The sequence below is a fragment of the Streptomyces longwoodensis genome (assembly GCF_001514125.1).
GTDB classification, from domain to species: Bacteria; Actinomycetota; Actinomycetes; order Streptomycetales; family Streptomycetaceae; genus Streptomyces; species Streptomyces longwoodensis.
This window is the reverse complement of record NZ_KQ948551.1, coordinates 429,005-542,470: the sequence shown is the minus strand read 5'-3', so window position 1 is coordinate 542,470 and position 113,466 is coordinate 429,005. Positions and strand designations below refer to the sequence as shown.

Genomic DNA, 113,466 nt, shown 5'->3' with positions numbered 1-113,466 from the left:
CCCAGGGGCTGTGTCCGGCGGCGCCCATTACCCCTTCCTTCCCCATGCCGAGATCATCGGTGCCGTGGCGAAGTCCATGCCGCCGGCCTCGATGTGGGCGAGGTGGCGGTCGATGTCGTCGTCCGTGGCGCGGCCCGTCCGCACCAGCTCGGCGCGGACCTGACGGATCGTGGCGGATTCCAGGGCCGCGCCGGCGGGGGACGTGAGGGGGAAGTAGGCCTCGGCCTCGACCCGTTGCAGACCGGCCTCGCGCAGGAGGCGAGGGAGGCGGCGGCCGTAGGAGAGGTCGGCGCCGCGTTCGGCGAGGAGCCTGCGGAAGCCGGTGCGGAGCCGGTTCGCGAGCTGCTGCTCGGGGCCGTGTTCGTCGGGGCAGGCCAGGGGCTGGAGCGCCGGGTCGGCGTCCTCGACGAGGAGGCGGCCGCCGGGGCGCAGGGACCGGACCATCGACCGCAGCGCCCGGTCCCGGTCGGGTACGTGGACGAGGACGAGCCGGGCGTGCACGAGGTCGAAGTCCTCCCCCGGCGGCTCCTCGGCGCCCGCGTCGTGGACGCGGACCTCGACCGGCGGGCGGGCCACGGGCCCGAGCCGTGAGGTGTCGATGTCCGTCGCCACGACCTGGCCGGTGGGGCCGACCCGCTTCGCCAGCCAGGACACCACGGAGGTGCCGCCGGCGCCCACCTCCCAGCAGCGCCAGCCGGGGCCGACGCCGAGCCCTTCGAGGTGACGGAACGTCGTGGGGTCGAAGAGGGAGGCGAAGGCGTCGAAGCGCTCGCCGGCCTCGGTCCGCTGGTTGTCGAGGAGGTAGCCGTCGGGTCGCGTCATGCCGTGGTCATCCCGGTCGCTCCGCATGTCGGAAGGGGTCGAGGCGGCGAGCGTACCGCCGTCGGCGGGCCCCGGACGGCCGACGCGTCGCACGTCGCGCCACCCGAAGTCGCCCTGTCCACAGGCGGGAACACAGCGGGACCCGACCTTTTCCACAGGCGGGAAGACGGCGGGATCCGACCTTTTCCACAGGCTTGCCCGGCGTCTGCGCGGGACTGACACACTGACGAGCCAGGACGCGGGAACGCGAACCGACACAGGAAGACGAAGGGACGCTCCGCGCACCGGACGCGGGAGATCCACGCAAGGAGATCCAGATGACCATGGCAGGAAATTTGCGGAAGGTCACCGGCCTCGGCAGGGTCGGTGGGCTCCGCAAGGTGGCACGGCTGGCCCGTCGGCGCCCCCGGGTCGACCTGAGCCACCCCGCACGGTCGCCGCTGGGTTCCTCCGTGGTGAACTGCGTGACCTACCTGGACGGACGGCGCGCACCGGTCGGCGCGGACCTGCTCGACACGGTTCGCCGTGTACGCAAGCACGGGGAGGGCTTCGTCTGGCTCGGGCTGCACGAACCGACGGCGGAGGAGTTCGCGGGCATCGCGGAGCTGTTCGACCTGCACCCGCTGGCCGTCGAGGACGCGGTCGAGGCGCACCAGCGTCCGAAGGTGGAGCGGTACGGCGAGACGCTGTTCGCGGTGTTCAAGACCGTCTGCTACGTGGAGCACGAGACGTTGACGGCCACGAGTGAGGTCGTGGACACGGGCGAGATCATGGTGTTCGTCGGCCAGGACTTCGTGATCACGGTGCGGCACGGCCGGCACGGCTCGCTCGGTCCGCTGCGCGAGGAACTGGAGGCCGATGCCGGGCAGTTGGCCAAGGGGCCGTCGGCGGTGCTGCATGCGATCGCGGACCACGTGGTGGACGACTTCCTCACCGTCACCGACCTGATGCAGGCGGACATCGACCAGGTGGAGACGGACGTCTTCGCGGAGAACGGCGCGCGGGCCGACCCGGGCCGCATCTACCAGCTCAAGCGGGAACTGCTGGAGCTCAAGCGGGCGGTGGTGCCGCTCGGGCGCCCCCTGCTGGATCTGGCCGACCGGCCGATGCGGGTGGTGGAGCCGGAGATACAGGCCTACTTCCGCGACGTCTCCGACCACCTGTTGCGGGCCACCGAGCAGATCGCCGCCTTCGACGAACTGCTGAACTCCATTCTGCAGGCCCACCTCGCACAGGTCACGGTCGCGCAGAACGAGGACATGCGGAAGATCACCGCGTGGGCCGCGGTGATCGCCGTGCCGACGATGGTGTGCGGGGTGTACGGCATGAACTTCGACCACATGCCGGAGCTGCACTCGAGGTTCGGCTACCCCTTGGTCATCGCTGTCATATCCGCGGCCTGCCTGGTGCTGTACCGGGGCTTCCGGCGCAACGGCTGGCTCTGACCCGGGGCTTGCGGCAGCAGGTGGGGCCTCGGGCGCCTCAGGCGGAGAACTTGATGATCTTGCTCGGGGTGATCCGGACGATGACGCGCACCTCGTCCTCCTTCTCGGCGGGCGGGTCGATGCCGAGGTACTTGTGCGATAGCTCGTGCGGGAGGCGCTTGTCCGGGTCCGGGAGGATCTCGGCGGTCCCCCGGATCTCGACCGAGGTGTAGGGGTTGGCGAGGTCGAAGACGGTCAGGCTGACGCGGGGGTCGCGGCGGAGGTTGCGCACCTTCTGACGGTTCTCGAGCGAGGAGAACACGACGGTGTCGCCCTCGCGGGCGAACCAGACCACCCCGAGTTGTGGGGCGTGCCTACAAAAGCGCTTGAGACGCTTCCGCAGGACGCGGCGAGCACCCTAAGGACCGAGGCGTGCGTGCGTGCGTGCGGCCGCCCGCCCGACCGGGCTACGCGGCCCCCCGGTTCCAGGCAGGGTGGCGTGGGTCGTCGGCGCGAATGACGACGTCCGCCGTGCCCGCGGGGTCGGTCTCCTGCTCGTAGCGCTCGAAGGCGGGCAGCGTCCAGTGGTCGGCGTCGGGAGTGCGGCGGCGCAGGGCGGGCGCGGAGAGGAGGACGTGGACGGTGAGGTCGAACGGGAACCAGTGACGCATCAGGAGGGGGCCGTGCAGCAACAGGACGCCACCGGGCGGGAGGTGGACGTAGGCGCTGCGGGTGGCGCGGTCGGCCACCGGGTCCCAGAGGTCGGGCAGGACACGGCCGTCGCCGTCCGGTTCCAGCGGGTTGAACACCTCGCGCCACAGGGCGCCGGTGTCGAGCCAGCCGTCGTAGTAGGCGTCCAGGTCGTGGTGGCCGTACTCCAGGCGGACGGAGGCGGGGCGGAGGAAGCCGTGGGCGTCGACCACGCGGGAGGCCCGGCCGCGGACGCGCAGCGCCTCGGCCACGCGGTCGGCGAGGTCACCGGGGCGGGCCGCCGGTGCGCCGTCGATCGCGACGCGCGGCCAGGGACTGCCGTCGGCCGGCTTCAGGTCGAGCAGCCGGTCGGCCAGGAGGTCACCGAGCCGGTCCCAGGTGATCGCTTCGAATCGCACACGGCCCATGATGCGCCGACCGGCACCGGCCGTCGCAACCGACCGGGGTGCCGGGAATCAGGATGCACGCGCGTCGCTGGACGTCAGAAGACGCCAGAAGACGCCGGAAGACGGCGCAAGACGGCAGTAGACGTCGGATGAGTTCGGCAGGAGGGAGGTACGTCGTATGGAACCGTCCACAACGCCCCGCGAACGCAAGGGCTTTCTGGTCATTCAGCCGTTGAAGCGCCGGTACTGCGTGGCGTGTCGGCGCGGGCCGTTGTCGATGCTCGTCCTGGAGGACGGGGCGCCGCGGTGCCTCGGCTGTGCCGATCTGGGCCACCTGGTGTTCCTGCCGCGCGGCGACACCGCGCTCACGCGCAGGTCCCGGGAGGAGAGCACGCTGTCGGCGGTGGTCGTGCGGTTCAACCGGCGCAGGGCGCGGTACGAGCGGCAGGGCGTCCTCGTGGAGGAGGAGGCGCTCACCCGGGCGGAGGGGCGGTGCCTCGCGGACGCTGAGGCACGGCGACGGCGCCGGGTGCGCGACGCGCGACGGCGGGCGGCACAGGACGTGCGGTTCGCGGCGGCGTTCGCGGCTGAGATCCGCCGGCTCTTCCCCGGCTGCCCGGTCGAGCGGGCGGGGGAGATAGCGGCCCACGCGTCGGTGCGCGGCAGCGGGCGGGTGGGCCGCAGCGCAGCGGGCCGTGCGCTGTCCGAGGGGCCGGTGATCTCGGCGGTCGTGGCATCCGTGCGGCACGTGGACACGCCGTACGACCGGTTGCTGATGACGGGCGTGCCACGGCAGGAGGCGCGGCGGCGGATCGCGGCGGGCGTGGAGGCGGTGCTGCGGCAGTGGCGGGACCGGACGGCGGACACCGCGGCCCCGCATCCCACCCCGAGGTGACCGGCGGGTGGATTCAGGTGCCCCGACAGGGGCTTGGGTTCGGTGACGAGTGTGTGGACGTCCGCGCATGGCGTCGCGCGTCCCGGCCATGGTCACGGATCATGGTCCGGGCCTCGCTTGGGGTGACGGCAGGTCCGATCGGCTCGCCGACAGGACCGTGGGAGTGGGGAGAGTCATGATCGAGGGGCCGTATCTGGTGCTCGGGGTGCTGGGCGCGCTCGCGACGGGCCTGATGGCCGGAGTGTTCTACGCCTTCTCGGTGCTGGTGATGCGGGGCCTCGGTGCGCTGCCGCCCGCGCAGGGGGTCGCGGCGATGAAGGCGATCAACACCTCGGCGCTGACACCGGCGTTCATGGTCGTGTTCCTCGGGACGGGAGCGCTGTGCGCGGTGATCGCGGTGGTGACGTTCGTGCTGTGGCCGGAGAAGGGGACAGTGGAGCTGCTGCTGGGCAGCGGGCTGTACCTGGTGGGCGCGTTCGGGGTGACGGTGGCCGCGAACGTGCCGCGCAACGACACCCTGATGAAGCTGGAGGCGGGGACGTCGGAGGCGGTGCGGTACTGGCCGACGTACGTGCGCGAGTGGACCATGTGGAACCACATACGCGCCGTCGCGTCGATGGCGGCGGCGGTCACGTACGCGCTGGCGCTCGTCTGAGCCGGGCACGCGGCCCGGCGGCGGGAAAGCGCTGTCGTCCCCCTCTGCGCAGGTGGCCGGGGACACGTATCGTGGCCGGAAGAGTGCCGCCCGATGACGCTCGGCCTGTCGTACGCGTAGGCGAGGAAGACGCCCATGGCCGATCCCAAGGGATTCATGACCACGCCCCGCCAGGACTGGCCCCGCCGGCCGGTCGAGGAGCGGGTGCGGGACTGGAACGAGGTCTACGTCCCGGGGGCGCTCCTCCCCGTGATCAGCGAGCAGGCCGACCGCTGCATGGACTGCGGCGTACCGTTCTGCCACGAGGCCTGTCCGCTCGGGAACCTCATCCCGGAGTGGAACGACCTGGTCGCGCGGGAGGACTGGCGGGCGGCGAGCGACCGGCTGCACGCGACGAACAACTTCCCCGAGTTCACCGGGCGGTTGTGTCCCGCGCCGTGCGAGGCGGGATGCGTGCTGGCCATCAACCAGCCGGCCGTCACCATCAAGAACGTCGAGTGCGCCATCGCCGACCGGGCCTGGGCGGAGGGGTTCGTGCCGCCGCGACCGCCGGACCGGCTGTCCGGGCGGACGGTGGCGGTGATCGGCTCGGGTCCGACGGGGCTGGCGGCCGCGCAGCAGCTGACGCGCGCGGGTCACACCGTTGTCGTGTACGAGAAGGACGATCGGCTCGGCGGGCTGATGCGGTACGGCATCCCCGAGTTCAAGATGGAGAAGCACCATTTGGACCGGCGGATCGAGCAGATGCGGGCCGAGGGCACGAAGTTCCGTACGTCGACGGCGGTCGGGCGGGACGTCACGGCGGCCGAGCTGCGGGCGCGCCACGACGCCGTGGTGGTCGCGACCGGGGCGACGGCGTGGCGGGAGCTGTCCGTGCCGGGCCGGGAGCTGGCCGGGATCCACCAGGCGATGGAGTACCTGCCGCTGGCCAACCGGGTGCGCGAGGGCGACCTGGAGGTGTCACCGCTGTCCGCGGCGGGCCGGCACGTCGTCATCGTGGGCGGCGGCGACACGGGCGCGGACTGCCTGGGCACGGCGGTGCGCGAGGGGGCGGCCTCGGTGACCCAGCTCGACATCTACGCCCAGCCCGGCGCCGAGCGCGACGACGACGCCGAGCCCTGGCCGACGTACCCGAAGCTGTACCGGCTGTCGGCCGCGCACGAGGAGGCGCGCGACCTGGGCACGGCACCGGTCGCGGACGCCGACGCCCGGCTGTTCGCGGCGTCGACGCTGCGCTTCACGGGGGACGACGGGGGGCGGGTGCGGCGGCTGCACCTGGTCGAGGTGGACGCCCGGCGCAGTCCGGTCGCCGGCACCGCGCGGGCGCTGCCCGCCGACCTGGTCCTGCTGGCGCTCGGGTTCTCCGGTCCGGACCAGGGGGACGGGCTCGTCGAACAGCTGGGGCTGGCGATGGACCCGCGCGGGACGATCGTCCGGGACCGGGACTTCGCGACGAACGTCCCCGGGGTGTTCGCCGCCGGGGACGCCGCACGCGGGCAGTCGCTGATCGTGTGGGCCCTCGCGGAGGGGCGGGCGGTGGCCGCCGCCGTCGACCGTCGGCTCACGGGCAGTTCCCGGCTGCCGGCGCCGATATCGCCGTACGACCGGCCGATGAGTGTCTGACGATCGGGAGGGGTGCAGGGACGGGAGGAGAGAAGGGGGACAGGGGGCAAAGGATCAAATTTAGGGGGCCGAGCCAGGTGCGAGGGGGGAGGTGAGCAAGGGAGCAGCAGGTTCAGGACAGCAGGAAGTCCGCCTCCCCGGCCTTGGCACCCTCGATGAACGCGGTCATCTCGGCGGAGGTGTAGATCAGGGCCGGACCGTCCGGGTCGGTGGACTGCCGGACCGCGATCCGGCCGTCGGCGAGCTTCATGGCCTCCAGGCAGTTGCCGCCGTTGCCACCGCTCCACGGCTTGTGCCAGCCCTCGCTGCCCAGCTCACGGGCGGGCATGCCGTTGTAGATCCGCTCGGTGCGGACCCGCTTCGGCTGGGACGTGATGCGATCCATTCACAGCTCCTTGCGGAGATCCAGCAGGATCTCCTTCGTGCGATGTGCCGTAGCGGCCTGTGCCGCCATGCGGTCCATGACCTCGAGGTGGGTGGCCACCTCGGAACGCGCGTCGAGGTAGACCGCGCCGGTCAGGTACTCGCTGTAGACCATGTCCGGAAGCTCCGGCATGGCGAATCGGAAGAGCACGAAGGGCCCGTAGGTGCCCGGGTGCGGCCCGTTGGCGAACGGGGCGATCTGCAGGGTCACGTGGGGCAGCTTCGTCGCCTCGAGCAGTTTGTCGATCTGCGCGCGCATCACCTCCGGGCCGCCCACCGGGCGACGCAGGGCCGTCTCGTCCATGACCACCCACAGCCGGGGCGCGTCCTCGCGGGTGAGCAGCTGCTGGCGTTGCATGCGCAGGTCGACGAGGCGCTCGATGTCCTCCGGCCGGGTCTGGCCGACGGCTCCGGACCTCAGCACCCCGCGGGCGTACTCCTCGGTCTGCAGCAGACCGGGGACGAAGTGGGGTTCGTACTGGCGGATCAGCGCGGCCGCGCCCTCGAGGCTGACGTGCATCGAGAACCAGCCGGGCAGCACGTCGTGGAAGCGCTGCCACCAGCCGGGCCGGTTGGCGTCCTCGGCGAGCTGGACGAAGCCCTCGGCCTCCTCGTCGGTCACCCCGTAGGCCTTCAGCAGCAGCTGGAGGTAGGGGATCTTGAGGGCGACCTCGGCCATCTCCATCCGGCGGACGGTGGCGGGCGCGACGCGCAGGATGCGGGCTGCCTCCTCGCGCTTGAGCCCGGCGCGCTCCCGCAGGTCCAGCAGGCGCCGGCCGAGGACCACCTGGCCCACGGTCGGCGCGGACCGCGGTTCGCTCACGCTCCACCTCCACGAAGAGCCCGGGCCTGCGGGGGCCCGGTTCCCCGGCCGGCGGCGACTGGGGACGACAAAAGAATCCTGACAGCCTTACGGCGCCATTCGAAGACCTGTTCGAAGATCGGTACGCGTGCGTACGGATCTTCGGTGATCTCAATTGGCGCCGTTCGACGTGCTGTTGCGAAGCAGTGTGCCACGGCCCTCCACCGCGTCACACAGCACTCTGCATTTTTCAGAGTGACACTTGCCAAGTGTCCACGCCGGGGCGATAGTGGCAAGCGTGATTCCGTCCCCGCCCTTAGGAACAGACGCCACCGCAGGCCGCCCGCCGGCTCTCGGTGCCGCGGGAGCAGGCCCCGACCAGGCCGCTGCCGAGCGCCGGTTCCGTTTCGAGCTGGCCGCGCACCCGGGGTCGCCCGCGCAGGCCAGGCGTCTGACCAGGGCACGGCTGACCGGTTGGTCGGTGTGCGAGGACACCTGTGACTCGGCCGCGCTGATCGTCTCCGAGCTGGTCACCAACGCCATCGTGCACACCGCCAGCGACGTCGTCGTGTGCGAGCTGCACGACGGTGAGGAACTGGTGCGCATAGCCGTGCGCGACCAGGGCTGCGCCCCGGGCGAGCCGCAGCCGTCCCCGCAGCGGGGCGAAGAGGAACACGGCCGGGGACTGCTCCTCGTCGACGCCCTCTGTCACGCCTGGGGCGCCCAGGAGCACGGTCCCGGCCTGCTGGTCTGGGCGGAGCTCCCGCGCAAGGCGGACACGCCCCGCGACCCGTCCGAGCCGCACAACGCGGTCGACTGGGAGCCGGATGCCTCCGTCGCAGCGGCGGACCCGCACTGCGACCTCGGCTGGGGCGCCCGCCCCAAGCCCGGCGGCTCCGGCGGTTCCGGCGAGGAGGACGCGCCGGGGACGCACGACGCGGACGGCGAGGCCGAACAGCGGCTGCTGGCAACGTTCAGCGACCCGTACGAAGAGATGCCCGGCGGCGTCCTCCACGGAGACACGCACACCAGCGACCCGTACGAAGAGACGCACGACGGCGTCCTCCACGGAGACACGCGCACCGGCCACCCGTACGACGTCACGCGCGGCGGCGGCCCGTCCGAGGTCACGCACGGAGAGACCCGCCGCGAGGCGCACAGCGTCGGCCCTCACGCCCCGGACACGCACAGCGCCGGCCCCGACGCCCCGGACGCGCACGGCCACGACCGTGCCGAGAAGCCCGCTGCCGAGCCCCGGACCGCCGGTGTCCTGCCGAGGGTCGGCCGGCAGGCGCACCGCACGGCGCACGGTTCCACCGCCGACGGTGACGCCACCGCCTGGCGCCCGCACCCCGTGGGGCGCTCCCTGGGATTTTCCCCGCTCGTACGCGGCCGAGAGTGGGGTCGCGCATGACCGGAACGTTCGGCCGTGGGCCGGTGCTCAGCATGGACACGCTGGTGCGGGTCCGGCGGGAGCTGGCCGCGCCGCGGACCCCGGTCGTCGACGCCTCCCGCCGCCTGGTCCTGCCCGAGGGCATGACCGCGCCGCTCGGCTGCGACGCCGTGACCGTGCCGGCCCGGTTCGGGCCGCTGATCCTGCCCCGGCTGCCGCGCGTGGGCTGTGTCTACGCCGACGAGGCGCACTGGTGGTGGCTGGTCCCGTCCGACTCGGACTACGCCCTGGAGTGGCCCGTCCCGGCGCGTTACACGACGGGCGCGGTCCTGCCCGACCTCGCGCGCGCCCCCGGTCTGATCCACCGGCCGGAGGGCGAGCTCCCCTACACCCCGCCGATCCCGCTGTACCTGGCCCTGTGCCGCATCACGGGCACGACGCCGACGTGGTCGCGGCCGGTGAGCGCGTAGGGACCGGCGCCGCCAGGGGGACGCACCGGGTGGTCGACGGCCGTGGCCCCACGCGCGGGCGCACGGCCGCGCGTGGGGCCACGGCGCCCGGGCGCACGTCCGCCCGTACCCCACACCTCCCCCGCGCACGCCCCGCGCGCACCCGCTCCCCCTTCTTGCGCCCTGCCCCCGGCGCCTCCGCTCCCGCGATAGTGGCCGTCCGTACGGCCGTCGGGAACCGTACGGCCATCGGCAGCCGATCGGGGGAGGCGGAGGACGGTGCGCACGCGGCGTGAGCAGCGACACCCGGGGAAACGCGACGTCTCGGAGTCGGAGCAGCTCCTCTTCGGCGGCCCGCTGCGCTACGACATGGGCTGGAACCAGCACCGGGAGGCCTTCCTCGAGCTGAGCTTCCGCGCGCTGCTCGCCCGGCTCCCCTCCCTGCTCGCCGTGAGCCTGCGCCTGGCCCGGCGGGCCGATCCGCGTGCCACCGGGCTCGTACTGGCCGCGGAGGTGGGCCGGGGCGTGGCCCAGGCGGTCGGTCTGCTCGCGGTCAACAGCGTGCTGGGGCGGCTCATCGGCGGTGGCCCGATCGAGGACCGGCTGCGCGGTGCCGTGCCCGCGCTGGCCGTCATGGCCGCCGTGCTGCTGGTGGGCGCGGTGCTGCGGGCGGTGTCGACGTACGGCGCCGGGCGCCTGGAGCCCAAGGTCGAGCGGGTGGCGACCGAGCTGTACCTGGAGCGGGCGGCCGCGGTGGAGCTGGCCGCGATCGAGGACCACGCCTTCCACAAGCTGCTGGACACGGCCCAGTACGGCGCGTCCTCCGCACGCCGGATGATCATGTACGGCACGCGCGTGATCAACGCCATGATCTCGCTGGTGGCCGCGGCCGGAGTGCTCACCGTGCTGCACCCGCTGCTGCTGCCGCTCCTTGTGACCATGACGCTGCCGAGCGCGTGGAGCGCGCTGACGAACGCGCGGCGCCGGTACGAGTCGTTCCACACCTGGGTGCAGCACGCGCGTGCCGGGCACCTGATCGCCGGGCTGCTGACGGAGCCGGAGGCGGCACCGGAGATCCGGGTGCACGGGGTGGGGCCGTTCCTGCTGCGGCACTTCCGGGCCATGTCGGAGACCGCAGAGGCGGAGCAGGCCCGGCTGGCCCGGCTCGCGGCCCGCACCGGGCTGATCGCGGCCGCCTGGACCGGGCTGGCGACGGTGGCGACGTACGCCACGCTGGGCGGGCTGCTGCTGGGCGGGGCGATGGCGCTGGCCGTGGCCGGGACGGCGGTGATCGCGATCCGCACCGGCTCGGCGAGCCTGAACACCCTGGTGCTTGAGGTCGACGCGCTCCACGAGGAGGCGCTGTTCGTCGGTGACCTGGAGCGCTTGTACGTCGAGGCGGCCGAGCGGGCGATCCCGGTCGGCGGGCTGGCCCTGCCGGACGACCCGCGCGAGATCCGCTTCGAGAACGTCACGTTCCGCTACCCGGGCGACGCCACCCGCCCCGCGCTCGACGACGTCACGCTCACCCTGCCGCTGGGCCGGATCGTCGCGCTGGTCGGCGAGAACGGCTCCGGCAAGACGACGCTGGTGAAGTTGCTGGCCGGGCTGTACCGGCCGGACGCGGGCCGCATCCTCTGGGACGGCGTGGACGCGGCCGAAGCCGACCGGCACCTGCTGGCCGAGCGGGTCGCGATGGTGGCCCAGGACTTCAAGCGCTGGCCGTTCACGGCGCGGGTGAACGTGGCGATCGGCCGTTCCGCCGCGCCGCTGACCGAGGAGCGGCTGGCCGGGGCGGTCGCGGAGGCGGGCGCCGGGGACGTGGTGGAGGACCTTCCGCGCGGCCTGGACACCCTGCTGGCCCGCCACTTCAGCGGCGGCCACGAGCTGTCCGGCGGCCAGTGGCAGCGGCTCGGGATCGCGCGGGCTGCCTACCGGCGGGGGCGCATCCTGATCGTGGACGAGCCGACGGCGGCCCTGGACGCGCGGGCCGAGCTGGAGGTCTTCGACAAGATCCGGGCGCTGGCCGACAACGGCCAGACGGTGGTGCTGATCACGCACCGGCTGGCGTCGGTGCGCCACGCCGACCTGGTGCACGTCCTGGACCAGGGCCGGCTGGTGGAGTCCGGCACGCCGGACGAGCTGCTGGCCTCGGGCGGGGTGTACGCGGAGCTGTACGCGCTCCAGGCGGATCAGTTCACGGCGCGGGTGTCCGCTCCGGGGCCGGGCTGAGGACGACGGTGCGGGAGGGCCCCGCGGAGGCCGTCGCGCCGCCGCGGGGGGACGTCACTCGACGGCGTCCGCCCTGCGGACGATCACGAGGAAGGTGTCCGTGGCGAGGTCCATGATGACCTCGGCCGGCAGTCCCTCCAGGCGTCGCGCCTGCGCGAACTCCTCCGCGGGCCAGGAGCCGCGCGGGCCGCCGGCGGGAAAGCGTTCGAGCACTGTTCGCCCGTTCACCATCTCGCAACCTCCAGAAAGCGTTGTGCTTGTGAGAGTTAACGCCTTCAAGAGCTCGTTGGCCTCGGCCAGTGACGCTACTGAGACATAGTTGACACCCGTTCACCACGGAACGTGAGCATCCGGTCACGAAACGAACGACTCCGTCACCGAACGCGTCAGAAGTCGTACTCGTCGTGATAGCGGATCCGCGCGCTGCCCGCGGGCGCCCCGAACGCCGACGCGCGCCCGGCGGGCTCCTCCCACTCCTCCTGCCGGCCCAGCGCCGTCAGGTCCAGGAAGCTCGTGGTCGAGCCGAGCCCGCCCAGGCCGCGTTCGTAGGTCGAGTAGGTGTGGAAGACCTGGTCGCCGTCCCGCAGGAAGCAGCTGACCCCGGGCCGCTCGACGAGCTCCCCGTCCCGCTCCAGGGTCACCTCGAAGTCACGGTTGAAGCCGGAGCCGTACGACGAGTACCAGGGCACCGTCCAGCCCATCCGCGCCTTGAACGGCAGCAGTTTCGGGTACGGCGCCCGGGAGACGGCCGCGAAGGCGGTGTCGCGGGCCTTCAGGTGGGCGAGGTGGCCGATCTGGTCGAGGAAGGCGGAGCAGCTGCGGCAGCCCGCCTCCCACTCCGGGGCGAACATGAAGTGGTACACGACGAGCTGGCGGTGCCCCTCGAACAGCTCGGGCAGCGTGGCCTTGCCGTCCCCGCCCTGGAACACGTACTCCTCGTCGACCTCCACCATCGGCAGCCGCCGCCGCTGCGCGTTGAGCGCGTCGCGCGTGCGGGTGGCCGCCTTCTCCTTGAGCAGCAGTTCCTCGCGCGCCGCGCGCCACTGCGCGCGCGAGACGACCTCGGGGAGCGACATGGATCCTCCTGTACGACGGTGCCATCCGCAGGGGTGACCGGAGCGGGCGCCGGAACTCATCGCCGCGACGGACGTTCGTGCCGTCACGCGCATGTCGTCCGGGAGGTGTCGCCGCCGGCGGGTCGCGGGCACGCTGGCCGTAGGACGCCCTCGGGACGGGACGGCACCTCGTCCACCCGTGGCGGGACACGGGACTCGGGAAGGGACCCCGCATGCTCCTCGGCACCTGGAACCTCGAGAACCTGTACCGGCCCGGCGGGGAGTTCGGTCCGCCCGACGAGGCCTCCTACAAGGCGAAGCTGGCCGCGCTGGCCGCCGTCGTCACGGACCTCGCACCGGACGTGCTCGGCGTCCAGGAGGTCGGGGAGCCGGAGGCACTGGACGACCTGCTGCGGACGGTGGGCGGCGACTGGCACGTCGCCTTGTCGGCGCACCCCGACAGCCGCGGCATCCGGGTCGGCGTGATCAGCCGGACCCCGCTGGAGGTGGTGGCGGACACGCACGCGTTCCCGCCCGCACTACGCCCCGTCCAGGTGGACGACGCGGGCACCACGACGGCACAGTCGGGCCGCGGCTTCCTCGCCGTACGGACGGAGGGACGGCAGCGGGAGGGGCTGTGGCTGGGGGTCGCCCACCTGAAGTCGAAGCTCCTCACCTATCCGGGTGAGCGCTTCTTCCCGCACGACGAGGGCGAACGCGCCCGCTACGGCGCCTACGCCCTGTACCGCAGGGCCGCCGAGGCCGCGTCGCTGCGCGCGCTCGCCGACGAGCTGCTGGCCGGGGACGGCCGTGAGCGGGACGTGGCGGTGGTGGGCGACCTCAACGACGAGGTGCAGGCCGCGACCACCCAGATCGTCCTCGGCCCGCCCGGCTCCGAGATCGGCACCCACGGCTACGACCACCCCGACAAGGGCGACGCGGCCCGGCTGTGGGACGTCGCCCCGCTGATCCCCGCGGACCGACGGTACTCGCGGGTCAACTCCGGCAGGCGGGAGCTGATCGACCACGTCCTGGTGAGCCACCGGCTGGTGCGCGCGGTGACGGCGGCGGGGACCGGCCTGCCCGGTGACGGTGCCCTGCGGCTGCCGTCGGTGGGCGCGGATCCGGGGGCGCGCAGGGGCGAGCCCGGGTCGGATCACGCGCCCGTGTGGATCCGGGTGGAGTGAGACGGAGGGCCGGCGGACGGCCTGGCGGGGTGCGAGCGCGGGACGTGGTCGCCCACGCGCTCCCCGCGGGCGGCGAGTTCGTCGAGCACCTCGGCGAGCCGTTCGGTGAGGTGCGGGGTGAGCCGGCCGGTGTCGTCGAGGTGGACGGCGCAGGCGGTGGTGGTGTCGACGAGCCGTTCGAGGAGGACGGCGACCTCGTCGGTGCCCGCGGAGTGCCGGGCGAGGGCGGGCAGTTCGGCGGCGGCGAGGGCGATGGCGGTACGGGCCTCGGCGAGCGCCCGGTACGCCTCTCGGCGCAGGGTCCAGCGGGTGGCGCGGTCGTCGGGGCCGCCGGCAGCGTGACGGGCGTCGGCAGGGCCGGAGCCGTCGGAGCCACTGCGGCTGCTGGAGCCGCCGTTGTGACTGCTATGGCCGCCGTGACTGTCGGAGCCGTCGAGGACATGGCGAAGGTAGGCGCCCGCCGCCTCCCCGGCGGCCGCGAGCCGGGCCCGGACCTGGCCACCTCGCCGGCCGGGCAGCGGCAGGTGCCCGGCGATCAGGACGATGAGGCAGGCCAGGAGCGTCTCGGCGATGCGGCTGACGGACGCCTGCGGTTCGCCGCCGACCATCACCAGGGCGAGCACGAGCACGGTGACCACGGCGGTCTGCGCGGCGAAGTGCCGGGTGGCGACGGGCACCAGGGCGCCGCACACGGCGACCAGGGCGACGAGCCCCTCGGGCCGCGGCAGGACGGCGGCGAAGGCGGCGAACAGCAGCGCGCCGAGCACCGTGCCGGCGGCCCGGCACAGCACGCGCGAGACGAGCGGCCCGAGGTCGGGCTTGACGAGGAAGACGGCGGTGGCGGGCATCCAGTACCAGTGCGCGTGCTGCCCGTACCAGTGGGAGTGGTGCAGCGCCTGGGCGGTCCCGGCACCGGCGCCGAAGGACAGGGCGACCCGGAGGCCGTACTCGCGCCCGCCGGGTCCGAAGGCGGTGTGCAGCAGGCCGCGGACGGTACGGCGGCGGGTGTGCAGGTCCCGGTGCCCGCCGTCGCGGTCGAAGGTGTGGGCGGCGTGCAGCAGGGCGTCGTCGAGGGCGCGCAGGCCGGGCGCGTCGCGGGAGGGTGCCGGCAGCGGTCCGGTGGGCGCGTGGTCCCGTACGGCGGCGGCGAGGCGCCGGGGCCCCTCGGCGGCCCGCGCGGGAACCGGGTCCCCGGCCCAGGCGAGGGCGGTGGCGGCTTCGGCGAGGGGCAGGGCGGCGGCGTACTGCGCGTGCAGGCGCCGTTCGGCGGCGGAGGAGGCCCAGCGCCGGAGCCGGGGCCCGGTGAGGGCGTCCTGGGCGTGGTCGAGGGCGGCGGTGAGGGCGAAGCGGCGGGTACGGGCGTCGGCGGTGCCGACGGCGTCGAGGAGCCGGGCGATGGCGTCGTACACGTCGGCGACGGCCGCCCGCTCGCCGTCGAACCGGAAGTCACCGGCGAGCGCGCCGGGCGTGGGCAGGGCCAGCCGCAGCGCGAGCAGCCAGGCGGCACCGGCGAGGAAGGCGAGCGCCCGCGCCCAGCCGGGCTCCGGCACGGGCATCCCGGCGCCGAGAGCGGCGGCCACGAGCACCTGCGTACCGGCGGCGGAGGCGACCGGTCCGACGGCGCTGACGCACCCGGCGACCAGTCCGAGCCCGGTGAGCAGCACGGTCAGCGCGAGGGGCGGGACCCGCTCCCCCGCGGCCGTCCCGACGACCAGACCGACCGCCCCCGCGAGCGCGGGCACACCGAGCCGCTTGACGGAGGCCCGCCGGCTGCCGGGCCGGTCGTTGATCCCGGCGAGCATGGCCCCGATGGCGGCGAGCACCCCGAGCGCGGTACGCCCCACCGCCATCCCCGCGACCAGCACGGGCCCGGCGGCCAGCGCCCCCCGCCCGACCGCGGCCCACGGCACGGGCCCGCGCTGGGCCCGCAAGGCGTGCGTGATCCAGGGCGGCAACGACAACACGGAACGCGACACGTGACTCCTGTCCGAACGGGGCGGGCGAACAACACCGTCGGACTACAGCGGCCGGGCGCTCCCTCCACGGTACGGGGAGATCTTGGAGATGGTGGTGCGGCGGGGTTTCAGGGAGGTGACGGGAGGTGCGGGAGGGGGTGGGCGGGCGGTTTCTTCAAGTACGCGATCCGTGCCGCGCCGGATGCGGCGGATGAGCATCGTCCCGGCAGGCGGTCGGAGGGTCACGCGCGCGTGGCCGCGGTGATCCCTTCGTCGAACAGGGCGAGCGCCTCGTCGACCGCCCGGGCGAGCCCGTCGGAGCCTCCGGTGGCCGCCGCGCCGACCAGCTCGTCGACCTCCCGCAGCCCGGCGCGCTCCAGGAGGCGTTTCTCGTTCGTCACCCACTCGCCGCGGGCCGCGAGCACCGCGTGCGCTGCCTGGGCCGCGGCGACCGCGAGGGCGCCGACCGTCTCGGTGCGGCGGCCGGCGGGTGCGTGCGCGCTCCTGGCGTACGCGAGGGTGGCACGGGCCGTGCCGTGCCAGTGGTCGCTCGCCGTGCGACGGAGCAGCGGCGGGTAGGTGTCGGGGCGGGGCGGGTGGCCGTGCAGGGTCTTGTTGACGGCCAGTTCGGCTGCCAGCAGGTAGCTGGGGATGCCGGCCAGGTGGAAGAGCAAGGGCTCGACGTGGAAGCGGCCCTGCTGAGCCTCGGCGAGTTCGTGTTCCACGACGTCGAGGTCGCGGTAGTGGACGTCGACGCGGCGGTCGTCGATGGTCAGCCAGGCGCCGCCGTTGAAGAGTCCGCCGCCCCAGCCGCCGACCTCGGACACCTCGCCCTCCCAGCCGATGGCCCGCAGGTCGTCGGGGTCGAAGGGGCCGCGGTAGTAGACGGCCAGGTCCCAGTCGCTGTCCGGCCGGGCAGTGCCCTGGGCCCGCGAGCCGCCGAGGGCCACGGCCCGGACGGTGGGGAGAGCGGCCAGGCGCCGGGTCGTGGTGTCGAGGAACGCCTCGTCGCTGAGGGTGGGCATGGGCGGGAGGGTAGGGGGCGGGTGGGCACCTCGGCAGGTGAATATCCGGTGCGGAGGGGTTCGGGGACCGATTGTCAGTGGCTCGCGTTATCAATGGAGTCGGAGTCGTCACTCAGCGTGACGACTGTCGATGATGACGGGGGCGTCGGATGGTAGGGCGTGAGCGTGACGGTGAAGTGGCGGGCGGGCGGGGCGCGCACCTCTCGGTTGCCGGCCTGCGGGCGCGGGGGTGGACGGTGGGCATGGTGCGGCGGCTGCTCGGGGAGCCCGATCTCGTGGTGGACCACCCGTCCTTCCGTGCCGTGCGGACCCGCCTCTACCGCGTCGAGCGAGTGGAAGTCGTCGAGCGGAGCGAGGAGTTCCGGACGCTGCCGGCCACCGCCGCACGACGGTCGGCCGTGGCGAGGGCGGCCGCGTTGCGCCGGCGCAGAGAGGTGCTGGCGCGGATCGCGGCCGTGCCGATCGACGTGCCGCGGCTGGACCCACGCCGGCTCGCGGCGCTGGCGGGAGTGGACGGGTCGGAGGAACGCGGTGCCGCCGCCCGGCTCCAGGTCGATCACTTGTGGCGTCACCTCTGGCGGTACGACGCGTTGTTGAGCGGATCGCGGGGGCGGGTCGGGCGGCGGGCCGCCGAATCCCTGCTCGCTCGGCGGATTCTCGCGGCGATTGCCGAGGCGTACCCGCATCTCGCGCAGGAGTGTGCCCGGCGGTTGTCCGCGTCGGGGCGGGCCGTGGGGGCGTCGCCCCCTTCGGGTGGGCGGCAGCGAAATTGGGGTGCGGTCGGGCCCCGGGGGCCCAATGATCGGTGAGTTGACCGTCGTTCGTCCGTCCCGCCGTCAACCGTCCTACGCCGTGCCCGGCCTCGGCGAGAGCCCCGGCACCGCCCGTCCCAGCCCTCAGGAGTGAGCCCCTTGATCCAGCGCGTCACCGTCCCGGGTCTCTTCCCTCCGCCCCGCTACTCGCACGCGTCCGTGGTCGAGGCCGGGACCAAGCTGGCCTTCCTGGCCGGGTCGGTTCCGCTCGACGCCGACGGGAAGCTGGTCGGCGCCGGGGATCCCGTCCGGCAGGCCGAGCAGGTCATCGCCAACCTGCGCGAGCAACTGGGGGCCGTCGGCAGCGACCTGGAGCACGTGCTCGCCACCGAGGTGTACGTGGTGAGCAGCGAGACCGCCGCCCTGTCCGCCGTGTGGGACGTGGTCGTGGCGTCCGGACTCAGCGCCGGCCCGCACGCCTCGACGCTCCTCGGTGTGGCCTGCCTCGGCTATCCCGGGCAGCTGGTCGAGATCACGGCCACCGCCGCTGTACCGGTGGAGGACGGCGGTGCGGGCGCGTGAGGACCGACTCCCCGGTCACCCTGCGCCGCGCCACCGCGGCCGACGCCCCCGCCGTCGCGGACGTCTACCTGCGGTCCTTCGCCGCCGCCCTGCCCACCGTGGTGCGGCCCCGGACCGACGACGAGGTGCGCGCCTACATCCGGGACGTCGTCGTCCCCCACCGGGACACCTGGGTCGCCGTGCACACCGGCGGCCACGGCGGCACGAGCGGCAACGGCAACGGCAACGGCAACGGCAACGGTGGCAGCAGCAGCGATCACGGCAGCGGTGAGGTCGTGGGGCTCATGGTGCTCGACGGCGAGGTGCTGTCGCAGCTCTACCTCGCCCCCGAGTGGCGGGGGCGCGGCATCGGCGACCGCTTCGTCTCCCTGGCCCAGGAGCGCAGCCCGCGCGGGCTGACCCTGTGGACCTTCCAGGTCAACGAGCCCGCGCACCGCTTCTACGAACGCCACGGCTTCACCGCCGTCGAGTTCACGGACGGCAGCGGCAACGAGGAGCGGGAGCCGGACGTGCGGTACGTGTGGCGCCCCTGAGCGGACGGCACCCGGCGGCCCCTGTCGGCGTCACGGCAGCAGCCCCGCCGTGGTCGCCGCCGTCCGCAGGACCTCGCGGAGCATCTCGGGGGTGAGGCGGCCGGTGAAGGTGTTGCGCTGGCTGACGTGGAAGCAGCCGAAGAGGTCGAGCGGGGCGGCAGCGTCGGCCGGAGCCACGGGCGAGACCTCCGGTGAGGCCCCCGCCGGGGCTGCCGTCGGGGCTGCCGTCGGGTCCAGCGTCACCCGGACCCCGTGGCCGAAGGCCGGGCGGGGCCTCGGCACGGTCCAGCCCGCCTCGGCGAACGCCGGCAGCGCGGCCTGCCAGCCGAACGCGCCCAGCACGACCACCGCCCGCACGGTCGGCCGCAGCAGCCGCAGCTCCTGCACCAGCCAGGAGCGGCAGGTGTCCCGTTCCGTCGGGGTCGGCTTGTTCTCGGGCGGCGCGCAGTGCACCGGTGAGGTGATCCGGACGCCGTACAGCTCCAGTCCGTCGTCCACGGTGACCGCCTCCGGCTGGGAGGCGAGACCCACGTCGTACAGCGCCCGGTACAGCACGTCGCCCGATCGGTCGCCGGTGAACATCCGGCCCGTGCGGTTGCCGCCGTGCGCGGCCGGGGCGAGCCCGAGGACCAGCAGCCGGGCGTCGTCCGGCCCGAAGCCCGGCACCGGGCGCCCCCAGTACGTCCAGTCGGCGAAGGCGGCCCGCTTGACCCGGGCGACCTCCTCCCGCCAGGCGACCAGCCGGGGGCACGCGCGGCAACCGGAGATGCGGTGGTCGAGGTCGGCGAGACCGGCGGGGTCCTGGGTGCTCATGCCCCCACGGTAGGCCGGGAGCGAAAACGGTTCCGGGTCGCGTGGGGCGAGCGGTTATCGTCGGGTACATGGTTGCTGAAGGCGCGGAGCAGGAGACGACGGGCACGGCCGGCGGGACGTCCGCCGAGCGCCCGCCCGCCGTCGCGGAGGGCTCGGCGCCGGACCCGAAGACCGCCGCGGCGGTGGCCGCCGCCGAGGCGGCCGGACCGGCGGCCGGAGAGTCCGTGCGCATCGACAGCTGGATCTGGTCGGTCCGGCTGGTCAAGACCCGTTCCCAGGGCGCCACCGCCTGCCGGGGCGGGCACGTCCGGGTGAACGGGGAGCGGGTGAAGCCCGCCTACTCCGTCCGTATCGGCGACGAGGTGCGCGTGCGCCAGGAATACCGGGAGCGGGTCGTGATCGTCACCCGCCTCATCCGCAAGCGGGTCGGTGCGCCGGTCGCCGCGCAGTGCTACATCGACAACAGTCCGCCGCCCCCGCCCCGCGAGGCGATCGCGCCGGCCGGCATCCGGGACCGTGGCGCGGGCCGCCCCACCAAGCGCGACCGCCGCGAGATGGAACGGCTGCGGGCCCTGCGCGGCCTGAGCGGCACCCCCGGCGTCATCCCCGGCAAGGGCCCTGCTCAAGGCCCTGGCCAGGGCTTCGGTCAGGGCTCCGGTCGGGGCTCCGGCCCTGGTCGCCCCGGTCCGCGCTGACCCTCACCGGGCCGACGCCGACCGAACCGACCGGCCTGATCCCGCCGCCGCCCCAGGCTCCCCGCGGCCCCAGGCTCCCACGGCCCGCGCGGCTCACTCCCCGCCACGGACCAGACGCAGCAGCTCGGCGTTGCGGTCGCGCCGCGCCCAGGCGATCAGTGCCAGCGGGACGATCAGGACGAGGGGCGTGGCCGCGTTCTCCCCGTCGAAGGCCGTGAGCTGGACGACGAACGCGCCCACCATCAGCCCGCTGAGGGCGATCGCCGCGACCGACTGGAGCACCGGCACCAACAGCGCGACGGCACCGGCCAGTTCGAGGGCGCCGACGGTGTACATCCCCGCCGTCCCCCAGCCCAGCTCGTCGAAGGCCTCGACGGCCGCCGGGAGGGCGATCAGCTTCGGCAGCGCGCTGGCGATCGCGTAGAACAGGGCGAGCAGCACCTGGAGCCCGCGCAGCGCCATCCGGGCGCGACGGCGCCGGGCGGTCAGGGTCACCGGCTCGGCGACGGCGGCGCCGGGCCCGGCCGGGGACGCGAGGGAGGCGGTGGGGGCGGCGCCGGCGACGGAAGCGGTGGTCTCGGACATAAGGGTCTCCTGGGGGAAGCGGTCCATCGTGCTGTCACCCGGATAGACCCCGCCCGCGTCCCTAAGTCATCGGTACCGCCCGGACCCATGTCCGGTCCTCGGTGAGGTAGCGGTCGACTCGCAACCCCTCCTCCCCGAGGGCGCGTTCGAACTGCTCCCGGGTCAGGGGGCGGGAGAGGAACGTCTGGGTCCAGACCGCGTCCGGGAACGCGTACTCGGCGTGCACCGAGTGCACCCCGTCGCCGACCGGGTCGGCCGACAGGATCCGTACCGTGAAGCCGCTGGGATCGACGCGTTCCCGCGGCAGGTCGGTGTGGTAGTCCTCCCCCTCGCGCTGGATGAGGACGCAGCCGCCCGGCGCCACGTGCCGGACGCAGGTGCGCAGCAGGCCGCGGCGGACGTCCTCGTCGCCCGCGTGGACGAGGAACGACCCGAGCATCACCGCGTCGAACGTCTCGTCGCCGAGGTCGAGGGTCTCGATGGGGCTGCATATCGTGCGGGCCCCCCGGACGCGCTCCAGCATCTGCGGCGACTCGTCCACCGCCGTGACAGTGAACCCGCGCTCCAGCAGGGCGTGGGTCACCCGGCCCGCCCCGCTGCCCAGTTCCAGGATGTGCGCTCCCGCGGGCACCGCTTCAGCGACGATGTCCGGCTCGGCGCCCACGGGCAGCCGTGAGTAGAGCTCGACCGCGCAGCCGTCGGGTGTGATCGCACCGGGTCCGGTGCCTTCGTATCCGTCTCGCAGTTTCGGCGTCATGTCCGTCCAACGGCCGGTCCCCGCCCGGCCGTTCCTCCGTCACGCAGGTTCACTCGTTCGAGTCCCCTCCTCTTCCCACGGGAACCAGCCGTGCCCCACGTACCAGTGCCCTCCGTCCCCGAGGTGGTCCACGAGCGCCCGTTCCAGCCACGTCCGGCGCGGCAGCCGGTCCAGGGGGACATCCGTGGTGCCGAAGACGTAGCGCACCGGAGCCGTGTCGTCCGGCTCCTCGGGCAGGTGGCTCAGCCGGAATTGCTCCTGGAACCGGACGATGTGCGGCCGGGGCCGTGCCGGCGGCGGTGCACGGCCACGCCGCGGCCCACGTCGGCGAGGGTGTGGCGGCTGACCTCCTCGGGCACGCCCAGGGCGCGGTGGTACGCGCGCACGTACAGGAGGGCAGCCGCGAAGACGTACAGCGGGAAGTGGCGCGCCGTGGCCGCGCAGCTCCCCGGGTACGCCGGCAGGTCGACCGGTGCGCGGACCTCGCCCATGTCCCGCACGAGCAGCGCCACGGACCGCTCCAGGCAGGCCAGTGCCCGCGGGTCGTCGCTCACCCGGCGGCTGAGCCGGACCGCCGTGTCGATGTCCTCGTGCGGCACGGCGAGGTCGAGCAGGGCCCCGGCCGGCTCGTCGGGCTCCGGCAGCACGTGCGACCCCTTCCGCCAGTGGGTACGTGTCTCGGTGAGGAGTGGAGCACCTGATGCGTACGGGCAGCGAACCGAGGACGGCGCGCAGCGCGCTGCGGGCGCGGCTCTGGCTGTGTCTGTGGGGGCTCGCCTGGTCGGTCTTCGGCACGGCGGCGTTCGCGCTCGCCGGGCGTCCGGGGTGGGCGGCCGCGTGCGGGGTGCTGTGGCTGGTGATCACGGTGGACCTGACGCGCGTCCTGCGGCACATCCGGCAGGGCCCGCACTACCAGCCCGGCCCGGACGTCCCGCCGTACCGCCCGCCGGAGCAGCGTCCGCGCTGAGGGCTCCCGGTGCCGCGTCGCAGGGACAGCAGCAGGAACGCCCCCCACGGCGCCGCCTTCGCCTCACGTGTCGAAGCGGGCGGCCTTCAGGTGGCGCGGGTTGGGGTCCAGCGCGGCGGCCAGCCGGAAGTGGCGCTTGGCCTGGTCGTCACGGCCCTGCCGCTCGTAGGTGCGGCCGAGGGCGTAGTGGGCGTAGGCGTTGTCCGGTTCCCGCTCCAGGACGACCGTGAACTCCAGCTCCGCGGGTCGCAGTTGCGCGGCGGCGAAGAACGCACGCGCGCGCAGCAGCCGGGCGGCGGTGTTCTCGGGGTGGGCGGCGATGACACCGTCGAGCAGCTTCACCGCGCCCCGCGGGTCGCGCGCGGCGAGCAGTTGCTCGGCGGCGCGGAAGTCGATGACGTGCGTCTCCGGAGTGCGTCCGGTCGAACCGCTGGTTTCGGGCACGGCGAATTCCTTCCCTCGCTGAGGAGGTTCAACGCCCGGTCCGAGTACCCCTATTCCCCGGCCTGCCCGGCGTGTCCGGCCTTCCCGGCCGTCTCCCGCGCGGCCCGCGCCCGGCGGACCAGTTCCGCCCACACCTCGCGCACGCGTCGGTGCAGGTCTGCGAGCGGTACGTCGTTGTCGACCACGATGTCCGCGATGGCGCGGCGCTGCTCGCGGGTCGCCTGCGCGGCCATCCGCGCGCGGGCGTCCTCCTCGCTCATGCCGCGCAGCCGGACCAGCCGGTCGAGCTGGGTCTCGGGCGCGGCGTCGACGACGACCACGAGGTCGTAGAGCGGGGCCAGGCCGTTCTCCGTGAGGAGCGGGACGTCGTGGACGACGACGGCGTCCTCGGGGGCACCCTCCTCCAGCGCGCGGGAGCGGGCGCCGACCAGGGGGTGGACGATCGAGTTGAGCAGCGCCAGCTTCTCCGGGTCGGCGAAGACGACGGAGCCCAGCTTGGGGCGGTCCAGACGGCCCTCCGGGGTCAGCACGTCCTCACCGAACGCCTCGACGACGGCCGCGAGGCCGGGCGTGCCGGGCTCGACGACCTCACGCGCGATGCGGTCCGCGTCGATCAGCACGGCACCGCACTCGACCAGCAGCCGCGACACCTCGCTCTTGCCGGCGCCGATCCCGCCGGTCAGGCCCACCTTCAGCATGAACGGAAGCCTAGACGCACCAGCGGGAGAGCCGTACGGAAGGTGTCGCTCACCCGTCCCCTTCGCGCTCCGCCAGGAACCGCTCGAACTCCTGCCCGATCTCGTCCGCCGACGGGATGTCCACCGGCTCGGCGAGCATGTTGCCGCGGGTCTCGGCGCCCGCGACGGCGTCGTACTGGTGCTCCAGGCCCTCGACGAGGGCGGTGAGCTCCTCGTCGCCCTCGCGGATCTGTCGGTCGATCTCGGTCTGGGTGCGGTGCGCGTCGGTGCGCAGCGCGTGGGCGACGCCCGGCAGCACCAGTCCGGTGGCGGCCGTGATGGCCTCCAGGACGGTGAGGGCGGCGTCCGGGTAGGCGGAGCGCGCGATGTAGTGCGGCACGTGCGCGGCGACGCCCAGGACGTCGTGGCCGGCCTCCATGAGGCGGTACTCGACGAGCGCCTCGGCGCTGCCGGGCACCTGGGCCTCGTCGAAGGGGCTGCGGTGGCCGGGGATCAGGTCGGTGCGGTTGCCGTGCGGCGTGAGGCCCACCGGGCGGGTGTGCGGGACGCCCATGGGGATGCCGTGGAAGTTCACCGAGATGCGGACGCCGAGGCGCTCCACGATCTGCCGCACGGCGGCGGCGAAGCGCTCCCACTCGACGTCGGGCTCGGGGCCGGACAGCAGCAGGAAGGGCGCCCCGGTGGTGTCCTGGACGAGGCGGACCTCGATGGCCGGGTCCTCGTACTCGGTCCAGCGGTCGCGCCGGAAGGTGAGCAGGGGACGGCGGGCGCGGTAGTCCACCAGGCGATCGTGGTCGAAGCGTGCGACGAGCTGGTGGGGCAGCGTGTCGAGGAGCCGGTCGACGATCTGGTCGCCGGTCTCACCCGCGTCGATGTAGCCGTCGAAGTGGTAGAGCATGACAAGGCCGGCGGACTCCTGGGCGAGCGCCATGTCGACGACGGCCAGGCCCTTCGGTTCCCACGTGTACAAACCCTGCGGATCAAGCACAGTGACCGCTCCTCCTCGTGTTCCCCTTCGACAACGCCCTTGCGGGCGGGGGCATTCCCCGGGGAGGGACGTGGGACGGCCTGATCGTCCCGGCGCGCCGGGAGGCCGTGAGCGCGTGCCGGCACGGCTGAGGGGCCGTACCCCGGAAGGTACGGCCCCTCAGTCAGGAGCTACTGCTCAGAGTGAGCGTGGGCTCAGCTCTGGCCGCCCGCGAGCTTCTCGCGGAGCGCGGCGAGCGCCTCGTCCGAGGCCAGGGCACCGGAGGTGTCCGCACCCTCGGAGGAGTACGAACCGCCACCCGCGGCCGGGGCCGCACCGGCGGAGTCGCCACCCTCGGCGGCAGCGGCAGCGTCGGCCTCGCGGCTCTTGATGACCTGCTGCTGGTGCTGCTCGAAGCGGGTCTGCGCCTCGGCGTACTGGCGCTCCCACTCCTCGCGCTGCTTCTCGTAGCCCTCGAGCCAGTCGTTGGTCTCGGGGTCGAAGCCCTCGGGGTAGATGTAGTTGCCCTGGTCGTCGTACGACGCGGCCATGCCGTACAGCGTCGGGTCGAACTCGACCGAGGCCGGGTCCGAACCGAAGGACTCGTTGGCCTGCTTCAGCGAGAGGCTGATGCGACGGCGCTCGAGGTCGATGTCGATGACCTTGACGAAGATCTCGTCGTTGACCTGGACGACCTGCTCCGGGATCTCCACGTGGCGCTCGGCCAGCTCGGAGATGTGGACCAGACCCTCGATGCCCTCGTCCACGCGGACGAACGCACCGAACGGAACCAGCTTCGTGACCTTGCCGGGCACGACCTGGCCGATCTGGTGGGTGCGGGCGAACTGCTGCCACGGGTCTTCCTGGGTCGCCTTCAGCGACAGGGAGACGCGCTCGCGGTCCATGTCGACGTCGAGGACCTCGACCGTGACCTCCTGGCCGACCTCGACGACCTCGGAGGGGTGGTCGATGTGCTTCCAGGAGAGCTCGGAGACGTGGACCAGACCGTCGACGCCACCCAGGTCCACGAAGGCACCGAAGTTGACGATCGAGGAGACCACGCCGGAGCGGACCTGACCCTTCTGCAGGGTCGTGAGGAAGGTCTGGCGGACCTCGGACTGGGTCTGCTCGAGCCAGGCACGGCGGGACAGGACCACGTTGTTGCGGTTCTTGTCCAGCTCGATGATCTTGGCCTCGAGCTCCTTGCCCACGTAGGGCTGGAGGTCGCGGACACGGCGCATCTCGACCAGGGAGGCCGGGAGGAAGCCGCGGAGGCCGATGTCGAGGATGAGACCACCCTTGACGACCTCGATGACGGTACCGGTGACGATGCCGTCCTCTTCCTTGATCTTCTCGATGGTGCCCCAGGCACGCTCGTACTGGGCGCGCTTCTTCGAGAGGATCAGGCGGCCTTCCTTGTCCTCCTTCTGGAGGACCAGGGCCTCGATCTCGTCACCGACGGCGACGACCTCGTTCGGGTCGACGTCGTGCTTGATCGAGAGCTCGCGGCTCGGGATGACACCTTCGGTCTTGTAACCGATGTCGAGCAGGACCTCGTCCCGGTCGACCTTCACGATGACGCCGTCGACGATGTCGCCGTCGTTGAAGTACTTGATCGTCTCGTCGATCGCGGCGAGGAAGGCTTCCTCGTTACCGATGTCGTTGACCGCTACCTGCGGGGTGGTGGCGGTGGTCTCGGTGCTGCTCGTCATGTGGGAAAGGGCTCCGGTACGGACATTGAGTCGTAGGTACTGCTTACGCCGGGAGCCCGTTTCGCTCTGCAGAAGCCGGACAGCCAAGGAAGCGCCCCACCGGAACCGGTGATGGCGCCTCGACAACCGAGGGGACATACAACAGATGCGAGCGCGACCTGCTACGTCTGAGGTGCGCAGGCCCGCAGCGCAACTTGTAGCATACGGGGGCAGCCGGGCAGGGTCAATGCGCGAAGCCGCCCACGGGGGGCGAACGCCGCATACCCGGCACACAACCTGTCCCTCCGAGGCCATGAGGGCCGCGCGGGGAACCGCGCGCGTCGCCGTGCGCGGACACCGCCGGGACGGGGTTGGACGGAAGAGTACGACGAGGGAGCCGATCATCCAAGAGCCCGTATCGTCCGAGTCCACCGCGCCCGAGCCGGAGGCCACCCGGCGTGACGCCGACGTGGCGGAGAGCTCCCGGGCCAACCGCGGCTGGTGGGACCGCAACGCGGACGAGTACCAGACCGAACACGGCACGTTCCTCGGCGACGACCGCTTCGTGTGGGGCCCCGAGGGCCTGGACGAGGTCGAGGCCGAGCTGCTCGGCCCGCCGGATGAGCTCAAGGGCCGGGACGTCCTGGAGATCGGGGCCGGCGCCGCCCAGTGCTCGCGCTGGCTGGCCGCGCAGGGCGCCCGCCCGGTCGCCCTGGACATCTCCCACCGCCAGCTCCAGCACGCGCTGCGCATCGGCGGGACGATCCCGCTGGTGTGCGCCGACGCCGGCGCGCTGCCGTTCGCGGACGCCTCCTTCGACCTGGCGTGCTCGGCGTACGGCGCGCTGCCGTTCGTGGCGGACCCGCGGCAGGTGCTGCGCGAGGTGCACCGGGTGCTGCGCCCGGGCGGCCGTCTCGTGTTCTCCGTGACGCACCCGATCCGCTGGGCGTTCCCCGACGAGCCCGGCCCCGAGGGGCTGGGCGTGTCCGCGTCGTACTTCGACCGCACGCCGTACGTCGAGCAGGACGACGAGGGGCGGGCGGTGTACGTCGAGCACCACCGCACGCTCGGCGACCGCGTGCGGGACGTGGTGTCGTCCGGCTTCCGCCTGGTGGACCTGGTGGAGCCGGAGTGGCCGTCGTGGAACACCTCGGAGTGGGGCGGCTGGTCGCCGCTGCGCGGCGCGCTCATCCCGGGGACGGCGATCTTCGTGTGCGTGCGGGACTGAGGTCATGGCCGGGGGTACGACGGAGGGCACGACCGGGGGCGTGATCCGCCACGACGCGCTGGACGCCCTTCCGGTGCGCGCGGCCCTGCCGGGGCTGGTCGCCGCGCTGGACGGGCCCGGCACCGCGGTGCTCGTGGCGCCGCCCGGCACGGGCAAGACGACGCTGGTGCCGCTGGCCCTGGCCGGGCTGCTCGGCGAGGGCCCGGCGCGGCGGGTGGTCGTAGCGGAGCCGCGCCGGATCGCCGCGCGGGCCGCGGCGCGCCGGATGGCGTGGCTGCTGGGCGAGCGGACCGGCGGGAGCGTCGGGTACACGGTGCGAGGCGAGCGGGTCGTGGGGCGGCACACGCGCGTGGAGGTCGTCACGACCGGTGTGCTGCTCCAGCGCCTGCAGCGCGACCCGGAGCTGGCGGGCGTGGACGTGGTGGTGCTGGACGAGTGCCACGAGCGGCACCTGGACGCGGACACGGCGGCGGCGTTCCTGTGGGACGTGCGCGGGACGCTGCGCCCGGAGCTGCGGCTGGTGGCCGCCTCCGCCACGACCGACGCCGAGGGCTGGGCGCGGCTGCTGGGCGGTGCGCCGGTGATCGAGGCGGAGGGCACCGCCCATCCCGTCGAGGTGGTCTGGGCGCCGCCCCCGCGCGCGGTGCGGCCGCCGCACGGCCTGCGCGTGGATCCCGCGCTGCTCGCCCACGTGGCGTCGGTGGTGCGGCGGGCGCTGGCCGAGCGGTCCGGGGACGTGCTGTGCTTCCTGCCGGGCGTCGGCGAGATCACGCGCGTCGCCGCGCAGCTGGGTGCTGCGCCGGCTCAGGGTGACCTGGGGGACGTCGAGGTGCTCCAGGTGCACGGGCGGGCGCCGGCCGCCGTGCAGGACGCGGTGCTGGCGCCCGGTGCGCGGCGCCGGGTGGTGCTGGCCACGTCGGTCGCGGAGTCGTCGTTGACGGTGCCCGGGGTGCGGGTGGTCGTCGACTCGGGGCTGGCCCGTGAGCCGCGGGTGGACCACGCGCGCGGGCTGAGCGCGCTGACGACCGTACGGGCCTCCCGGGCCGCCGGCCGGCAGCGGGCGGGGCGGGCCGGGCGCGAGGCGCCGGGCGCGGTGTACCGGTGCTGGACGGAGGCCGAGGACGCGCGGCTGCCGTTGTTCCCCTCGCCGGAGATCAAGGTGGCCGACCTGACGTCGTTCGCCCTCCAGGCGGCCTGCTGGGGCGATCCGGACGCGTCCGGCCTGGCACTGCTCGACCCACCGCCGGGCGGGGCGATGGCGGCGGCGCGGGCGGTGCTGACGGCGATCGGGGCGGTCGACGCGGACGGGCGCGCCACGGAGCGGGGCGGGCGGCTGGCGCGGCTCGGGCTGCACCCCCGGCTGGGCCGGGCGCTGCTCGACACCTCGGGCGGGGGCACCTCGGGCGAGGGCACCTCCGGCGTGGGCGCGGAGGTCGTCGCGTTGCTCAGCGAGGAGGCGCCCCGGGAGTACGGGAACGACCTGGTGTCGGCGGTGCGTGCCGCGCGGCACGGGGGTGACGCCTACGCCCAGCGGTGGCGGGCGGAGGTCCGGCGGCTGCGGGGCCTCGCATCGGAGGGTTCGGCGCACCCGCCCGCCCGTGACGCCGGGTCCCCCGGAGGCGGGGCCGGGGCCGGTGACGACCGGATCGCCGGGCGGGTCGCCGCGCTCGCGTTCCCGGAGCGGGTCGCCCGGCTCGACGGCGGGTCGTACCTGATGGTCTCCGGGACGCGGGCCGAGCTCGCCGAGGGGTCCGCGCTGCGCGGGGCGCCGTGGATCGCCGTCGCCGTCGCCGACCGGCCCGTCGGGCGCGGGCACGCACGCGTACAGCTCGGGGCCGCGATCGACGAGGACGTCGCACGGCTCGCCGCCGGGGCGCTGGCCGAGGAGGCCGAGGAGGTCCGCTGGGCCGACGGGGACGTCGTCGCCCGGCGGGTCGAACGGCTCGGGGCGGTCGAGCTGGCCGTGCGGCCGTTGAAGGACGCCGACCCCGCGCTCGTGCGCGGGGCGCTGCTGGAGGGGCTGCGGCAGGAGGGGCTCGGCCTGCTGCGGTGGACGCCCGACGCCCTGGTGCTGCGGCAGCGGCTCGCCTTCCTGCGGCTGCACCTCGGCCCGCCGTGGCCCGACGTGTCCGACGAGGCGCTCCACGCACGCGTGGACGAGTGGCTGGAGCCGGAGCTCGGCCGGGCCCGCCGCCGCGCCGACCTCGCCCGGATCGACGCCGGGCAGGCCCTCGGGCGGCTGCTGCCCTGGGCCACCGGGGAGGCCGCGCGCCTCGACGAGCTGGCGCCCGAGCGGGTCGCCGTGCCGAGCGGCTCCCGGATCCGCGTCGACTACGCCGACCCTGAGCGGCCGGTGCTCGCGGTGAAGCTGCAGGAGATGTTCGGGCTGACCGAGACGCCCCGGGTGGCCGGGGTGCCGCTGCTGGTGCACCTGCTGTCCCCCGCCGGGCGGCCGGCGGCCGTCACCGCCGACCTCGCGTCCTTCTGGAAGGACGGCTACCGGGGCGTACGGGCGGAGCTGCGCGGCCGCTACCCCAAGCACCCCTGGCCGGAGGACCCGGCCACCGCGGAGCCGACCCGGCACACTTCGGCACGCCTCAGGCGCTGACCGGGCCCCGCCGGCACCGAAGGGCACGGCGCGGTCGTACGGGACGGGCACCGTCCTGGCGGCGCTACGACAGCGGCGGCGCCCCCCGGCTCGGGGGCGCCGCCCTTGCTGATCCGTCCGTGGCCGCGGGGACTACGCGCTCGGGCTCTCCGACGCGGCGGGGCTCTGCGCCGGGCTCGGGCTGTCCGACGGGGTCGGGGTCGACGACGCGGGCGCCGTGACGGTCAGTTCGACCGTGAGGGTCGCGCCGCCCGTGGTGGTGACCCGCAGCACGAAGGTGCCGGTGGTGTCGTCCGCGAACAGCTCGGGCAGCTTCAGCAGGCCGTTCGCGTCCGTCTCCAGGCCGGTGAGGGCGCGTACCGGCTTGCCGGAGGCGTCCTTGAAGTAGGGGCCCTTGTCGGCGGCGGCGGTGGCATCGGCCGACGCAAGGAGCGTGGCGGTGGCCGCGACCTTGCCGGCGGCGACGCCCTTGTACGTGGCCTTCACCTCGACCCGGTCGGCGAACGCGCCGCCCGCGGTGCAGGTCAGCGCGGCGTCGCCGGTGCGGGTGAGGGCGTCGGCGGCCCGCGCGGTGACCGTGGCCTTGTAGTCGACGGCGGTGACCGCCCGGCCGACCAGCAGGGCGCGGACGGTGAAGTCCCCGGTCTTCTCGCCGGCCCGCAGCGCGGGGGCGAGCGCGACGCCCTTGGCGTCGGTGACGACCGTGGCGTGCGACTCGCCGCCGGCGAAGGTGGCGTCCGTGTCGCCGACGATCGTGAAGCGGATGCGCACCTTGGCGACCGGCTTGCCGGCCGAGGTCTCGGCGCGGGTGCTGATCCGGTCGGTGAAGGTGTCGCCCGCCCGGGCGCTCAGCGTGGCCGTGCCCGCGTCCTCGAGGTGGGCGACCGTGTCGGTCGGCGTCGGCGTCGGGGTCGGCGTGGGCGTGGGGGTGGGCTTCGACGGGGTGCTCGGGGTGCCGGGCTTGGACGGCGTGGCCGGGGTCGACGGCTTGGTGGTGCCGCCGGGCTTCGACGGCCTCGGGGCCGGCGACGGGGTGACGGGCACCGACGGCGACATCGGGGTCTCGTGGTCGTCGCTGCGGTTGCCGGGCAGGGAGCCCGAGCCGTCCGGGATCTCGTGGGTGCCCCTGCGGTAGAACTCCATCCACGAGCGGACGGTGTGCAGGTAGTCCTGCGAGTAGTTGTAACTGAGGATGGCCTTCTTCAGGTCGGCCTCGACGGACAGGTCCCAGCCGTTGCGGCACAGGTAGTGGCCGGCGGCGAGCGCGGCGTCGTAGACGTTGTTGGGGTCAGCCTTGCCGTCGGCGTTGCCGTCGCGGCCCGCCCATGCCCAGGTGGACGGGATGAACTGCAGGGGACCGATGGCGCGGTCGTAGGTGGCGTCGCCGTCGTAGGCACCGTGGTCGGTGTCCTTGATGTGCGCGAATCCGACGCCGTTGAGGACCGGGCCGAGGATCGGCGACACGGTGGTGCCGTCGGCGGTGACGCGGCCGCCGCGGGCCTGACCCGACTCCACCTGGCCGATGGCGGCGAGCAGTTGCCAGGGCAGGTTGCAGCCGGGCTTGGAGGCGGCGAGTTCGGACGCGGCCCTCTGGTAGGCGTCCAGGACGGTCGCGGGGATGCCGGCCTGGGAGGTGCCCGTGCCGGGCGTCGGGCCGACGGTCGTACTGGGCACGGGTGTCGGGCTGTTCAGCGGCGGCAGGTCCGTGTAGTACGGCGAGTTGCCCGTCGCGCCCGGGTCGGCGGCGGTCGGGTCCGGGGTGCCCTGCGCGTCGGCGGCGGACTGTCTCTCCTGGCCGTCCGCGACGACCTCAGGAGCCTGGGACGCGGACAGTGCCGCGACCGCCGCTGCGGCCACGGCGGTGGTGACCGCCCCCTTGCGCAGTCGCCTGCCGATGTGCGCCGCCATGTGGTGAACCCCTCCCGTGGACGCCCGGGCGCCCGTCTCCGTCTGCCGTCGTGGTCGCGTTCCGTACCGGCCGGTGGTGACCGCTGGTGTGCCGGACGGTGTTCGTTCGTCAGGTGTGACGACCGAGCGGCCCGACCGGTTGCCCCCGGGTGCGCGGTGCGGTGGTCTGCGGTGGTCTGTTCGGTTGTCCGAGCGCGCCGAACGGCACGGCGCCCAGGCGACCCTACGACAACTTCTTTTGCACCGGCACCCGTTCGCGCCCGCTTTTCACCGGTCGTCCACGTCCCGTCTGCGCGCGGACGGGGTCCCGCATACTGGAAGGAGTCGATCTTCGCGTCGGCCGTCCGTCGACGTCCTGTCCGGGGAGCCCCGTTGCCGTTCACCCTCAGTCATGCCGCGGCGGTGCTCCCCGCGGTCCGCGCGGACGGGTCCGGGCGGGCGCGGCTGGTGCCGGCGGTCCTCGTCGCGGGCTCGTTCGCGCCGGACATGACCTATTACGCGGCGAGTGCCGTCCCCGGCGGCATGGAGTTCGGCGCGGTCACGCACTCCCTCCCCGGCGTCTTCACGGTCGACGTGCTGATCGCCTGGCTGCTGGTGGGCCTGTGGCTGCTGGTGCGCGAGCCGCTGGTGGCGCTGCTGCCCCGGGCCCGGCAGGGGCGGCCCGCCGCGCTCACCCGCTGCGGCGCGCCCCGCGCGCGCGTTCGTCCGTCGCTGCTGCTGCGCTGGTACGCGTGCGCGGTGCTCGGCGCGCTGACCCACGTCTTCTGGGACGCGTTCACGCACCACGACCGGTGGGGCGTGCGGCTGTTCCCCGTGCTCGACACCCAGGTGGCCGGCTCACCGCTGTACTGGTACCTCCAGTACGGCGGCTCGGCCCTGGCCGCCCTGGTGATCGCCGCGTTCGTCACCCGTGCCCTACGGCGCTCCCCCGCGGGCGGACCCGTGGGGGTGCCGGCGCTGTCGGCGCGCGAGCGGTGGGGGGCGCTCGCACTGATCGGCGGCTGCGCGCTGGTCGCCGCGGTGCGGCGGGCCGCGGGGTGGTGGGACCACTGGGGCCCGCGGGCCGAGCCGTGGGAGCTCGTCCCGACGGTGTGCTTCGGGGCGGGCGCGGGGCTGGTGGTGGGGGTCGTGCTGTACGCCGGGGTGGTGCGCGTGCGTGGGCGTGTCCTGACGCGCCTGCGGGTGCGGCGTCCGGCCGCCCGGAGCGGTGGGGCGGGTGGTGCGACCGGTGCGACTGGTGCGGGCGCGGGTGCGCTCGGGCGGGCGGACGGGGCGTCGGCGTCCCAGGGGTCCGAGGGCTCCGGGATCTCCGGCGGCTCCGGGGTCAGCGGGGAGCGGAGCCGTCCGGGCGTTCGGTGAGCGACGCGGGGGCCGGCGCGGGGGTGAGGACGATCCTGAAGGTGCGGCGGGGTCTCGGGAGCCGCTCGAGGGTGGTCAGCGCCAGGTCCAGGTAGCCGCGGGTCACCTGCCAGGCCGTGCTGTCCCACAGGCGGGTCAGGCCCCGGCGGGCGGGCGCGACGGCGTCGCGCAGGGCCGTGCGGGCGGTGCGGGGGACCCGGGGACTCGCGGCGCCGGGGGCGCGGGCGGGGACCGTCGCGGAGGGCGGTGTGTCGGGCTTGACCTGCGTCTTTGCGGCGGACGTGGCATCAACGCGTGCGTGTGCCGTCCGGCGGTGGAGCATGCGTATACCCATGGCGGCATCCTGGCGCCGCGGGGGTGGCGAGGCGCTCTGTCGGGGGCCACGCGGGTGAGGGCGGGGCGCCGGGACGCGCGGCCCGCGGGTGGGAGCGGGGGCGGGACGCCGGGCGCGGACCCGGGTGAGGACGAGGCGGGACGCCGGGGCGCGGACCCGGGTGAGGACGAGGGCGGGGTGCGGGCCCCAGCCCTCCTCGCAGGGCCCGCGCGCCGCCCTCACCGGCGCCCCACGGCTCACCTCGGCCGTACGGCCGGCTTCCTAGTGGGCCGCCGACTCCCAGTCCGGGCCCGCGCCCACCGAGACGTCCAGCGGGGCCCGCAGGGTGACCGCGGTGGACATCTCCCGGCGGACCAGCTCCTCGACCCGCTCGCGCTCGCCGGGAGCGATCTCCAGGACGATTTCGTCGTGCACCTGGAGGAGCATCCGGGAGGCGAGGCCGGCCTCGCGCAGGGCCTCGTCCACCTTGAGCATGGCGATCTTGACGATGTCCGCGGCGGTGCCCTGGATCGGCGCGTTCAGCGCCATGCGCTCGGCGGCCTCGCGGCGCTGGCGGTTGTCGCTGTTGAGGTCGGGCAGGTAGCGGCGGCGGCCGAAGAGGGTCGCCGTGTAGCCCGTGGCCCGGGCCTCGTCCACCGCGCGGCGCAGGTAGTCCCGCACGCCGCCGAAGCGCTCGAAGTAGGCGTCCATGAGGGCGCGGGCCTCCGCCGCCTCGATGTTCAGCTGCTGGGACAGGCCGAACGCCGACAGCCCGTACGCCAGGCCGTACGACATGGCCTTGATCTTGCGGCGCATCTCCGCGTCGACCGCGGAGCGCTCCACGCCGAACACCTGGGAGGCGGCCGTGGTGTGCAGGTCCTCCCCGGAGGTGAACGCCTCGATCAGGCCCGCGTCCTCGGAGAGGTGGGCCATCACGCGCAGCTCGATCTGGCTGTAGTCGGCCGTCATCAGGGACTCGAAGCCCTCGCCCACGACGAACCCGCGGCGGATCGCGCGGCCCTCGTCGGTGCGGACCGGGATGTTCTGCAGGTTGGGGTCCGTCGAGGACAGCCGGCCGGTGGCGGCGACGGTCTGGTTGAACGTGGTGTGGATGCGGCCGTCGGTCGCGATCGTCTTGATCAGGCCCTCGACGGTGACGCGCAGCTTCGCCTGCTCCCGGTGGCGGAGCATGATCACCGGCAGTTCGTTGTCCGTCTGGCCGGCGAGCCAGGCGAGGGCGTCGGCGTCCGTGGTGTACCCGGTCTTGGTCTTCTTCGTCTTGGGCAGGCCCAGCTCGCCGAAGAGGACCTCCTGGAGCTGCTTGGGCGAGCCCAGGTTGAACTCGTGTCCGGCGGCCGCGTGGGCCTCCTTCACGGCCTGCTGGACGGCGCCCGCGAACATCTGCTCCATGGCCTCCAGGTGGGCGCGGTCGGCGGCGATGCCGTGCCGCTCCATGCGCGCGAGGAGTGCGGAGGTGGGCAGCTCCACGTCGCGCAGCAGGTCGGCCGCGCCGACCTCGTCCAGACGGCCGCGGAAGGCGTCGCCGAGGTCGTGGACCGCGCGGGCCTGCACCATGAGCGCCTCGGCCTCGGCGCCGTCGTCCGTGCCGAAGGCCAGCTGGCCGTCGGCCGTGGCGGCGGGGGCCAGCTCGCGGTTGAGGTACTCCAGGGACAGCGCGTCCAGGTCGAAGGAGCGGCGGCCCGGCTTGACCAGGTACGCGGCGAGGGCGGTGTCCATGGAGACGCCGGCGATGCTCCAGCCGTGCTCGGCGAAGACCCGCATGGCGCTCTTGACGTCGTGGAAGACCTTGGGCCGCTCCGGGTCGGCCAGCCAGGCCGCCCACGCGCGCTCGTCGGCCTCGTCGAGCTCGGCGGGGTCGAACCAGGCGGCCGCTCCCCCGCCCGCGGCGAGCGCGACCTCGGCGACCGAGCCGGTGCCCAGCGCCCAGGTGTCGACGGTGGCCACGCCGAGGGGCTGCCCGGCGTGCTCGGTGAGCCAGCCGGCCAGCTCGCCGGTGCCGAGGACCGTGCCGTCGAGCTCCACGCCGGCCAGCACGACCGGGGCCTCCTCGGCCTGATCGGCGCCCGGGTCGACGGCGAGCAGGCGCTCGCGCAGCGACGGGTTGCGGATCTCCAGGGTGTCCAGCACCATCGCGACCGCCTTGCGGTCGTACGGCGCGCGCTCCAGGTCGGCGACGGTGCGGTCCAGCTCGACCTGGCGCTCCAGCTCGGTGAGGCGGCGGTTGAGCTTGACCGACTCCAGGTGGTCGCGGAGGTTCTGGCCGGCCTTGCCCTTGACCTCGTCGACGCGCTCGACCAGCTCGGCGAAGGAGCCGAACTGGTTGATCCACTTGGCGGCGGTCTTCTCGCCGACGCCGGGGATGCCGGGGAGGTTGTCGGACGGGTCGCCGCGCAGGGCCGCGAAGTCGGGGTACTGCGCGGGCGTCAACCCGTACTTCTCGAAAACCTTCTCCGGGGTGAAGCGGGTCAGCTCCGACACGCCCTTGGTCGGGTAGAGCACCGTGGTGTGCTCGGAGACCAGTTGGAAGGAGTCTCGGTCGCCGGTGACGATCAGCACGTCGAAGCCCTCGGCCTCCGCCCGGGTGGCGAGGGTGGCGATGATGTCGTCCGCCTCGAACCCCTCGACGGCGAAGCGCTGGGCGTGCATCGCGTCGAGCAGCTCGCCGATCAGCTCGACCTGGCCCCGGAACTCGTCCGGGGTCTTGGAGCGGTTGGCCTTGTACTCGGTGAACTCCTCGGAGCGCCACGTCTTGCGCGAGACGTCGAAGGCGACGGCGAAGTGCGTGGGCGCCTCGTCACGCAGCGTGTTCGCCAGCATCGACGCGAAGCCGTAGATCGCGTTGGTCGGCTGGCCCGTCGCGGTGGTGAAGTTCTCCGCGGGCAGCGCGAAGAACGCGCGGTAGGCCAGCGAGTGCCCGTCCATGAGCATCAGGCGGGGCCGGCTGCCGCCGGGGGTCGTCTCGGTCTTCTTCGATGCTGTGTCTGCCACGCCCCCGATCCTGCCACGCCCCACTGACACCAGCGGCCGTCGGCTCGACCGGGGCCGGTGACGGGAGGGCGGCGGCAGAAGGCGGCGGGGCGCCGGACGGGACGCACCCCGGAGCGGTGACGGTGGGTGCCGGTGCCGGTGCCCGCTGTCGTACCCGGCGCCCCTCCCTGTCGGTCGTGCGTGCGAGGATCGGGGCGGAAGTCCGTCGGTGTGCGCGAAGGAGAGTGCGCGATGGCAACGAAGCCGCCCCAGGCCGATCCGGTGCAGGACGCGCCGCAGGTCGCCGGACCGCAGCACGCCGCGGCCGGGCTGGCCGCCATCGGGCACACCCTGCGCGCCGCCCAGCGGCAGATGGGCGTCCGGCGCACGATGCTGACCCTGCTGAACGTCAACCAGAAGGACGGCTTCGACTGCCCGGGCTGCGCCTGGCCCGAGCCGGACCACCGGCACACGGCGGAGTTCTGCGAGAACGGCGCGAAGGCGGTCGCCGAGGAGGCCACCCTGCGCCGGGTCACGCCGGAGTTCTTCGCCGCGCACCCGGTCGCCGACCTGGCGGGCCGCAGCGGCTACTGGCTGGGGCAGCAGGGCCGCCTGACCCACCCGATGTACCTGCCCGAGGGCGCCGACCACTACGAACCGGTCACCTGGGAGCGGGCGTTCGACATCGTCGCCGAGGAGATCGCCGCCCTCGCCTCCCCCGACGAGGCCGTCTTCTACACCTCGGGCCGCACCAGCAACGAGGCCGCGTTCCTCTACCAGCTCTTCGCGCGCGAGCTGGGCACGAACAACCTGCCGGACTGCTCCAACATGTGCCACGAGTCGTCCGGTTCGGCGCTGAACGAGACGATCGGCATCGGCAAGGGCAGCGTCCTGCTGGAGGACCTGCACCGGGCCGACCTGATCATCGTGGCGGGCCAGAACCCGGGCACCAACCACCCCCGCATGCTGACCGCGCTGGAGGAGGCCAAGGCGAACGGCGCGCGGATCATCAGCGTCAACCCGCTGCCGGAGGCGGGCCTGGAGCGGTTCAAGAACCCGCAGACGGCCAAGGGGCTCACCGCGGGCGCCGCGCTCACCGACCTGTTCCTGCAGATCCGCATCGGCGGCGACCAGGCCCTGTTCCGCCTCCTGAACAAGCTGGTCCTCGAGACGGAGGGCGCGGTCGACGAGGAGTTCGTCCGCGAGCACACCCACGGCTTCGAGGAGTTCGCCGCGGCGGCCCGCGCCGCCGACTGGGACGACACCCTCCGGGCGACCGGCCTCACGCGCGCGGAGATCGAGCGGGCCCTCGGCATGGTCCTCGCGTCGCAGCGCACCATCGTCTGCTGGGCCATGGGCCTAACCCAGCACAAGCATGCGGTGCCGACGATCCGGGAGGTGGTCAACTTCCTGCTGCTGCGCGGCAACATCGGCCGCCCGGGCGCGGGCGTGTGCCCGGTGCGCGGCCACTCCAACGTGCAGGGCGACCGCACGATGGGCATCTTCGAGCGGCCCGCCCCGGCGTTCCTGGACGCCCTGGAGGAGGAGTTCGGCTTCGCCCCGCCGCGCGCGCACGGCTACGACGTGGTGCGCGCCATCCGCGCCCTGCGCGACGGCGAGGCGAAGGTGTTCTTCGCGATGGGCGGCAACTTCGTCTCCGCCTCCCCCGACACGGAGGTCACCGAGGCGGCCATGCGGCGGGCGCGGCTGACGGTGCACGTGTCGACGAAGCTGAACCGCTCGCACGTCGTCACGGGCGCGCGGGCGCTGATCCTGCCCACCCTCGGCCGCACCGAGCGCGACGTGCAGGACGGCGGCGAGCAGTTCGTGACCGTCGAGGACTCGATGGGCATGGTGCACGCCTCCCGGGGCCGGCTGGAACCGGCGAGCAGGCACCTGCTGTCGGAGCCGGCCATCGTGTGCCGGCTCGCGCGGCGGGTCCTCGGCGGGCGCAGCGTCGTGCCGTGGGAGGAGTTCGAGCGGGACTACGCCACGGTCCGGGACCGCATCGCGCGCGTGGTCCCCGGCTTCGCGGACTTCAACGCGCGCGTGGCGCGGCCCGGCGGCTTCGCGCTGCCGCACGCCCCGCGCGACGAGCGCCGCTTCCCGACGGCGACCGGCAAGGCCAACTTCACGGCGGCGCCGGTCGAGTACCCGGAGCTGCCCGAGGGCCGGCTGCTGCTGCAGACGCTGCGCTCGCACGACCAGTACAACACCACGATCTACGGCCTGGACGACCGCTACCGGGGCATCCGGGGCGGCCGCCGCGTCGTCCTGGTCAACGCGGAGGACGCGCGGGCGCTGGGCGTGGCGGACGGGGCGTACGTGGACCTGGTGAGCGAGTGGAAGGACGGGGTGGAGCGGCGGGCGCCGGGCTTCCGGGTCGTGCTCTACCCGACGGCACGGGGCTGTGCGGCGGCCTACTACCCGGAGACGAACGTCCTGGTGCCGCTGGACGCCACCGCGGACACCAGCAACACCCCGGCCAGCAAGTCCGTCGTGGTGCGTCTGGAACAATCGGCCACCGACTGAGCGTTTGCTCAGGCGGCGCCGGCCGGCGCTGCCCGTCCTGTACGACGACGAACGGAGCCCGGGCACCATGGGTGAGCAGCAGCACGTGAAGTTCCCGCAAGAGGTCATCGACGAGTACGCCGCGCTCGGCGTGGACCTGCACGCGATGTTCTCCGCCGGGCACCTGGGCACGCGCATGGGCGTGCAGATCCTCGAGGCCTCCGCCGAGCGCGTGGTCGGCACGATGCCGGTCGAGGGCAACACCCAGCCGTACGGGCTGCTGCACGGCGGGGCCTCGGCGGTGCTGGCCGAGACCCTCGGCTCCGTCGGGTCGATGCTGCACGGCGGCAGCTCCAAGATCGCCGTGGGCGTGGACCTGAACTGCACGCACCACCGCGGGGTCCGCTCGGGCCTGGTGACCGGTGTGGCCTCGCCCGTGCACCGGGGGCGGTCCACGGCCACGTACGAGGTCGTGATCAGCGACGAGGAGGGGCGGCGGGTGTGCACCGCGCGGCTCACCTGTCTGCTGCGCGACGTGCGCACGGGCCAGGACGCCAACGGCTGACACCCCTCCGCCGGAGCGTGCCCCGCAGCCGGGCACCTGCGCCCCCTCCCCAGTTGCCCCCGCCCACCCTCCCCGCTGCTCCCGCCCGCCTCCCCGTTGCCCCCGCCCCGCCCCTCCCCCTAGCGTCGGGCCATGGCAACGCGAAGGCTCCGGCCGGGGTCCGGGCACCTCGGGGCAGCACTGCTGGCAGGCGCCCTGGCCGGCGCCCTGGCGACCGGCTGCGGCGCCCCGGCGGACCCGGCGGACCCCGGAGCGGACGGCGCGGACCGCGCGCACACCACCGCACCGGCCGCCGCCTCCTCCTCGGTTCCCCCCGAGGACCTGTGCACGCGCGTGGTCGCCCACTGGTCCCGCGAGGTCCTCGACGGCACCACGTACGGTGACTACCAGTCGATGGGCCTGTCCAACGGGCAGTACGAGATCCTGCGCGACGTCGTGGACGAAGCCCGCGCCGAGAAGGGGCGCGCCGGCGCCGCGGCGGCCGACGCACTGATCGACCGCCGGGCCCGCGAGGGGTGTGTCGCCTGGTACCGCTCCGGCGGTCCGGGCGAGGGCCCCTGGCAGTGAACGCCATCGGCCCGGTCGAACCCGGCGAGGGCACGGCCGTCCCCCGGCCCGCGGGACGACGTCCCGGCACCGGCCGCGACCGGCGCCCAACTGCCCTGCGACGGAGGCCCCTTGCCGCGGCCCTGACCGCCGCCCTCCTGCTCGCCGCCGGCGTCTGCCTCTACGCGACGCGCCCCGACGTCCCGTCCCCCGCACCGCCCACCCCGCCCGCGCCGTCCCAACTGCCCTTCCCTGCCCAGGTGGTGGACGTGACGTTCGTCGGGCCGCACGCCCCGCCGCCCGGCGCCGCACCCCAATTCTTCGCGTTCGAGCTGCTGTTGAGCGTCGACGCGGGTCCGGAGGTGACCGTGACCCGGGTGTCGCAGCCGTACGCCGGGATGTCCGTGGCCACCGCCCCGCGCACGCCCTTCCGGACCCGAGCGGGCGCCGCCCGCACGATCGTGATCACCCTGCATGTCACGGAATGCGAAACCGTGCCGGAAAACGACGGACTTCCTTTCCTCGACGTAACTCTACGTAATACGCGCGCAATACAAGAGCAGAGTTTCATCCTGGGGCCGCGGTATGCGCACGCCCTCTCCCGGGCCCTGCAGGTAGCCTGCAGCAACGATTCCGGGTAATCACCAAAACAGCCGAGACGCCTGATCGGGAAACGGCGCGTCCTGCGGGTTCTCAGCATGCGGACAGGGCGAATCGGCCGGAATTCCGCTGTTCCACCCCCTCAGTACCGCTCTGCATTACCTCGTGTCATAACAAGAGCGTCACAGCCTTGGTCAGGGTCTCCTCCACCTTCCCTTCACGCGCCTAGAGTCACGCCCAGTCACCGCGAGGTCGGATCGTCACTTCGACCCAGCGCTCGACTCGGCCTCTTCCAGGGGGAGGAGGCCGTGCCAGGGAAAGGACTGGATCGTGCGTCAACGTTCGCTCATCGCCATCACCGCCGCGCTGGCAGCGGGAGCACTCACCCTCACCGCCTGCGGCTCGCGCGACAGTGGCGACAAGGGTTCCGACTCCGGGGGGACCACGGTGGTCATCGGTGTCGACGCCCCGCTGACCGGTGACCTGTCCGCGCTGGGCCTCGGCATCAAGAACTCGGTCGACCTCGCCGCCAAGACGGCCAACAAGAAGAACTACGTCGACGGCGTCAAGTTCGAGATCAAGGCCCTCGACGACCAGGCGCAGCCCTCCTCGGGCCAGCAGAACGCCTCCACCCTCGTCGCCGACAAGGACGTCCTGGGTGTCGTCGGTCCGCTGAACTCCTCCGTGGCCGAGTCCATGCAGAAGGTCTTCGACGACGCCAAGCTCGTCCAGATATCCCCGGCCAACACCGGCCCGGCCCTGACCCAGGGCGCCAACTGGCAGACCAAGAAGGAACGCCAGTACAAGTCGTACTTCCGCACGGCGACCACGGACGCCATCCAGGGTCCGTTCGCGGCGCAGTACGTCTTCAACGACGCCAAGAAGAAGAAGGTCTTCGTCATCGACGACAAGAAGACCTACGGCGCGGGCCTGGCCTCGACGTTCACCGCCGAGTTCAAGAAGATCGGCGGCCAGGTCGTCGGCACCGACCACATCGACCCGGACACCAAGGACTTCTCCGCGGTGGCCACCAAGGTCAAGAACTCGGGCGCCGACGTCGTCTACTACGGCGGCGAGTACCCGCAGGCCGGCCCGCTCAGCAAGCAGATCAAGGCCAGCGGCGCCAAGATCCCGGTGGTCGGCGGCGACGGCATCTACGACCCGACGTTCATCAAGCTCGCCGGGGCCAACTCCGCCGGTGACCTCGCCACCTCCGTCGGCGCCCCGGTCGAGACGCTCGCCTCGGCCAAGCAGTTCGTGGCCGACTACAAGGCGGGCGGCTACAAGGAGGAGTACGCGGCCTACGGCGGTTACTCCTACGACGCCGCCTGGGCGATCATCGAGGGCGTGAAGAAGGCCGTCGAGGACAACGACGGCAAGCTCCCGGACGACGCCCGCGCCAAGGTCACGGCCGCCGTCCAGAACGTCTCCTTCGACGGCGTGACCGGCAAGGTCTCCTTCGACGAGTTCGGTGACGCCACCAACAAGCAGCTCACCGTCTACGCGGTCGAGAACGGTGCCTGGAAGGCGGTCAAGTCCGGCACCTTCACCGGCTGACCCACCCCGCACCACGCAGAACCACAGAGCCGCGCGGGGCGCTGCACCACTGGCGCCCCGCGCGGACTCGCATCCGGTTCCATCCGTCGAACATATCCGAACCGTCTCGGAGGACATGCGGTGAACGAACTGCCGCAGCAGCTGGTCAACGGCCTGCTACTGGGATCCATGTACGGGCTGGTCGCCATCGGCTACACGATGGTCTATGGCATCGTCCAGCTCATCAACTTCGCCCATGGCGAGATCTTCATGATCGGAGGGTTCGGCGCCCTCACGGTCTACCTGTACGTGTTGCCCGACGGAACATCGATGTGGGTGGCCCTGCCGCTGATGCTCGTCGGGGCCGTCATCGCCGCCGTCCTGGTCGCCGTAGGAGCGGAACGATTCGCCTACCGGCCGCTGCGCACCGCTCCGCGCCTGGCCCCGCTGATCACCGCGATCGGCCTCTCCCTGGCGCTCCAGCAGGCGGTCTGGGCCTGGTACCCCGGCGCCAAGGAGTCCATCAACTTCCCGGAGATCGCCGGCGGGCCCTTCGAGATCGGCAGCGTCACCATCCAGACCGGTGACGTCTTCCTGATCGTCGCCGCCCCGATCAGCATGGCGATCCTCGCGTACTTCGTCATGAAGACCCGCACCGGCCGCGGCATGCAGGCCACCGCGCAGGACCCCGACACCGCCAAGCTGATGGGCATCAACACCGACCGCATCATCGTGGTCGCCTTCGCCCTCGGTGCCGCGTTCGCCGCGGTCGGCGCCGTCGCCTACGGCCTGAAGTACGGCCAGGTGCAGTTCCGCATGGGCTTCATCCTCGGTCTGAAGGCCTTCACCGCCGCGGTCCTCGGCGGCATCGGCAACATCTACGGCGCGATGATCGGCGGGCTGGTCCTCGGCCTCGCCGAGACGATGGCCACCGCCTACATCGCCGACATCCCCGGCTTCGACCAGCTCGGCGGCCAGTCCTGGGCCAACGTCTGGGCCTTCGTACTCCTCATCCTCGTGCTGCTGTTCAGGCCCCAGGGCCTGCTCGGCGAGCGCGTGGCGGACAGGGCGTGATACCGATGACGACGCAGACCACCGCTCCGCTCAGCCCCAGTGCGCCCGTCGAGGGCGCCCCCAAGGGCTTCATCGGCCTCCCCGCCACCGTCGGCCGCGCCCTCGCCACGGGCGGCAGCGCCCTGGCCGTGGTCTCCACCTTCCTCGCGTGGACGTGGACCTCCGAGTACCCCGGCGACCTCACCGTCTACGGCTACCCGGGCGGCCTGCAGGTCCTGGTCCTCATCGGCGGCCTGCTCAGCGTCCTGCTCGGGCTCGCCTCGTACGGCCTGTGGGGCCTCGGCCGGCTCTTCCCCGGCTCCGCCGACGCCGCGCTGAAGCTCGCCGTCCTCGGCACGTTCGCGACGGCCTGGTACACGGTCGTCGACATCAGCGCCGAACTGGGCGGTGTCGTCAACCTCGAACCGGGCGCCTACGTCGTCGCCCTCGCCACCCTGGTCGCCCTCGTCGGTGTCCTCGCCCTGCCCTTCACCTGGCCGGAGCCCGAGCCCATCGACCCCGAGGACACGTCCTGGGAGCAGTTCAAGCACCACCGGCGCCAGAACTGGGCCGTCGTCAAGGCCTCCGTGGCCGCCAAGAGCCCCGGCCCGGCCCCCCAGCGGCCCGCCTTCGTCGACATCCTGGTCATCGTCGCCGTCATGGCGGTCGGCCTGATCGTCTTCACGTACGGCATCGGCACCGAGTACGACCAGCAGTTCATCGGCTTCCTGATCATCGTCGGCTTCGGCTTCGGAGCCCTCGCCAAGGCCGGGCTCGTGGCCCGGGTCTCGGCGATCACAGCCCGGCACCGCACCCTCACCATGATCAGCGCCTTCGTGGCCGCGGCGCTGTTCCCCTTCACCCAGTCCGACGACCAGTACGCGACGATCGGCGTCTACATCCTGATCTTCGCCACCGTCGCCCTCGGCCTGAACATCGTCGTCGGCCTCGCCGGCCTCCTCGACCTGGGTTACGTCGCCTTCCTCGGCGTCGGTGCCTACACCTCCGCCCTGGTCTCCGGGTCGCCCTCGTCCCCGCTGCACGTGCAGTGGCCGTTCTGGGCGTCGGCGCTGTGCGGTGCCGTGGTCGCCATGATCTTCGGCGTCATCATCGGTGCCCCGACGCTCCGGCTGCGCGGCGACTACCTGGCCATCGTCACCCTCGGCTTCGGTGAGATCTTCCGCATCACCGTGCTGAACATGGACGGCACCTCCGGCCCGGACGTCACCAACGGCTCGAACGGCATCTCGTCCATCCCGAACCTGGACATCCTCGGCTTCGACTTCGGCCAGGAACACACGATCCTCGGCTTCACGCTGGCGCGCTTCGCCAACTACTTCCTGCTGATGCTGCTGATCACGCTGATCGTGGTCGTGGTCTTCCGGCGCAGCAGCGACTCGCGCATCGGCCGGGCCTGGATCGCCATCCGCGAGGACGAGACGGCGGCCCTCGCCATGGGCATCAACGGCTTCCGCGTGAAGCTGATCGCGTTCGCCCTCGGCGCCTGCCTGGCCGGCCTCGCCGGTTCGGTCCAGGCGCACGTCACCTACACCGTGACGCCGGAGCAGTACCAGTTCGCCCACGTCGTGCCGCCCAACTCGGCCTTCCTGCTGGCGGCCGTCGTGCTCGGCGGCATGGGCACCATCTCCGGCCCGCTCGTCGGTGCCGCGCTGCTCTACCTGATCCCGGCCAAGCTCCAGTTCCTCGGCAACTACCAGCTCCTCGCCTTCGGTCTCGCGCTCGTCCTGCTGATGCGGTTCCGTCCGGAAGGCCTCATCCCCAACCGCCGCCGCCAGCTGGAATTCCACGAAGAGACGGAAGCACCCGCCGTCCTCACCAAGGCAGGGGCCTGACCACCATGACCACCGACACCACCACCAGGGACACCGCACCCGGCGCCGCCGTGCCCGGCGAGACCGTCCTCGACGCCCGCGGCGTGACCATGCGCTTCGGCGGCCTCACCGCCGTGCGCAACGTCGACCTCACCGTCAACGCCGGTGAGATCGTCGGGCTCATCGGCCCCAACGGCGCGGGCAAGACGACCTTCTTCAACTGCCTGACCGGCCTGTACATCCCCACCGAGGGCGAGGTCCGCTACAAGGGCGCCGTCCTGCCGCCGAAGTCCTTCAAGGTGACCGCGGCCGGCATCGCCCGGACCTTCCAGAACATCCGTCTGTTCGCGAACATGACGGTCCTGGAGAACGTCCTCGTCGGCCGGCACACCCGCACCAAGGAGGGGCTCTGGTCCGCCCTGCTGCGGGGCCCCGGCTTCCACCGGGCCGAGGCCGCCTCCCGCGCCCGCGCCATGGAGCTCCTGGAGTTCGTGGGGCTCGCGGGCAAGGCGGAGCACCTGGCCCGCAACCTGCCCTACGGCGAGCAGCGCAAGCTGGAGATCGCCCGCGCCCTGGCCAGCGAGCCGGGCCTGCTCCTGCTGGACGAGCCCACCGCGGGCATGAACCCGCAGGAGACCCGGGCCACCGAGGAACTGGTCTTCGCGATCCGCGACATGGGCATCGCGGTGCTCGTCATCGAGCACGACATGCGGTTCATCTTCAACCTGTGCGACCGCGTCGCCGTGCTCGTCCAGGGCCAGAAGCTCGTCGAGGGCGACAGCGCCACCGTCCAGGGCGACGAGCGGGTCGTCGCCGCGTACCTCGGTGAGCCCTTCGAGAACGACCCCGGCGTGGCCGAGGTCGCCGAGGTCGAGGCCGCCGAGGCGCAGGCCGACACCGTGACGGACGCCGTGCCCGGCAAGGAGAACGACCGATGACCGCACTGCTCGAAGTCGAGGACCTGCGGGTCGCCTACGGCAAGATCGAGGCCGTCAAGGGCATCTCGTTCAAGGTCGAGGCCGGTGAGGTGGTCACCCTCATCGGCACCAACGGCGCGGGCAAGACCACGACCCTGCGCACCCTCTCCGGCCTGCTCAAGCCGGTCGGCGGGCAGATCCGCTTCGAGGGCCGTTCGCTGAAGAAGGTGCCCCCGCACCAGATCGTGTCGCTGGGCCTCGCCCACTCCCCCGAGGGGCGGCACATCTTCCCGCGCATGACGATCGAGGACAACCTGCGCCTCGGCGCGTTCCTGCGCAACGACAAGCCGGGCATCGAGAAGGACATCCAGCGCGCCTACGACCTGTTCCCGATCCTCGGCGAACGGCGCCGGCAGGCCGCGGGCACCCTCTCGGGCGGTGAGCAGCAGATGCTGGCCATGGGGCGCGCCCTGATGTCCCAGCCCAAGCTGCTGATGCTGGACGAGCCGTCCATGGGCCTGTCGCCGATCATGATGCAGAAGATCATGGCGACGATCGCCGAGCTGAAGTCCGGCGGCACGACGATCCTGCTGGTCGAGCAGAACGCCCAGGCCGCCCTGTCGCTGGCCGACCACGGCCACGTCATGGAGGTCGGCAGCATCGTCCTGTCCGGCACGGGCCGGGACCTGCTGCACGACGAGTCGGTCCGCAAGGCCTACCTGGGCGAGGACTGACCCGACACGACGAGGCCCGCGTCCCCCGCAGGAGGGGGGCGCGGGCCTCGGCCGTGCGCGGGGCGGGCGCTCAGCCCTTGGACGCCTTCTTCTCCTCGGCGTCCTGGATGACGGCCTCGGCGACCTGCTGCATCGACATGCGCCGGTCCATCGAGGTCTTCTGGATCCAGCGGAAGGCGGCCGGCTCGGTCAGGCCGTACTCGGTCTGCAGGATCGACTTGGCGCGGTCCACCAGCTTGCGGGTCTCCAGGCGCTGGGAGAGGTCGGCGACCTCCTTCTCCAGCTCCTTCAGCTCGGTGAAGCGGGAGACGGCCATCTCGATGGCGGGCACGACGTCGCTCTTGCTGAAGGGCTTGACCAGGTAGGCCATGGCGCCGGCGTCGCGGGCCCGCTCGACCAGGTCGCGCTGGGAGAACGCGGTGAGCATCAGCACCGGGGCGATGCGGTCCTCGGCGATCTGCTCGGCCGCCGAGATGCCGTCGAGCTTGGGCATCTTCACGTCGAGGATGACGAGGTCGGGCCGGTGCTCGCGGGCGAGCTCCACGGCCTGCTCACCGTCACCGGCCTCGCCGACGACCGTGTAGCCCTCCTCCTCCAGCATTTCCTTGAGGTCGAGGCGGATCAGGGCCTCGTCCTCGGCGATGACGACTCGGGTCGTCAGCGGAGGCACGTGCGACTTGTCGTCGTCGGGCGCGTCTACGGGCTGGGGCGACTCGGCGGTCACGGGGGCTCCTCGTTCAGGGCAGGGGTACTGCTGACAAGAGCCTACCCAGCTACGGTAAGGTGGGGACACGGCGGGTAGCCGTCGTCCTTCGTTTTGAAGGGGGCCCCGGTAGCCCAGCGGTAGAGGCAATGGTCTCAAACACCATCCAGCGTCGGTTCGAATCCGACCCGGGGTACTTTTCTTAGGAATCCAAGGTCACCCTTTTCTGTGCGCCGACAGCGGCCGCCGGAAAAGGAAAAGGGCCCCTCCGAAAAGGGGGGCCCTTTTCTCGTGTCCAGGTGTCCCGCTCACTTCGGCGCGTCGTCCTCGCCGATGTGGTGCACGCGGACGAGGTTCGTGGAGCCGGAGACACCGGGCGGGGAACCGGCCGTGATGACCACGACGTCGCCCTGGGCGCAGCGGCCGTACTTCAGCAGCAGTTCGTCCACCTGGTCGACCATCGCGTCCGTGGAGTCGACGTGCGGGCCGAGGAAGGTCTCCACGCCCCAGGACAGGCTCAGTTGGGAGCGGGTGGCCGGATCCGGGGTGAAGGCCAGCAGCGGGATCGGCGAGCGGTAGCGGGACAGCCGGCGGGCGGTGTCACCGGACTGGGTGAACGCGACCAGGAACTTCGCCCCCAGGAAGTCGCCCATCTCGGCGGCCGCCCGCGCCACCGCGCCGCCCTGGGTGCGGGGCTTGTTGCGGTCGGTCAGCGGCGGCAGGCCCTTGGCGAGCATGTCCTCCTCGGCGGCCTCGACGATCTTCGCCATGGTGCGGACCGTCTCGATCGCGTACTTGCCCACGCTGGTCTCGCCCGAGAGCATCACCGCATCCGTGCCGTCGAGGACCGCGTTGGCGACGTCGCTTGCCTCGGCGCGGGTGGGGCGGCTGTTCTCGATCATGGAGTCGAGCATCTGGGTGGCCACGATCACCGGCTTGGCGTTGCGCCTGGCGAGCTTGATCGCGCGCTTCTGGACGACGGGCACCTGCTCCAGGGGCATCTCGACGCCGAGGTCGCCGCGGGCGACCATGATGCCGTCGAACGCGGCGACGATGTCCTCGACGGCCTCGACGGCCTGCGGCTTCTCGACCTTGGCGATGACCGGCAGCCGGCGCCCCTCCTCGTCCATGATCCGGTGGACGTCCTCGATGTCGCGGCCGCTGCGCACGAAGGACAGTGCGATGACGTCGAAGCCGGTGCGCAGCGCCCAGCGCAGGTCCGCCTCGTCCTTGCCGGACAGGGCGGGCACCGAGACGGCGACCCCGGGCAGGTTGAGGCCCTTGTGGTCGGAGACCACGCCGCCCTCGACGACCTCGGTGTGCACGTGCGGGCCGTCGACGGAGGTCACTTCCAGGCAGACCTTGCCGTCGTCGACGAGGATGCGCTCCCCGGCGCCGACGTCGCCGGCCAGGCCGGTGTAGGTGGTGCCGCAGCGCCGCCGGTCGCCCTCCACACCGGGTTCCACGGTGATGGTGAAGGCGTCCCCGCGTTCAAGGAGTACGGGGCCTTCGGCGAAGCGGCCGAGGCGGATCTTCGGGCCCTGAAGATCGGCGAGGAGACCGACGCTGCGGCCGGTTTCGTCGGCGGCCTTGCGGACGTGCCGGTAGCGCTCCTCGTGTTCGGCGTACAGGCCGTGGCTGAGGTTGAAGCGGGCTACGTCCATTCCGGCGTCGACCAGCGCTTTGATCTGGTCGTACGAATCGGTGGCGGGGCCCAGGGTACAGACGATCTTTGCTCGGCGCATGAGTCGAGCCTAGGCCTTACCGCCGGGTAGGGAATTGGTCGCACATGACGACTCAACCACCGCTCGATGAAAGGTGATTGACAAGTGTTGAATTGTGCGGACGGGCGCTCCGATGAGCATTTCCGACACCGCTTTCCGGCTGTTTCTCGCCCGTCCGGGTGAGACAGGTCACCAGATCGCAACCTCGTGGACCTGTTGCGGCCGGTCATGCACGGGTCAGAATCTACGCGCGCTGATCTACGCGCGTCGTACCGTTCGCCCGAGGAGCCCCAGACATGCCCCTGAACCGCCGGAAGTTCCTGACGAAGACCGCCGCGACCGGGGCGGGGGTGGCGATCGCGGGCGCGGCCGCGGCTCCGGCGGCGCAGGCCGCGGACGGGCCGGCCGGCAAGGGGCCCAAGCGGCCCAAGCGGTACGCGCTGACCGTGATGGGCACGACCGACCTGCACGGTCACGTCTTCAACTGGGACTACTTCAAGGACGCGGAGTACAAGGACGCCGCGGGCAACGCGCAGGGCCTGGCCCGGATCTCCACCCTGGTGAACCAGGTGCGCGCCGAGAAGGGCCGCCGCAACACGCTGCTGCTGGACGCCGGCGACACGATCCAGGGCACCCCGCTGACGTACTACTACGCCAAGGTCGACCCGATCACCGCGCAGGGCGGCCCGGTGCACCCGATGGCCCAGGCGATGAACGCCATCGGCTACGACGCGGCGGCGCTCGGCAACCACGAGTTCAACTACGGCATCGAGACCCTGCGCACCTTCGAGGACCAGCTGGACTTCCCGCTGCTCGGCGCCAACGCGGTCGACGCCAAGACGCTGAAGCCCGCCTTCCCGCCCTACTTCATCAAGACGTTCCACGTGCCGGGGGCCAAGCCGGTCAAGGTCGGCGTGCTGGGCCTGACCAACCCGGGCATCGCGATCTGGGACAAGGCGTACGTGCAGGGCAAGCTGAAGTTCGAGGGCCTGGAGGAGCAGGCCGCGAAGTGGGTGCCCAAGCTGAAGTCGCTCGGCGCGGACGTGGTCGTGGTCTCGGCGCACTCGGGCACCTCGGGGACGTCGTCGTACGGCGACCAGGTGCCGTACGTGGAGAACGCGGCCGCCAACGTCGCCCGGCTGGTCCCGGACATCGACGCGATCCTGGTCGGCCACGCGCACCTGGAGATCCCGGAGCTGAAGGTCGTCAACGAGAAGACGGGCCGGACGGTCGTGCTGTCCGAGCCGCTGGCGTTCGCCGAGCGGCTGTCGCTGTTCGACGTCGAGCTGGTCTTCGACAAGGGCCGCTGGAGCGTGGAGTCGGTCTCGGCGAAGGTGCTCAACTCCAACGCGGTCGCCGACGACCCGCGCATCACCCGGCTGCTGGGCGACGAGCACGCCAAGGTCGTCGCGTACGTCAACCAGGTCGTGGGCACCGCCACCGCGACCCTCACCACCGTCGAGGCCCGCTACAAGGACGCCCCGATCATCGACCTGATCACCAAGGTGCAGGAGGACGTGGTCAAGGCGGCCCTGGCCGGCACCGCGTACGCCTCGCTGCCGGTGATCGCGCAGGCCTCGCCGTTCTCCCGCACCTCGGAGATCCCGGCCGGCGACGTGACCATCCGGGACCTGTCCGGCCTGTACGTGTACGACAACACGCTGGTCGCCAAGCTGATGACCGGCGCGCAGGTGCGGGCGTACCTGGAGTACTCCGCGCAGTACTTCGTGCAGACGCCCGCGGACGTGGTGGTCGACGTGGAGAAGCTGACCAACTCCGGCGGCCGCCCGGACTACAACTACGACTACGTGTCGGGTCTGTCGTACGACATCGACATCGCCCAGCCGGCCGGGTCCCGCATCAAGAACCTGACGTTCGCCGGCGCACCGCTGGACGACGCGCAGCAGTTCGTGCTGGCGGTGAACAACTACCGTGCCAACGGCGGCGGCGCGTTCCCGTACGTCGCCTCGGCGCAGGAGCTGTGGTCGGAGTCCACGGAGATCCGCACCCGGATCGCCGAGTGGGTCACCGCCAAGGGCGTGCTGGACCCGAAGGACTTCGCGTCGGTGGACTGGAAGCTCACGCGCAACGGCACGCCGGTCTTCTAGCCGAAGCGGGGGTGACGAGGCCGGGCGGCGGCCACGACGACCACGGTCGTCGGGCGTGGCCGTCGCCCGGGTCCGGCCGGGCGCTACCGGCCGTCGGTCAGCGGGGTGAGGGCCGGGGCCTTCGCGCCCTGCGGCGGGACGCGCGGGTGCGGGTCCAGGCCGAAGGTGGTGAAGGCCGTACGGCCGGGCAGGGGGTAGGTCTCCTTGCCGGTCAGGGTGTTGAGGATGGTCGCGCTGCGCCAGGCGGCGAGTCCGAGGTCGGGGGCGCCGACGCCGTGGGTGTGCCGCTCGGCGTTCTGGACGAACACCGCACCGGTGACGGACGCGTCCAGCACCAGCCGGAACTCCTCGTCCACGCGCGGGCGTCCGGCGCCGTCACGGCGCAGGTACGGGTCGAGGCCGGCCAGGACGCCCTCCAGGGGGCGTTCGCGGTAGCCGGTGGCCAGGACGACGGCGTCGGTGGTGAGCCGGGACCGGCTGTCCTGCTGGACGTGTTCCAGGTGCAGTTCGACCTTGGTGGTGGCCAGGCGGCCCGCGGTGCGCACGCGGACGCCGGGGGTGAGGACGGCGTCGGGCCAGCCGCCGTGCAGGCTGCGCCGGTACAGCTCGTCGTGGACGGCGGCCAGGGTGCCCGCGTCGACGCCCTTGTGCAGCTGCCACTGGGCGGCCACCAGCCGGTCCCGCACGGCTTCGGGCAGGGCGTGGAAGTAGCGGGTGTAGTCGGGCGTGAAGTGCTCCAGGCCGAGCTTGGAGTACTCCATGGGCGCGAACGCCTCGGTGCGGCCGATCCAGTGCAGCGCCTCGCGGCCCGCAGGGCGGCGGCGCAGCAGGTCCAGGAAGACCTCGGCACCGCTCTGGCCGGAGCCGACGACGGTGACGTGCCCCGCCGCGAGGATCGCCTCACGGTGGGCGAGGTAGTCGGCGGCGTGCACGACGGGCGCCCCGGGCGCGTTCACCAGGGGGCGCAGCGGCTCGGGCACGTAGGGCTCGGTGCCGACGCCGAGGACGACGTTGCGGGTGTAGGTGCGCCCCAGGGCCTCGGCCTCGCCGTCGGCGTCGAGCTGGGTGAAGTCCACCTCGAACACCTCGCGTTCGGGGTTCCAGCGCACGGCGTCGACCTGGTGGCGGAAGTGCAGTCCGGGCAGGTTCCGGGCGACCCAGCGGCAGTAGGCGTCGTACTCGGCGCGGTGCAGGTGGAAGCGCTCGGCGAAGTAGAACGGGAAGAGCCGGTCGCGGGACCTGAGGTGGTTGAGGAACGTCCAGGGGCTGGCCGGGTCGACGAGCGTGACCAGGTCGGCGAGGAAGGGCACCTGCACCCGGGCGTCGTCGAGCAGGAGCCCGGGGTGCCAGTCGAAGCCGGGGCGCTGTTCGTAGAACACGGCGTCGAGTTCGGCGAGCGGCTGGGCGAGGGCGGCGAGGGAGAGGTTGCAGGGCCCGATGCCGATGCCGACGAGGTCACGGGGGCGGTCGGGGGTGCTGCGCGGGGCCGCCGGGGCGGGTGACGGGTCCGGGACGGGGGACGGGTCCGGGACGGGGGACGGGTCCGGGGTGCGGATCATCTGGGGGTGCTTCCTTCCACCAGGTCGAGGAGTCCGGCCAGGTCGGCGGGCCGGGTGTGGGGGTTGAGGAGGGTGGTCTTGAGCCAGAGCCGGCCGTCGTGGCGGGCCCGGCCGAGGACGGCGCGGCCGTCGGCGAGCAGGGTGCGGCGTACGGCGGCGACGGCGTCGTCCGTGGCCCGCGCGGGCCGGAACAGCACGGTGCTGATCACGGGCGGCGCGCACAGGTCGAGGCCGGGCCGGGCGGCGACCTGGCCGGCGAGCTCCTCGGCGAGGGCGCACACCCGGTCCACGAGGGCGCCGAGTCCGCCGCGGCCCAGGGTCCGCAGCGTGACGGCGATCTTCAGGACGTCGGGGCGGCGGCTGGTGCGCAGGGACCGCCCGAGGAGGTCGGGCAGGCCGGCCCCAGTGTCGTCGTCGGCGTTGAGGTAGTCGGCGCGCTGGTGGAGTGCGGCGAGGTCGTCCGGGTCGCGGACCGCGAGCAGGCCGGCGGCGACCGGCTGCCAGCCGAGCTTGTGCAGGTCGAGGGTGACGGTGTCGGCGGCGTCGAGCCCGGCCAGCTTGGCGCGGTGCCGCTCGCTGAACAACAGGCCGCCCCCGTAGGCCGCGTCGACGTGCAGGCGGGCGCCGTGGGCGGCGCACCGGGCGGCGACGGCGGGCAGCGGGTCGATCAGGCCGGCGTCGGTGGTGCCCGCGGTCGCGGCGACGAGCACGGGGCCGGGCAGCGTGGTGAGGGCCGCGTCCAGGGCGGCCGGGTCCAGCAGGCCGGCCGGGGCGGGCACGACCACCGGCTCCGGCAGGCCGAGGAGCCAGGCGGCCCGCGGCAGGGAGTGGTGGGCGTTGGCGCCGTGCACCAGGCGCAGACCGGGCCCGTGGCGTTCGCGGGCGAGCAGCAGGGCGAGCTGGTTGGACTCGGTGCCGCCGGTGGTGACCAGGGCGTCGGCGAGGCCAGCGTGCCGGGCGAGGGCCCGGGTGACCCGTGCCTCCAGTGCGGAGGCGGCCGGGGCCTGGTCCCAGGAGTCCAGGGAGGGGTTGAGCGCGCCCGCGGCGAGGTCGGCGGCGACCGCGACGGCGAGCGGCGGGCAGTGCAGGTGGGCCGCGCACAGTGCGTCGGCCGGGTCGGCGGCGCCCTCGGCGAGCACCCGCACCAGCGTGGCGAGCGCGTCGGGGTCGCCGTCCTCGGGCAGGACGTCCCCCAGCGCGTCCCCGACCCGGGCGTCGACGGCCCCGGGACCGCCCGCGGGCAGCGGGCCGCCCCGCGCGCGGTCCCCCGCGGCGAGCGCGTCCAGCACGACGCCGAGCAACGCCCGTAGGGCGCGGGTGCCTTCGGGGCCCGAGGCGAGCGGCGGCGTGCTCATGGTCGTCCTCCCGGGGGCGACACGTACGGACGCTTCCAGCGTGTACGCATCACACGCCACCGCGCCCGCGAACCCCGGCGATCAGAACCCGAAAGGGGGTACTGCCGCACGTGGGGCACCCCTCGGGGGCACGACCGGGATAGAGGACGGGGCACGGCCGGGTGGCCGTGCCCCGTATCGAGCGGCGGGAGGGGTCAGACCGACGTCGTGCGGACCCGCAGCGCGCGGGACAGGTCGTCGAGCTGGTCGACCAGCTTGCGGCGCAGCGCCGGGGTGGCCTCGTCCCGGGCCAGGCACGCCTCGCCCAGCCGCAGGGTCTCCTCGTCCACCGCGTGGGCCGGGAACGCCCAGCGGCCGGCCGCCTCGGCCATCGCGGTGCCCCGGCGGGCGGCCAGGCCGACGGCGTCGTCGTAGAAGCGCGCCACGTACGGCCGGAGCAGCTCGGCCTGTTCGGGCTGCCAGAAGCCCTGCGCGGTGGCCGTGAAGAGGTAGTTGGACAGGTCGTCCCGGACGAACATCGCCTCCCAGGCGCGCTTCTTGGCCCCGGCGTCCGGCAGCGCCGCGCGGCACCGGGCGGCGCCCTCCTGTCCGGTGGCGGACGGGTCGCGCTCCAGCTCGGCGGCGACGGCGGCCTCGTCGGTCGCGCCCAGTACGGCGAGCCGGCCGAGGACGCGCCAGCGCAGGTCGGGGTCGAGCTCCGGGCCACCGGGCACGATGCCGTCGGCCAGCCAGGCGGCGATCGTGTCGGGGTGCGCGGCCACGTCGATGAAGTGGCGCACGGCGATCAGCCGCAGGCCGGGGTCGTCGCCGTCCTCGGTGCGCCGGATGAGGTCCCGGCACAGCGCGGCGAGCCCGGCGAGCGCGGCCGGACGGTCCTCGGGGGCCACGTACCGGTCGGCGATCTGCCCGGTGGCGAAGGACAGGACGCCCTGGACGAGGGCGAGGTCGCGCTCGTGCGGCAGGTGGGTGCGGGCGACCTCCAGGTAGGCGGCGGGCGCCAGCTCCCCGTCGCGGACGGCGTCGCGCAGGGCGCTCCAGACGACGGCGCGGGTCAGCGGGTCGGGCAGCCCGCACAGGCCGGTGCGGACCGCCTCGAAGGAGTCCGCGTCGAAGCGGATCTTGGCGTAGGTGACGTCGCCGTCGTTGAGCAGCAGCAGCGCGGGCTTCTTGCCGATCGGCTGCGGCGCGCTCTGCGGCACGTCCACCTCGACGCGCTCGCGCAGCACCAGCCGGCCCTCGTCGGAGAGGTCCTGGTCGTACAGGCCGACGCAGATGCGGTGCGGGCGGCTGCCGGTGCGCTCCACGGTGAGCAGGCGGTCGCCGTTGGTGCCGCTGACGGTGGGGACGAGCGTGTCGACGCCGGTGGTGCGCAGCCACGCGTCGGCCCAGGCGTGGACGTCGCGGTCGGTGGCGGAGGCGAGGGAGTCGATGAAGTCGGCGAGGGCCGCGTTGCCGAACCGGTGCCGGGCGAAGTGCACGTTGATGCCGGCGAGGAAGTCCTTCTCGCCGAGCCAGGCGACCAGTTGGCGCAGCGCGGAGGCGCCCTTGGCGTAGGAGATGCCGTCGAAGTTGAGCATCGCGGAGGCGGTGTCGGGGACGGCGTCGGGGGCCACCGGGTGGGTGGAGGGGCGCTGGTCGGCGTCGTAGCCCCAGGGCTTGCGGACGACGCCGAACTCGGTCCACGGGTCGGTGAAGCGGGTGGCCTCGGTGAGGGTCTGGTAGCCCATGTACTCGGCGAACGACTCGTTCAGCCAGATGTCGTCCCACCAGCGCAGGGTGACGAGGTCGCCGAACCACATGTGGGCCATCTCGTGGGCGACCACCATGGCGCGGGTCTGCCGCTCGGTGTCGGTGACGGCGGAGCGGTAGACGAACTCGTCGCGGAAGGTGACCAGGCCCGGGTTCTCCATGGCGCCGGCGTTGAACTCGGGGACGAACGCCTGGTCGTAGGAGTCGAACGGGTAGGGCTCCTCGAACTTCTCGTGGTAGCGGTCGAAGCACTGCCGGGTGATCTCGAACAGCTCGTCGGCGTCCGCGTCGAGGTGGGGCGCGAGGGAGCGGCGGCAGTGCAGGCCGAAGGGCAGCCCGCGGTGCTCGGTGCGCACGGAGTGCCAGGGGCCGGCGGCGACGGCGACCAGGTAGGTGGAGATCAGCGGGGTGGCCGCGGCCCGCCACGTGCCGTCGCCCAGGTGCTCGGTGACGCCGTTGGCGAGGACGCTCCAGCCCTCGGGGGCCTTCACCGTGAGCTCGAAGACGGCCTTGAGGTCGGGCTGGTCGAAGGCGGCGAAGACGCGCTGGACGTCCTCCATGAACAGCTGGGTGTAGAGGTAGGTCTCGCCGTCGGTGGGGTCGGTGAAGCGGTGCATGCCCTCGCCGGTGCGGGAGTAGCGCATGGTCGCCTCGACGCGCAGCTCGTGCTCGCCCGCCCTGAGGCCCTCCAGCGGCAGGCGGTTGCCGTCCAGGGCCCCGGGGTCCAGCGGCTGGCCGTCGAGGCTCGCGGAGTGCAGCTCGGCGGGCTTGAGCTCGACGAAGGTGTCCGCGCCCGTGCGCGCGGTGAACCGGATGACGGTCGACGAGGCGAAGGTCTCGTCACCGCCGGTCAGGTCGAGCTCGATGGTGTAGCGGTGGACGTCGAGGAGCTGGGCACGGGTCTGCGCTTCGTCGCGCGTCAGTACGGACATGGACGACATGCTGCCTGATGGTGTGGTCCGGGCACAGGGCCGGACCGGTACGCGCGCTATGTCCCTTCCCGCGCGGGAGCCGGGCACGGCGGGGCGCGGGAGCGGGCGCGGCGGGGCGCGGGAGCGGGCGCGGCGGGGTGCCCTCAGACCGTGTCGCGCCGCTCCGCGTCCCGCCGGGCCGCGTCGCGCTGGGTGGGGACGCGGGCGTCCGGGCGGGGCACGGCCTGCACGGCGGTGCACGGGTCGTCCGGGCGGGACAGGGCCTGCACGGCGGTGCGCGGGTCGTCCGGGCCGCGGCCGGGCGCGGTGCCGGCCTCGACCAGGGCGCGCAGTCCGCGGACCTCCCGCTCCAGGGCCAGGCGGCGCTGGTGGGCGTCGTACAGGTAGCGGACCTTGGTGCGCAGGGACCCGGGGTCGACCGGCTTGGGCAGCAGGTCGGCGACGCCGAGGTCGAAGGCGGCCGAGGTCAGCGCAGGGTCGAGGCCGAAGCCGGTGAGCAGCACGACGGGGATGTGCTGGGTCTGCTCCAGGCGGCGCAGGTAGCGCACCACGTCCAGGCCGCCCACGTCGGGCATGCACACATCGAGCAGGACCAGCCCGACCCGGCCGCGCAGCACCTCCTTGAGGGCCTCGTCGCCGCCGGCGACACAGCACAGCCGGTGGCCCAGCGGGGCGAGCGCGCTCTCCAGCGCGTACCGCGTGTCCCGGTGGTCGTCGACGATGAGGATCCTGGCATCCGACGGCATGGCCCACGTCCCTCCCGCGGCAGGACCACCAGCTTACGTCGCCCCCCTGACGGTGGGTGCCCGCCGGCTCACGACCGGTGCGCGCCGCGGCCGGTTTCCGACGGTGCCCCGCCCGTGCCTCCCCCGCGCCCCGCCCGGCGGATCACTCCAGGTCAGCCGCCGGTGACCGGTGAGGTGCCGAGCGCGTCGTCGGCGATCCGCTCGTGGTGGCGGATCACCTCGGCGATGATGAAATTGAGGAACTTCTCAGCGAAGGCCGGGTCCAGCTTGGCGCTCTCGGCGAGCGAGCGCAGCCGGGCGATCTGCCGGGCCTCGCGCGCCGGGTCGGCGGGCGGCAGCTGGTGGCGGGCCTTGAGGTGGCCGACCTGCTGCGTGCACTTGAAGCGCTCGGCGAGCATGTGGACGACGGCCGCGTCGATGTTGTCGATGCTGTCCCGCAGTCGCGCGAGCTCCTCGCGCACGGCCGGATCGACGTCACCGGTTCCGGTGGTGCTGGTGGTCATGGGCGTTCACCCTAGTGCGTCGCCGTAGAGTGGAAAGCGGGTGCACGGCTGGCTTGGGGGTGCGGGCGTGGCGAACGGCGGACCGGTGGAGCGCGGTTACCCCCACCTGGAGACGGTGCGGGCGGCGATCACCGCGCTGTACAAGCGGCTGTCCTACGACACCATCCACGCGTTCGACACCAGTGTGGCGCCGGTGGACGTGGCGTTCTGCGACACCGACGACCTGTACCTGGGCGCGCAGCGGGTGGCGCGCGAGCTGGTGCGGCACTACCGGCTGCCGGACGCCCGGCTGGTCGTCGGCTTCCGGCGCATGGAGCACGCGGCGAACATCGAACTCACCGCGGGCCCCGAGTACTTCGTCGAGCTGAACGACCGGTTCCGCACCCATCGGCGGGACATCGGCGCGGCCCTGGCGCACGAGATCGCGCACGTGTACCTGCACCGGGTGGACCTCTCCTTCCCCGGCACCCGGGACAACGAGATCCTCACCGACACGGCCACGACGTACCTGGGCGCGGGCTGGCTGCTCCTCGACGCGTTCCGGGAGGACGGGGTGTCCTCCCAGAAGCTGGGCTACCTCACGCCGGAGGAGTTCGGGTACGTCCTGGCGAAGCGGTCGCTGGTGTTCGGGGAGGACCCGTCGGCCTGGTTCACCAGTCCGCAGGCCTACGAGGCGTACGGACGGGGGCTGGAGCGGGCCCGCTCCGACGCGTGCCGGCCTCCGCTGACGGCGGCGGGCTGGGCGGGCCGACGGCGCTACGCGCACGACCGCCGCCACGCCCGGGACCACCCGGCACCGGACGCCCCGTACACGTTCACGCCGGACTCCCCCGGCCCCCTCCGCGTGACGTTCCCCTGCCCGACCTGCCACGCACGCGTCCGGGTCCCCGTCCGGGGCCGGATACGAGCACGATGCGGCCTGTGCCACACGGTCCTGGACTGCGACACCTGACACCGGCCGACCGCCAGGGCCTCAAGGGCAGGTCTGCACTGACGGGCTGTCCCGCCCGCCCTCACCCGCTGACGATCCCCCGGGCCCGCGCGGCCCTCAGCCACCGCGGGAACTCGCCCAGCAGGCGGTCGTACAGGTCGGCGTCGGACACCGCGCGGGGGTGGGGACCGGCGTGGAAGAAGCCGGCGTTGTCGACGGTCCGCCGGGCCGGCACGGGCAGTTCGTCGAGCGTGCGCAGGAAGTCGAACTGGCGGCTGCCCGGGTCGCCGAAGCCGATGAACTGCCAGAACAGCGGCAGCGTCGAGGCCTTGCACAGGTAGCGCTCGGCGGCGAGCTTGCTCGTCGGGCCTCCGTCGGTCTGGAAGACCACCAGGGCGGGCGCGGTGGCGCCGCTGTCGAGGTAGTGGTCGATGACCGCGTCCATCGCCAGGTGGTAGTTGGTCCTGCCCATGTGCCCGAGGCCGGTGGCGATCCGCGCGACCCGCCCCTCGTGGTCGTCGAGCGCGATCTCGCTCACGGCATCGATCCCGGTGGAGAAGAACACCACGGGCACCCGCCCGTCGTCGTCCAGGTGGGCGGACAGTCCCAGCACCCGGTCGGCGAGCGCCTGCACGCTGCCGTCACGGAAGTAGGGCCGCATGGAGCCGGAGTGGTCGACCACCAGGTACACGGCGGCCCGCTCCCCGGTCAGTTGGTGCTTGGTGAGGCTGACCGCGGCGGACTTGTACAGGTCGACCAGCGCCGGCGCGGTCTCCTCCACCTTGCTGAGACTGATCGCCGCCATGACCCCACCCCTTCGCCACCGGACGGCGCGCGCCGCCCCGGTCGTCCGCCGCCGGCCCCACCGGCCGTGCCGGTGCCCAACCTGCCACAGGAACCGGCCACGGGCGGCGGAAAAGGCGTGGCGCCTGCCCGGTCGTCCGGTCGGGGACAGGGGGCAGGCGCCGGGTGTTCCGTACGCCGTTGTACGGGACGTTCTGGGGGCCTCAGACCATCAGGGAGCGGTCCGTCGGGCGGATGGGGGCCGGCAGGTCGCTCGCGCCGGTCAGGAACCGGTCGACGCCGCGGGCGGCCGAGCGGCCCTCCGCGATCGCCCACACGATGAGCGACTGGCCGCGGCCCGCGTCACCGGCGACGAACACGCCCGGCACGTTGGTCCGGTAGTCGCCGTCGCGGGCGATGTTGCCGCGCTCGTCGAGGTCCAGGCCGAACTGCTCGACCAGGCCGTTCTCCCGGTCGGTGCCGGTGAAGCCCATGGCCAGGGTGACCAGCTGCGCGGGGATCTTGCGCTCGGTGCCCGGCTTCGGGGTCAGCCTGCCCTCGACGAACTCCACCTCGGACAGGTGCAGCCACTGGACGTTGCCGTCCTCGTCGCCCTCGAAGTGGGTGGTGGAGACGGAGTAGACCCGCTCACCGCCCTCCTCGTGGGCGCTGGTGACCTTGTACAGCATCGGGAAGGTCGGCCAGGGCTGGTTCGTCGGGTGCCGGTCCTCGTTCGGGCGGGGCATGATCTCCAGCTGCGTGACGGAGGCCGCGCCCTGGCGGTGGGCGGTGCCCACGCAGTCGGCGCCGGTGTCACCGCCGCCGATGACCACGACGTGCTTGCCCTCGGCCGAGATCGGGGGCGTCACGAAGTCGCCCTCCTGCACCTTGTTGGCCAGCGGCAGGTACTCCATGGCCTGGTGGATGCCCTTGAGCTCGCGCCCGGGCACCGGCAGGTCGCGGGCCGTGGTCGCGCCGACGGCGAGGACGACCGCGTCGTAGCGCTTCTTCAGGTCCGTGGCCTTCAGGTCGCGGCCGATCTCGACACCGGTCCGGAAGCGGGTGCCCTCCGCGCGCATCTGCTCGATGCGCCGGTTGATGTGCCGCTTCTCCATCTTGAACTCGGGGATGCCGTAGCGCAGGAGGCCGCCGACGCGGTCCGCGCGCTCGTACACCGCGACCGTGTGGCCGGCCCGGGTCAGCTGCTGGGCGGCGGCCAGGCCCGCCGGGCCCGAGCCGACGACCGCGACGGTCTTGCCCGACAGGCGCTCGGGGATCTGCGGGGCGACGTCCCCGGTCTCCCACGCCTTGTCGATGATCGAGACCTCGACGTTCTTGATGGTGACCGGCGGCTGGTTGATGCCGAGCACGCACGCCGACTCGCAGGGGGCCGGGCACAGACGGCCGGTGAACTCCGGGAAGTTGTTGGTCGCGTGCAGCCGTTCCTGCGCGGCCGACCAGTCCTCGCGGTAGGCGTAGTCGTTCCACTCGGGGATGAGGTTCCCCAGCGGACAGCCGTTGTGGCAGAACGGGATGCCGCAGTCCATGCACCGGCTGGCCTGCTTGCTGATGATCGGCAGCAGGGAGCCGGGGACGTAGACCTCGTTCCAGTCCCTGACGCGCTCGTCGACGGGACGGGTCTTGGCGACCTCACGGCCGTGGTTCAGGAAGCCCTTCGGGTCAGCCATTGATCGCCGCCTCCATCATCTTCTCGGTGATCTCGGACTCGGAGAGACCGGCTCGCTCGGCGGCGTCCTTGGCGGCGAGCACTGCCTTGTACGTACTGGGGATGATCTTGCTGAAGCGCTGGACGGCGGTGTCCCACTCGGCAAGGAGCTTGCCGGCCACGGTCGAGCCGGTCTCCTCCTGGTGGCGGCGCACGACCTCGTGCAGCCACTGCTGGTCGGCCTCGTCCAGCTCCCGCACCGACTCCAGGTTGCCGACGTTGACGTTGTCGCGGTCGAGGTCGATGACGTAGGCGACGCCACCGGACATGCCGGCCGCGAAGTTGCGGCCCGTCGGGCCGAGCACCACCGCGTGACCGCCGGTCATGTACTCGCAGCCGTGGTCGCCCACGCCCTCGGAGACCACCAGCGCGCCGGAGTTGCGCACGCAGAACCGCTCACCGGTGCGCCCGCGCAGGAACAGCTCCCCGCCGGTCGCGCCGTAGCCGATGGTGTTGCCCGCGATCGTCGAGTACTCGGCGAGGTGGTCGGCGGCCCGGTCCGGGCGCACCACGATCCGGCCGCCGGACAGGCCCTTGCCGACGTAGTCGTTGGCGTCGCCCTCCAGGCGCAGCGTCACACCGCGCGGCAGGAACGCGCCGAAGGACTGGCCGGCCGAGCCCGTGAAGGTGATGTCGATGGTGTCGTCGGGCAGGCCCGCGCCACCGAACTTCTTCGTCACCTCGTGGCCGAGCATGGTGCCGACCGTGCGGTTGATGTTGCGGATGGCGACCTGGGCGCGCACCGGCTGGGCGTCGTGCGCCGCGTCGGCGGCCAGCGCGTCGGCGGCGAGCCGGATCAGCTCGTTGTCGAGCGCCTTCTCCAGCCCGTGGTCCTGGACGGCGACCTGGTGGCGCACCGCGCCCTCGGGCAGGGCGGGCACGTGGAACAGCGGGGCCAGGTCCAGGCCTTGGGCCTTCCAGTGGTCCACGGCACGCTCGACGTCCAGCACCTCGGCGTGGCCGACGGCCTCCTCGACGGAGCGGAAGCCCAGCTCGGCCAGCAGCTCGCGGACCTCCTCGGCGATGAACCGGAAGAAGTTCACCACGTACTCGGCCTTGCCGGCGAAGCGGTCGCGCAGCACCGGGTTCTGGGTGGCGATGCCGACCGGGCAGGTGTCCAGGTGGCAGACGCGCATCATGACGCAGCCGGAGACGACGAGCGGCGCGGTCGCGAAACCGAACTCCTCGGCGCCCAGCAGCGCGGCGATGACCACGTCGCGGCCGGTCTTGAGCTGGCCGTCGGTCTGCACCACGATCCGGTCGCGCAGGCCGTTGAGCAGCAGCGTCTGCTGGGTCTCGGCGAGGCCGAGCTCCCAGGGGCCGCCCGCGTGCTTGAGCGAGGTGAGCGGGGAGGCGCCGGTGCCGCCGTCGTGGCCGGAGATGAGCACCACGTCCGCGTGCGCCTTGGACACACCCGCCGCGACCGTGCCGACGCCGACCTCGGAGACCAGCTTCACGTGGATCCGCGCCTGCGGGTTCGCGTTCTTCAGGTCGTGGATCAGCTGGGCGAGGTCCTCGATGGAGTAGATGTCGTGGTGCGGCGGCGGGGAGATCAGACCGACGCCCGGCGTCGAGTGCCGCGTCTTGGCGACCCACGGGTAGACCTTGTGGCCGGGCAGCTGGCCGCCCTCGCCGGGCTTGGCGCCCTGGGCCATCTTGATCTGGATGTCGTCCGCGTTGACCAGGTACTCCGAGGTCACGCCGAAGCGGCCGGAGGCGACCTGCTTGATGGCGGACCGGCGCGCCGGGTCGTACAGGCGCTCGGGGTCCTCGCCGCCCTCACCGGTGTTGGACTTGCCGCCCAGCTGGTTCATGGCGATGGCGAGGGTCTCGTGCGCCTCCTGGGAGATGGAGCCGTACGACATGGCGCCGGTGGAGAAGCGCTTGACGATCTCGGAGACCGGCTCGACCTCCTCGACGGGGATCGAGGGGCGGTCGGACTTGAAGCCGAACAGGCCGCGCAGCGTCATCAGGCGCTCGGACTGCTCGTTCACCCGGTCCGTGTACTTCTTGAAGATGTCGTAGCGGGCGGTGCGCGTGGAGTGCTGGAGGCGGAAGACCGTCTCCGGGTCGAACAGGTGCGGCTCGCCCTCGCGGCGCCACTGGTACTCGCCGCCGATGTCCAGCGCGCGGTGCGCGGGGGCGATGCCGGAGGCCGGGTAGGCCTTGGCGTGGCGGGCGGCGACCTCCTTGGCGACGACGTCGATGCCGACGCCGCCGATCTTGGTGGCGGTGCCGCTGAAGTACTTCTCCACGAACGACTGCTCCAGGCCGACGGCCTCGAAGACCTGGGCGCCGCGGTAGGAGGCGACGGTGGAGATGCCCATCTTGGACATCACCTTCAGCACGCCCTTGCCGAGGGCGTAGATCAGGTTCTTGAGGGCCTGCTCGGTCTCCAGGCCGTTCAGGAAGGTGCCCGCGCGCAGCAGGTCCTCCACCGACTCCATCGCCAGGTACGGGTTGACCGCGGCGGCGCCGTAGCCGATGAGCAGGGCGACGTGGTGGACCTCGCGGACGTCGCCGGCCTCGACCAGCAGGCCCACGTGGGTGCGCTGCTTGGTGCGGATGAGGTGGTGGTGGACGGCCGCGGTGAGCAGCAGCGACGGGATCGGCGCGTGCTCGGCGTCGGAGTGGCGGTCCGACAGCACGATCAGCCGGGCGCCGTTCTCGATCGCGGCGTCGGCCTCGGCGCAGATCTCCTCGATCCGCGCGGCCAGCGCCTCGCCGCCGCCGTGCACCCGGTACAGGCCGGACAGGGTCGCGGCCTTGAAGCCGGGCATGTCGCCGTCGGCGTTGATGTGGATGAGCTTGGCCAGCTCGTCGTTGTCGATGACCGGGAAGGGCAGCACGACGGACCGGCAGGACGCGGCGGTCGGGTCCAGCAGGTTGCCCTGGGGGCCCAGCGACGAGCGCAGGGAGGTGACCAGTTCCTCGCGGATCGCGTCCAGCGGCGGGTTGGTGACCTGGGCGAACAGCTGGGTGAAGTAGTCGAACAGCAGCCGCGGGCGCTCGGACAGGGCCGCGATCGGCGAGTCGGTGCCCATGGAGCCGATCGGCTCGGCGCCGGTGCGGGCCATCGGGGCGAGGATGACGCGCAGCTCCTCCTCGGTGTACCCGAAGGTCTGCTGGCGGCGGGTGACCGAGGCGTGGGTGTGCACGATGTGCTCGCGCTCGGGCAGGTCGGACAGCTCGATCTCGCCGGCCTCCAGCCACTCGGCGTACGGCTTCTCCGCCGCGAGCTGGGCCTTGATCTCCTCGTCCTCGATGATGCGGTGCTCGGCGGTGTCCACGAGGAACATCCGGCCGGGCTGCAGGCGGCCCTTGCGGACCACCTTCGCGGGGTCGATGTCGAGGACGCCGACCTCGGAGCCGAGGACGACGAGGCCGTCGTCGGTGACCCAGTAGCGGCCGGGGCGCAGGCCGTTGCGGTCGAGTACGGCGCCGACCTGGGTGCCGTCGGTGAAGCAGACGCAGGCGGGGCCGTCCCAGGGCTCCATCATCGTGGAGTGGTACTGGTAGAAGGCGCGCCGGGCCGGGTCCAGGGAGGCGTGGTTCTCCCAGGCCTCGGGGATCATCATCAGCACCGAGTGGGGCAGCGACCGCCCGCCGAGGTGCAGCAGCTCCAGGACCTCGTCGAAGGAGGCGGAGTCGGAGGCGTCCGGCGTACAGACCGGGAAGATCCGCTCGAGGTCCTTCTGGCTGGACCCCAACAGCTCGGAGGCCAGCTGCGACTCGCGGGCACGCATCCAGTTGCGGTTGCCCTTGACGGTGTTGATCTCACCGTTGTGCGCGACGAAGCGGTACGGGTGTGCGAGCGGCCACGACGGGAAGGTGTTCGTGGAGAACCGGGAGTGCACGAGCGCGATCGCGGAGGCGAAGCGGCGGTCGGACAGGTCCGGGAAGAAGGGCTCCAGCTGGCCGGTGGTCAGCATGCCCTTGTAGACGAGGGTCCGCGCGGACAGCGACGGGAAGTAGACGCCGACCTCGCGCTCGGCGCGCTTGCGCACCACGAACGCCTTGCGGTCCAGGGCGATGTCCCGGCTGGTGCCGTCGGCGACGAACAGCTGCCGGAAGGCGGGCATCGTCGAGCGGGCGGTGGCGCCGAGCAGTTCGGGGGCGACGGGGACGTCACGCCAGCCGAGGACCGTGAGGCCCTCCTCGGCGGCGATCGTCTCGATGCGCGAGACGGCGTCGGCGGCGTCCTGCGGCGGCAGGAAGGCGATGCCGACGGCGTACGAGCCCGCCTCGGGCAGTTCGAATCCGGCCACCTCGCGGAAGAAGGCGTCGGGCACCTGGGAGAGCAGGCCGGCGCCGTCGCCCGAGTCGGGCTCGGAGCCGGTGGCGCCACGGTGTTCGAGGTTGCGCAGTACGGTCAGCGCCTGCTCGACCAGCGTGTGGCTCGCCTCACCGGTGAGGGTGGCCACGAAACCGACGCCGCACGCGTCGTGCTCGTTGCGGGGGTCGTACATACCCTGCGCAGCAGGGCGAGCATCCATGAAGGACCAGTTCTGGCCGTTCGCGGAGTGCTGGGACGGCTGGCGCGGCGTACGCATCGGCTCTCCCGTCGTCGTCAAGTGGCATGTGCAGTGCCGAGGGACGACGCTGGCCCTCTGCGTGAGTGCAAAATTTCGTGCAGGTTACATGATGGAGCGATTCTCGGGAAGCGGGATAATCCGTTCCACCATGCGGACGTCGCGGGGGTGGCGACGGGGCGCCGCACCGGGCGGCACAAAGGCTGTGGGGGACCGAGGGGGACAGATCGGTGTCCGTCGGTCCGGGGGCGGAAGGGCGTCCTCGCCCGTTCCAGGGGTGCGCCTCGGGCGTCATTGCCCCCAGCGCTTACGGCTCATGCCCGATGGTCATGCGATCGAAACCAGCGAGTAACGGCTACTTATGCGGCCCCTCGCATAAGTAGCGGCCGACTCATCCTACGGCCGTTCCGAACCAGCTGCCCAGGACGTACGTCACACCGGCCGCGGCGCCGCCGAGGGCGAGCTGGCGCAGGCCGCTGTACCACCAGGTCCGCGCGGTCACCCGGGCCACCACCGCACCGCACGCGAAGAGCCCGAAGAGCGCCAGCAGCACGGCCGGCCACAGCGCGCTCGCGCCCAGCAGGTACGGCAGCACCGGGAACAGGGCGCCCAGCGCGAAGGAGCCGAACGACGACACGGCCGCGACCAGCGGGGAGGGCAGGTCGGAGGGGTCGATGCCCAGCTCCTCGCGCGCGTGGATCTCCAGGGCCTGCTCGGGGTCGCGGGACAGCTGGCGGGCGACCTGCCGGGCGAGGCCGGCGTCCACGCCGCGGGCCTCGTAGAGGGCGGCCAGCTCGGCCTCCTCGTCCTGGGGGTGCTTGCGCAGCTCGCGCCGCTCGACGTCCAGCTCGGCCTCGACCAGCTCGCGCTGGGAGGCGACGGAGGTGTACTCGCCCGCGGCCATCGAGAAGGCACCGGCGGCCAGGCCCGCGAGCCCGGTCAGCACCATGGTGTGCTGGCTGACCGAGCTGCCGGCGACGCCGGTCATCAGGGCGAGGTTGGAGACGAGGCCGTCCATCGCACCGAAGACGGCGGGGCGCAGCCAGCCCCCGTTGACGTCGCGGTGGGTGTGGTTGTCGCGGTGCGCCTCGTGGAGTGCCGCCTCGGTGTCGATCAGGGCCATCAGGTTCCCCCAGCAAGCTAAGCCAAAGCTAACTTTGGACGAGTTCTACTTTTGAACAACCCTGACAGTAGTCCCCTGATTCCCGGCCCGCCAGCAAGGAAAGGCTGGGCTAACCTGCGGCTTTTACCTTCTTTGCTCATCTGATCGACTCTCTCCACAGATGTCGACCGGGTGACTCCGCGGTCGCTCAGGCTGAGGTCAACCGCCAATGGTGGGACAGATCCGCAGGAGGCTCCGCGGCCCGGCGGACCCTCGTCCCACGTCTGGAGAGGCCGAGGCATTGGCAACGACCGCCCGCATCCCCACGGTCCCGGCGCCCGGGGACGCCACCGACCTCCGCGACCGCGCCCGCGGCGCCCTGCTCGGCCTCGCCGTCGGGGACGCCCTCGGCGCCCCCGCGGAGAACCTGCGCCCCTCCGAGATCCGCGCCCGCTGGGGCCGCATCACCGGCTACGTCACCGACCGCCCGGCCGGCACGGACGACACCGAGTACGCGATCTTCTCCGGCCTGCTGCTCGCCCGCCACGGGTCCGCGCTGACCCCGGCCCACGTGGAGGCCGCCTGGCACGCGTGGATCGCCGACCGGGCCGAGGGCCCGTTCCGCGGGGCCGGCTTCAGCGAAAGGGGCACGCTGGAGAACCTGCGCCGGGGCCTGGCCGCGCCGATCTCGGCGCAGCACCGCCACGCCTGGAGCGACGGGCTGGCGATGCGGGCGGCGCCGTTCGGCGTCTTCGCGGCGGGCCGCCCCGCGGAGGCGGCCCGGCTGGTCGCGATCGACGGCTCGGTCAGCCACGAGGGCGAGGGCATCTACGGCGGCCAGGCGGTGGCCGCGGGCGTCGCGGCGGCGATGGCCGGGGCGCCGGTGGACTCGGTGATCGCCTCCGCGCTGGCGGTGGTGCCCGAGGACTCCTGGACGGCCCGCTCCCTGCGCCGCGCGGTGGCCGTCGCCCACCGCGGCGAACGGGCCGTGCGCTCGGCGGTCGTGATCGGCGGCTACCCCTGGACCGACCTCGCGCCCGAGGCGGTCGCCCTGGCCTTCGGCGCGTACGCGGCGGCCGACGGGGACTTCCGGGACGCGGTGCTGACCGCGGTCAACATGGGCCGGGACGCCGACACGACGGCCGCGGTCGCGGGCGCCCTGGCCGGTGCCACGCAGGGCATCACGGCGATCCCCCGGGCCTGGTCCACCGCCATCGGCCCGGCCCGCGGCACCTGCCTCCCGTCGATGAGGGGCCATCACGTCCTGGACGTGGCGGAACTCCTGCTCCCCGGGGAGGGCGAGAAGTGGGGCGCGGGGGTGGCGGCGACGGCGGACCCGGGCAGGGCCGAGCCGCCGCGACCCGCGGACTTCGCGCTGGTGGCCGACGACGAGGCGGGAGCGGCGGGATGACCCTGTCCTTCGCCCCCGCGGCCGCCGACGGCGAGAACCCCCCACCGGGGCCACTCGCACCCGACGACGAAAGTCGCACGGGTGGTGCGGGTGGGAGCAAAAGGGCCGACGGCGAAGCCGAGGCCGCAGTCACCGCCGCTCCCCGACACGGGCACCGCATCCAAGGCCTCCTGCTCGGCCTGGCGGCAGGCGACGCCGCCGGGTGGCCCGCCGCCCGCCACCGCGCCGCCCGCATGCCGGAGTGGACCCGCCGCCTCACCCGCGAACTGGACACCTTCGCCGAACAGAACGCGACCACCACCCTCCCCGTCCCGATCGCCCTCAACCAGCCCCCCGAACCCCTCCGCCTCGGTCCCTCCGACGACGCCGAGTGGGCGGCCTTCGCCGCGGAGGCGCTGCTGCGCGCCGGCGACGACACCGCGCTCGGCGACCTCAGCCGGGAGCGCCGTACCCGCGCCGCCATCGACCTGACCTGGAACGCCGTCGCCGCCGAGGTGGCCGCCGCGGCCGACCGCGCCCCGGAGGTCGAGTCCGCGGTGCTCCCGCTGCGCGCCCGGATCTCGGTCCGGGCCGGCCTCGGCAACCTGGCCGCCGGGCTGCGCCCGCCCGCCACCGGCCACGACAACCCGCACTACTTCGACGACGCGGCCTGCGTCCGCGCCTGTGTCCTGGCCGTCGCCCACCCGGGGGACCCGGACGCCGCCGCCGGCCTCGCCGAGTTCGACGCCCGCTACACCCAGGACGGCGACGGGGTGCACGGCGCGCGGGCGATGGCCGCGGCGGTGTCCCTGGCCCTGACCGGCGCACCCCCGGCCGCCTGCGCGGCCGCCGCCCTCGACCAACTCCCGGGCACCACCGAGATCGGCCGCAACGCCTGCCACGCGCTCACCCTCGCCCGTACCGCCGACGGCGCGTTCGCCCTGGTCCCGCTGCTGGAGCACCAGATCGTCGACCACGTCTACAGCTACGGCATCGCGGCCGCCGAGACCGTCCCGGTCGCCCTGGCGCTCGCGCTCGCGGCGGACGGCCGGATCGCCGAGGCGGTCCCCGCCGCCGCGTGCCTGTCCCGGGTCGCCGACTCCGCCCCGGCCCTGGTGGGCGCCCTCACCGGCGCGCTGGGCGGCGGCGCCGCGATCCCCGCGTCCTGGCGCGCGGCCTGCCGCACCCTGTCGGGCTGCGCCCTGCCCCGCCTCACCGGGACGGACCTGGTGGAACTCGCCGAGCTCCTGGAAACCCGCCAACCGCCCGGACCAAGGGGATGATTCTGCCCATGGTGAACAAACCGGCAGAAATCCCCGGGGACGCGCTGGACGACCGCATCACCGCCGCACTGGTGGGAGCGGCCGTCGGCGACGCCCTCGGCGGACCGGTCGAGGGCTACTCCCCCGACCAGATCCTCGAACGCCACGGCGGCCGCGTCCACGGCGTCGTCGGCCCCTGGAACGGCGACGCCTGGCGCACCGCCCGCCCCCTCGCGCCGTACCACAAGGGCGACGGGCACGTCACCGACGACACCCTGATGACCCACGCGCTGGTCCGGGTCTACGCCCGTGTCCGCGACCACCTCGACGCCTACGCGGTCGCCGACCACCTGGTCCCCGACCTGATGACCACCCCCCGCTGGATCCCGGAGCTGGAGGCGGAGGCCCTGCCGCTCCAGCGGATCTTCCTCGCGGAGAAGTGGCTCGTGGCCCGGCTGCACTACGGCCACGTCGACCCGCGCGAGGCCGGCGTCGGCAACATCGTCAACTGCGGTGCGGCGATGTACATGGCGCCGGTCGGCCTGGTCAACGCGGCCCACCCGCGCGCCGCGTACGCCGAGGCGCTGGACGTCGCGGGCGCCCACCAGTCGTCGTACGGCCGGGAGGCGGCCGGGGTGTTCGCCGCGGCGGTCGCGGCGGCCTGCGCCCCGGGCGCCACCCCGGAGTCGGTGGTGGGGGCCTGTCTGGCACTGGCCAAGGACGGCACGCGCACGGCCGTCGAGCGGGTCTGCGAGGCGGCCGCCCGCCACACCGACACCGAGTCGGCGCTGCGCCCCCTGCGCGAGGCCGTGGCCCCCTACGACACGGTCGGCCCCGACTACCGCGCCCCCTCGCTGGGCGCCCGCAGGCCGTCCCGCCTGCACGCGATCGAGGAACTGCCGGTCGCGCTGGGCATGGTGGTGGCCGCCGGCGGCGACTACCGGCAGGCGGTCCTCGGCGCGGTGAACTACGGCCGCGACTGCGACTCCATCGCCACGATGGCCGGCGCGGTGGCGGGCGCGCTCGGCTCGCCGGCCCCCGAGGAGTGGGCGAAGCAGGTGGGCGAGGCCAGCCGCCTGGACCTGTGGGAACCGGCCCGCACCCTCACCGGGGTGGCCCGCGAGGTCTTCGCCCGGGACGTCGAGCGGCGCCGCGCCCACGAGGCGGCCTTCACCACGCTGGGAGGCGCGAGATGCTCCGCGTGACCTGGGTCCAGCCCGAGGACCTGCTCGGGCACGAACTCCGCCAGGCGGCCCTGGACGGCCGCGAACCGTCGCGGATCGCCGCGCGCTGGACGGCGGCGGGCGGCCTGGACGCGCCCCGGACCGCCGGCGCGTCCCCGGACCGCGCCTCGCGCTACCTGCGCCTGCTCGCCGAGGACCTGCTGGACGAACTGGCCGAACTGCCCAGCGCCCTGGCCGAGGAGGAGCCGACCGACCTCGGCCGGATCAGGTCCCTGTGCCCCGACTGGCCGGCGCCCGGCGCGGCCCGGGTGCCCGACCCGGCCCGCTACGAGGCGGCCTGGCTCGGCCGGGCCGCGGGCTGCCTGCTCGGCAAGCCGGTCGAGAAGCTGCCCCTGGACGCCATCCGCGACCTGGCCCGGGCGGCCGGCAACTGGCCCCTGTCGGGCTGGTTCACCGCCCGCGGGGTCCCCGCCGACCTGCTCCTCGCCCACCCCTGGAACCGCCGCTCGGCCGCCACCTCCCTCGCCGAGAACATCGACGGGATGCCCGAGGACGACGACCTCGACTACCCGCTGCTGAACCTGCTGCTGCTCCAGCGCCACGGCCGGTCCTTCACCACCGCCGACGTGGCCCGGCTGTGGCTGGACGAACTGCCCGCCGGCCGCACCTTCACCGCCGAGCGGATCGCCTACCGCAACCTGCTCAGCGGCATCGAGCCCCCGCACACCGCCCGCCACCGCAACCCGTTCCGCGAGTGGATCGGCGCGCTGATCCGCGCCGACGTGCACGGCTGGACCAACCCCGGCGCCCCGGCCGCCGCGGCCGAACAGGCCCACCGCGACGCGGTCCTGACCCACACCGCCAACGGCGTCTACGCCGCGATGTTCACCGCCGCCGTCGTCGCCACGGCCGCGACCGGCACCCACGACGTCCACACCTGTCTGCGTACAGGGCTGACCGTCGTCCCGCCGCGCTCGCGCCTCGCGCGGGCCGTCGCCGACGCCGTGGAACTGGCCGAGCGGCACGACGACTTCGAGGCGGTCGTCGACGCGCTCCACGCCCGCCACTCCCCCGCCCACCACTGGGTGCACGCCCTGCCCAACACCGCCCTGGTCGCCGCCGCCCTCACGCACGCGGACGGGGACTTCACCGGCTCCATCTGCCGTGCCGTGTCCGGCGGCTGGGACACCGACTCCAACGGCGCCACGGCCGGCTGCGTGGCCGGGCTCCTCGCCGGCTCCCCCGCCGCCCTGCCCGACCGCTGGACGGCCCCCCTCAAGAACCGCCTGGCCACCTCTGTGCCCGGGTTCGACGGCACCGGCTTCGACACCCTGGCCCAGCTCACCCACCGGGAGGCTTCCCGCCCATGACCGACATCGTCGTGCTCGGCAGCACCAACATGGACCTCGTGGCCTACGTCGAGAAGGCGCCGCGGCGCGGGGAGACCGTCACCGGACGGGAGTTCCGCACCGTCCCCGGCGGCAAGGGCGCCAACCAGGCCGTCGCCGCCGCCCACGCGGGCGGCACCGTCTCCCTCATCGGCGCCGTCGGCGACGACGCCTTCGGCGGCCGGCTGCGCTCCACGCTGGAGCACTCCGGCGTCAGCACCGACCACCTGCGCACGGTCGAGGGCCCCTCCGGCACCGCGCACATCGTCGTCGACGACGAGGGCGGCAACGCGATCGTCGTCGTCCCCGGCGCCAACGGCACCGTCGACCGGCTCGCCCCGGGCGACGAGGGCCTGATCGCCTCCGCCGACGCCCTGCTGCTCCAGCTGGAGATCCCCCTGGCCGCGGTCGTCGCGGGAGCCCGGACCGCCCGCGCGCACGGCGTCCGCACGATCCTCACCCCCGCGCCCGCCCAGCCGCTCCCGCCCGACCTGTTCGACGCCACCGACCTGCTGGTGCCCAACGAGCACGAGGCCACCACCCTCACCGGCCGCACCGACCCGCTCCAGGCGGCGGTCGCCCTGCTGGAGGTCGTCCCGGAGGTGGTCGTCACGCTCGGCGAGTCCGGCGTCCTGTACGCGGCGCGCGGCCAGGAGCCCGTCAGCGTGCCCGCCCCGCGGGTCACCGCCGTCGACTCCACGGGCGCGGGCGACACGTTCGCCGGCGCGCTGGCCGTGGCGCTCGGCGAGGAACGCCCGGTCCGCGAGGCCCTGGCCTGGGCGGCCGCGGCGGCCTCGCTGTCGGTGCAGCGCCCGGGCGCCTCGGCGTCCATGCCGCACCGCACCGAGATCGACGCGTGGTACGCCTCGTGAGCCGCCAGCCGCTGGCCGGGCTGCGCGTCCTGGACCTCGCCACCCTGTTCGCCGGGCCCCTCGCGGCCACCCTGCTCGGTGACTTCGGCGCCGAGGTCGTCAAGGTCGAGCACCCCACACGGCCCGACCCGTCCCGCGGCCACGGCCCGGCGAAGGACGGCGTGGGCCTGTGGTGGAAGGTCCTCGGCCGCAACAAGCGCACCATGACGCTGGACCTGTCCACCCCCGGCGGCCGCACCACCCTGCTGCGCCTCGCCGCCTCGGCCGACGTGGTCGTGGAGAACTTCCGCCCGGGCACCCTGGAGAAGTGGGACCTGGGCTGGGCGGAGCTGTCGGCCGCCAACCCGCGCCTGGTGCTCGCCCGGGTCACCGCCTTCGGCCAGTTCGGGCCGAGTTCGCACCGCCCCGGGTTCGGCACCCTCGCGGAGGCGATGAGCGGCTTCGCCGCGCTCACCGGCGAGCCGGACGCGCCGCCGACCCTGCCACCGTTCGGCCTGGCCGACTCCATCGCGGGCCTCGCCACCGCCTACGCGGTGATGACGGCCCTGGCCGCCCGCGAGCACACCGGCGCCGGCCAAGTGGTCGACATGGCCTTGATCGAGCCGATCCTCGCCGTCCTCGGCCCCCACCCGACCTGGTACGACCAGCTCGGCTACGTCCAGGAGCGCACCGGCAACCGCTCCGCGAACAACGCACCGCGCAACACCTACCGCACCACCGACGGCTCCTGGGTCGCCGTCTCCACCTCGGCCCAGTCCGTCGCGGAACGCGTGATGGGTCTGGTCGGCCGCCCGGACCTGATCGACGAACCCTGGTTCGCGACCGGCGCCGGACGGGCCGCCCACGCCGACGTCCTCGACGCGGCGGTCGGCGGCTGGATCGCCGCCCGCACCTGCACCGACGTCCTGGCCGCCTTCGAGAAGGCCGAAGCGGCGATCGCGCCCGTGCAGGACGTCCGGGACGTGCTGGCCGACCCCCAGTACACCGCCCTGCACACCGTCACCACGGTCGACGACCCGGAGCTCGGACCGCTGCGCATGCAGAACGTCCTGTTCCGGCTCTCGGAGACGCCCGGCGCGATCCGCTGGGCCGGCCGTCCGCACGGCGCCGACACCGACGCGGTCCTCACCGAACTGGGCCTCGCCCCGGCCGAGATCGCTGCCCTGCGGGAAGCGGGCGCCCTGTGACCACGTGCCCGCTGACCTGGCTGTACGTCCCCGGCGACCGCCCCCGGGTGGTCACCAAGGCGCTGGCCTCCGGCGCCGACGTGGTCGTGATCGACCTGGAGGACGCGGTCGCCCCCGACCGCAAGGAGTACGCCCGCGAGGCCACCGCGGACCGGCTGCGCGACCCGCAGACCGTCCCGGTGCACGTGCGCATCAACGCCCTGGACGGCCCGCACGCGCCGCTGGACCTGAAGGCGCTGGCCCACCTCCCCGGCCTGGCGGGCCTGCGCCTGCCCAAGGTGACCTCACCGCAGCAGGTCAGGAACATCGCGGCCGCGGCGACCCCGCCGGACGCGGACACCCCGCCGCTGTACGCCCTGCTGGAGACGGCCCTCGGCATCGAGCACGCCCACGCCGTGGCCGGCGCCCACCCCGCGGTGCGCGGCATCTCCCTGGGCGAGGCGGACCTGCGGGCCGACCTGGGCCTGCGCGACGACCGGGGCCTGGACTGGTGCCGCTCCCGGATCGTGGTCGCCGCCCGCGCGGCCGGCCTGCCCGCCCCGCCCCAGTCGGTGCACCCCGACACCCGTGACCTGGAGAGCCTCGCGGCGTCCTGCGCCCACGGCCGGGCCCTCGGCTTCGTGGGCCGCGCGGCCATCCACCCCCGCCAGCTCCCGGTGATCGAACGGGCCTACCTGCCCACCCCGCGGGAGATCGAGGAGGCCCACCACATCCTCCGCGCCGCTCGCGCCCACCAGGGCGCCCAGGCCCTGCCGAACGGCACGTTCATCGACGCGGCGGTGGTGGCCACGGCCCGGCGCACCCTGGCCCTGGCCCACCGCGTGTGAAGCGGCCCGGCACGCACCGAGGGCGCCCGGAATCCTTCCGGGCGCCCTCGGGACCGTGCGGGAACCGGCCGTCGGCTAGCTCTTCTTGCCGCCGGCCGACTCGGTCTCGGTCTCGGTCTCGGTCTTGGTCTTCGTCTTGGCGTCGTCCTCGGCGGGGGCCGCCCCGTCCCCGGTCTTGGTCAGGTCGGTGGACCCGGTCGCCGGTCCGGCGTCGCTCCGGGCGGTCTCACCGTCGCCCTCGCTCGTCTTGCCGGACTCCCCGTCGGTCCCGTCCGCGCCGGAGGTCGCGTCGGCGGTCGTTCCCTCGGCGGCCGCGCCCGGCTCGACGACCTCCTCGCGGCCCGGCCGCTTCTTCGCCGACACCACGATGTAGGCCACCGCGAGCAGGAACACCACCAGCGCGGTCCAGTTGTTCAGGCGCAGGCCCAGGACGTGGTGGGCGTCGTCGACACGCAGGTACTCGATCCAGAACCGGCCCACGCAGTACGCGGCGACGTACAGCGCGAACGCCCGTCCGTGCCCCAGCGTGAACCGCCGGTCGGCCCAGATCACCAGCAGGGCCACGCCCACGCACCACAGGGACTCGTACAGGAACGTCGGGTGGTAGTACCCCGGCACCCGCCCGTCCGCCGAGGAGGTGATGTGCAGGGCCCACGGAACGTCGGTCGCGCGCCCGTAGAGCTCCTGGTTGAACCAGTTGCCCCAGCGGCCGATGGCCTGCGCCAGCGCGATGCCGGGGGCGACGGCGTCGGCGTAGGCGGGCATCGGGATGCCCCGGCGCCGGGCGCCGATCCACGCACCCAGCGCGCCGAGCGCGATCGCGCCCCAGATGCCGAGGCCGCCCTGCCACACCTTGAAGGCGTCCACCCAGTCACGGCCCGCGCTGAAGTACAGCTCGTAGTCCGTGATCACGTGGTAGAGCCGCCCGCCGACGAGGCCGAACGGCACCGCCCAGACGGCGATGTCGGCCACCGTCCCGGCCCGGCCGCCGCGCGCGATCCAGCGCCGGTTGCCGAGCCAGACGGCGACGAAGACGCCGATGATGATGCAGAAGGCGTAGGCGCGCAGCGGAACGGGACCGAGGTGCAGGACCCCCCGCGACGGGCTGGGAATGTAGGCAAGTTCCATGGCAGGGTCGACGCTACCGTGCCGGACCGGGCGGGGGGCGGGCGGCCCGGCTACGGCTCCATAACAGGCGGGTGAGAACGCCGCTCACCCCTGGTTCTGGTCCCCCTGCTCGACCAGTTGCTTCAGCTTGGCGGGCGTCATGGTGCGGTCCTGGTAGATGTTCTTGCCGTTCAGCAGGACCGTCGGCGTGCCGGTGAAGCCGCCGCTGCGGAAGGCCGCCTGGGACTTGGCCACCCAGCTGTCGTGGGTGCCGTTCTCCACGCACGTGCGGAACGACGGGGTGACCAGGCCGGGGACCTTGCCGGCCAGCTCGATGAGCTTGGCCTTGCTGCTGTAGGCGTCGTCGGTCTCCTCGGGCTGGTTGTCGTAGAGCACGTCGTGGTAGGCGGTGAACTTGCCCGCGTCCTGGGCGCAGGCGCCCGCGTTCGCCGCGGCGCGCGAGCCGCTGCCGCCCATGTTGCCGTCGATGAGGGTGGCCAGGTGGTACTCGGCCTTGAGCTTGCCGGCGTCGGTCAGCTCGTGGATCGTCGAGCGGTACGCCGTCTCGAACGCCTTGCAGGCGGGGCAGCGGAAGTCCTCCCACACGGTGAGCGTGGACTTCGCGCCGTCCTTGCCGACCGGGATCGCGAGGGCGTCCTTGCCCTGGGCGCCCGAGGGCGCCACCACCGGGCCGGAGCTCTCGCTCTCGTGGTCCTTGCCGGCGTTCGCCGCGACGACGCCGATCACGGCGGCCAGGCCCAGCACGCACACCACGCTCGCCGCCACGATCAGTGTGCGCCGGCGCCGCTCCGAGGCCTTCTGCTTCTCGCGCTCGACCGCCAGCCGCTCCCGGGCGGTGCGCTTACCCTCACGATTCTTCTCGCTCACACCCCGGAAACGAACCGGGGAGGCGCAGCGCGCCTCCCCGGCTCCAGGTCCACCCGTTCGAGTGACCGAATCCCCCGGCGTCGTCGCCGGTCAGCGGGTCACGCCCGGCCGCGCACACCCTCGGCCAGGTCGGCCGCGAGGGCACGCACCGCCTCGACGCCGGCCGGGTGGTCCGGGGCGTCCAGCATCCGCTTCACGAACGCGGACCCGACGATCACGCCGTCGGCGAAGCCGGCCACCTCGGCGGCCTGCGCGGCGTTGGAGACGCCCAGGCCGACGCAGACGGGCAGGCCGGTGCCGGTGGCCCGGGTGCGTTCGACCAGGTCCTGGGCCTGCGCGCCGACGGACTCGCGGGTGCCGGTGACGCCCATCAGCGAGGCGGCGTAGACGAAGCCGCTGCCCGCCGCGGTGATCTGCGCGAGCCGCTCGTCCTTGCTGCTCGGCGCCACGACGAAGACCGTCGCGAGGCCGTGCTTCTCGGCGTGCTCCCGCCACAGCGCGGACTCCTGCACCGGCAGGTCGGGCAGGATCGCCCCGGCGCCGCCCGCCTCGGCCAGCTCCGCGGTGAACCGCTCGACGCCGTAGCGGTCGATGGGGTTCCAGTACGTCATGACCAGGACCGGCTTGCCGGTGGCCGCGTGGGCCTCGCGGACCGTGCGCATCACGTCGGCGATGCGCACGCCGCCGCGCAGGGCGATGTCGTCGGCGGTCTGGATGACCGGGCCGTCGAGGACGGGGTCGCTGTGCGGCAGGCCCACCTCGACGACGTCCGCGCCGCCGTCGAAGGCGGCCGTGACGGCCTCGATGCCGCCGTCCACCGTCGGGAACCCGGCGGGCAGGTAGGCGATGAGCACGGACCGCCCCTCCGCCCTGGCGGCGGCGAGGGTGTCGGTCAACAGCTGGATGTTCCCGCTCACTTGGCGTCCCCCTCGATCTCGGCGATGTCCGCCTCGTCGGCGGCGACCTCGGCGTCGGTGTCGTAGAGGCCGAAGTAGCGGGCTGCGGTGTCCATGTCCTTGTCACCGCGGCCGGACAGGTTGACCACGAGCAGCCCCTCGGGGCCGAGTTCACGGCCGACCTCCAGGGCGCCGGCCAGGGCGTGCGCGGACTCGATGGCCGGGATGATGCCCTCGGTGCGCGACAGCAGGCGCAGGGCCTGCATGGCGGCGTCGTCGGTGACCGCGCGGTACTCGGCGCGGCCGGTGTCCTTGAGGTAGGAGTGCTCCGGGCCGATGCCCGGGTAGTCCAGGCCCGCCGAGATCGAGTAGGGCTCGGTGATCTGGCCCTCGTCGTCCTGGAGGACGTAGGAGCGCGAGCCGTGCAGGATGCCGGGCTCGCCCGCGGTCAGGGTCGCCGCGTGCTCGCCGGTCTCCACGCCGTGCCCGGCGGGCTCGCAGCCGACCAGGCGGACCGAGGCGTCGGGGAGGAAGGCGTGGAAGAGGCCGATGGCGTTGGAGCCGCCGCCGACGCAGGCGATCGCGGCGTCGGGGAGCCGGCCGGCCCGCTCCAGGAGCTGGCGCCGCGCCTCGACGCCGATGACGCGGTGGAAGTCGCGGACCATCGCCGGGAAGGGGTGCGGTCCGGCGACCGTGCCGAAGAGGTAGTGGGTGCGGTCGACGTTGGCGACCCAGTCGCGGAACGCCTCGTTGATGGCGTCCTTCAGGGTGCGGCTGCCGGACTTCACCGCGACGACCTCGGCGCCGAGCATGCGCATGCGGGCCACGTTGAGCGCCTGGCGCCGGGTGTCGACCTCGCCCATGTAGATCGTGCACTCGAGGCCGAACAGCGCGCAGGCGGTGGCCGTGGCGACGCCGTGCTGGCCGGCGCCGGTCTCGGCGATGACCCGGGTCTTGCCCATGCGCCGGGTGAGCAGGGCCTGGCCGAGCACGTTGTTGATCTTGTGGGAGCCGGTGTGGTTGAGGTCCTCCCGCTTGAGGAACACGCGCGCGCCACCGGCGTGTTCGGCGAAGCGGGGCACCTCGGTGAGGGCGCTGGGGCGGCCGGTGTAGTTCACCAGCAGCTCGTCGAGTTCGCGGGCGAACTCCGGGTCGTGCTTGGCCTTGTCGTACTCGACGGCCACCTCGTCCACGGCGGCGACGAGGGCCTCCGGGATGAACTTGCCGCCGAAGGCGCCGAAGTAGCCTTCGGCGCTCGGGACCTGGCCCTCCGGGTCGGGGATGAAGAAGTCGCTGGGCATGCGGAAACCTCACGGTGAGTGTGCGGAGAGAGAACACTGATCGCCGTGGGGGCGGGGGTGGATGGTCGAGTGCGGGCCCGTCCGGGCTGGTCGCGCAGTTCCCCGCGCCCCTACAGGGCCTGCTGCCATCGACGCCCGTTGACCTGGCCGGGCTCGGCCCCGATGACGTACCGGACACGGCGGCCGTGCACGCGGCGGGCCGGGGCGCGGCAGCCGCGCGGGCGGCAGCCGCGCGCCAGGCGCGCGTGCCGGTCCACGGTCGTCAGGGTGGGAGTCATCGGGGCAAGCCTAGCGGGATCAGCCGCGACCGTGCCGCAGGGCCGGGTGTTCACCCGCGGCGACCAGGTCCGCCACCGCGGCCTTGGGGTCCTTGCCGGTCACGAGGGACTCGCCGACCAGGACCGCGTCCGCGCCGGCGTTGGCGTAGGCGATCAGGTCGTGCGGGCCGCGGACGCCGGACTCGGCGACCTTGACCAGGGTGTCCGGGATCTCGGGGGCCACGCGCTCGAAGGTGGCGCGGTCGACCTCGAGGGTCTTGAGGTTGCGGGCGTTGACGCCGATGATCCTGGCGCCGGCGTCGACCGCGCGCTCCACCTCGTCCTCGTCGTGGACCTCGACGAGCGGGGTGAGGCCGATGGAGACGGCGCGCTCGATCAGCGACTCCAGCGCCGGCTGGTCGAGGGCGGCCACGATCAGCAGGGCGAGGTCGGCGCCGTACGCGCGGGCCTCCCACAGCTGGTACGAGGTGACGATGAAGTCCTTGCGCAGGACCGGGATGTCCACGCGCGCGCGGACGGCCTCCAGGTCGGCGAGCGAGCCGCCGAAGCGGCGCTGCTCGGTGAGCACGGAGATGACGGCCGCGCCGCCCGCCTCGTAGTCCGCGGCGAGGGCCGCCGGATCGGCGATCGCGGCCAGCGCGCCCTTGGACGGGCTGGAGCGCTTGACCTCGCAGATGACCTTGACGCCGTCGCCCTTGAGCGCGGCCACGCCGTCCTTGGCCGCGGGGGCCTTCGCCGCGCGCTCCTTGAGCTCGTCGAGGCTGACGCGCGCCTGCCGCTCCGCGAGGTCGGCCCGGACTCCGTCGATGATCTCGTCGAGCACACTCACGCGAGCGGCCCCCTTCCTGACGGTGGACGATTCCAGCGACCAGCGGGGAAACCCATGGTCACTGCGATGGTATCCGGAGCGGGGGCGGGGCCCCGCATCCGGTCACCGGGGTCCCAGTACCTGGACACCCGGTGTTGATCAAGGACGCAGCCAGCCACCGAAGGGCAGGTTCCGGACAACCGTGAAGACCAGCAGGAACGCGCCGAGGGCCCACAGCTGCGCCGTCCCGAGCCGGATGCCGGCCGGCCGGCCGCGGACGGCGCGGACCACCCAGACGGTCCACACGACGGCGAAGCCCAGGTAGGCCAGCACGGCCGCCGCGTTGTCCTGGAGGGCGCCGAGCAGGTCGCCGTGCACGAACGCGTGCGCGCTGCGCAGTCCGCCGCAGCCGGGGCAGTACAGGCCCGTGACGGCGTAGAGCGGGCACAGCGGGTAGTGGCCCGGGGTGTTGGGGTCGACCGTGCCGACGTAGGCGAAGGCCCCGGCGACCGCCGCGAGGATCCCGGCGGGCACGGCGAGCCGCGCCGCGCGGGGGTCCGTGGTCACACTGTGCTGGTCTGCTTCCACGCCTCGCATTGTGCCGCGCACCGGCCGGTACGCGCGCGGGCGGCGGCCGGTGGGGTCACCGTGCCGCCGCCCGGACAGGCGTACGGGGAGCTCAGCCCTCGGCGCCGGCCGGCTCGCGCGTCGCCGACACCTGGTGCACCGGGTGCTGCTCCTTCGGCTGGCCGAGGCCCATGGCGCGCATGATCCCGCCGACCACACCACCGAGCACCACGATCACCATGCCGGCCCAGAAACCGGCCGGCTGGGCCGCCACCATGAACGTGCCCGCGACGCAGAAACCGATGAAGGCGATGATGACACCGGTCCACGCGGCCGGGGTGTGACCGTGGCTGCTGCCCGCCATGAAATGCTCCTCGTTGCTGTGACGTGTCGAACGTGCCGCACGTGTCGTACGCGCTGTGTCCTGCGGGGCCCGCCCGGACCCGTGCCGGGCACCCCCTCCCATTGTCCCGCACGCCCGGGCGCGGAATGAGCGGGGGTGGCCTCCCGGCGGCGTCTGATGCGCCACACCCGGGCGGGCGGTCAGGCGGGGTCGGCGCCCGTGGGGTCCTCGCCGCGGTCCAGGGCCTTCCAGATGTCCTCGGGGCGGTCGGGGTCGGCCAGGGCCGCCGCGCGCCGGGGGCGGGGGGCGCCGCCGCGCTCGTAGCGGCCGGACATGGCCGGCCACAGGCGGCCGTAGCGCAGGGCGAGCAGGCCGGCCAGCAGGATCAGCAGACCGCCGACGGCCGCGACGTACGGCCACGCGGTGTGGCTGAAGGAGGCGACCGTGGCGGAGGTGTCGCCGGAGGCCTGGGCGGCCTTCTCGTCGAGCGCGCCGGAGTCGGAGGCGCCCACCAGGGCGGCGGTGACGATGCCGAGGCCGGAGAGCGCGAGCAGCGCGGAGACCGCGAAGCGGCCGGCCCGGCGGACGGCGAACACCGCGACCAGCGCGGCCAGGCCCACTATGGCGAGCGCGGCGGGGACGCCGGTGACGTCGCTCCCGCGGGCGGTCAGCGGGAAGGAGCCGCCGGCCACCGTGGCGGTGCCCTCGGACCAGCGCTGCCGGGTGGCGAGGAGGGCCACGGCCGCGCCGAGCGCTCCGCTCAGCAGGGCGACGGCGAGGCTCCGGCGGCCGGCCCGCGCGGGGCCGGCGGCTTCGGTTCGGGGGTGCGGTACGGCAGTCACGTACTCCAGTGTCGCCTGAACCCCGGGCGAAGGGTCACCCGGGGTTGCGTGAGACGCGCCCCATCGCGCGCGGGGTCCAGGGCGTGTCTTTCGGATCAGCCCGATTCGGAGGGGCGGTGCCGTGTCGGTACCGGTGAGCGGGGCTCGGTGCGTGCAGCTGCAAGGCGGAGGAGGGCGTCGATGCGGAGCATCGGCAACCGACGACAACGCGGCAGATGTGCGTGCCGAGCCCCGCGGCCCCGGGGTGATCCGAAAGACACGCCCTACGCGCGGAGGCGGTTGGCGGTGTGGACCGCCCGCAGGACCGCGGCCGCCTTATTGCGGCACTCCTGGTCCTCGGCGACCGGGTCGGAGTCGGCGACCACGCCCGCGCCCGCCTGCACGTAGGCGGTGCCGTCGCGCAGCAGGGCGGTGCGGATGGCGATGGCGGTGTCGGAGTCGCCGGCGAAGTCGAGGTAGCCGACGCAGCCGCCGTACAGGCCGCGCCGGGACGGTTCGAGTTCGTCGATGATCTGCATCGCGCGGGGCTTGGGGGCGCCGGAGAGGGTGCCCGCCGGGAAGCAGGCGGTGAGCACGTCGAAGGCGGTGCGGCCCGCGGCGACCGTGCCGGTGACCGTGGAGACGATGTGCATCACGTGGGAGTACCGCTCGACGGACATGAAGTCCACGACCTCCACCGAGCCCGGCTCGCAGACCCGGCCGAGGTCGTTGCGGCCGAGGTCGACCAGCATGAGGTGCTCGGCGCGCTCCTTGGGGTCGGCGAGCAGCTCCTCGGCGAGGGCCTGGTCCTCCTGCGGCGTCGCCCCGCGGTGCCGGGTGCCGGCGATGGGGTGGACCATGGCCCGCCCGTCCTCGACCTTGACCAGGGCCTCGGGGGACGAGCCGACGACGTCGAACCCGTCGAAGCGGAACAGGTACATGTACGGCGAGGGGTTGGTGGCCCGCAGCACCCGGTAGACGTCCAGGGCGCTCGCCGTGCACGGGGTCTCGAAGCGCTGCGAGGGCACGACCTGGAAGGCCTCGCCCGCGCGGATGCGCTCCTTGACGTCCTCGACGGCGCGCTGGAAGTCGGGGCCGCCCCAGCGCGCGGTGTACTCCGGCAGCTCGGAGGGCGGCAGGACGGCCGGCGGCTGGGGGACGGCGCGCGAGAGGTCCGCCTCCATGGCGTCCAGGCGGGCCACCGCGTCGGCGTACGCCTCGTCCACGCCGGTGTCGAGGTCGTTGTGGTTGATCGCGTTGGCGATCAGCAGGACCGAGCCCTCCCAGTGGTCCATCACCGCGAGGTCGCTGGTGAGGAGCATGGTCAGCTCGGGCAGCCGCAGGTCGTCGCGCTCGCCGGGGCCGATCTTCTCCAGGCGGCGGACGATGTCGTAGCCCAGGTAGCCGACCAGGCCGCCGGTGAAGGGCGGCAGGCCCTCCTGGTGGGGGGTGTGCAGGGCCTGGAGGGTGGCGCGCAGGGCGGCGAGCGGGTCGCCGTCGGTGGGGACGCCGACCGGCGGGGTGCCGAGCCAGGCGGCCTGGCCGTCGCGGGAGGTGAGCGTCGCGGCGGAGCGGACGCCGACGAAGGAGTACCGGGACCACAGATACGCAGTGCGGCCGTTCTCGGCGGACTCCAGCAGGAAGGTGCCGGGGCGCTCGGCGGCGAGCTTGCGGTACAGGGCGACCGGGGTGTCGCCGTCGGCGAGGAGCTTGCGGGTGACCGGGATCACGCGCCGGTCGGCGGCCAGCTTGCGGAACGTCTCGAGGTCCATGACGGCCGACCCTACTGACCCCGGGCCGCGGCGCCCGAACCGGCGTCCGCGAGCAGCACGTCGGTGTCGAAGCAGGTGCGCGCGCCGGTGTGGCAGGCGGCCCCGACCTGGTCGACCCGCACGAGCACGGTGTCGGCGTCGCAGTCCAGGGCGACGGACTTCACCCACTGGACGTGCCCGGAGGTGTCGCCCTTGACCCAGTACTCCTGGCGGCTGCGCGACCAGTAGGTGCAGCGGCCGGTGGTGAGGGTGCGGTGCAGCGCCTCGTCGTCCATCCAGCCGAGCATCAGCACCTCACCGGTGTCGTACTGCTGGGCGATGGCGGGCAGGAGGCCGTCGGGGCTGCGCTTGAGGCGCGCCGCGATCTCCGGGTCGAGGCCGCTGGGCCGGTCGGTGCTGGTCATGGGTGCCATTGTGCCGCGCGCAGGTGACGACACCGGTGCCGCGTCCGCGGGCTGGTCGTAGGCTGGCTCCATGTCGACCTTCGCCAAGCGTGAACGGCTCCTGCTCGCCGACCTCTTGGAAACCGCCGGCCCCGACGCCCCGACGCTCTGCGAGGGCTGGGCCGCCCGCGACCTGGCCGCGCACGTGGTGGTGCGGGAGCGGCGCCCGGACGCGGCCGGGGGCATCCTGATCAAGCAGCTCGCCTCCCGCCTGGACCGGGTGATGGAGGAGTTCGCGGCCAAGCCGTACGAGGAGCTGATCCAGCTCATCCGCACCGGCCCGCCGCGCTTCTCACCCTTCCAGCTCAAGCAGATCGACGAGGCGTCCAACATCATCGAGTTCTACGTCCACACCGAGGACGTGCGCCGGGCCCAGCCGGACTGGTCGCCGCGCCCGCTGGACCCGGTGTTCCAGGACGCCCTGTGGTCGCGGCTGGAGCGCACGGCCCGGCTGACCGGCCGCGGCGCGGCCACCGGCCTGGTGCTGCGGCGCCCGGACGGCCGCACGGTGGTCGCCAACCGGGGCACGCCGGTGGTGACGGCGACGGGCGAGCCGTCCGAGCTGCTGCTGTTCCTGTACGGCCGGCAGAGCGCGGCCACGGTGGACCTGGAGGGCGAGGAGAACGCCATCGAGCAGCTGCGCGCGGGCAAGCAGCTCGGGATCTGACGCGCTGCGGGCCGCCCCCGTCCCCCCGGTCACGTCCGGGGGGCGCGGGAAGCGGTCAGCGCACCGGGTGGCCGGCCGCGCCGAGGGCCTGCTTGACCTCGCCGATGCGCAGGTCGCCGAAGTGGAACACGGACGCGGCGAGCACGGCGTCCGCGCCCGCCTCCACCGCCGGGGCGAAGTCGGCGAGCCGGCCGGCGCCGCCGGAGGCGATCACCGGGACCGTGACGTGCTTGCGGACGGCGGCGATCATCTCCAGGTCGTAGCCGTCCTTGGTGCCGTCGGCGTCCATGGAGTTCAGCAGGATCTCGCCGGCGCCCAGCTCGGCCGCCCGGTGCGCCCACTCGACGGCGTCGATGCCGGTGCCCCGGCGGCCGCCGTGCGTGGTCACCTCGAAGGTGCCGGCCTCCGTGCGGCGGGCGTCCACCGACAGCACCAGCACCTGGCTGCCGAACCGCTCGGCGATCTCGCGGATCAGCTCGGGCCGCGCGATCGCGGCGGTGTTGACGCCCACCTTGTCGGCGCCGGCGCGCAGCAGCTTGTCGACGTCCTCGGCGCTGCGCACGCCGCCGCCGACGGTCAGCGGGATGAACACCTGCTCGGCGGTGCGGCGCACCACGTCGTAGGTGGTCTCGCGGTTGCCCGACGAGGCGGTGATGTCCAGGAACGTCAGCTCGTCGGCGCCCTCGGCGTCGTAGACCTTCGCCATCTCGACGGGGTCGCCCGCGTCGCGCAGGTTCTGGAAGTTGACGCCCTTGACGACCCGGCCGCCGTCCACGTCCAGGCAGGGGATGACTCGGACCGCCAGGGTCATGAATCCACGGCTCCTCAACCGGCCTTTCAGCCTCTGAATGCTTCGAGTTCCACTTCGACCAGGATCCGCGGGTCCACGAAGCCCTCCACGACCACCAGGGTCGAGGCCGGGCGCACCCGGTCGAACAGCTCCTTGTGGGCCCGGCCCACCTCGTCCACGTCACGCGCGTGCGAGAGGTACATCCGGGTCCTGATCACCGACTCCGGGCCCAGCCCGAACTCGGCGATCGCCTCCAGTGCGCCGGTGAACGCGGCCTTCGCCTGCTCGTAGGGGTCGCCCTCCCCGTACAGCACGCTGCCCCTGAAGGACGTGGTGCCCGCCACCAGCACACGGTCGCCGGCCGCGACGGCGCGGGCGAAACCGAAGGACTCTTCCCAGGGACTTCCGCTCTGCACGCGCCGTACGGCTCCCGACGTCATGACGACACAGCCTCCAAGGCCTCTTCCAGGGTGAACGCCTTCGCGTACAGCGCCTTCCCGACGATGGCACCCTCGACACCGAGCGGGACCAGGCCGGCCAGGGCGCGCAGGTCGTCCAGGGACGACACGCCGCCGGAGGCCACGACGGGGCGGTCGGTCGCCGCGCAGACGTTCTTGAGCAGCTCCAGGTTGGGGCCCTGGAGCGTGCCGTCCTTGGCGATGTCGGTGACGACGTAGCGGGCGCAGCCCTCCTTGTCGAGGCGCTCCAGCGTCTCGTAGAGGTCGCCGCCGTCGCGGGTCCACCCGCGGCCGCGCAGGGTGGTGCCGCGCACGTCGAGGCCGACGGCGATCTTGTCGCCGTGCCGGGCGATGACCTCGGCGACCCACTCGGGGGTCTCCAGGGCGGCCGTGCCGAGGTTGACGCGGGTGCAGCCGGTGGCCAGGGCGGCGGCGAGGGTGTCGTCGTCGCGGATGCCGCCGGACAGCTCCACCTTGATGTCCATGGCGCGGGCGACCTCGGCGATCAGCTCGCGGTTGTCGCCGGTGCCGAACGCGGCGTCCAGGTCGACCAGGTGCAGCCACTCGGCGCCCGAGCGCTGCCAGGCGAGGGCGGCCTCCAGCGGGGAGCCGTAGGAGGTCTCCGTGCCGGACTCGCCGTGGACGAGGCGGACGGCCTGGCCGTCGCGGACGTCGACGGCGGGGAGGAGTTCGAGCGCGTGTGCGGACGAGGCGGTCACAGGGTTCCGATCCAGTTGGTGAGGAGCTGGGCTCCGGCGTCGCCGGACTTCTCGGGGTGGAACTGCGTGGCCCACAGGGCGCCGTTCTCCACGGCGGCCACGAACGGCTCGCCGTGCGTCGACCAGGTCACCCGGGGTGCCGTCAGGAGCGGGTTGTGCGTCTCCAGGCTCCAGTCGTGGACGGCGTAGGAGTGCACGAAGTAGAAGCGGGCGTCCGCGTCCAGGCCGGCGAACAGCTCGGAGCCGGCCGGGGCGTCCACGGTGTTCCAGCCCATGTGGGGCACGACGTCGGCCTTCAGCGGCCCGACGGTGCCGGGCCACTCGGCGAGGCCCTCCGTCTCCACGCCGTGCTCGATGCCACGCGCGAAGAGGATCTGCATGCCGACGCAGATGCCCATGACGGGCCGCCCGCCGGACAGCCGGCGGTCGACGATCCAGTCGCCCCGCGCCTCCCGCAGGCCCCGCATGCAGGCGGCGAACGCGCCGACGCCGGGCACCAGCAGGCCGTCGGCGTTCATCGCCCGGTCGAAGTCGCGGGTGATCTCGACGTCGGCCCCGGCGCGCGCGAGGGCGCGCTCGGCGGAGCGGACGTTGCCGAAGCCGTAGTCGAAGACGACGACCTTCTTCGGCGTGCTCATCAGTTCCACACCTCCAGCCGCATGACGCCCGCCAGCAGGCACATCCCGGCGCCGATGGAGAGCAGCACGATCAGGCTGCGCGGCATGTCCTGCTTGACGAAGGAGTAGATGCCGCCGGCCAGGAACAGCCCGACGACGATGAGCAGGGTCGACAGGCCGTTCACAGCGCGCCCTTCGTGGAGGGGAGGATGCCCGCCGCGCGCGGGTCGCGTTCGCTGGCGTAGCGCAGGGCGCGGGCCAGGGCCTTGAACTGGCACTCCACGATGTGGTGCGCGTTGCGCCCGTAGGGCACGTGGACGTGCAGGGCGATCTGCGCCTGGGCCACGAAGGACTCCAGGATGTGCCGGGTCATGGTGGTGTCGTACTCGCCGATCATGGGCGCCATGTTCTCGGGCTCGGTGTGCACGAGGTAGGGGCGGCCGGACAGGTCGACGGTGACCTGGGCGAGCGACTCGTCCAGCGGGACCGTGCAGTTGCCGAAGCGGTAGATGCCCACCTTGTCGCCGAGGGCCTGCTTGAAGGCGGCGCCCAGCGCGAGGGCGGTGTCCTCGATGGTGTGGTGCGAGTCGATGTGCAGGTCGCCCTCGGTCTTCACGGTGAGGTCGAACAGGCCGTGCCGGCCGAGCTGGTCGAGCATGTGGTCGTAGAAGCCGACCCCGGTCGCCACGTCGACCTTGCCGCTGCCGTCGAGGTCGATCTCGACGAGCACCGACGTCTCCTTGGTGACCCGCTCCACGCGTCCCACGCGGTTCATGCGCTCTGCTCCTTCTTCAGTTCACGGACCGCGTCGAGGAACGCGTCGTTCTCCTGCGGGGTGCCGGCGGTGACCCTCAGCCAGCCGGGGACGCCGTTGTCCCGGACGAGGACGCCCCGGTCGAGGATCTGCTGCCAGACCGCGTGCGCGTCGGCGAAGCGGCCGAACTGGACGAAGTTGGCGTCGGAGGCGGTCACCTCGTAGCCGATCGCCCGCAGTTCGGTCACCAGCCGGTCCCGCTCGGTCTTCAGCTGCTCGACGTAGCCGAGCAGGGTGTCGGTGTGCTCCAGCGCGGCCAGCGCGGTCGCCTGGGTGACGGCCGACAGGTGGTACGGCAGCCGTACCAGCTGGACGGCGTCCACGACGGCCGGGTGCGCGGCGAGGTAGCCGAGGCGCAGGCCGGCCGCGCCGAACGCCTTCGACATGGTCCGCGAGACCACCAGGTGCGGGCGGCCCTCGAGCAGCGGCAGCAGCGAGGCGCCGTGGCTGAACTCGATGTACGCCTCGTCGACGATCACCATCGACGGCTTGGCGGCCTGCGCCGCCTCGTACAGCGCCGTCACGGTCTCCGGCGGGACGGCCGTCCCGGTCGGGTTGTTGGGGGTGGTGACGAAGACGACGTCCGGGCGGTGCTCGGCGATCGCCTCGCGCGCGGCGGCGAGGTCGATGGTGAAGTCCTCGCCGCGCGGCCCGGAGATCCAGCCGGTGCCGGTGCCGCGCGCGATGAGCGCGTGCATCGAGTACGACGGCTCGAAGCCGATCGCCGTGCGTCCCGGTCCGCCGAAGGTCTGCAGCAGCTGCTGGATGACCTCGTTGGAGCCGTTGGCCGCCCAGACGTTGCCGAGGCCCACCGCGTGGCCCGAGGTGCGGGTCAGGTACTCGGCGAGCCGGGCGCGCAGCTCGACGGCGTCGCGGTCCGGGTAGCGGTTGAGGTGGCGGGCCGCCTCGCGCACGCGCTCCGCGATCCGCTCGACCAGCGGCTCGGGCAGCGGGTAGGGGTTCTCGTTGGTGTTCAGCCGTACGGGCACGTCCAGCTGGGGCGCTCCGTAGGGGGACGTGCCGCGCAGCTCGTCCCGTACGGGCAGATCGTCGATCCTCACGTCGCTCACTTGCTCTCCGGCACCTTCCAGCCGAACCTCGCCTTGATCGCCGCGCCGTGCGCGGGCAGGTCCTCCGCCTCCGCCAGCGTGACCACGTGGTGCGCGACGTCCGCCAGCGCGTCCTTCGTGTAGTCCACGACGTGGATGCCGCGCAGGAAGGACTGCACGGACAGGCCCGAGGAGTGGCAGGCGCAGCCGCCGGTGGGCAGCACGTGGTTGGACCCGGCGGCGTAGTCGCCGAGGGACACCGGCGCCCAGGGGCCGACGAAGACCGCGCCCGCGTTGCGCACGCGGTCGGCGACGGCGGCGGCGTCGGCGGTCTGGATCTCCAGGTGCTCGGCGCCGTAGGCGTCGACCACCCTGAGGCCCTCGTCGAGGCCGTCGACCAGGACGATCGCGGACTGCCGGCCGGTCAGGGCGGGCACGATCCGGTCGTCGACGTGCCGGGTGGCCGCGACCTGCGGCTCCAGCTCCTTCTCGACCGCGTCGGCGAGCTCGACGGAGTCGGTGACCAGGACGGCGGCGGCCAGCGGGTCGTGCTCGGCCTGGCTGATCAGGTCGGAGGCGACGTGCACCGGGTCGGCGGTGGCGTCGGCGAGGACCGCGATCTCGGTCGGGCCGGCCTCGGCGTCGATGCCGATCCGGCCGGTGAAGTAGCGCTTGGCGGCGGCGACCCAGATGTTGCCCGGCCCGGTGACCATGTTCGCGGGCGGGCAGGACTCGGTGCCGTAGGCGAACATCGCGACGGCGGTCGCGCCGCCGGCCGCGTAGACCTCGTCCACGCCGAGCAGCGCGCACGCGGCGAGGATCGTCGGGTGGGGCAGCCCGCCGAACTCGGCCTGGGCGGGCGAGGCGAGCGCGATCGACGGGACGCCGGCCTCCTGGGCCGGGACGACGTTCATCACCACGGACGACGGGTACACCGACCGGCCGCCGGGGGCGTACAGCCCGACGCGCTCGACCGGCACCCACTTCTCGGTCACCGTGCCGCCGGGCACGACCTGGGTGGTGTGGTCGGTGCGGCGCTGGGCGCGGTGCACGAGGCGGGCGCGGCGGATCGACTCCTCCAGGGCCGCGCGCACGGCCGGGTCGAGCTCGTCCAGGGCGCGGGTGAGGGCCGCGGCCGGGACCCGGACCTGGTCGAGGCGGACGCCGTCGAACTTCTCGGCGAAGTCGATCAGCGCCGCGTCGCCCCGATGGTGCACGGCCTCGCAGATCGGACGCACCTTCTCCAGGGCGGCCGAGACGTCGAAGTCGGCTCGGGGCAGCAGGTCGCGCAGGGCGGGGCCCTCGGGGAGGGCGTCGCCGCGCAGATCGATTCGGGAGATCACGGTCCCAATTCTCTCAGACCCCGCCGACGTGCCGTCCGCGCGTATCAATGGCTGATACAGAACGTCCACCGGCCTCACGACGGGCAGGCGGTCACGTTGCGTAAATCTCCCTCACGTTCCGTGGTTGGTTCGTCACACAGCGGGCATGAACAGGTGTGCGAGGAGTTGATGTGCCGCGCGGGACGGAGGTGGCGGCGTGGTGGACGAGGGGAGCCGTCGGCGCGCTGGGGACCTGCCGGACGACCTGACCGTCGTCGAGGCCGGGATGTGGCAGGCCTTCCGCGACGGCAGCGTGTACGACCTGAGCAGCGGGGACGCGCTGGTGGACGACCCGCACGGCGGGCACCCGTGGGGCCCGGAGCGCACCGTGCGGGCCCGCGTCGTGGCCTGGCTGCTGCTGGACGGCCCGCCGCCGCTCACCGGGCGGGTGTGCTCGCTGAAGCTGGCCGGCGTGCGGCTGAGCGGCTCGCTGGACCTGTCGGGCGGCACGGTGGTGCCGTACGTGGAGATGCGGCGCTGCCGGTTCGAGCGGGACGTGCTGCTGCCGGAGGCCCGGCTGACCACGGTGCGGCTGGAGGACTGCGCGGTGCCGCGCCTGGAGGCGGCCCGGGTGCACACCGAGGGCGACCTGCACCTGCCGCGCTGCCGGTTCCTGCGCGGGGTCCGGCTGACCGACGCGCACATCGGCACCGACCTGATGCTGAACCAGGCCGTGGTGCACCAGGACCGCACCGGCCGCTCGATCGCCGGCGACGGCCTGAGCGTCGGCCAGGACCTCCAGGCCGAGCTGCTGGAGTCCTACGGCGAGCTCAGCCTGCGCAGCGCCAGGGTCGGGGTGTCGCTGAGCCTGCGCGGGGCGCGGCTGGCCAACCCGGACGCCCGGCTCGCGCTGAACGCGCCCCAGCTGACCGTGGAGCGCACCCTGTACCTGACCCCGGCCGGGCTCGGCGGGGGCACGCCGAGCGGGGCGACCCCCGCGCGGGGCACGCGCGTCCAGCGCTTCGAGTGCCGGGGCGGGGCGCGGCTGGACGACGGGCGGTTCGGGGACGCCGTCGACTTCCAGGACGCCCGGTTCACCCTCACCGACGACCAGGAGATATCCCTGCGCCGGGTGCAGACGCCCGAGCTGCGCTTCCTCGGGGAGCGTCCGGCGCGCGGGCGGGTCGTGCTGTCGGGGGCGCGGGTGGTCAACCTGGTGGACCGGGCGGCCGCCTGGCCGGGCCCGGGGAGCCTGCACATGAGCGGCTTCACCTACGAGAACCTGGTGCCGCGGGGTCCGTTCCCGCTGGAGGAGCGGCTGCGCTGGGTGTCCGCGGCGACCGCCGAGTACCAGCCGGAGCCGTACGAGCGGCTGGCCGCGGTGCTGCGGGCGAGCGGCGAGGACGAGGGCGCGCGTGAGGTGCTGCTCGCCAAGCAGCGCCACCGCCGGGAGACCCTGCCGCCGGCCGCAAAGCTGTGGGGGTACGCGCAGGACTGGACGGTCGCGTACGGGTACCGGCCGGGCCGGGCGGCCCTGTGGATGGCGGTGCTGTGGGCGGCGGGCTCGCTGGCCTTCGCGCAGGCCGGGCACCGCCCGGTCGACACGGGCCGCCACCCGTACTGGGACCCGGCCCTGTACGCGCTCGACCTGCTGCTGCCGGTGATCGACTTCGGGCAGAGCGGCCAGTGGCAGCTGCGCGACGGCTGGCAGTGGCTGTCGGTGGCCCTGGTGCTGCTCGGCTGGGTGCTGGCCACGGCGGTGGCGGCGGGTGCGACCCGGCTGCTGCGCCGGAGCTGACCGTGCGGGTGGTGCGGATGGTGGTGCGGGTGTTCCGGATGGTGCTGGTGCGCGGTCAGGGGAACGCTTGTTCTTGTTGAAGTCTCACCTTTTACTTCTCCTTGACTTCGGGACGTACAACTTTCCCCGGCTTGACCGTTCCCTCTGGCGCAGCCACGACCTGCGGCTTTTCAATGGACGACACCATGGCTCTGCTGCCCCCGTTCATCCGAGGCTCCCGGACGCCCGCGTCCCGGAGCGCCCGGAACGTCGCCCCGCACACCGCCGCCGGCCTGCCCGCCGACGACGAGGTCCTGCTCGACGCGCCCGACGACCGGCTGGGCCCCGCGCTGGTCGCCGCCGGGCGGGACGAGTACGACGCCGCCGCCGAGCTGCTGGCCGGCACCCGCGTGCGCGACGAGTGGGAGCACCGCGACGGCTACGTCGTCCGGCTGGCGTCCTTCGCGCACGCCCGCCCGGACTGGTTCGAGCGGTGGCGCGCCGACGCGCCGCGCGATCCGGACGTCCTGCTGGTCGCCGCCCAGCTCGCCGTGCACCGCGCCTGGCGCTCCCCCGCCCGCACCGAGCTGCTGCGCGAGGTCAGCCCGCTGGTCACCGCCGCGGCGCAGGCGCACGTGCCCGACCCGGTGCCGTGGCGGATCGCGCTGGACCACGCGCGCGGCTCCCGCGCCGGGCACAAGTACTTCAGCGAGCTGTGGGAGGCGGCGGTGCGCCGCTCCCCGCACCACTACGGCTGCCACGTGGCCGCGCTGCGCTACCTCGCCGCGTCCTGGCACGGCGCGACCCGCGAGTGCTTCGACTTCGCCGACCGGGCCGCGCAGGACGCGCCCGGGGACTCCCTGGTCCAGGCGCTGCCCTTGCAGGCCGCGTTCGCGTACCTCACCGACGGCTGCGGCCCGGACGTGCCGCGCGAGCGGCTCGACGCGGCGGCCGACCGGGCGCTCGCCCTGTCCGCCCGCCTGCCGGTGTCCGACCCCTGGCCGGCCGAGATCCGCAACGTCCTGGCGTACGTGCTCAAGCGCCTGCGCCGGCTCGACGAGGCCCTGGACCAGCTGCGCCAGCTGGGCCCCTACGCCACGTCGTTCCCCTGGGACCAGCTCTCCGACGACCCCCTCGGCCACTTCCTCGCGGTGCGGGACCGGATCCGCCGGGGGGCGCCCGCGGCGCCCGAGTGGGCCGCCCGTGGTGACCACGGCGGACGCGGGCCCTGCGAAGACCATTAGGCTCTGGGTTCGTGACCACCGTCCGTCTCCCGCTCTTCCCCCTGAACTCGGTGCTGTTCCCGGGGTTGGTGCTTCCGCTGAACGTCTTCGAGGAGCGCTACCGCGCCATGATGCGCGAGTTGCTGAAGACCCCCGAGGAGGAACCGCGCCGGTTCGCCGTCGTGGCGATCCGCGACGGCCACGAGGTCGCGCCCAGCGAACCGGGGATGCCCGACCTCACGGCCCTGCCGCAGCGCGGCCCGTCGGCGGGCTTCGGCACCGACCCGCTCAAGGCCTTCCACGGGGTGGGCTGCGTGGCCGACGCGGCGACGATCCGCGAGCGCGCCGACGGCTCCTTCGAGGTCCTGGCGACCGGCACGACCCGGGTCAGGCTGCTGTCGCTGGACACCTCCGGCCCGTTCCTCACGGCCGAGCTGGAGGAGCTGGCGGAGGAGCCGGGCGACGAGGCCGGCCCGCTGGCCGAGGGGGTGCTGCGGGCGTTCCGCCAGTACCAGAAGCGCCTGGCCGGCGCCCGGGAACGCTCCCTGTCCACCGGCACGGAGCTGCCCGACGAGCCCGCGGTCGTCTCCTACCTGGTGGCGGCGGCGATGCTGCTCGACACCCCCACCAAGCAGCGCCTGCTCCAGGCCCCCGACACCGCGTCCCGCCTGCGCGACGAGCTGAAACTCCTTCGCGCGGAGACGGCCATCCTCCGTAGTCTGCCGTCCCTGCCGGCGTCGGACCTGACGCGCGGCCCGACCAGTCTGAACTGAGGCACACCGACCCGTGGCGAAGAAGTCGAGGAAGCAGCAGCAGGCGGGCGGTACGCCCGCGACGGTGGCGCTGACGGCGGCGGGCGTGGACTTCACGGTCCACGCCTACGACCACGACCCGAACCACCCGTCCTACGGCGAGGAGGCGGCCGAGGCCATGGGCGTCTCCCCCGAGCGCGTCTTCAAGACCCTCGTCGCGGACGTCGACGGCGCGCTGACCGTGGCGGTGGTCCCGGTCGCGGGCCAGCTCGACCTCAAGGCCCTGGCGGCGGCGGTGGGCGGCAAGAAGGCGGCGATGGCCGACCCGGCCCTCGCCGAACGCACCACGGGCTACGTGCGCGGCGGCATCTCCCCGCTGGGGCAGCGCAAGAAGCTGCCCACGGTCCTGGACGCCTCCGCGGGCGGCCACGCCACGATCTGCGTCTCGGCGGGCCGGCGCGGCCTGGAGGTCGAGCTCTCCCCCGCGGACCTCGCGACCCTGACCGGGGCGACGCTGGCCCCGATCGGGCGCCCGTAGCCGTCGTTCGGCCCGGCGGGCCGGCTCGGCCCGCCGACGGCGCCCCCCGGGGGCCCGCTCAGCCGGCCGGCGGCGTCCCGTACAGCTCCGGGTCCCGGGGCCCGAACAGCGCCGTGAGGCCCAGGTGGACCACCATCGCGGCCATGGACCAGGCGAGCAGCGCCCCGTGGGCGCCCAGCTTCAGCGGCGCGGAGAAGGTCACGCCCTTGCCCACGCTCTTGGCGTGCGTCAGGACGTCGTCGGTGGGTCCGAGCCACAGCCCGATCCGCCACGCGATCAGCGAGGCGAACAGCCCGCCGAGGGCCAGCGCCACCACCAGCGGCACGCCCCCGCGGCGCCGCCACAGGAACACCGCCGCCGCGGTCACCGCGCCGAACCCGAGCCCCAGCAGCGTGAACGTTCCGTCGGCGCCCACCGCCTGCTCGCCCTCGGTGTCCTTGAGGTAGACCACCCAGCCGCCGTCCACGACGTCCCCGACCAGCGGCACCCGCGGCGCGAGCCACACCCACAGCAGCCCGAGGAGCACCCCGAGGACGGTCACGAGCACCGTCACGACGGCGGCGTCCCGCAGCTCGGTCAGCAGCCCGGGTCCCTGCGGCCCGCCGTCGTGCGGCACCTGGGCCCCGTAGCCGTACGGCCCCGGCGGGGGCGGCCACGCGCCCTGCGAGGAGGGATCGTGCGGCGGCGGGGGCGGAGTCAGTGGAGCGGTCACCCTGCCATCGTGCCAGGCCCGCCTGTGGGGCGCGTCACCGGACGGCGGCCCGGCGGTACGCCCAGGTCGCCACGGCCAGCGAGACCACGCCCACCGCGGCGCACACCGCGAGGTCCACCCCGACGTACGCCCAGTCGGGACCCTTGCCGAACGTCCGTGCGAGCGCCTCCACGCCGTACGTCGACGGCAGCAGGTCGCGCAGGAAGCGCACCGGCTCCGGCATCCGGTCGGGCGGCAGCACGCCCAGCAGCAGCGCCGCCGACATGCCCAGCTGGCCGAGCAGCGTGGCGAGCTCCGGCCGCGGCGCGAGCAGCCCGCAGGCGGCGCCGAGCCCGGCCAGCGCGGCCCCGGCGAGCGGGATCACCGCCGCCAGCACCCACAGGTGGGTCACCGGCAGCCCGAACAGCACGCAGCCGAACACCGCGGTCACCACGGTCCCGGGCACGGTGAAGGAGGCGTAGGCGCCTGCCGCCCCCAGCACCACGGCGGCCGGTGGCACGGGCAGCGTGGCGTAGTGGTCGAGACCGCCGCTCGCCCGCAGCTGCCCGAAGTACTGCGCGAGCAGGTTGAGCGCGACGAAGGCCACCACCAGCACGGCGGACCCGGCGACGACGGACTCCGCCTCGCGGCCGCCCTCGACCACCCCGCGCATCATGACGAGGATGCCGACGGACTGGAAGGTCGCCACGAACAGCAGCGGGATGCGCGCCACCCGCGCACGCGAGAGCTGCGCCCGGTACACGGCCACCAGCGACGGCCACAGCCGTGCGCGCGGCCCGAGCTCGGCCGCGTGCCGGACCGGCTCGTCCACGGCCGGCGCGCCGCCCGACAGGACCTCGGCAGGTACGACACTCACCTGGCGCTGCTCCCTTTCCCTACCGCTCTCCAGGACCATACGGACCGCACCCCCGGTCGGCTCACCCGTGCCGCGTTCATGTCCGCACCAGCCCCTGGCGGGCCGCCCCGCCCAGGGCGAGGTAGACGTCCTCCAGGCTCGGTGTGGCCAGTGTGAAGTCGTCGAGGGCGGCGAAGGCCGCGCCACCGGTGACCGTGGCGACGACCGCGCGGGCCTCCTCGGGGGCCAGCCGGAGCGTCCAGCGGCGCCCGGACTCCGCGGCGCGCTCGCGCAGCGCCGCGACCTCCGGCACGTCCAGCGGGGCCCGCTCCCGCCACACCAGTTCCACCCGCACCTCGCCCGCGACCTGCTCCTTGAGGCCGGTCGGGGTGTCGCAGGCGATGATCCGGCCCTGGTCGAGGACGGCGACCCGGTCGAGGACCGTCTCGGCCTCGATGACGTTGTGGGTGACCAGCAGCACGGTGGTGCCGCGCTCGGCCCGCCGCCGGTCGACGGCCGACCACACGGCCCGCCGGGCCACCGGGTCCATGCCCGTGGTCGGCTCGTCCAGGACCAGCAGGGACCGCTCGCCGACCAGCGCGGCGGCGAAGCACGCCAGCCGCCGCTGTCCGCCGGAGAGCTTCTTCAGCGGGCGCCCGGCGATCGGCGTGAGCCCCAGCTCCTCCAGCACCGCGTCCCGCTCGGCCCGCGCCCGGCGCACGTCGAGCCCGCGCAGCCGGCCGGTGGTCTCGGCGGCCAGGGACACGGTGAGCTCGTCCAGGGCGGTGGACTCCTGCCCCAGGTAGGCGAGGATCCGCGCGGCCCGCTCCGGGTGCCGCACGATGTCGTGCCCGAGGATCTCCACGCTGCCGGTGTCCGGCCGCATCAGCCCGGTGAGCTGGCGGACGAGGGTGGACTTGCCGGCCCCGTTCGGCCCGAGCAGCCCGAAGATCTCACCGCGCCGGATGTCCAGCCGTACGTCGTCGGTGGCCCGTACCTCCGGGGTGGCCGGGGTGCCGCGCCGGCCGCGCACCGCGGGGTAGGTCTTGGTCAGCCCGCGCACGGCACACACGACCTCGTCCCTGGGCCGGACCGCCGGTGCCACGCGCGTACTCACAAGGAACGAGCCTACGGGGTCGGGGAGCTCCGCTCGCCTTCGGGGCGGTGCGCAGCCCCGGCTCAGTCGCCGGCCGGGGCGTGCTCGGCGGCGGTGCGCACGTCGATCTCGCGCCAGAAGCCGGCCCGGATCGCGTACCGGTCGTGCTCGTCGATCTGGTCGTCCTTGTGCGCGAGCAGGCCGAAGCGGGCCGCGTAGCGCAGCAGCTCGCCGTCGACGCGGTGCGGGATGCGCGGGTACATGCCCGACAGCCGCTGGAGGTGGCCCTGGTCGCCGAGCCGGGCCATCCAGCGCCGCGCGAACACCTGTCCCACCTCGTACGGGTCCCCGCCGACGGTGGTGATGTCCTCCTCGCGGTCGGCCCAGCGCTGCTCGGCGGTGGTCAGCTGGGCCAGCGTGGGCATCGCGGCCGCCTCGGGCGGCTCCGGGGCGCTGCCGGGCCGCTCCACCCAGCCCTTGTCGGAGGACCAGCGCAGGGTCGCGTTCGCCGGGTGGTGCGGGGTCTGCGCCCCGGCGCGCAGCTCGGCGAGGTCCTTGGGGGTGGGGACGCCCTTGGCGGCGGCCACCCGCTCCTGGGCGGCGTCGGCCGCCCTGGCGGCGGTGTGCTCCGGCTCGTCGGGGGGCCGCTCGGCGGCCGGGGCGAGCGGCGGGGCGTCGGGCAGCGGCGCGGACAGGATCGCGGCGATCTCGGGCCGGGGCACGGGTGGCGGCGCGCACACTCCGCCGGTCTCCTTGGCGCGGACCGCCTTGGTGATCCACGTACGGTCCAGGACGCGCCGTTCGTCGGCCTCCGCGACCAGGTCCTCGGACTGGTTGTAGTCGCCGTCGGCGGCCTGGACGGCCCACAGGTGGACGGCGACGCCGTGCTCCTTGGCGGCCATCATGCCGGGCAGCAGGTCGCCGTCGCCGGTGACCAGCACGACGTCGGAGCAGGCGCGGTTGCGGGCCAGCTCGGTGAGCTCGGCGTGCATGGCCGCGTCGACGCCCTTCTGGGCCCAGCGGCCGTCACTGCGGGTGAGGGCGCCCAGCCGCACGGTGACGCGGGGCATCACGCGCAGGCGACGGTGCTCGGGCTGCGGGACGCGGTCGGGGGCGCCGTCGAACCAGTAGATCCGCAGCAGCGGCCGTTCCGTGTCGGTCTCGGCCTGTTCGCGCAGGCCCTGGACGAGGGCGGAGTGGTCGACGGTGATCCGGGACCGGGAGGGCTCCCCGGCGAGGAGGCTGGCGGCGGCCCCCAGCAGATACCCGGCGTCCACCAGGACGACGCAGCGGTCCACGCGACTCACCCACTTCCCGGGAGGTTTGCTTCGGGCTCGCTTCGAGTCTGCCCGACCACGCGGAGGTTAACGGCTCGCAACTCGATCTTCGGCGTGGCGTTTCGGGACGGGGCCCGACGACCTGCCCTGTGACACAGGGTAATTATCCGACATGCACGGCAAGTCGGCTTGTGTGAATCTGGATCCGGCCCTGGCCCCAAGATCCCCACAGGAGGCATCACCATGGCCAAGAACAAGAACCGTGACCGCAAGCAGCAGCGTCCGACCGACCGCGGGCAGCGCGCGGAGCGCCGTCCCACGGCGGAGGCGGAGTCCCAGCCCGAGGTCGAGTTGACCCCCGGCGACGTGGCGACGCACAAGCGGAAGCGCAGCTTCGGCCACAACTGACGTCCGTGTGACGGCCTGTGACCGCATACGTGCAACAGGGGCGTACCAGGTACCGGGTACGCCCCTCACGCACGTCCGGGCCGCCCGGCGGCCGGTGCCGTCGCCGGCCCTCGGTGCCGTCCCCGGGAGCCGCTCAGCCGGCCAGGCAGGACGGGCCGAGCAGCACCTTCAGGTCGCCGAACAGGGCCGGGTCGGGCTTGACCCGGTGCCGGTCCAGGCGCAGCACGGTGGTCCTGGTCGGGCCCTGGAGCTTGATGCGGACCTCGCTGTCGCCCTTGTGGTGGGTGAGGATCTCCCCGAGGCGGCTGACCATCGGCGGGGTGACCCTGGTGGCCGGGATGGTGAGCACCACGGGCGCGTTGGTGCCCGCGTTGGACAGGTCGGGGACCTGGAGCTCCATCGCCACCAGCCGGGGCACGTCCTCGCGCTTGTCGAGCCGGCCCTTGACGAACACCACGGCGTCCTCGACGAGTTGGGTCGACACCAGCTGGTAGGTCGCCGGGAAGAACATGCACTCGATGGAGCCCGCGAGGTCCTCGACGGTGGCGATGGCCCAGGCGTTGCCCTGCTTGGTCATCTTGCGCTGGAGGCCCGAGATGATGCCGCCGATGGTCACCACCGCGCCGTCCGCGTGCTCACCGCCGGTGAGCTGGGCGATGCCCGCGTCGGCCTTGTCGGACAGCACGTGCTCCAGCCCGAACAGCGGGTGGTCGGAGACGTACAGGCCGAGCATCTCGCGCTCCTGCGCGAGCAGGTAGGTCTTGTCCCACTCGTCGGTGGTGAACTCCACATCGAGGCCGAAGCCCGGCTCGTCGCTCTGCTCCTCGCCCATCCCGCCGAAGAGGTCGAACTGGCCCTCGGCCTCCTTGCGCTTGACCGCGACCACGTTGTCGATCATCGGCTCGTACTGCGCCGTGAGGCCCTTGCGGGTGTGGCCCATCGAGTCGAAGGCGCCGGCCTTGATCAGGGACTCCGTGGTCCGCTTGTTGCAGACGACCGCCTCGACCTTGTCGAGGTAGTCGGGGAAGGAGGTGTACTTCCCCTTGGCCTTGCGGCACTTGATGATCGACTCGACGACGTTGGTGCCGACGTTGCGCACGGCGGACAGGCCGAACAGGATCACGTCGTCGCCCTGCGCGGCGAAGTTCGCCTCGGACTCGTTGACGTTCGGCGGCAGGACGCGGATGCCCATGCGGCGGCACTCGTTGAGGTAGACCGCCGACTTGTCCTTGTCGTCCTTGACGGAGGTCAGCAGGGCGGCCATGTACTCGGCGGGGTGGTTCGCCTTGAGGTAGGCGGTCCAGTACGACACCAGGCCGTACGCGGCGGAGTGCGCCTTGTTGAACGCGTAGCCGGCGAACGGGACCAGCACGTCCCACAGCGCCTGGATGGCCTCGTCGCTGTAGCCGTTCTTGCGGGCGCCGGCCTGGAAGATGGTGAAGTTCTTCGCCAGCTCCTCGGGCTTCTTCTTGCCCATCACGCGGCGGAGGATGTCGGCCTCGCCGAGCGAGTAGCCCGCGATGATCTGGGCGGCCTTCTGCACCTGCTCCTGGTAGACGATCAGGCCGTGGGTGACGTCCAGGACCTCCCTGAGCGGCTCCTCCAGCTCGGGGTGGATCGGCGTGATCTCCTGCTGGCCGTTCTTGCGCAGCGCGTAGTTCGTGTGCGAGTTCATGCCCATCGGGCCCGGCCGGTACAGGGCCGACACGGCGGAGATGTCCTCGAAGTTGTCCGGCTTCATCAGCCGCAGCAGCGAGCGCATGGGGCCGCCGTCGAACTGGAAGACGCCGAGGGTGTCGCCGCGCTGGAGCAGGTCGAAGGTCGTGGGGTCGTCCAGCGGCAGCGACAGCAGGTCGATGTCGAGGCCCTTGTTGGCCTTCACCATCTTGACCGCGTCGTCCATGATCGTGAGGTTGCGCAGGCCCAGGAAGTCCATCTTCAGCAGGCCGAGCGACTCACAGCTCGGGTAGTCCCACTGGGTGATGGTCACGCCGTCGGTGTGCCGCACCCAGACCGGGACGTGCTCGGTGATGGTCTCGCTGGACATGATCACGCCGGCGGCGTGCACGCCCATCTGCCGCACCAGGCCCTCCACACCGCGCGCGGTGTCGATGACCTTCTTCACGTCCGGCTCGTTCTCGTACATCCCGCGGACCTCGCCGGCCTCCGAGTAGCGGGGGTGGCTGGGGTCGGTGATGCCGGACAGCGGGATGCCCTTGCCGAGGACGTCGGCGGGCATGGCCTTGGTGATGCGGTCGCCCATCGCGTACGGGTAGCCCAGCACGCGCGCGGAGTCCTTGATCGCGTTCTTGGCCTTGATGGTGCCGTAGGTGCCGATCATGGCGACCTTGTCGGCGCCGTACTTCTCGGTCACGTAGCGGATCACCTCGACGCGCCGGCGCTCGTCGAAGTCGATGTCGACGTCGGGCATGGAGATGCGCTCGGGGTTGAGGAACCGCTCGAAGATCAGGCCGTGCGGGATGGGGTCGAGGTCGGTGATGCCCATGGCGTAGGCGACGATCGAGCCGGCCGCGGAGCCTCGGCCGGGGCCGACGGCGATGCCCTGCTTCTTGGCCCACATGATGAAGTCGGCGACCACGAGGAAGTAGCCCGGGAACCCCATCGAGATGATGGTGTCCATCTCGTACTCGGCCTGCTTCTGGCGGTCCTCGGGGATGCCGTCCGGGTAGCGGCGCTCCATGCCGCGGCGGACCTCCTCCTTGAACCAGGTGACCTCGGTGTAGCCCTCGGGGATGTCGAACTTGGGCATGAGGTCGCGCTTCTCGAACATGCCGGTGGTGTCCACCATCTCGGCGACGAGCAGCGTGTTGGCGCAGCCCTCCTGCCAGGCGTCCGAGGAGTCGATGGCGTACATCTCGTCCGTGGACTTCAGGTAGTAGCCGGTGCCGTCGAACTTGAAGCGGTCGGGGTCGGAGAGGTTCTTGCCGGTCTGGATGCACAGCAGGGCGTCGTGGGCGGTCGCCTCGTGCGCGTACGTGTAGTGCGAGTCGTTGGTGACCAGCGGGGGGATGCCCAGCTTCCGGCCGATCTCCAGCAGCCCGTCGCGGACCCGGCGCTCGATCTCGATGCCGTGGTCCATCAGCTCCAGGAAGTACTTGTCCTTGCCGAAGATGTCCTGGTACTCGGAGGCGGCCTTCAGGGCCTCGTCGAAGTGGCCGAGGCGCAGCCGGGTCTGCACCTCGCCGGAGGGGCAGCCGGTGGAGGCGACGATGCCCTCCGACCACTGGGCGATGGTCTCCTTGTCCATCCGGGGCCACTTCTGCAGCCAGCCCTCGGCGTAGGCGTCGGAGGACAGCCGGAAGAGGTTGTGCAGTCCGGTCCGGTTCACCGCCCACATCGTCTTGTGGGTGTAACCGCCGGAACCGGAGATGTCGTCGCGCTTCTGGTGCGGCTGGCCCCAGAGGATCTTGCGCTTGTTGCGCCGGGACTCGGGGGCGACGTACGCCTCGATCCCGATGATCGGGGTGATCCCGGCCTTCTTCGCGGAGTGGAAGAAGTCGTACGCGCCGTGCAGGTTGCCGTGGTCGGACATGGCGATGTGCGTCATGCCCATCTCGTTGCACGCGTCGAACATGTCCTTCAGCCGCGCGGCACCGTCCAGCAGCGAGTACTGGGTGTGGACGTGCAGGTGCGTGAACGGCGGCTTCGACACGGTGCGGCCTCCAGGAGAACGAGCGGCGACGGGACGGCGGACGGTCCGGGGTCAGCGTCGAAGTCTATGCCTCGGGACTGACACCGGGCGGGCCGCCCCGCGTACCTTCACAGCGAGGGCCGCGGGCACTTCCCGGCGGCCCGGTCCGTTGGGAGACGACAGGAACGCTGTCGTACACGTCATGCACCAGGAGGCACCCCGCGATGTCGGTCACCCCGCTCAACGAGGAGCAGCGCGGCGAGGAGATCCTCGCCGTCTTCGACACCGCCTTCGGCGAGCTCCTGGCCGCCGACCCGGCCGCGTTCCGGGTGAAGTTCCGCAAGATGGCGGCCTCGGCCTTCGCGTTCTACCGGGGCACGGCCTGCCTCTTCTACCACGACCTGGACGCGGCGAACGGACCGGGCGAGTCGCGCGGGGACAGCGGTCCCTACCAGGACGAGCGCACCTCGCGCGTGTGGATCCACGGCGACCTGCACGCGGAGAACTTCGGCACCTACATGGACTCCAACGGCCGGCTGATCTTCAACGTCAACGACTTCGACGAGGCCTACGTCGGCCCCTTCACCTGGGACCTGAAGCGCTTCTCGGCGTCCATCGCCCTGATCGGGTACGCCAAGGCGCTCAGCGACGAGCAGATCAGCGAGCTGGTGGGGATCTACGCGGGCGCGTACCGGGAGCGGATCCGCTCGCTGGCGACCGGCGCCAAGAGCGACGAGGTGCCGCCGTTCACCCTGGACACGGCGACCGGGCCGCTGCTGGACGCGCTGCGCGACGCCCGCTCGCTGACCCGGTTCGGGCTGCTGGAGTCGATGACCGAGATCCGCGACTTCGAGCGCCGCTTCGCCCCCGGCGGCGGCTCCATCGAGCTGGACGCGGCCACCCGCTACAAGGTGCTGGCCGCCTTCGACGGCTACCTGGAGACGCTCCCGGACGCCTCGCTGGCCCGCCCGGACTCCTACCGCGTCAAGGACGTCGTGGGCCGGCGCGGCATCGGCATCGGCTCGGCGGGGCTGCCGTCGTACAACATCCTGCTGGAGGGGCACAGCGACGCCCTGGAGAACGACGTCGTGATCTACATCAAGCAGGCCCAGACCCCGGCCGTCTCCCGGCACATCACCGACCGGGCGATCCGGGACTACTTCCAGCACGAGGGGCACCGCACGGTGATCTCCCAGCGCGCCCTGCAGGCGCACGCCGACCCGTGGCTGGGCTGGACCGAGCTGGACGGCGCCGGGCAGCTGGTCGCGGAGGTCTCGCCGTACGCGGTGGACCTGGACTGGGGCGACATCGACGACCCGGAGGAGATCGCGGCGGTCGTCGCCGACCTGGGCCGGGCCACGGCGTCGATGCACTCGGCCGCGGACGACACCTCCGGCGAGTCCCTGGTGCCGTTCTCCACCGAGCGGGCCATCGACGCGGCGATCGCGGCCGACGAGGAGGGCTTCGCGCCGCTGCTGGTCGACTTCGCGCACGCCTACGGCGCCCGTGCGCGGGCGGACCACCAGATCTTCGTGGACCTGTTCCGCAACGGGCGGATCCCGGGCCTGTGACGGACGGGACGCCTCCCGGGACGCTCACAGGAACCCTTTAGGAGTCCCTTACCGGAACGCGTGCCACACTCGTTGTCGCTATGGACATATCCGGGACCCGCCTCAGAGCCGTGCGCGCGGCGCTGTTCACGGCACTCGTCGTGACGCTCAGCACCGCGTCGCACGTGCTGCTGTCGCGGGCCCCCCTGCCGCTGAACACGGTGGCCGCCGTCGCGGCCGCCGTGTTCGCGCTCGCCTACGCCCTGGCGGGCCGCGAGCGCGGCTTCGGGCACATCGCCGCGCTGCTGGTCCCGCTGGAGCTGGCGGCCGACACGGTCTTCACCACCGGCCAGCACGTCTGCTACGGCCCGGCCGGCGGACCGGTGGCCGGCCCGCTGCGCTCGGTCGGCTGGGACGTCCTGTGCGGCGACGGCACCGGTGTGGGCACCCCGCTGGCCCGGCTCACGGGCACCGACACCGACCGCCTCGGCGGTCTGCTGGCCCACTCCGACCCCCGGACGGCCTGGCTGCTGCTCGCCGCGCACCTCACGGTGGGCCTGACCGCCGCGGCCTGGCTCCGCCGGGGCGAGCGCGCCCTGACCCAGCTCCTGCACGCGGCGACCGCGACGACGTTCCGCCCGCTGCTGCTGGCGGTGGCGGCGGTGACGGCCGGCCTGGAGCCGGCCGCGCCCGCCGGCGCGCCGCGGGTCGCCGTACGGGCGGCCGCCGCGCGCGAGCGGCTCCTGGTGCACTCCCTGGCGCGCCGCGGTCCCCCGCTGCCGGCCCTCGGCTGAGCCCGGCGGCCGCGTCCCCGCGTCCGTTCCCCGGCCGAGCCGCACGCGGACCGCGCGCCCTCCGGGCCGCTCCGGTCCCGCCCGTCGTCGCCGCCCGACCGGCCCGCGACGACCCCCACGCAACCGCACGCCCGGGACGACGCCCGTCCGGCGGACGGCGCCCACGGCCCACCGGCCGGCCGGGATCCCCGGCCCGGCACGAGCCCGCGGGCCCGCGCCGGGCCCCTGCGGCGTCGAGCCTCGAGCGGCCGGTCCCCGCACCCACCCGCGCACCCGGTGTGCGCGTCCCACAGGGAGAACACAGACATGAGCAAGCGCAACAGCCAGGCGGCGAAGACGGCGGCCCGCGAGCGGCTGCGCGTCGAGCGCGAGCGCGCGGCCAAGCGCGCCAAGGTCCGCCGCCAGGTCGTCGTCGCCGCCTCCGCGGTGGCCGTGCTGGCCGCGGCCGGCGGCATAGGCTACGCGGTCGTCCAGGCCAACAAGCCCGGCCATTGGGAGGAGGCGAAGACGGCCACGCTGGTCAAGCCGGCGAACTCCAGCGGCAAGAACGGCACCACGGTGGTGGTCGGCAAGAGCACCGCCAAGAAGACCCTCGAGATGTACGAGGACCCGCGCTGCCCGATCTGCTCCCAGTTCGAGCAGGCGGTCGGCCCGACGGTGAAGTCCGACCTGGACGCCGGCAAGTTCAAGATCCAGTACATCGGCGCCACCTTCCTGGACAACACCATGAGCGGTGAGGGCTCCAAGAACGCCCTCAGCGCGCTCGGCGCCGCGCTGAACGTCAGCCCCGAGGCGTTCTTCGAGTACAAGACCGCGATGTACTCGGCGAAGTGGCACCCCGAGGAGACGAACGACAAGTTCAAGAGCGACGACTACCTGATCAAGGTCGCCGACACCGTCCCGGCGCTCAAGGGCAACGCCGGCTTCCAGAAGGCGGTCAAGGACGGCACCTACGACCGGTGGGCGCTGGAGATGTCCAAGGTGTTCGACAAGAGCGGCGTCAGCGGCACCCCGACGCTGAAGATGGACGGCAAGACCCTCACCGGCTCGGACGGCAAGAACGCGCCGATGACGGTGGCCGACTTCAACACCGCGCTCGCGGCGGCCCTCAAGGGCTGACCCGGCGCACGGCGCGATCCGGCACGCGGGACCGGCACCGGCCCGCCGGCCCGGTCCGGCCGACCGGCACGCGAAGAGCGGGCGAACTTTTGGGAGTTCGCCCGCTCTTCGGCGTACCGCTGAGTAACCTGATCGCCCGTGACCAGTCGAGACAGAGCCTCACAAGGCCTCCATCCGCTTGCCCCGCGCCGCCGCACGGTCGTCAAGGCCGCCGCGGCCACCGCCGTCCTGGCCGGCCCCCTCGCCGCCGCGCTGCCCGCCCGGGCCGCCGACGAGGCGCCGGCCTTCCTGCACGGCGTCGCCTCCGGCGACCCGCTCCCGGACGGCATCCTGCTGTGGACCCGGGTGACCCCCACCGCCGCGGCGACTCCCGGTTCCGGCACCGGCCCCGACCTCGAGGTCGAGTGGGTGATAGCCCTGGACAAGTCGCTGACCACCGTCGTCGCCAAGGGGTCCGTCACCGCCACCGCCGCCTCCGACCACACCGTCAAGGCGGATGTGCGCGGCCTGCAGCCCGCCACCGACTACTGGTTCCGCTTCTCGGCCGGCGGCACCGACTCCCCGGTGGCGCGCACCCGCACCGCGCCGGCGGTGGACGCCGCGGTGCCGGGCCTGCGCTTCGGCGTGGTCTCCTGCGCCAACTGGGAGGCCGGTCACTTCTCCGCCTACCGCCACCTCGCCGCCCGCTCCGACCTGGACGCCTGGCTGCACCTGGGCGACTACATCTACGAGTACGGCACCGGCCAGTACGGCACCCGCGACACGGTCGTACGGCCGCACGCGCCGGCCCACGAGATCCTCACCCTCGCCGACTACCGCACCCGGCACGGCCGTTACAAGACCGACCCGGACCTCCAGGCGCTGCACCACAAGGCGCCGGTCGTGGCGATCTGGGACGACCACGAGTTCGCCAACGACGCCTGGTCGGGCGGCGCCGAGAACCACACCGAGGGCGCCGAGGGCACCTGGACGGCCCGTCAGGCCGCGGCCCGCCAGGCGTACTTCGAGTGGATGCCGGTGCGCCCGGCCATCGCCGGCACCACCTACCGCCGGCTGCGCTTCGGCAAGCTGGCCGACCTGTCGCTGCTGGACCTGCGCTCGTTCCGCTCCCAGCAGGTCAAGACCGGCAACGGCGGCGTCGACGACCCGGACCGCACCCTCACCGGCCGCGCCCAGCTCGACTGGCTCAAGGCGGGCCTGCAGTCCTCCGACACCACCTGGCGGCTGGTCGGCAACTCGGTCATGATCTCGCCGTTCGCGATCGGCTCGCTGACCGCGGACCTGCTCAAGCCGCTGGCGGAGCTGCTGGGCCTGCCGAAGGAGGGCCTCGCCCTCAACACCGACCAGTGGGACGGCTACACGGACGACCGCCGCGAACTGCTGGCCCACCTGCGCGCGCACGCCATCCGCAACACCGTGTTCCTGACCGGCGACATCCACATGGCGTGGGCCAACGACGTGCCGGTGGACGCCGGCACGTACCCGCTGTCCGCCTCGGCCGCCACGGAGTTCGTGGTGACCTCGGTGACCTCCGACAACCTCGACGACCTGGTGAAGGTCCCCGAAGGCACGGTCTCGGCGGTGGCCGCGCCGCTCATCCGCGCCGCCAACCGGCACGTCCACTGGGTCGACACCGACCGCCACGGCTACGGCGTCCTGGACATCACTGCCGCCCGCGCACAGATGGACTACTACGTGCTCTCCGACCGCACCCGGCCCGACGCGACGTCGTCCTGGGCGCGTTCGTACCGCACGCGCAGCGGCACGCAGAAGGTCGAGCGGACCTACGACCCCGTGTAAAAGCTGTGTGTGGACGGCGTAACAACTGTGCGTGAGGGGCGATTTCCAGCCACCTGAAAGCCCCCCGCGCGTCACCCCCGAGGCGGGTACGGGCCACCCCCGGACCCCCTCGGGCGGGCCACTCCGCTACGTCGAGTGGTGGGGAACCGATGACAAACCGGCGCACACCACCCGATGCGCCCCACACTCCCAGCCCCTTCACCCGCCTTGATCACCCACGGTCACCGGGCAGTTGATGGCTGGATCACTGCTCTTCGGACATAGTCATGTCCACGTAATGTCCGGGCGGTGGCCAGGAAGACCCCTGCGCCCCTCTCCCCACCGATTCCACCAGGAGTCAGCATGCGTGCGTTCGCCCGGACGTCCCCCCAGACGCGCAGACGTCTTCTCGGCACGGCCGCCGTGGCCGGCACCCTGATGCTCGCCCCGCTGTCGACCCCCACCGGTGTCGCCGCGGCCGGAACCCTCGCCCACACCGCCGCCTCCGCCTGCGCGGACAGCACGGACGCGACGGCCCGCCAGGCCCGCCCCGGCAGCGGCGCGCACGCCGCGGAGCCCAACGAGGTCACCGAGGCCCGGGCGCAGAGCATGAACGCCGACCTGCGCAAGAAGCTGGACCAGCTGCGGGCCGGGGGCCGAAACGTTTCCGCGCTGGCCGCGGCGAACATCCCGGTCTACTTCCACGTCATCACCGACGGCACCAAGGGCCAGCTCAGCTCCTCGGCCATCAACGCCCAGATGAACGTCCTGAACGCGGCCTACGCCGGCCAGGGCACCGGGAACACCGACTCGGGCTTCCAGTTCACGCTGGCCGGCACCGACTACACGAACAACGCCACCTGGTACAACCTGTCCTCCGGCTCCAGCGCCGAGAAGGCCATGAAGACCGCGCTGCGCAAGGGCGGCGCGAACGCGCTCAACCTCTACACCGCCAACCTCGGCGGCGGCCTCCTCGGCTGGGCCACCTTCCCCAGCTCCTACAAGTCCAGCCCGTCCATGGACGGCGTCGTCATCCTCGACGCGTCCCTGCCGGGCGGCACCGCGACCAACTACGCCGAGGGCGACACCGCCACCCACGAGGTCGGCCACTGGCTGGGGCTCTACCACACCTTCCAGGGCGGCTGCAGCGGCAGCGGCGACTACGTCGACGACACCCCGGCCGAGAAGAGCGCCGCGTACCAGTGCCCGACGGGCCGGGACACCTGCACCAACAAGGCGGGCGTCGACCCCATCCACAACTTCATGGACTACACGTACGACGCCTGCATATACCAGTTCACCGCGGGCCAGGTGACGCGCATGCAGCAGAGCTGGGCCGCCTACCGCGCGGGCTGATCCTCCTCCAGCGACGCGAGGAAGCCGAGCGCCACCCGCCAGGTGGCCTCGGCGGCCTCGCGGTCGTAGTCCGGCAGGCCGGGATCGGTGTAGAGGTGGCCGGCCCCGGCGTACCGGTGGATCTCCACGTCGGCGCCCGCCCGGCGCATCTGCAGGTACCAGGCGCCGAGCCAGTCCTCCGTCTCGAACGGGTCCGGCTCCGCGATGTGCAGCTGCACCGGCAGGTCGTCCACCGAGACGTTCGGCGCCAGGTCCGAAGTGCCGTGCAGGAGCAGCAGGCCACGCGCCTTGTCGTCGCCGAGGGCCAGGGTCTGGGCGACCGACGCGCCGAGCGAGAACCCGGCGTACACCAGGTGCCGTTCCGAGTAGGGCGCGGCCGCGAGCACGGCCCGCCGCAGCAGCTCCTCCTTGCCGAGGCGCTCCTTGAACTCCATGCCCTCCTCGACGTCCTCGAACGTGCGCCCGTCGAAGAGGTCCGGCGTCCACACCTCGTGCCCGGCGGCACGCAGCCGGTCCGCCGCCGCGTGCACGGCGGGCCTGAGGCCATGGGTCGAGTGAAAGAGCATGACGTTCATGGGGACCATGGTGCCAGCCCCGCGGGCGCCCGCCACGACGCCGCTCGTGGCACTCCCCGCACGGACGTTCATGGCGATCGTCACAGAAAGCGCAGGTTCAGGCCCCTGCGGTCCCGGTTAGGTTCGAAGACATGGAGAACCTGCTCCGACCCGTGATCGTGGTCGGGGGTGCGGTCGTACTGACGCTCGTCATCGGCTGGGCCTCCGACCTCCTGCTGCGCAAGGCGGACGACCGGCACCACGAGACACCCTTGTGGGGCCTGCTGCGCCGTGGCCGCATCCCCTACCAACTCGTGCTGTGCGCGGCCCTGCTCAGAGGCTCCTACGACCAGGCGGAACTGCTCCAGGAGCACCGGGTCGGCATCGGGCGCTCCCTGACCCTGGTGCTGATCGGTTCCACGGCCTGGCTGATCATCCGGATCGCCTCCGCGATCGTGCAGTCCTCCTACGAGCGGTACGCCAGCGCCCGCGCCCAGCGGGACCCGGCCCGGGTGCGCCGGGTGCGCACCCAGGTCGCGCTGATCATGCGGGTGGTGTCGGCGGTCGTCGGGGTGATGGCCGTCGCGGCGATGCTGCTGACGTTCCCCGCGATGCGCGCGGCCGGCGCCTCGCTGCTGGCCTCGGCCGGCATCGTCGGCATCGTCGCCGGTGTGGCCGCGCAGTCGACGCTGAGCAACATGTTCGCCGGGTTCCAGATCGCCTTCGGTGACATGGTGCGCCTCGGCGACGTGGTCGTCGTGGACGGCGAGTGGGGCACGGTCGAGGACGTCACGCTGACCTACCTGACCGTGCGGACCTGGGACGAGCGCCGGATCACCATGCCGGTGTCCTACTTCACGTCCAAGCCGTTCGAGAACTGGTCGCGCGGCACCCCGCAGATGACCGGCATCGTGTACTGGCACCTGGACCACTCGGCGCCGACCGAGCTGATGCGCGAGAAGCTGCGCGACATCCTGCGCGAGTGCCCGGCCTGGGACGGCCGCGACTACGGCCTGGTGGTGACCGACTCCACGCCCAACACCCTCCAGGTGCGGGCCCTGGTGACGGCGAAGGACGCCGACGACGTCTGGACGGTGCGGGTCGCGGTGCGCGAGCAGATGATCCGCTGGCTGGCCGAGCACCACCCGTACGCGCTGCCCCGGGTCAACACCGCGGGCGCGGTGCCCCCGCCCGGCCGGCTGCCGTCGCAGACGCCGTGGGAGGAGTTCCGGAACGACCACCGGGCCTACGAGAAGCCGCGCACCGGCCGGGGCTGAGCCCGGCCGGCGTCAATGACCCCGTTCGGCGCCGCCGTTGACCTGGACGACCTGGGACGTGACGTGGGCGGCGCCCGGGGACGCCAGCCAGTGCAGGGTGGCGGCGACGTCCCCCGGGGTGCCGGCCCGCCCGGTCGAGGTCTCGGCGACCAGCCGCTCCCGGCGGGCCGGGTCGATGCCCGGCCCGAAGAACTCGGTGTCCTCGACGTAGCCGGGCGCCACCACGTTCACCGTGATCCCGCGCGGCCCCAGCTGCCGGGCCAGGTCGTGCGCGTACGGGTGCAGGGCCGCCTTGGCCGCGCCGTACGCCCCGCTGCCCGACCCCCGGTAGGCGGCGATGGAGCTGAGGAAGAGCACCCGCCCGCCGGGCTCGGCGAGCCGTTCCTTCAACGCCTCGGTGAGCAGCACGGCGGTCAGGGTGTTGAGGCGGAAGTTCACGCCCCACTCGTGGGCGGCGCGCTCCAGCGGGTCGTCGGTGCCGGCCGCCGGTTCGAGCTGCCCGTTGCCGCCCGCGCAGTGCACGAGCACGTCGACCGTGCCCAGCTCCTCCGCGACGAACCGGGCGACGCCCCGCACGTCGTCCACGTCGCTCAGGTCGGCGGCCCGGGTGAGCGCCCCGGGGACCCCGGCGCGCTCCAGCACCTCGGCCCGCCGCCCGAGCAGCACCACCCGGTCCCCGTCGGCGGCGAACACCCGCGCCGCGGCCAACCCGATCCCACTGCCACCACCACTGACAACGATGTTGCGAGCCATGATCGGAGCGTACCCGCCGGGGCCGGGCCGGGGGCCGCCGTTCACACGACTGTCGTGGAACGGCCGGGGAAGCGGGGCCGGGGGAACGCCCCCGGCAAGCCGGAGCAACGGCCCCGGCGGCTCACCGCAGGCTGCGCACGTCCAGTTGCCGCAGCACCCGGTCCACCACCTCCGGGTTCGCCCCCGCCTCGCTGCGCGCCGCCAGCACCTCGTGCCGCGCGGCGCTGAGCATCTCCCCCTGGATCCGCCGTACCCGCTTCAGCCGGCGGACCCGCTTCTCGTGCCCCTCCTTGCGCTCCTCCTCCCCGATGTCCGGGCTGATCCGCACCCCGATCTCGAACGCCCGCCGCAGCATCTGCTCGGAGAACTCCTCCGGCAGCTCCTCCACCGCCTCGATCTCCCGCAGCCGCGCCTTCGCCGCCTTCGCGGCCCGCACCGCCAGCTCCCGCTCGAACGCCTTCTCCCGCTCCGTGTCGGCCCGCACCCCGAGCCGCCGCACCAGCCACGGCAGCGTCAGCCCCTGCACCACCAGCGTCACCATGATCACGCCGAACGCGATGAAGACGATCTCG

At 73.3% G+C, this 113,466-nt stretch carries 104 protein-coding genes, 1 tRNA gene and 1 pseudogene (1 of these 106 running past the window's edge); 47 read left to right on the top strand and 59 right to left on the bottom strand.

The annotated features are described in order from the left end of the window. Nucleotides 1–27 precede the first annotated feature (27 nt). Nucleotides 28–822: a methyltransferase domain-containing protein gene (locus AQJ30_RS11450; protein WP_067232056.1), complete on the bottom strand. Its 795-nt coding sequence runs from the start codon at nt 820–822 to the stop codon at nt 28–30. A gap of 317 nt (nt 823–1,139) precedes the next feature. Between AQJ30_RS11450 and AQJ30_RS11445 the strand changes: the two genes are divergently transcribed. Further along, nucleotides 1,140–2,267, top strand: coding sequence for a magnesium and cobalt transport protein CorA (locus tag AQJ30_RS11445; RefSeq protein WP_067232055.1), 1,128 nt, complete (start codon nt 1,140–1,142; stop codon nt 2,265–2,267). Between the two features lie 37 nt (nt 2,268–2,304). On the opposite strand, the gene AQJ30_RS11440 is transcribed toward AQJ30_RS11445, so the two are convergent. Together AQJ30_RS11440 and AQJ30_RS11435 are read right to left on the bottom strand one after the other, a co-directional pair. Next, nucleotides 2,305–2,649 carry a PPOX class F420-dependent oxidoreductase gene (locus tag AQJ30_RS11440; protein WP_067232053.1) on the bottom strand — a complete coding sequence of 115 codons (345 nt, stop codon included), beginning with the start codon at nt 2,647–2,649 and terminating at the stop codon, nt 2,305–2,307. Between the two features lie 64 nt (nt 2,650–2,713). Further along, on the bottom strand, nt 2,714–3,364 hold the full coding sequence (locus tag AQJ30_RS11435; protein ID WP_211278962.1) for a nucleoside/nucleotide kinase family protein: 651 nt from the start codon (nt 3,362–3,364) through the stop codon (nt 2,714–2,716). A gap of 157 nt (nt 3,365–3,521) precedes the next feature. On the opposite strand from AQJ30_RS11435, the gene AQJ30_RS11430 reads away from it, so the two are divergent. The 3 genes from AQJ30_RS11430 to AQJ30_RS11420 all read left to right on the top strand — a co-directional run bounded on the left by AQJ30_RS11430 (nt 3,522) and on the right by AQJ30_RS11420 (nt 6,516). Then, on the top strand, nt 3,522–4,238 hold the full coding sequence (locus AQJ30_RS11430) for a DUF2293 domain-containing protein (protein ID WP_067232051.1): 717 nt from the start codon (nt 3,522–3,524) through the stop codon (nt 4,236–4,238). A 175-nt stretch (nt 4,239–4,413) separates the two neighbouring features. Next, nucleotides 4,414–4,893, top strand: coding sequence for an anthrone oxygenase family protein (locus AQJ30_RS11425; protein WP_067232049.1), 480 nt, complete (start codon nt 4,414–4,416; stop codon nt 4,891–4,893). Between the two features lie 135 nt (nt 4,894–5,028). Next, nucleotides 5,029–6,516, top strand: coding sequence for a glutamate synthase subunit beta (locus tag AQJ30_RS11420; RefSeq protein WP_067232047.1), 1,488 nt, complete (start codon nt 5,029–5,031; stop codon nt 6,514–6,516). A gap of 112 nt (nt 6,517–6,628) precedes the next feature. Here the strand turns inward: AQJ30_RS11420 and AQJ30_RS11415 are convergent, their stop codons facing one another. Then, the gene (locus AQJ30_RS11415; RefSeq protein WP_067232045.1) at nt 6,629–6,901 is read right to left on the bottom strand and encodes a DUF397 domain-containing protein; all 273 of its coding nucleotides are present in this window, start codon (nt 6,899–6,901) and stop codon (nt 6,629–6,631) included. Further along, a complete protein-coding gene (locus AQJ30_RS11410) occupies nt 6,902–7,762 on the bottom strand; it encodes a helix-turn-helix domain-containing protein (RefSeq protein WP_067232044.1) in 861 nt (286 codons plus the stop codon). 241 nt (nt 7,763–8,003) lie between these two features. Here AQJ30_RS11410 and AQJ30_RS11405 point away from each other — a divergent pair. The 3 genes and pseudogenes from AQJ30_RS11405 to AQJ30_RS11395 all read left to right on the top strand — a co-directional run. Then, a pseudogene (locus AQJ30_RS11405) lies at nt 8,004–8,669 on the top strand (ATP-binding protein); the annotation flags it as partial. A gap of 482 nt (nt 8,670–9,151) precedes the next feature. Then, a complete protein-coding gene (locus AQJ30_RS11400; protein ID WP_067232041.1) occupies nt 9,152–9,604 on the top strand; it encodes a hypothetical protein in 453 nt (150 codons plus the stop codon). 348 nt (nt 9,605–9,952) lie between these two features. Further along, a complete protein-coding gene (locus AQJ30_RS11395; protein WP_107119567.1) occupies nt 9,953–11,815 on the top strand; it encodes an ABC transporter ATP-binding protein in 1,863 nt (620 codons plus the stop codon). 54 nt (nt 11,816–11,869) lie between these two features. Here AQJ30_RS11395 and AQJ30_RS38415 read toward each other — a convergent pair whose 3' ends face one another. Further along, nucleotides 11,870–12,046: a hypothetical protein gene (locus AQJ30_RS38415; protein ID WP_159052318.1), complete on the bottom strand. Its 177-nt coding sequence runs from the start codon at nt 12,044–12,046 to the stop codon at nt 11,870–11,872. Nucleotides 12,047–12,201: 155 nt separating this feature from the next. Further along, nucleotides 12,202–12,891 carry a DUF899 domain-containing protein gene (locus tag AQJ30_RS11390; RefSeq protein ID WP_067232037.1) on the bottom strand — a complete coding sequence of 230 codons (690 nt, stop codon included), beginning with the start codon at nt 12,889–12,891 and terminating at the stop codon, nt 12,202–12,204. Nucleotides 12,892–13,103: 212 nt separating this feature from the next. Here AQJ30_RS11390 and AQJ30_RS11385 point away from each other — a divergent pair, with 212 nt between their 5' ends. Further along, complete coding sequence (locus AQJ30_RS11385) at nt 13,104–14,057, top strand: endonuclease/exonuclease/phosphatase family protein (RefSeq protein WP_067232035.1); 954 nt, start codon at nt 13,104–13,106, stop codon at nt 14,055–14,057. On the opposite strand, the gene AQJ30_RS11380 is transcribed toward AQJ30_RS11385, so the two are convergent. Further along, entirely contained in the window at nt 14,027–16,033 is a 2,007-nt protein-coding gene (locus AQJ30_RS11380) for an FUSC family protein (RefSeq protein WP_079083972.1), read from the bottom strand. The two genes, AQJ30_RS11385 and AQJ30_RS11380, sit on opposite strands and share 31 nt — an antisense overlap. Before the next feature lie 221 nt (nt 16,034–16,254). Next, a complete protein-coding gene (locus tag AQJ30_RS11375) occupies nt 16,255–17,037 on the bottom strand; it encodes a nucleotidyltransferase domain-containing protein (RefSeq protein ID WP_067232032.1) in 783 nt (260 codons plus the stop codon). A gap of 242 nt (nt 17,038–17,279) precedes the next feature. Between AQJ30_RS11375 and AQJ30_RS11370 the strand changes: the two genes are divergently transcribed. The 3 genes from AQJ30_RS11370 to AQJ30_RS11360 all read left to right on the top strand — a co-directional run bounded on the left by AQJ30_RS11370 (nt 17,280) and on the right by AQJ30_RS11360 (nt 18,904). Beyond that, nucleotides 17,280–17,846: a hypothetical protein gene (locus AQJ30_RS11370; protein ID WP_211278961.1), complete on the top strand. Its 567-nt coding sequence runs from the start codon at nt 17,280–17,282 to the stop codon at nt 17,844–17,846. A gap of 102 nt (nt 17,847–17,948) precedes the next feature. Beyond that, the gene (locus AQJ30_RS11365; RefSeq protein WP_067232026.1) at nt 17,949–18,371 is read left to right on the top strand and encodes a RidA family protein; all 423 of its coding nucleotides are present in this window, start codon (nt 17,949–17,951) and stop codon (nt 18,369–18,371) included. After that, nucleotides 18,368–18,904 (top strand): GNAT family N-acetyltransferase, encoded by a 537-nt coding sequence (locus tag AQJ30_RS11360; protein ID WP_067232023.1) that lies wholly within the window; start codon nt 18,368–18,370, stop codon nt 18,902–18,904. Before AQJ30_RS11365 ends, AQJ30_RS11360 begins: the two co-directional genes overlap by 4 nt. Before the next feature lie 30 nt (nt 18,905–18,934). On the opposite strand, the gene AQJ30_RS11355 is transcribed toward AQJ30_RS11360, so the two are convergent. Then, nucleotides 18,935–19,717: a uracil-DNA glycosylase gene (locus AQJ30_RS11355; protein ID WP_067232021.1), complete on the bottom strand. Its 783-nt coding sequence runs from the start codon at nt 19,715–19,717 to the stop codon at nt 18,935–18,937. Nucleotides 19,718–19,785: 68 nt separating this feature from the next. On the opposite strand from AQJ30_RS11355, the gene AQJ30_RS11350 reads away from it, so the two are divergent. Beyond that, on the top strand, nt 19,786–20,412 hold the full coding sequence (locus tag AQJ30_RS11350; protein ID WP_067232018.1) for an RNA-binding S4 domain-containing protein: 627 nt from the start codon (nt 19,786–19,788) through the stop codon (nt 20,410–20,412). 93 nt (nt 20,413–20,505) lie between these two features. Here AQJ30_RS11350 and AQJ30_RS11345 read toward each other — a convergent pair whose 3' ends face one another. From AQJ30_RS11345 to AQJ30_RS11335, 4 genes are all read right to left on the bottom strand, one after another. Then, nucleotides 20,506–20,997, bottom strand: a complete 492-nt coding sequence (locus AQJ30_RS11345; RefSeq protein ID WP_067232017.1) for a DoxX family protein — start codon at nt 20,995–20,997, stop codon at nt 20,506–20,508. Nucleotides 20,998–21,058: 61 nt separating this feature from the next. After that, entirely contained in the window at nt 21,059–21,742 is a 684-nt protein-coding gene (locus AQJ30_RS11340) for a class I SAM-dependent methyltransferase (RefSeq protein WP_067232686.1), read from the bottom strand. Nucleotides 21,743–21,793: 51 nt separating this feature from the next. After that, the gene (locus tag AQJ30_RS39950; RefSeq protein WP_342671626.1) at nt 21,794–21,991 is read right to left on the bottom strand and encodes a hypothetical protein; all 198 of its coding nucleotides are present in this window, start codon (nt 21,989–21,991) and stop codon (nt 21,794–21,796) included. A gap of 5 nt (nt 21,992–21,996) precedes the next feature. Then, nucleotides 21,997–22,401 (bottom strand): acyltransferase domain-containing protein, encoded by a 405-nt coding sequence (locus tag AQJ30_RS11335; RefSeq protein ID WP_067232015.1) that lies wholly within the window; start codon nt 22,399–22,401, stop codon nt 21,997–21,999. Between the two features lie 53 nt (nt 22,402–22,454). Here AQJ30_RS11335 and AQJ30_RS11330 point away from each other — a divergent pair, with 53 nt between their 5' ends. After that, nucleotides 22,455–22,721: a DUF6343 family protein gene (locus tag AQJ30_RS11330; protein ID WP_067232013.1), complete on the top strand. Its 267-nt coding sequence runs from the start codon at nt 22,455–22,457 to the stop codon at nt 22,719–22,721. Between the two features lie 63 nt (nt 22,722–22,784). Here AQJ30_RS11330 and AQJ30_RS11325 read toward each other — a convergent pair whose 3' ends face one another. The 4 genes from AQJ30_RS11325 to rpsA form a co-directional block, all read right to left on the bottom strand. Next, a complete protein-coding gene (locus AQJ30_RS11325) occupies nt 22,785–23,165 on the bottom strand; it encodes a tetratricopeptide repeat protein (protein WP_067232011.1) in 381 nt (126 codons plus the stop codon). Nucleotides 23,166–23,215: 50 nt separating this feature from the next. Then, a complete protein-coding gene (coaE, locus tag AQJ30_RS11320; protein ID WP_067232010.1) occupies nt 23,216–23,863 on the bottom strand; it encodes a dephospho-CoA kinase in 648 nt (215 codons plus the stop codon). Nucleotides 23,864–23,912: 49 nt separating this feature from the next. Then, a complete protein-coding gene (locus tag AQJ30_RS11315) occupies nt 23,913–24,851 on the bottom strand; it encodes a PAC2 family protein (protein ID WP_067232008.1) in 939 nt (312 codons plus the stop codon). Between the two features lie 194 nt (nt 24,852–25,045). Further along, on the bottom strand, nt 25,046–26,542 hold the full coding sequence (rpsA, locus tag AQJ30_RS11310) for a 30S ribosomal protein S1 (protein ID WP_067232006.1): 1,497 nt from the start codon (nt 26,540–26,542) through the stop codon (nt 25,046–25,048). Between the two features lie 292 nt (nt 26,543–26,834). Here rpsA and AQJ30_RS11305 point away from each other — a divergent pair, with 292 nt between their 5' ends. Together AQJ30_RS11305 and hrpB are read left to right on the top strand one after the other, a co-directional pair. Further along, on the top strand, nt 26,835–27,749 hold the full coding sequence (locus AQJ30_RS11305) for a class I SAM-dependent methyltransferase (RefSeq protein WP_245726890.1): 915 nt from the start codon (nt 26,835–26,837) through the stop codon (nt 27,747–27,749). A gap of 40 nt (nt 27,750–27,789) precedes the next feature. Further along, nucleotides 27,790–30,357 carry an ATP-dependent helicase HrpB gene (gene hrpB / locus AQJ30_RS11300; protein ID WP_067232679.1) on the top strand — a complete coding sequence of 856 codons (2,568 nt, stop codon included), beginning with the start codon at nt 27,790–27,792 and terminating at the stop codon, nt 30,355–30,357. Between the two features lie 132 nt (nt 30,358–30,489). Here the strand turns inward: hrpB and AQJ30_RS11295 are convergent, their stop codons facing one another. After that, nucleotides 30,490–32,265: a lytic transglycosylase domain-containing protein gene (locus AQJ30_RS11295; RefSeq protein ID WP_067232003.1), complete on the bottom strand. Its 1,776-nt coding sequence runs from the start codon at nt 32,263–32,265 to the stop codon at nt 30,490–30,492. Nucleotides 32,266–32,637: 372 nt separating this feature from the next. On the opposite strand from AQJ30_RS11295, the gene AQJ30_RS11290 reads away from it, so the two are divergent. Beyond that, nucleotides 32,638–33,624, top strand: coding sequence for a DUF4184 family protein (locus AQJ30_RS11290; protein WP_079083970.1), 987 nt, complete (start codon nt 32,638–32,640; stop codon nt 33,622–33,624). On the opposite strand, the gene AQJ30_RS11285 is transcribed toward AQJ30_RS11290, so the two are convergent. Together AQJ30_RS11285 and polA are read right to left on the bottom strand one after the other, a co-directional pair. After that, nucleotides 33,590–33,958, bottom strand: coding sequence for a hypothetical protein (locus AQJ30_RS11285; protein WP_159052317.1), 369 nt, complete (start codon nt 33,956–33,958; stop codon nt 33,590–33,592). The genes AQJ30_RS11290 and AQJ30_RS11285 overlap by 35 nt on opposite strands. Nucleotides 33,959–34,219: 261 nt before the next feature. Then, nucleotides 34,220–36,946: a DNA polymerase I gene (polA, locus tag AQJ30_RS11280; protein WP_067231996.1), complete on the bottom strand. Its 2,727-nt coding sequence runs from the start codon at nt 36,944–36,946 to the stop codon at nt 34,220–34,222. 231 nt (nt 36,947–37,177) lie between these two features. Between polA and AQJ30_RS11275 the strand changes: the two genes are divergently transcribed. The 9 genes from AQJ30_RS11275 (at nt 37,178) to AQJ30_RS11235 (ending at nt 47,219) form a co-directional block, all read left to right on the top strand. Next, the gene (locus tag AQJ30_RS11275; RefSeq protein ID WP_067231994.1) at nt 37,178–39,457 is read left to right on the top strand and encodes an FdhF/YdeP family oxidoreductase; all 2,280 of its coding nucleotides are present in this window, start codon (nt 37,178–37,180) and stop codon (nt 39,455–39,457) included. A 67-nt stretch (nt 39,458–39,524) separates the two neighbouring features. After that, nucleotides 39,525–40,001, top strand: coding sequence for a hotdog fold thioesterase (locus AQJ30_RS11270; protein WP_067232676.1), 477 nt, complete (start codon nt 39,525–39,527; stop codon nt 39,999–40,001). Nucleotides 40,002–40,133: 132 nt separating this feature from the next. After that, nucleotides 40,134–40,568 carry a hypothetical protein gene (locus AQJ30_RS11265; RefSeq protein ID WP_245726889.1) on the top strand — a complete coding sequence of 145 codons (435 nt, stop codon included), beginning with the start codon at nt 40,134–40,136 and terminating at the stop codon, nt 40,566–40,568. After that, nucleotides 40,565–41,188, top strand: coding sequence for a hypothetical protein (locus AQJ30_RS11260; protein ID WP_067231991.1), 624 nt, complete (start codon nt 40,565–40,567; stop codon nt 41,186–41,188). The genes AQJ30_RS11265 and AQJ30_RS11260 overlap by 4 nt, the downstream gene beginning before the upstream one ends. Nucleotides 41,189–41,477: 289 nt before the next feature. Next, nucleotides 41,478–42,704 carry a branched-chain amino acid ABC transporter substrate-binding protein gene (locus tag AQJ30_RS11255; RefSeq protein ID WP_067231989.1) on the top strand — a complete coding sequence of 409 codons (1,227 nt, stop codon included), beginning with the start codon at nt 41,478–41,480 and terminating at the stop codon, nt 42,702–42,704. A 120-nt stretch (nt 42,705–42,824) separates the two neighbouring features. Further along, nucleotides 42,825–43,757, top strand: a complete 933-nt coding sequence (locus AQJ30_RS11250; protein WP_067231986.1) for a branched-chain amino acid ABC transporter permease — start codon at nt 42,825–42,827, stop codon at nt 43,755–43,757. Between the two features lie 5 nt (nt 43,758–43,762). Next, entirely contained in the window at nt 43,763–45,589 is a 1,827-nt protein-coding gene (locus AQJ30_RS11245) for a branched-chain amino acid ABC transporter permease (protein ID WP_067231985.1), read from the top strand. A 5-nt stretch (nt 45,590–45,594) separates the two neighbouring features. Continuing rightward, the gene (locus tag AQJ30_RS11240) at nt 45,595–46,506 is read left to right on the top strand and encodes an ABC transporter ATP-binding protein (protein WP_067231984.1); all 912 of its coding nucleotides are present in this window, start codon (nt 45,595–45,597) and stop codon (nt 46,504–46,506) included. Continuing rightward, a complete protein-coding gene (locus AQJ30_RS11235; protein ID WP_067231983.1) occupies nt 46,503–47,219 on the top strand; it encodes an ABC transporter ATP-binding protein in 717 nt (238 codons plus the stop codon). The genes AQJ30_RS11240 and AQJ30_RS11235 overlap by 4 nt, the downstream gene beginning before the upstream one ends. Nucleotides 47,220–47,289: 70 nt before the next feature. Here AQJ30_RS11235 and AQJ30_RS11230 read toward each other — a convergent pair whose 3' ends face one another. Beyond that, entirely contained in the window at nt 47,290–47,943 is a 654-nt protein-coding gene (locus tag AQJ30_RS11230) for an ANTAR domain-containing response regulator (RefSeq protein ID WP_067231981.1), read from the bottom strand. 102 nt (nt 47,944–48,045) lie between these two features. Between AQJ30_RS11230 and AQJ30_RS11225 the strand changes: the two genes are divergently transcribed. Further along, nucleotides 48,046–48,118, top strand: a tRNA-Leu gene (locus AQJ30_RS11225). Nucleotides 48,119–48,230: 112 nt separating this feature from the next. Here AQJ30_RS11225 and pyk read toward each other — a convergent pair. Beyond that, nucleotides 48,231–49,667, bottom strand: coding sequence for a pyruvate kinase (pyk, locus tag AQJ30_RS11220; RefSeq protein ID WP_067231978.1), 1,437 nt, complete (start codon nt 49,665–49,667; stop codon nt 48,231–48,233). Between the two features lie 275 nt (nt 49,668–49,942). Between pyk and AQJ30_RS11215 the strand changes: the two genes are divergently transcribed. Continuing rightward, on the top strand, nt 49,943–51,754 hold the full coding sequence (locus AQJ30_RS11215; RefSeq protein WP_067231976.1) for a bifunctional metallophosphatase/5'-nucleotidase: 1,812 nt from the start codon (nt 49,943–49,945) through the stop codon (nt 51,752–51,754). A gap of 83 nt (nt 51,755–51,837) precedes the next feature. Here the strand turns inward: AQJ30_RS11215 and AQJ30_RS11210 are convergent, their stop codons facing one another. The 5 genes from AQJ30_RS11210 to AQJ30_RS11190 all read right to left on the bottom strand — a co-directional run bounded on the left by AQJ30_RS11210 (nt 51,838) and on the right by AQJ30_RS11190 (nt 58,598). Next, nucleotides 51,838–53,313, bottom strand: a complete 1,476-nt coding sequence (locus AQJ30_RS11210; protein WP_079083969.1) for a lysine N(6)-hydroxylase/L-ornithine N(5)-oxygenase family protein — start codon at nt 53,311–53,313, stop codon at nt 51,838–51,840. Continuing rightward, entirely contained in the window at nt 53,310–54,668 is a 1,359-nt protein-coding gene (locus AQJ30_RS11205) for a pyridoxal phosphate-dependent decarboxylase family protein (protein ID WP_067231974.1), read from the bottom strand. Before AQJ30_RS11205 ends, AQJ30_RS11210 begins: the two co-directional genes overlap by 4 nt. A 194-nt stretch (nt 54,669–54,862) precedes the next feature. Next, nucleotides 54,863–57,349 carry an aminopeptidase N gene (pepN, locus tag AQJ30_RS11200; RefSeq protein ID WP_067232668.1) on the bottom strand — a complete coding sequence of 829 codons (2,487 nt, stop codon included), beginning with the start codon at nt 57,347–57,349 and terminating at the stop codon, nt 54,863–54,865. A 143-nt stretch (nt 57,350–57,492) separates the two neighbouring features. Further along, the gene (locus AQJ30_RS11195; RefSeq protein ID WP_067231973.1) at nt 57,493–58,095 is read right to left on the bottom strand and encodes a response regulator; all 603 of its coding nucleotides are present in this window, start codon (nt 58,093–58,095) and stop codon (nt 57,493–57,495) included. Between the two features lie 152 nt (nt 58,096–58,247). Beyond that, complete coding sequence (locus AQJ30_RS11190) at nt 58,248–58,598, bottom strand: chorismate mutase (protein WP_067231972.1); 351 nt, start codon at nt 58,596–58,598, stop codon at nt 58,248–58,250. A 67-nt stretch (nt 58,599–58,665) separates the two neighbouring features. Between AQJ30_RS11190 and AQJ30_RS11185 the strand changes: the two genes are divergently transcribed. Next, on the top strand, nt 58,666–59,550 hold the full coding sequence (locus AQJ30_RS11185) for a hypothetical protein (RefSeq protein ID WP_067231971.1): 885 nt from the start codon (nt 58,666–58,668) through the stop codon (nt 59,548–59,550). Nucleotides 59,551–59,611: 61 nt separating this feature from the next. Here the strand turns inward: AQJ30_RS11185 and AQJ30_RS11180 are convergent, their stop codons facing one another. The 4 genes from AQJ30_RS11180 to AQJ30_RS11165 all read right to left on the bottom strand — a co-directional run bounded on the left by AQJ30_RS11180 (nt 59,612) and on the right by AQJ30_RS11165 (nt 67,693). Beyond that, nucleotides 59,612–60,334, bottom strand: a complete 723-nt coding sequence (locus AQJ30_RS11180; protein ID WP_067231970.1) for a vWA domain-containing protein — start codon at nt 60,332–60,334, stop codon at nt 59,612–59,614. Nucleotides 60,335–60,536: 202 nt separating this feature from the next. Then, nucleotides 60,537–62,000: a glutamate synthase subunit beta gene (locus AQJ30_RS11175; RefSeq protein ID WP_067231969.1), complete on the bottom strand. Its 1,464-nt coding sequence runs from the start codon at nt 61,998–62,000 to the stop codon at nt 60,537–60,539. Then, nucleotides 61,993–66,591, bottom strand: coding sequence for a glutamate synthase large subunit (gene gltB / locus AQJ30_RS11170; RefSeq protein WP_079083968.1), 4,599 nt, complete (start codon nt 66,589–66,591; stop codon nt 61,993–61,995). The genes AQJ30_RS11175 and gltB overlap by 8 nt, the downstream gene beginning before the upstream one ends. Before the next feature lie 370 nt (nt 66,592–66,961). Continuing rightward, nucleotides 66,962–67,693, bottom strand: a complete 732-nt coding sequence (locus tag AQJ30_RS11165; protein ID WP_067231964.1) for a VIT1/CCC1 transporter family protein — start codon at nt 67,691–67,693, stop codon at nt 66,962–66,964. Between the two features lie 280 nt (nt 67,694–67,973). Here AQJ30_RS11165 and AQJ30_RS11160 point away from each other — a divergent pair, with 280 nt between their 5' ends. Genes AQJ30_RS11160 through AQJ30_RS11130 form a run of 7 tightly spaced genes read left to right on the top strand, consistent with a single transcriptional unit; the run spans nt 67,974 to nt 75,782 of the window. Beyond that, nucleotides 67,974–69,083, top strand: a complete 1,110-nt coding sequence (locus AQJ30_RS11160; RefSeq protein WP_079083967.1) for an ADP-ribosylglycohydrolase family protein — start codon at nt 67,974–67,976, stop codon at nt 69,081–69,083. Continuing rightward, nucleotides 69,080–70,345 (top strand): ADP-ribosylglycohydrolase family protein, encoded by a 1,266-nt coding sequence (locus tag AQJ30_RS11155; protein ID WP_067231962.1) that lies wholly within the window; start codon nt 69,080–69,082, stop codon nt 70,343–70,345. The genes AQJ30_RS11160 and AQJ30_RS11155 overlap by 4 nt, the downstream gene beginning before the upstream one ends. Before the next feature lie 8 nt (nt 70,346–70,353). Continuing rightward, nucleotides 70,354–71,529 (top strand): ADP-ribosylglycohydrolase family protein, encoded by a 1,176-nt coding sequence (locus AQJ30_RS11150; RefSeq protein WP_067231960.1) that lies wholly within the window; start codon nt 70,354–70,356, stop codon nt 71,527–71,529. Then, complete coding sequence (locus AQJ30_RS11145) at nt 71,517–72,878, top strand: ADP-ribosylglycohydrolase family protein (protein ID WP_067231958.1); 1,362 nt, start codon at nt 71,517–71,519, stop codon at nt 72,876–72,878. The genes AQJ30_RS11150 and AQJ30_RS11145 overlap by 13 nt, the downstream gene beginning before the upstream one ends. After that, nucleotides 72,875–73,768, top strand: coding sequence for a ribokinase (rbsK, locus tag AQJ30_RS11140; RefSeq protein ID WP_067231956.1), 894 nt, complete (start codon nt 72,875–72,877; stop codon nt 73,766–73,768). Before AQJ30_RS11145 ends, rbsK begins: the two co-directional genes overlap by 4 nt. Further along, the gene (locus AQJ30_RS11135; protein WP_067232666.1) at nt 73,765–74,955 is read left to right on the top strand and encodes a CaiB/BaiF CoA transferase family protein; all 1,191 of its coding nucleotides are present in this window, start codon (nt 73,765–73,767) and stop codon (nt 74,953–74,955) included. Before rbsK ends, AQJ30_RS11135 begins: the two co-directional genes overlap by 4 nt. Beyond that, nucleotides 74,952–75,782 carry an HpcH/HpaI aldolase/citrate lyase family protein gene (locus tag AQJ30_RS11130; RefSeq protein WP_067231954.1) on the top strand — a complete coding sequence of 277 codons (831 nt, stop codon included), beginning with the start codon at nt 74,952–74,954 and terminating at the stop codon, nt 75,780–75,782. The genes AQJ30_RS11135 and AQJ30_RS11130 overlap by 4 nt, the downstream gene beginning before the upstream one ends. A 75-nt stretch (nt 75,783–75,857) precedes the next feature. On the opposite strand, the gene lgt is transcribed toward AQJ30_RS11130, so the two are convergent. The 11 genes from lgt to hisI all read right to left on the bottom strand — a co-directional run bounded on the left by lgt (nt 75,858) and on the right by hisI (nt 84,976). After that, entirely contained in the window at nt 75,858–76,910 is a 1,053-nt protein-coding gene (gene lgt, locus AQJ30_RS11125; RefSeq protein WP_067231952.1) for a prolipoprotein diacylglyceryl transferase, read from the bottom strand. 84 nt (nt 76,911–76,994) lie between these two features. Further along, entirely contained in the window at nt 76,995–77,777 is a 783-nt protein-coding gene (locus AQJ30_RS11120; protein WP_067231949.1) for a DsbA family protein, read from the bottom strand. Nucleotides 77,778–77,875: 98 nt separating this feature from the next. Beyond that, a complete protein-coding gene (gene trpA / locus AQJ30_RS11115; protein ID WP_067231947.1) occupies nt 77,876–78,694 on the bottom strand; it encodes a tryptophan synthase subunit alpha in 819 nt (272 codons plus the stop codon). Continuing rightward, on the bottom strand, nt 78,691–79,974 hold the full coding sequence (gene trpB / locus AQJ30_RS11110) for a tryptophan synthase subunit beta (RefSeq protein ID WP_067231945.1): 1,284 nt from the start codon (nt 79,972–79,974) through the stop codon (nt 78,691–78,693). The genes trpA and trpB overlap by 4 nt, the downstream gene beginning before the upstream one ends. A 110-nt stretch (nt 79,975–80,084) precedes the next feature. Further along, a complete protein-coding gene (gene trpM, locus AQJ30_RS38710) occupies nt 80,085–80,252 on the bottom strand; it encodes a tryptophan biosynthesis modulator TrpM (protein ID WP_169808467.1) in 168 nt (55 codons plus the stop codon). Nucleotides 80,253–80,271: 19 nt separating this feature from the next. Then, nucleotides 80,272–81,081 (bottom strand): indole-3-glycerol phosphate synthase TrpC, encoded by an 810-nt coding sequence (gene trpC / locus AQJ30_RS11100; RefSeq protein WP_067231942.1) that lies wholly within the window; start codon nt 81,079–81,081, stop codon nt 80,272–80,274. A 138-nt stretch (nt 81,082–81,219) separates the two neighbouring features. Continuing rightward, complete coding sequence (locus AQJ30_RS11095) at nt 81,220–81,657, bottom strand: DUF2752 domain-containing protein (RefSeq protein ID WP_067231939.1); 438 nt, start codon at nt 81,655–81,657, stop codon at nt 81,220–81,222. 82 nt (nt 81,658–81,739) lie between these two features. Beyond that, nucleotides 81,740–81,991 carry an HGxxPAAW family protein gene (locus tag AQJ30_RS11090; RefSeq protein ID WP_067231936.1) on the bottom strand — a complete coding sequence of 84 codons (252 nt, stop codon included), beginning with the start codon at nt 81,989–81,991 and terminating at the stop codon, nt 81,740–81,742. Between the two features lie 179 nt (nt 81,992–82,170). Beyond that, a complete protein-coding gene (locus tag AQJ30_RS11085) occupies nt 82,171–82,821 on the bottom strand; it encodes a TIGR02234 family membrane protein (RefSeq protein WP_067232664.1) in 651 nt (216 codons plus the stop codon). 254 nt (nt 82,822–83,075) lie between these two features. Beyond that, nucleotides 83,076–84,563: an anthranilate synthase component I gene (locus AQJ30_RS11080; protein ID WP_067231935.1), complete on the bottom strand. Its 1,488-nt coding sequence runs from the start codon at nt 84,561–84,563 to the stop codon at nt 83,076–83,078. 11 nt (nt 84,564–84,574) lie between these two features. Next, entirely contained in the window at nt 84,575–84,976 is a 402-nt protein-coding gene (gene hisI / locus AQJ30_RS11075) for a phosphoribosyl-AMP cyclohydrolase (protein ID WP_067231932.1), read from the bottom strand. A 61-nt stretch (nt 84,977–85,037) separates the two neighbouring features. Between hisI and AQJ30_RS11070 the strand changes: the two genes are divergently transcribed. After that, on the top strand, nt 85,038–85,673 hold the full coding sequence (locus AQJ30_RS11070) for a TIGR03085 family metal-binding protein (RefSeq protein WP_067231929.1): 636 nt from the start codon (nt 85,038–85,040) through the stop codon (nt 85,671–85,673). A 55-nt stretch (nt 85,674–85,728) separates the two neighbouring features. On the opposite strand, the gene hisF is transcribed toward AQJ30_RS11070, so the two are convergent. Genes hisF through hisD form a run of 8 tightly spaced genes read right to left on the bottom strand, consistent with a single transcriptional unit; the run spans nt 85,729 to nt 91,463 of the window. After that, on the bottom strand, nt 85,729–86,484 hold the full coding sequence (gene hisF, locus AQJ30_RS11065) for an imidazole glycerol phosphate synthase subunit HisF (RefSeq protein ID WP_067231927.1): 756 nt from the start codon (nt 86,482–86,484) through the stop codon (nt 85,729–85,731). Nucleotides 86,485–86,510: 26 nt separating this feature from the next. Continuing rightward, nucleotides 86,511–86,903, bottom strand: a complete 393-nt coding sequence (locus AQJ30_RS11060; protein ID WP_067231926.1) for a RidA family protein — start codon at nt 86,901–86,903, stop codon at nt 86,511–86,513. Then, complete coding sequence (gene priA / locus AQJ30_RS11055; RefSeq protein ID WP_067231923.1) at nt 86,900–87,640, bottom strand: bifunctional 1-(5-phosphoribosyl)-5-((5-phosphoribosylamino)methylideneamino)imidazole-4-carboxamide isomerase/phosphoribosylanthranilate isomerase PriA; 741 nt, start codon at nt 87,638–87,640, stop codon at nt 86,900–86,902. Before priA ends, AQJ30_RS11060 begins: the two co-directional genes overlap by 4 nt. Beyond that, the gene (hisH, locus tag AQJ30_RS11050; RefSeq protein WP_067231919.1) at nt 87,637–88,278 is read right to left on the bottom strand and encodes an imidazole glycerol phosphate synthase subunit HisH; all 642 of its coding nucleotides are present in this window, start codon (nt 88,276–88,278) and stop codon (nt 87,637–87,639) included. Before hisH ends, priA begins: the two co-directional genes overlap by 4 nt. Next, nucleotides 88,278–88,442: a hypothetical protein gene (locus tag AQJ30_RS38705; protein ID WP_168218087.1), complete on the bottom strand. Its 165-nt coding sequence runs from the start codon at nt 88,440–88,442 to the stop codon at nt 88,278–88,280. Before AQJ30_RS38705 ends, hisH begins: the two co-directional genes overlap by 1 nt. After that, a complete protein-coding gene (gene hisB / locus AQJ30_RS11045; RefSeq protein WP_037623339.1) occupies nt 88,439–89,032 on the bottom strand; it encodes an imidazoleglycerol-phosphate dehydratase HisB in 594 nt (197 codons plus the stop codon). The genes AQJ30_RS38705 and hisB overlap by 4 nt, the downstream gene beginning before the upstream one ends. After that, nucleotides 89,029–90,141 (bottom strand): histidinol-phosphate transaminase, encoded by a 1,113-nt coding sequence (locus AQJ30_RS11040; RefSeq protein ID WP_067231917.1) that lies wholly within the window; start codon nt 90,139–90,141, stop codon nt 89,029–89,031. Before AQJ30_RS11040 ends, hisB begins: the two co-directional genes overlap by 4 nt. Next, nucleotides 90,138–91,463, bottom strand: a complete 1,326-nt coding sequence (gene hisD, locus AQJ30_RS11035; RefSeq protein WP_067231914.1) for a histidinol dehydrogenase — start codon at nt 91,461–91,463, stop codon at nt 90,138–90,140. The genes AQJ30_RS11040 and hisD overlap by 4 nt, the downstream gene beginning before the upstream one ends. A 199-nt stretch (nt 91,464–91,662) precedes the next feature. On the opposite strand from hisD, the gene AQJ30_RS11030 reads away from it, so the two are divergent. The 4 genes from AQJ30_RS11030 (at nt 91,663) to ybaK (ending at nt 95,732) form a co-directional block, all read left to right on the top strand. Beyond that, nucleotides 91,663–93,240: an oxidoreductase gene (locus AQJ30_RS11030; RefSeq protein WP_067232662.1), complete on the top strand. Its 1,578-nt coding sequence runs from the start codon at nt 91,663–91,665 to the stop codon at nt 93,238–93,240. A 173-nt stretch (nt 93,241–93,413) separates the two neighbouring features. Further along, entirely contained in the window at nt 93,414–94,463 is a 1,050-nt protein-coding gene (locus AQJ30_RS11025) for a hypothetical protein (RefSeq protein WP_211278959.1), read from the top strand. A gap of 11 nt (nt 94,464–94,474) precedes the next feature. Further along, nucleotides 94,475–95,215 carry an LON peptidase substrate-binding domain-containing protein gene (locus AQJ30_RS11020; protein ID WP_067231911.1) on the top strand — a complete coding sequence of 247 codons (741 nt, stop codon included), beginning with the start codon at nt 94,475–94,477 and terminating at the stop codon, nt 95,213–95,215. Nucleotides 95,216–95,228: 13 nt separating this feature from the next. Further along, complete coding sequence (ybaK, locus tag AQJ30_RS11015; protein WP_067231908.1) at nt 95,229–95,732, top strand: Cys-tRNA(Pro) deacylase; 504 nt, start codon at nt 95,229–95,231, stop codon at nt 95,730–95,732. A 58-nt stretch (nt 95,733–95,790) separates the two neighbouring features. On the opposite strand, the gene AQJ30_RS11010 is transcribed toward ybaK, so the two are convergent. From AQJ30_RS11010 to AQJ30_RS10995, 4 genes are all read right to left on the bottom strand, one after another. Further along, the gene (locus AQJ30_RS11010; protein ID WP_067231905.1) at nt 95,791–96,444 is read right to left on the bottom strand and encodes a DUF2567 domain-containing protein; all 654 of its coding nucleotides are present in this window, start codon (nt 96,442–96,444) and stop codon (nt 95,791–95,793) included. A 34-nt stretch (nt 96,445–96,478) separates the two neighbouring features. Next, entirely contained in the window at nt 96,479–97,300 is an 822-nt protein-coding gene (locus AQJ30_RS11005) for an ABC transporter permease (protein WP_067231903.1), read from the bottom strand. Nucleotides 97,301–97,376: 76 nt separating this feature from the next. After that, on the bottom strand, nt 97,377–98,351 hold the full coding sequence (locus AQJ30_RS11000; protein WP_067231900.1) for an ABC transporter ATP-binding protein: 975 nt from the start codon (nt 98,349–98,351) through the stop codon (nt 97,377–97,379). Nucleotides 98,352–98,458: 107 nt separating this feature from the next. After that, the gene (locus tag AQJ30_RS10995; protein ID WP_067231897.1) at nt 98,459–99,673 is read right to left on the bottom strand and encodes an NYN domain-containing protein; all 1,215 of its coding nucleotides are present in this window, start codon (nt 99,671–99,673) and stop codon (nt 98,459–98,461) included. Between the two features lie 222 nt (nt 99,674–99,895). Here AQJ30_RS10995 and AQJ30_RS36800 point away from each other — a divergent pair, with 222 nt between their 5' ends. Next, nucleotides 99,896–100,060 (top strand): hypothetical protein, encoded by a 165-nt coding sequence (locus AQJ30_RS36800; RefSeq protein WP_245726888.1) that lies wholly within the window; start codon nt 99,896–99,898, stop codon nt 100,058–100,060. A 133-nt stretch (nt 100,061–100,193) separates the two neighbouring features. Here AQJ30_RS36800 and dnaE read toward each other — a convergent pair whose 3' ends face one another. Beyond that, nucleotides 100,194–103,733, bottom strand: coding sequence for a DNA polymerase III subunit alpha (gene dnaE / locus AQJ30_RS10990; RefSeq protein ID WP_067231894.1), 3,540 nt, complete (start codon nt 103,731–103,733; stop codon nt 100,194–100,196). A gap of 203 nt (nt 103,734–103,936) precedes the next feature. Between dnaE and AQJ30_RS10985 the strand changes: the two genes are divergently transcribed. The 5 genes from AQJ30_RS10985 (at nt 103,937) to AQJ30_RS10965 (ending at nt 110,310) form a co-directional block, all read left to right on the top strand. Then, complete coding sequence (locus tag AQJ30_RS10985; protein WP_067231892.1) at nt 103,937–105,283, top strand: DUF2252 domain-containing protein; 1,347 nt, start codon at nt 103,937–103,939, stop codon at nt 105,281–105,283. Between the two features lie 80 nt (nt 105,284–105,363). After that, on the top strand, nt 105,364–106,056 hold the full coding sequence (locus AQJ30_RS10980; protein WP_067231890.1) for a hypothetical protein: 693 nt from the start codon (nt 105,364–105,366) through the stop codon (nt 106,054–106,056). A 306-nt stretch (nt 106,057–106,362) separates the two neighbouring features. Further along, a complete protein-coding gene (locus tag AQJ30_RS10975; RefSeq protein ID WP_067231887.1) occupies nt 106,363–107,175 on the top strand; it encodes a thioredoxin domain-containing protein in 813 nt (270 codons plus the stop codon). A gap of 138 nt (nt 107,176–107,313) precedes the next feature. Then, nucleotides 107,314–108,975, top strand: coding sequence for an alkaline phosphatase D family protein (locus AQJ30_RS10970; protein WP_067231884.1), 1,662 nt, complete (start codon nt 107,314–107,316; stop codon nt 108,973–108,975). Nucleotides 108,976–109,317: 342 nt separating this feature from the next. Next, the gene (locus tag AQJ30_RS10965; protein ID WP_067231882.1) at nt 109,318–110,310 is read left to right on the top strand and encodes a zinc metalloprotease; all 993 of its coding nucleotides are present in this window, start codon (nt 109,318–109,320) and stop codon (nt 110,308–110,310) included. On the opposite strand, the gene AQJ30_RS10960 is transcribed toward AQJ30_RS10965, so the two are convergent. Further along, nucleotides 110,295–110,885 (bottom strand): dienelactone hydrolase family protein, encoded by a 591-nt coding sequence (locus tag AQJ30_RS10960; protein ID WP_067232656.1) that lies wholly within the window; start codon nt 110,883–110,885, stop codon nt 110,295–110,297. The genes AQJ30_RS10965 and AQJ30_RS10960 overlap by 16 nt on opposite strands. A 131-nt stretch (nt 110,886–111,016) precedes the next feature. Between AQJ30_RS10960 and AQJ30_RS10955 the strand changes: the two genes are divergently transcribed. After that, entirely contained in the window at nt 111,017–112,141 is a 1,125-nt protein-coding gene (locus AQJ30_RS10955; RefSeq protein ID WP_067231879.1) for a mechanosensitive ion channel family protein, read from the top strand. A 12-nt stretch (nt 112,142–112,153) separates the two neighbouring features. Here the strand turns inward: AQJ30_RS10955 and AQJ30_RS10950 are convergent, their stop codons facing one another. Continuing rightward, nucleotides 112,154–112,894, bottom strand: a complete 741-nt coding sequence (locus AQJ30_RS10950) for an SDR family NAD(P)-dependent oxidoreductase (protein WP_067232653.1) — start codon at nt 112,892–112,894, stop codon at nt 112,154–112,156. Between the two features lie 121 nt (nt 112,895–113,015). Next, on the bottom strand, nt 113,016–113,466 hold the 3' portion of the coding sequence (locus AQJ30_RS10945; RefSeq protein ID WP_067232651.1) for a Na+/H+ antiporter. 1,136 nt of this gene lie beyond the right edge of the window; 451 of the gene's 1,587 nt are visible here — the last part of the coding sequence; the start codon falls outside the window, past its right edge; it ends in the stop codon at nt 113,016–113,018.

Bases quoted from the DNA above. Each gene is read 5' to 3' on its own strand.
- AQJ30_RS11450 (WP_067232056.1), bottom strand. From the start codon at position 822: ATGACGCGACCCGACGGCTACCTCCTCGACAACCAGCGGACCGAGGCC.
- AQJ30_RS11445 (WP_067232055.1), top strand. From the start codon at position 1,140: ATGACCATGGCAGGAAATTTGCGGAAGGTCACCGGCCTCGGCAGGGTC.
- AQJ30_RS11435 (WP_211278962.1), bottom strand. From the start codon at position 3,364: ATGGGCCGTGTGCGATTCGAAGCGATCACCTGGGACCGGCTCGGTGAC.
- AQJ30_RS11430 (WP_067232051.1), top strand. From the start codon at position 3,522: ATGGAACCGTCCACAACGCCCCGCGAACGCAAGGGCTTTCTGGTCATT.
- AQJ30_RS11425 (WP_067232049.1), top strand. From the start codon at position 4,414: ATGATCGAGGGGCCGTATCTGGTGCTCGGGGTGCTGGGCGCGCTCGCG.
- AQJ30_RS11420 (WP_067232047.1), top strand. From the start codon at position 5,029: ATGGCCGATCCCAAGGGATTCATGACCACGCCCCGCCAGGACTGGCCC.
- AQJ30_RS11415 (WP_067232045.1), bottom strand. From the start codon at position 6,901: ATGGATCGCATCACGTCCCAGCCGAAGCGGGTCCGCACCGAGCGGATC.
- AQJ30_RS11400 (WP_067232041.1), top strand. From the start codon at position 9,152: ATGACCGGAACGTTCGGCCGTGGGCCGGTGCTCAGCATGGACACGCTG.
- AQJ30_RS11395 (WP_107119567.1), top strand. From the start codon at position 9,953: ATGGGCTGGAACCAGCACCGGGAGGCCTTCCTCGAGCTGAGCTTCCGC.
- AQJ30_RS38415 (WP_159052318.1), bottom strand. From the start codon at position 12,046: ATGGTGAACGGGCGAACAGTGCTCGAACGCTTTCCCGCCGGCGGCCCG.
- AQJ30_RS11390 (WP_067232037.1), bottom strand. From the start codon at position 12,891: ATGTCGCTCCCCGAGGTCGTCTCGCGCGCGCAGTGGCGCGCGGCGCGC.
- AQJ30_RS11385 (WP_067232035.1), top strand. From the start codon at position 13,104: ATGCTCCTCGGCACCTGGAACCTCGAGAACCTGTACCGGCCCGGCGGG.
- AQJ30_RS11375 (WP_067232032.1), bottom strand. From the start codon at position 17,037: ATGCCCACCCTCAGCGACGAGGCGTTCCTCGACACCACGACCCGGCGC.
- AQJ30_RS11370 (WP_211278961.1), top strand. From the start codon at position 17,280: ATGGTGCGGCGGCTGCTCGGGGAGCCCGATCTCGTGGTGGACCACCCG.
- AQJ30_RS11355 (WP_067232021.1), bottom strand. From the start codon at position 19,717: ATGAGCACCCAGGACCCCGCCGGTCTCGCCGACCTCGACCACCGCATC.
- AQJ30_RS11350 (WP_067232018.1), top strand. From the start codon at position 19,786: ATGGTTGCTGAAGGCGCGGAGCAGGAGACGACGGGCACGGCCGGCGGG.
- AQJ30_RS11345 (WP_067232017.1), bottom strand. From the start codon at position 20,997: ATGTCCGAGACCACCGCTTCCGTCGCCGGCGCCGCCCCCACCGCCTCC.
- AQJ30_RS11330 (WP_067232013.1), top strand. From the start codon at position 22,455: ATGCGTACGGGCAGCGAACCGAGGACGGCGCGCAGCGCGCTGCGGGCG.
- coaE (WP_067232010.1), bottom strand. From the start codon at position 23,863: ATGCTGAAGGTGGGCCTGACCGGCGGGATCGGCGCCGGCAAGAGCGAG.
- rpsA (WP_067232006.1), bottom strand. From the start codon at position 26,542: ATGACGAGCAGCACCGAGACCACCGCCACCACCCCGCAGGTAGCGGTC.
- AQJ30_RS11305 (WP_245726890.1), top strand. From the start codon at position 26,835: ATGAGGGCCGCGCGGGGAACCGCGCGCGTCGCCGTGCGCGGACACCGC.
- AQJ30_RS11295 (WP_067232003.1), bottom strand. From the start codon at position 32,265: ATGGCGGCGCACATCGGCAGGCGACTGCGCAAGGGGGCGGTCACCACC.
- AQJ30_RS11285 (WP_159052317.1), bottom strand. From the start codon at position 33,958: ATGGGTATACGCATGCTCCACCGCCGGACGGCACACGCACGCGTTGAT.
- AQJ30_RS11275 (WP_067231994.1), top strand. From the start codon at position 37,178: ATGGCAACGAAGCCGCCCCAGGCCGATCCGGTGCAGGACGCGCCGCAG.
- AQJ30_RS11270 (WP_067232676.1), top strand. From the start codon at position 39,525: ATGGGTGAGCAGCAGCACGTGAAGTTCCCGCAAGAGGTCATCGACGAG.
- AQJ30_RS11265 (WP_245726889.1), top strand. From the start codon at position 40,134: ATGGCAACGCGAAGGCTCCGGCCGGGGTCCGGGCACCTCGGGGCAGCA.
- AQJ30_RS11245 (WP_067231985.1), top strand. From the start codon at position 43,763: ATGACGACGCAGACCACCGCTCCGCTCAGCCCCAGTGCGCCCGTCGAG.
- AQJ30_RS11240 (WP_067231984.1), top strand. From the start codon at position 45,595: ATGACCACCGACACCACCACCAGGGACACCGCACCCGGCGCCGCCGTG.
- AQJ30_RS11235 (WP_067231983.1), top strand. From the start codon at position 46,503: ATGACCGCACTGCTCGAAGTCGAGGACCTGCGGGTCGCCTACGGCAAG.
- pyk (WP_067231978.1), bottom strand. From the start codon at position 49,667: ATGCGCCGAGCAAAGATCGTCTGTACCCTGGGCCCCGCCACCGATTCG.
- AQJ30_RS11215 (WP_067231976.1), top strand. From the start codon at position 49,943: ATGCCCCTGAACCGCCGGAAGTTCCTGACGAAGACCGCCGCGACCGGG.
- AQJ30_RS11210 (WP_079083969.1), bottom strand. From the start codon at position 53,313: ATGATCCGCACCCCGGACCCGTCCCCCGTCCCGGACCCGTCCCCCGTC.
- AQJ30_RS11205 (WP_067231974.1), bottom strand. From the start codon at position 54,668: ATGAGCACGCCGCCGCTCGCCTCGGGCCCCGAAGGCACCCGCGCCCTA.
- pepN (WP_067232668.1), bottom strand. From the start codon at position 57,349: ATGTCCGTACTGACGCGCGACGAAGCGCAGACCCGTGCCCAGCTCCTC.
- AQJ30_RS11195 (WP_067231973.1), bottom strand. From the start codon at position 58,095: ATGCCGTCGGATGCCAGGATCCTCATCGTCGACGACCACCGGGACACG.
- AQJ30_RS11190 (WP_067231972.1), bottom strand. From the start codon at position 58,598: ATGACCACCAGCACCACCGGAACCGGTGACGTCGATCCGGCCGTGCGC.
- AQJ30_RS11180 (WP_067231970.1), bottom strand. From the start codon at position 60,334: ATGGCGGCGATCAGTCTCAGCAAGGTGGAGGAGACCGCGCCGGCGCTG.
- AQJ30_RS11175 (WP_067231969.1), bottom strand. From the start codon at position 62,000: ATGGCTGACCCGAAGGGCTTCCTGAACCACGGCCGTGAGGTCGCCAAG.
- gltB (WP_079083968.1), bottom strand. From the start codon at position 66,591: ATGCGTACGCCGCGCCAGCCGTCCCAGCACTCCGCGAACGGCCAGAAC.
- AQJ30_RS11165 (WP_067231964.1), bottom strand. From the start codon at position 67,693: ATGGCCCTGATCGACACCGAGGCGGCACTCCACGAGGCGCACCGCGAC.
- AQJ30_RS11155 (WP_067231962.1), top strand. From the start codon at position 69,080: ATGACCCTGTCCTTCGCCCCCGCGGCCGCCGACGGCGAGAACCCCCCA.
- AQJ30_RS11150 (WP_067231960.1), top strand. From the start codon at position 70,354: ATGGTGAACAAACCGGCAGAAATCCCCGGGGACGCGCTGGACGACCGC.
- AQJ30_RS11145 (WP_067231958.1), top strand. From the start codon at position 71,517: ATGCTCCGCGTGACCTGGGTCCAGCCCGAGGACCTGCTCGGGCACGAA.
- rbsK (WP_067231956.1), top strand. From the start codon at position 72,875: ATGACCGACATCGTCGTGCTCGGCAGCACCAACATGGACCTCGTGGCC.
- lgt (WP_067231952.1), bottom strand. From the start codon at position 76,910: ATGGAACTTGCCTACATTCCCAGCCCGTCGCGGGGGGTCCTGCACCTC.
- trpB (WP_067231945.1), bottom strand. From the start codon at position 79,974: ATGCCCAGCGACTTCTTCATCCCCGACCCGGAGGGCCAGGTCCCGAGC.
- trpM (WP_169808467.1), bottom strand. From the start codon at position 80,252: ATGACTCCCACCCTGACGACCGTGGACCGGCACGCGCGCCTGGCGCGC.
- AQJ30_RS11095 (WP_067231939.1), bottom strand. From the start codon at position 81,657: ATGCGAGGCGTGGAAGCAGACCAGCACAGTGTGACCACGGACCCCCGC.
- AQJ30_RS11090 (WP_067231936.1), bottom strand. From the start codon at position 81,991: ATGGCGGGCAGCAGCCACGGTCACACCCCGGCCGCGTGGACCGGTGTC.
- AQJ30_RS11080 (WP_067231935.1), bottom strand. From the start codon at position 84,563: ATGGACCTCGAGACGTTCCGCAAGCTGGCCGCCGACCGGCGCGTGATC.
- hisI (WP_067231932.1), bottom strand. From the start codon at position 84,976: ATGGCACCCATGACCAGCACCGACCGGCCCAGCGGCCTCGACCCGGAG.
- AQJ30_RS11070 (WP_067231929.1), top strand. From the start codon at position 85,038: ATGTCGACCTTCGCCAAGCGTGAACGGCTCCTGCTCGCCGACCTCTTG.
- hisF (WP_067231927.1), bottom strand. From the start codon at position 86,484: ATGACCCTGGCGGTCCGAGTCATCCCCTGCCTGGACGTGGACGGCGGC.
- AQJ30_RS11060 (WP_067231926.1), bottom strand. From the start codon at position 86,903: ATGACGTCGGGAGCCGTACGGCGCGTGCAGAGCGGAAGTCCCTGGGAA.
- hisH (WP_067231919.1), bottom strand. From the start codon at position 88,278: ATGAGCACGCCGAAGAAGGTCGTCGTCTTCGACTACGGCTTCGGCAAC.
- hisB (WP_037623339.1), bottom strand. From the start codon at position 89,032: ATGAACCGCGTGGGACGCGTGGAGCGGGTCACCAAGGAGACGTCGGTG.
- AQJ30_RS11025 (WP_211278959.1), top strand. From the start codon at position 93,414: ATGGACGACACCATGGCTCTGCTGCCCCCGTTCATCCGAGGCTCCCGG.
- AQJ30_RS36800 (WP_245726888.1), top strand. From the start codon at position 99,896: ATGGCCAAGAACAAGAACCGTGACCGCAAGCAGCAGCGTCCGACCGAC.
- AQJ30_RS10985 (WP_067231892.1), top strand. From the start codon at position 103,937: ATGTCGGTCACCCCGCTCAACGAGGAGCAGCGCGGCGAGGAGATCCTC.
- AQJ30_RS10980 (WP_067231890.1), top strand. From the start codon at position 105,364: ATGGACATATCCGGGACCCGCCTCAGAGCCGTGCGCGCGGCGCTGTTC.
- AQJ30_RS10975 (WP_067231887.1), top strand. From the start codon at position 106,363: ATGAGCAAGCGCAACAGCCAGGCGGCGAAGACGGCGGCCCGCGAGCGG.
- AQJ30_RS10965 (WP_067231882.1), top strand. From the start codon at position 109,318: ATGCGTGCGTTCGCCCGGACGTCCCCCCAGACGCGCAGACGTCTTCTC.
- AQJ30_RS10960 (WP_067232656.1), bottom strand. From the start codon at position 110,885: ATGAACGTCATGCTCTTTCACTCGACCCATGGCCTCAGGCCCGCCGTG.
- AQJ30_RS10955 (WP_067231879.1), top strand. From the start codon at position 111,017: ATGGAGAACCTGCTCCGACCCGTGATCGTGGTCGGGGGTGCGGTCGTA.
- AQJ30_RS10950 (WP_067232653.1), bottom strand. From the start codon at position 112,894: ATGGCTCGCAACATCGTTGTCAGTGGTGGTGGCAGTGGGATCGGGTTG.